General features: G+C 56.6%; 108 protein-coding genes, 3 tRNA genes and 2 pseudogenes (2 of these 113 running past the window's edge). 52 read left to right on the top strand and 61 right to left on the bottom strand.

The annotated features are described in order from the left end of the window. The 35 genes and pseudogenes from ACVDHE_RS06965 to ACVDHE_RS06795 form a co-directional block, all read right to left on the bottom strand. Positions 1-1,110: the 5' portion of an antirestriction protein ArdA gene (locus ACVDHE_RS06965; protein ID WP_025654208.1), read on the bottom strand. The gene continues 369 nt to the left of window position 1, outside the view; 1,110 of the gene's 1,479 nt are visible here — the first part of the coding sequence; it begins with the start codon at positions 1,108-1,110; its stop codon lies off the left edge, out of view. 14 nt (positions 1,111-1,124) lie between these two features. Next, positions 1,125-1,652 (bottom strand): hypothetical protein, encoded by a 528-nt coding sequence (locus tag ACVDHE_RS06960; RefSeq protein ID WP_458886050.1) that lies wholly within the window; start codon positions 1,650-1,652, stop codon positions 1,125-1,127. Further along, the gene (locus ACVDHE_RS06955; RefSeq protein WP_458886049.1) at positions 1,642-3,738 is read right to left on the bottom strand and encodes a type IA DNA topoisomerase; all 2,097 of its coding nucleotides are present in this window, start codon (positions 3,736-3,738) and stop codon (positions 1,642-1,644) included. The genes ACVDHE_RS06960 and ACVDHE_RS06955 overlap by 11 nt, the downstream gene beginning before the upstream one ends. Continuing rightward, positions 3,735-4,892 (bottom strand): CD1107 family mobile element protein, encoded by a 1,158-nt coding sequence (locus ACVDHE_RS06950; RefSeq protein WP_025654211.1) that lies wholly within the window; start codon positions 4,890-4,892, stop codon positions 3,735-3,737. The genes ACVDHE_RS06955 and ACVDHE_RS06950 overlap by 4 nt, the downstream gene beginning before the upstream one ends. Further along, positions 4,882-5,163: a DUF4315 family protein gene (locus ACVDHE_RS06945; protein ID WP_458886048.1), complete on the bottom strand. Its 282-nt coding sequence runs from the start codon at positions 5,161-5,163 to the stop codon at positions 4,882-4,884. The genes ACVDHE_RS06950 and ACVDHE_RS06945 overlap by 11 nt, the downstream gene beginning before the upstream one ends. Further along, positions 5,150-5,908, bottom strand: a complete 759-nt coding sequence (locus tag ACVDHE_RS06940; RefSeq protein WP_458886047.1) for a phosphoadenosine phosphosulfate reductase — start codon at positions 5,906-5,908, stop codon at positions 5,150-5,152. The genes ACVDHE_RS06945 and ACVDHE_RS06940 overlap by 14 nt, the downstream gene beginning before the upstream one ends. Next, complete coding sequence (locus ACVDHE_RS06935; protein ID WP_458886046.1) at positions 5,908-7,806, bottom strand: C40 family peptidase; 1,899 nt, start codon at positions 7,804-7,806, stop codon at positions 5,908-5,910. Before ACVDHE_RS06935 ends, ACVDHE_RS06940 begins: the two co-directional genes overlap by 1 nt. Further along, on the bottom strand, positions 7,807-8,823 hold the full coding sequence (locus ACVDHE_RS06930) for a DNA cytosine methyltransferase (RefSeq protein ID WP_458886045.1): 1,017 nt from the start codon (positions 8,821-8,823) through the stop codon (positions 7,807-7,809). After that, positions 8,811-9,452: a hypothetical protein gene (locus ACVDHE_RS06925; RefSeq protein ID WP_458886044.1), complete on the bottom strand. Its 642-nt coding sequence runs from the start codon at positions 9,450-9,452 to the stop codon at positions 8,811-8,813. The genes ACVDHE_RS06930 and ACVDHE_RS06925 overlap by 13 nt, the downstream gene beginning before the upstream one ends. Before the next feature lie 67 nt (positions 9,453-9,519). Then, on the bottom strand, positions 9,520-9,966 hold the full coding sequence (locus ACVDHE_RS06920) for a hypothetical protein (RefSeq protein WP_458886043.1): 447 nt from the start codon (positions 9,964-9,966) through the stop codon (positions 9,520-9,522). A gap of 94 nt (positions 9,967-10,060) precedes the next feature. Further along, on the bottom strand, positions 10,061-12,487 hold the full coding sequence (locus ACVDHE_RS06915; protein ID WP_458886042.1) for a VirB4-like conjugal transfer ATPase, CD1110 family: 2,427 nt from the start codon (positions 12,485-12,487) through the stop codon (positions 10,061-10,063). Continuing rightward, positions 12,438-12,839 carry a PrgI family protein gene (locus ACVDHE_RS06910; protein WP_025654217.1) on the bottom strand — a complete coding sequence of 134 codons (402 nt, stop codon included), beginning with the start codon at positions 12,837-12,839 and terminating at the stop codon, positions 12,438-12,440. The genes ACVDHE_RS06915 and ACVDHE_RS06910 overlap by 50 nt, the downstream gene beginning before the upstream one ends. Then, entirely contained in the window at positions 12,840-13,742 is a 903-nt protein-coding gene (locus ACVDHE_RS06905) for a radical SAM protein (protein WP_302608843.1), read from the bottom strand. It lies immediately after the preceding gene. Between the two features lie 13 nt (positions 13,743-13,755). Beyond that, positions 13,756-14,622, bottom strand: a complete 867-nt coding sequence (locus ACVDHE_RS06900; RefSeq protein ID WP_458886041.1) for a VirB6/TrbL-like conjugal transfer protein, CD1112 family — start codon at positions 14,620-14,622, stop codon at positions 13,756-13,758. Positions 14,623-14,688: 66 nt separating this feature from the next. Further along, a pseudogene (locus ACVDHE_RS06895) lies at positions 14,689-14,784 on the bottom strand (Maff2 family mobile element protein); the annotation flags it as partial. Positions 14,785-14,870: 86 nt separating this feature from the next. Further along, positions 14,871-16,490, bottom strand: coding sequence for a recombinase family protein (locus tag ACVDHE_RS06890; RefSeq protein ID WP_458886040.1), 1,620 nt, complete (start codon positions 16,488-16,490; stop codon positions 14,871-14,873). Between the two features lie 111 nt (positions 16,491-16,601). Then, on the bottom strand, positions 16,602-16,790 hold the full coding sequence (locus ACVDHE_RS06885; RefSeq protein ID WP_020995296.1) for a transposon-encoded TnpW family protein: 189 nt from the start codon (positions 16,788-16,790) through the stop codon (positions 16,602-16,604). Positions 16,791-16,804: 14 nt separating this feature from the next. Further along, on the bottom strand, positions 16,805-17,647 hold the full coding sequence (locus ACVDHE_RS06880) for an ATP-binding protein (protein WP_262670538.1): 843 nt from the start codon (positions 17,645-17,647) through the stop codon (positions 16,805-16,807). Continuing rightward, positions 17,644-18,402 carry a phage replisome organizer N-terminal domain-containing protein gene (locus ACVDHE_RS06875; RefSeq protein WP_087369061.1) on the bottom strand — a complete coding sequence of 253 codons (759 nt, stop codon included), beginning with the start codon at positions 18,400-18,402 and terminating at the stop codon, positions 17,644-17,646. Before ACVDHE_RS06875 ends, ACVDHE_RS06880 begins: the two co-directional genes overlap by 4 nt. 112 nt (positions 18,403-18,514) lie before the next feature. Continuing rightward, positions 18,515-18,901: a cysteine-rich VLP domain-containing protein gene (locus tag ACVDHE_RS06870; RefSeq protein ID WP_262670537.1), complete on the bottom strand. Its 387-nt coding sequence runs from the start codon at positions 18,899-18,901 to the stop codon at positions 18,515-18,517. Further along, a complete protein-coding gene (locus ACVDHE_RS06865) occupies positions 18,891-20,507 on the bottom strand; it encodes a relaxase/mobilization nuclease domain-containing protein (RefSeq protein ID WP_262670536.1) in 1,617 nt (538 codons plus the stop codon). Before ACVDHE_RS06865 ends, ACVDHE_RS06870 begins: the two co-directional genes overlap by 11 nt. Further along, complete coding sequence (locus ACVDHE_RS06860) at positions 20,479-20,877, bottom strand: plasmid mobilization protein (protein ID WP_262670535.1); 399 nt, start codon at positions 20,875-20,877, stop codon at positions 20,479-20,481. The genes ACVDHE_RS06865 and ACVDHE_RS06860 overlap by 29 nt, the downstream gene beginning before the upstream one ends. A gap of 693 nt (positions 20,878-21,570) precedes the next feature. Continuing rightward, entirely contained in the window at positions 21,571-21,774 is a 204-nt protein-coding gene (locus ACVDHE_RS06855; RefSeq protein ID WP_458886160.1) for an SdpI family protein, read from the bottom strand. A gap of 265 nt (positions 21,775-22,039) precedes the next feature. After that, positions 22,040-22,237 carry a helix-turn-helix domain-containing protein gene (locus ACVDHE_RS06850; RefSeq protein WP_117536057.1) on the bottom strand — a complete coding sequence of 66 codons (198 nt, stop codon included), beginning with the start codon at positions 22,235-22,237 and terminating at the stop codon, positions 22,040-22,042. Then, positions 22,230-22,652: a sigma factor-like helix-turn-helix DNA-binding protein gene (locus tag ACVDHE_RS06845; protein ID WP_458886039.1), complete on the bottom strand. Its 423-nt coding sequence runs from the start codon at positions 22,650-22,652 to the stop codon at positions 22,230-22,232. The genes ACVDHE_RS06850 and ACVDHE_RS06845 overlap by 8 nt, the downstream gene beginning before the upstream one ends. A 352-nt stretch (positions 22,653-23,004) precedes the next feature. After that, positions 23,005-23,190: a hypothetical protein gene (locus tag ACVDHE_RS06840; protein ID WP_015574382.1), complete on the bottom strand. Its 186-nt coding sequence runs from the start codon at positions 23,188-23,190 to the stop codon at positions 23,005-23,007. 62 nt (positions 23,191-23,252) lie between these two features. After that, positions 23,253-23,678: a hypothetical protein gene (locus ACVDHE_RS06835; protein WP_015574381.1), complete on the bottom strand. Its 426-nt coding sequence runs from the start codon at positions 23,676-23,678 to the stop codon at positions 23,253-23,255. A 128-nt stretch (positions 23,679-23,806) separates the two neighbouring features. After that, on the bottom strand, positions 23,807-24,004 hold the full coding sequence (locus ACVDHE_RS06830) for a helix-turn-helix domain-containing protein (protein WP_458886038.1): 198 nt from the start codon (positions 24,002-24,004) through the stop codon (positions 23,807-23,809). Beyond that, entirely contained in the window at positions 23,997-24,419 is a 423-nt protein-coding gene (locus ACVDHE_RS06825; RefSeq protein ID WP_118751148.1) for an RNA polymerase sigma factor, read from the bottom strand. The genes ACVDHE_RS06830 and ACVDHE_RS06825 overlap by 8 nt, the downstream gene beginning before the upstream one ends. A gap of 74 nt (positions 24,420-24,493) precedes the next feature. Then, positions 24,494-24,934: a helix-turn-helix domain-containing protein gene (locus ACVDHE_RS06820; RefSeq protein ID WP_087367671.1), complete on the bottom strand. Its 441-nt coding sequence runs from the start codon at positions 24,932-24,934 to the stop codon at positions 24,494-24,496. 228 nt (positions 24,935-25,162) lie between these two features. After that, the gene (locus ACVDHE_RS06815) at positions 25,163-26,209 is read right to left on the bottom strand and encodes a helix-turn-helix domain-containing protein (protein ID WP_106765246.1); all 1,047 of its coding nucleotides are present in this window, start codon (positions 26,207-26,209) and stop codon (positions 25,163-25,165) included. A gap of 159 nt (positions 26,210-26,368) precedes the next feature. Next, positions 26,369-26,497 (bottom strand): annotated as a pseudogene (locus ACVDHE_RS06810) (Maff2 family mobile element protein); the annotation flags it as partial. A 31-nt stretch (positions 26,498-26,528) separates the two neighbouring features. Further along, a complete protein-coding gene (locus tag ACVDHE_RS06805; RefSeq protein ID WP_458886037.1) occupies positions 26,529-28,298 on the bottom strand; it encodes a VirD4-like conjugal transfer protein, CD1115 family in 1,770 nt (589 codons plus the stop codon). Beyond that, the gene (locus tag ACVDHE_RS06800) at positions 28,295-28,777 is read right to left on the bottom strand and encodes a PcfB family protein (protein WP_458886036.1); all 483 of its coding nucleotides are present in this window, start codon (positions 28,775-28,777) and stop codon (positions 28,295-28,297) included. Before ACVDHE_RS06800 ends, ACVDHE_RS06805 begins: the two co-directional genes overlap by 4 nt. Before the next feature lie 5 nt (positions 28,778-28,782). Then, positions 28,783-29,682 carry a DUF6017 domain-containing protein gene (locus ACVDHE_RS06795; RefSeq protein WP_458886035.1) on the bottom strand — a complete coding sequence of 300 codons (900 nt, stop codon included), beginning with the start codon at positions 29,680-29,682 and terminating at the stop codon, positions 28,783-28,785. Between the two features lie 845 nt (positions 29,683-30,527). On the opposite strand from ACVDHE_RS06795, the gene ACVDHE_RS06790 reads away from it, so the two are divergent. The 20 genes from ACVDHE_RS06790 (at position 30,528) to ACVDHE_RS06695 (ending at position 48,022) form a co-directional block, all read left to right on the top strand. Next, positions 30,528-31,382, top strand: coding sequence for a MurR/RpiR family transcriptional regulator (locus ACVDHE_RS06790; protein WP_458886034.1), 855 nt, complete (start codon positions 30,528-30,530; stop codon positions 31,380-31,382). Between the two features lie 217 nt (positions 31,383-31,599). Then, entirely contained in the window at positions 31,600-32,523 is a 924-nt protein-coding gene (locus ACVDHE_RS06785) for a hydroxyacid dehydrogenase (RefSeq protein WP_458886033.1), read from the top strand. 45 nt (positions 32,524-32,568) lie between these two features. Continuing rightward, entirely contained in the window at positions 32,569-33,672 is a 1,104-nt protein-coding gene (locus ACVDHE_RS06780) for a hypothetical protein (protein WP_458886032.1), read from the top strand. A gap of 19 nt (positions 33,673-33,691) precedes the next feature. After that, the gene (locus ACVDHE_RS06775) at positions 33,692-34,717 is read left to right on the top strand and encodes a TRAP transporter substrate-binding protein (RefSeq protein ID WP_458886031.1); all 1,026 of its coding nucleotides are present in this window, start codon (positions 33,692-33,694) and stop codon (positions 34,715-34,717) included. Between the two features lie 101 nt (positions 34,718-34,818). Beyond that, positions 34,819-35,253, top strand: a complete 435-nt coding sequence (locus tag ACVDHE_RS06770; RefSeq protein ID WP_458886030.1) for a TRAP transporter small permease — start codon at positions 34,819-34,821, stop codon at positions 35,251-35,253. A 6-nt stretch (positions 35,254-35,259) separates the two neighbouring features. After that, positions 35,260-36,546, top strand: coding sequence for a TRAP transporter large permease (locus ACVDHE_RS06765; RefSeq protein WP_458886029.1), 1,287 nt, complete (start codon positions 35,260-35,262; stop codon positions 36,544-36,546). Between the two features lie 22 nt (positions 36,547-36,568). Beyond that, positions 36,569-37,561: a beta/alpha barrel domain-containing protein gene (locus ACVDHE_RS06760; protein ID WP_458886028.1), complete on the top strand. Its 993-nt coding sequence runs from the start codon at positions 36,569-36,571 to the stop codon at positions 37,559-37,561. A 550-nt stretch (positions 37,562-38,111) separates the two neighbouring features. Beyond that, a complete protein-coding gene (locus ACVDHE_RS06755; protein ID WP_458886027.1) occupies positions 38,112-38,291 on the top strand; it encodes a hypothetical protein in 180 nt (59 codons plus the stop codon). A 63-nt stretch (positions 38,292-38,354) separates the two neighbouring features. After that, positions 38,355-38,735 carry a helix-turn-helix domain-containing protein gene (locus ACVDHE_RS06750; protein WP_458886026.1) on the top strand — a complete coding sequence of 127 codons (381 nt, stop codon included), beginning with the start codon at positions 38,355-38,357 and terminating at the stop codon, positions 38,733-38,735. 443 nt (positions 38,736-39,178) lie between these two features. Then, positions 39,179-39,607, top strand: coding sequence for a hypothetical protein (locus ACVDHE_RS06745; protein ID WP_458886025.1), 429 nt, complete (start codon positions 39,179-39,181; stop codon positions 39,605-39,607). After that, complete coding sequence (gene mobP3 / locus ACVDHE_RS06740; protein ID WP_458886024.1) at positions 39,595-41,313, top strand: MobP3 family relaxase; 1,719 nt, start codon at positions 39,595-39,597, stop codon at positions 41,311-41,313. The genes ACVDHE_RS06745 and mobP3 (ACVDHE_RS06740) overlap by 13 nt, the downstream gene beginning before the upstream one ends. Positions 41,314-41,319: 6 nt before the next feature. Further along, a complete protein-coding gene (locus ACVDHE_RS06735) occupies positions 41,320-41,568 on the top strand; it encodes a hypothetical protein (RefSeq protein ID WP_458886023.1) in 249 nt (82 codons plus the stop codon). Positions 41,569-41,703: 135 nt separating this feature from the next. Beyond that, the gene (locus tag ACVDHE_RS06730; RefSeq protein WP_458886022.1) at positions 41,704-41,910 is read left to right on the top strand and encodes a helix-turn-helix domain-containing protein; all 207 of its coding nucleotides are present in this window, start codon (positions 41,704-41,706) and stop codon (positions 41,908-41,910) included. 76 nt (positions 41,911-41,986) lie between these two features. Beyond that, positions 41,987-42,262 carry a hypothetical protein gene (locus ACVDHE_RS06725; RefSeq protein WP_458886021.1) on the top strand — a complete coding sequence of 92 codons (276 nt, stop codon included), beginning with the start codon at positions 41,987-41,989 and terminating at the stop codon, positions 42,260-42,262. Next, positions 42,255-43,181: a HipA domain-containing protein gene (locus ACVDHE_RS06720; RefSeq protein ID WP_458886020.1), complete on the top strand. Its 927-nt coding sequence runs from the start codon at positions 42,255-42,257 to the stop codon at positions 43,179-43,181. The genes ACVDHE_RS06725 and ACVDHE_RS06720 overlap by 8 nt, the downstream gene beginning before the upstream one ends. 294 nt (positions 43,182-43,475) lie before the next feature. After that, positions 43,476-43,613 (top strand): hypothetical protein, encoded by a 138-nt coding sequence (locus ACVDHE_RS06715; protein WP_458886019.1) that lies wholly within the window; start codon positions 43,476-43,478, stop codon positions 43,611-43,613. A 3-nt stretch (positions 43,614-43,616) separates the two neighbouring features. Further along, positions 43,617-44,774, top strand: coding sequence for a tyrosine-type recombinase/integrase (locus ACVDHE_RS06710; protein ID WP_458886018.1), 1,158 nt, complete (start codon positions 43,617-43,619; stop codon positions 44,772-44,774). A 151-nt stretch (positions 44,775-44,925) separates the two neighbouring features. Beyond that, positions 44,926-46,620 (top strand): peptidoglycan-binding domain-containing protein, encoded by a 1,695-nt coding sequence (locus ACVDHE_RS06705; protein WP_458886017.1) that lies wholly within the window; start codon positions 44,926-44,928, stop codon positions 46,618-46,620. A 5-nt stretch (positions 46,621-46,625) separates the two neighbouring features. Next, positions 46,626-47,222 carry a hypothetical protein gene (locus ACVDHE_RS06700; RefSeq protein WP_458886015.1) on the top strand — a complete coding sequence of 199 codons (597 nt, stop codon included), beginning with the start codon at positions 46,626-46,628 and terminating at the stop codon, positions 47,220-47,222. Between the two features lie 155 nt (positions 47,223-47,377). Further along, the gene (locus ACVDHE_RS06695) at positions 47,378-48,022 is read left to right on the top strand and encodes a hypothetical protein (protein WP_458886014.1); all 645 of its coding nucleotides are present in this window, start codon (positions 47,378-47,380) and stop codon (positions 48,020-48,022) included. 704 nt (positions 48,023-48,726) lie between these two features. On the opposite strand, the gene ACVDHE_RS06690 is transcribed toward ACVDHE_RS06695, so the two are convergent. From ACVDHE_RS06690 to ACVDHE_RS06675, 4 genes are all read right to left on the bottom strand, one after another. Beyond that, positions 48,727-48,990 carry a DUF5692 family protein gene (locus ACVDHE_RS06690; protein ID WP_308542077.1) on the bottom strand — a complete coding sequence of 88 codons (264 nt, stop codon included), beginning with the start codon at positions 48,988-48,990 and terminating at the stop codon, positions 48,727-48,729. Continuing rightward, a complete protein-coding gene (locus ACVDHE_RS06685; protein ID WP_458886013.1) occupies positions 48,974-49,573 on the bottom strand; it encodes a cytidylate kinase-like family protein in 600 nt (199 codons plus the stop codon). The genes ACVDHE_RS06690 and ACVDHE_RS06685 overlap by 17 nt, the downstream gene beginning before the upstream one ends. A gap of 79 nt (positions 49,574-49,652) precedes the next feature. Then, on the bottom strand, positions 49,653-51,755 hold the full coding sequence (locus ACVDHE_RS06680; protein WP_308542076.1) for an efflux RND transporter permease subunit: 2,103 nt from the start codon (positions 51,753-51,755) through the stop codon (positions 49,653-49,655). Between the two features lie 20 nt (positions 51,756-51,775). Then, on the bottom strand, positions 51,776-54,334 hold the full coding sequence (locus ACVDHE_RS06675; RefSeq protein WP_308542075.1) for a hypothetical protein: 2,559 nt from the start codon (positions 54,332-54,334) through the stop codon (positions 51,776-51,778). Positions 54,335-54,482: 148 nt separating this feature from the next. Between ACVDHE_RS06675 and ACVDHE_RS06670 the strand changes: the two genes are divergently transcribed. The 12 genes from ACVDHE_RS06670 to ACVDHE_RS06615 all read left to right on the top strand — a co-directional run bounded on the left by ACVDHE_RS06670 (position 54,483) and on the right by ACVDHE_RS06615 (position 70,542). Next, positions 54,483-55,070, top strand: a complete 588-nt coding sequence (locus tag ACVDHE_RS06670) for a TetR-like C-terminal domain-containing protein (protein WP_287553897.1) — start codon at positions 54,483-54,485, stop codon at positions 55,068-55,070. Positions 55,071-55,151: 81 nt separating this feature from the next. Further along, positions 55,152-55,709: a TetR/AcrR family transcriptional regulator gene (locus ACVDHE_RS06665; RefSeq protein WP_287553896.1), complete on the top strand. Its 558-nt coding sequence runs from the start codon at positions 55,152-55,154 to the stop codon at positions 55,707-55,709. A gap of 339 nt (positions 55,710-56,048) precedes the next feature. Continuing rightward, positions 56,049-57,065 (top strand): lysylphosphatidylglycerol synthase transmembrane domain-containing protein, encoded by a 1,017-nt coding sequence (locus tag ACVDHE_RS06660; protein WP_458886012.1) that lies wholly within the window; start codon positions 56,049-56,051, stop codon positions 57,063-57,065. 62 nt (positions 57,066-57,127) lie between these two features. Beyond that, the gene (gene metK, locus ACVDHE_RS06655) at positions 57,128-58,285 is read left to right on the top strand and encodes a methionine adenosyltransferase (protein ID WP_412260377.1); all 1,158 of its coding nucleotides are present in this window, start codon (positions 57,128-57,130) and stop codon (positions 58,283-58,285) included. 92 nt (positions 58,286-58,377) lie between these two features. Then, complete coding sequence (locus tag ACVDHE_RS06650; protein WP_374042416.1) at positions 58,378-60,048, top strand: nucleoside kinase; 1,671 nt, start codon at positions 58,378-58,380, stop codon at positions 60,046-60,048. 138 nt (positions 60,049-60,186) lie between these two features. Then, on the top strand, positions 60,187-61,029 hold the full coding sequence (locus ACVDHE_RS06645; RefSeq protein WP_458886011.1) for a DegV family protein: 843 nt from the start codon (positions 60,187-60,189) through the stop codon (positions 61,027-61,029). A 47-nt stretch (positions 61,030-61,076) separates the two neighbouring features. After that, complete coding sequence (gene glgB / locus ACVDHE_RS06640) at positions 61,077-62,876, top strand: 1,4-alpha-glucan branching protein GlgB (protein WP_458886010.1); 1,800 nt, start codon at positions 61,077-61,079, stop codon at positions 62,874-62,876. 128 nt (positions 62,877-63,004) lie between these two features. Further along, positions 63,005-64,780: an oleate hydratase gene (locus ACVDHE_RS06635; protein ID WP_458886009.1), complete on the top strand. Its 1,776-nt coding sequence runs from the start codon at positions 63,005-63,007 to the stop codon at positions 64,778-64,780. Between the two features lie 100 nt (positions 64,781-64,880). Beyond that, positions 64,881-65,471: an HdeD family acid-resistance protein gene (locus ACVDHE_RS06630; protein ID WP_300272206.1), complete on the top strand. Its 591-nt coding sequence runs from the start codon at positions 64,881-64,883 to the stop codon at positions 65,469-65,471. 70 nt (positions 65,472-65,541) lie between these two features. Continuing rightward, positions 65,542-66,897 carry a radical SAM protein gene (locus tag ACVDHE_RS06625; RefSeq protein ID WP_300272207.1) on the top strand — a complete coding sequence of 452 codons (1,356 nt, stop codon included), beginning with the start codon at positions 65,542-65,544 and terminating at the stop codon, positions 66,895-66,897. 21 nt (positions 66,898-66,918) lie between these two features. Further along, complete coding sequence (locus ACVDHE_RS06620) at positions 66,919-69,732, top strand: oxidoreductase (protein ID WP_458886008.1); 2,814 nt, start codon at positions 66,919-66,921, stop codon at positions 69,730-69,732. 51 nt (positions 69,733-69,783) lie between these two features. Beyond that, entirely contained in the window at positions 69,784-70,542 is a 759-nt protein-coding gene (locus tag ACVDHE_RS06615; protein ID WP_317336467.1) for an SDR family NAD(P)-dependent oxidoreductase, read from the top strand. A gap of 213 nt (positions 70,543-70,755) precedes the next feature. Here the strand turns inward: ACVDHE_RS06615 and ACVDHE_RS06610 are convergent, their stop codons facing one another. After that, the gene (locus ACVDHE_RS06610; protein ID WP_458886007.1) at positions 70,756-71,712 is read right to left on the bottom strand and encodes a DUF6076 domain-containing protein; all 957 of its coding nucleotides are present in this window, start codon (positions 71,710-71,712) and stop codon (positions 70,756-70,758) included. Between the two features lie 347 nt (positions 71,713-72,059). On the opposite strand from ACVDHE_RS06610, the gene ACVDHE_RS06605 reads away from it, so the two are divergent. The 7 genes from ACVDHE_RS06605 to ACVDHE_RS06575 all read left to right on the top strand — a co-directional run bounded on the left by ACVDHE_RS06605 (position 72,060) and on the right by ACVDHE_RS06575 (position 77,385). Further along, entirely contained in the window at positions 72,060-72,221 is a 162-nt protein-coding gene (locus ACVDHE_RS06605) for a hypothetical protein (protein WP_300272213.1), read from the top strand. A gap of 92 nt (positions 72,222-72,313) precedes the next feature. Then, positions 72,314-72,610: a helix-turn-helix domain-containing protein gene (locus ACVDHE_RS06600; RefSeq protein WP_458886005.1), complete on the top strand. Its 297-nt coding sequence runs from the start codon at positions 72,314-72,316 to the stop codon at positions 72,608-72,610. 441 nt (positions 72,611-73,051) lie between these two features. After that, the gene (locus ACVDHE_RS06595) at positions 73,052-73,480 is read left to right on the top strand and encodes a hypothetical protein (RefSeq protein WP_458886004.1); all 429 of its coding nucleotides are present in this window, start codon (positions 73,052-73,054) and stop codon (positions 73,478-73,480) included. Next, the gene (gene mobP3 / locus ACVDHE_RS06590; RefSeq protein WP_458886003.1) at positions 73,468-75,432 is read left to right on the top strand and encodes a MobP3 family relaxase; all 1,965 of its coding nucleotides are present in this window, start codon (positions 73,468-73,470) and stop codon (positions 75,430-75,432) included. The genes ACVDHE_RS06595 and mobP3 (ACVDHE_RS06590) overlap by 13 nt, the downstream gene beginning before the upstream one ends. A 133-nt stretch (positions 75,433-75,565) precedes the next feature. Further along, positions 75,566-75,781 (top strand): helix-turn-helix domain-containing protein, encoded by a 216-nt coding sequence (locus ACVDHE_RS06585; protein ID WP_458886002.1) that lies wholly within the window; start codon positions 75,566-75,568, stop codon positions 75,779-75,781. A gap of 128 nt (positions 75,782-75,909) precedes the next feature. Then, positions 75,910-76,221 (top strand): DUF6809 family protein, encoded by a 312-nt coding sequence (locus ACVDHE_RS06580; protein ID WP_300272225.1) that lies wholly within the window; start codon positions 75,910-75,912, stop codon positions 76,219-76,221. A 3-nt stretch (positions 76,222-76,224) separates the two neighbouring features. After that, complete coding sequence (locus ACVDHE_RS06575) at positions 76,225-77,385, top strand: tyrosine-type recombinase/integrase (RefSeq protein ID WP_458886001.1); 1,161 nt, start codon at positions 76,225-76,227, stop codon at positions 77,383-77,385. A 166-nt stretch (positions 77,386-77,551) separates the two neighbouring features. Here ACVDHE_RS06575 and ACVDHE_RS06570 read toward each other — a convergent pair whose 3' ends face one another. From ACVDHE_RS06570 to ACVDHE_RS06530, 9 genes are all read right to left on the bottom strand, one after another. Next, complete coding sequence (locus tag ACVDHE_RS06570; RefSeq protein WP_287224723.1) at positions 77,552-78,055, bottom strand: hypothetical protein; 504 nt, start codon at positions 78,053-78,055, stop codon at positions 77,552-77,554. Between the two features lie 27 nt (positions 78,056-78,082). Then, positions 78,083-78,541 carry a hypothetical protein gene (locus tag ACVDHE_RS06565; RefSeq protein WP_458886000.1) on the bottom strand — a complete coding sequence of 153 codons (459 nt, stop codon included), beginning with the start codon at positions 78,539-78,541 and terminating at the stop codon, positions 78,083-78,085. A 320-nt stretch (positions 78,542-78,861) separates the two neighbouring features. Continuing rightward, positions 78,862-78,938: transfer RNA gene (locus tag ACVDHE_RS06560), tRNA-Val, on the bottom strand. Between the two features lie 63 nt (positions 78,939-79,001). Then, a tRNA-Glu gene (locus ACVDHE_RS06555) sits at positions 79,002-79,076 on the bottom strand. Between the two features lie 39 nt (positions 79,077-79,115). After that, positions 79,116-79,192: transfer RNA gene (locus ACVDHE_RS06550), tRNA-Met, on the bottom strand. A gap of 176 nt (positions 79,193-79,368) precedes the next feature. Then, the gene (nifJ, locus tag ACVDHE_RS06545; RefSeq protein WP_458885999.1) at positions 79,369-82,920 is read right to left on the bottom strand and encodes a pyruvate:ferredoxin (flavodoxin) oxidoreductase; all 3,552 of its coding nucleotides are present in this window, start codon (positions 82,918-82,920) and stop codon (positions 79,369-79,371) included. A gap of 179 nt (positions 82,921-83,099) precedes the next feature. After that, positions 83,100-84,263 carry a UxaA family hydrolase gene (locus tag ACVDHE_RS06540; RefSeq protein ID WP_213037369.1) on the bottom strand — a complete coding sequence of 388 codons (1,164 nt, stop codon included), beginning with the start codon at positions 84,261-84,263 and terminating at the stop codon, positions 83,100-83,102. Positions 84,264-84,281: 18 nt separating this feature from the next. Continuing rightward, entirely contained in the window at positions 84,282-84,575 is a 294-nt protein-coding gene (locus ACVDHE_RS06535) for a UxaA family hydrolase (RefSeq protein WP_418725809.1), read from the bottom strand. A gap of 39 nt (positions 84,576-84,614) precedes the next feature. After that, the gene (locus ACVDHE_RS06530) at positions 84,615-85,598 is read right to left on the bottom strand and encodes a 2-keto-3-deoxygluconate permease (RefSeq protein ID WP_458885997.1); all 984 of its coding nucleotides are present in this window, start codon (positions 85,596-85,598) and stop codon (positions 84,615-84,617) included. Between the two features lie 325 nt (positions 85,599-85,923). Between ACVDHE_RS06530 and ACVDHE_RS06525 the strand changes: the two genes are divergently transcribed. The 5 genes from ACVDHE_RS06525 (at position 85,924) to ACVDHE_RS06505 (ending at position 90,862) form a co-directional block, all read left to right on the top strand. Beyond that, on the top strand, positions 85,924-86,715 hold the full coding sequence (locus ACVDHE_RS06525; protein WP_458885996.1) for an HpcH/HpaI aldolase family protein: 792 nt from the start codon (positions 85,924-85,926) through the stop codon (positions 86,713-86,715). A 241-nt stretch (positions 86,716-86,956) separates the two neighbouring features. Further along, positions 86,957-87,850: a dihydrodipicolinate synthase family protein gene (locus ACVDHE_RS06520; protein WP_213037365.1), complete on the top strand. Its 894-nt coding sequence runs from the start codon at positions 86,957-86,959 to the stop codon at positions 87,848-87,850. A 202-nt stretch (positions 87,851-88,052) separates the two neighbouring features. Next, complete coding sequence (locus tag ACVDHE_RS06515; protein WP_213037364.1) at positions 88,053-88,820, top strand: IclR family transcriptional regulator; 768 nt, start codon at positions 88,053-88,055, stop codon at positions 88,818-88,820. A gap of 75 nt (positions 88,821-88,895) precedes the next feature. After that, the gene (locus ACVDHE_RS06510; RefSeq protein ID WP_458885995.1) at positions 88,896-89,903 is read left to right on the top strand and encodes a hypothetical protein; all 1,008 of its coding nucleotides are present in this window, start codon (positions 88,896-88,898) and stop codon (positions 89,901-89,903) included. Between the two features lie 128 nt (positions 89,904-90,031). Continuing rightward, positions 90,032-90,862: a PepSY domain-containing protein gene (locus tag ACVDHE_RS06505; RefSeq protein WP_458885994.1), complete on the top strand. Its 831-nt coding sequence runs from the start codon at positions 90,032-90,034 to the stop codon at positions 90,860-90,862. A gap of 79 nt (positions 90,863-90,941) precedes the next feature. On the opposite strand, the gene ACVDHE_RS06500 is transcribed toward ACVDHE_RS06505, so the two are convergent. The 3 genes from ACVDHE_RS06500 to ACVDHE_RS06490 all read right to left on the bottom strand — a co-directional run bounded on the left by ACVDHE_RS06500 (position 90,942) and on the right by ACVDHE_RS06490 (position 95,031). Beyond that, complete coding sequence (locus ACVDHE_RS06500) at positions 90,942-92,318, bottom strand: uracil-xanthine permease family protein (protein WP_213037361.1); 1,377 nt, start codon at positions 92,316-92,318, stop codon at positions 90,942-90,944. A 515-nt stretch (positions 92,319-92,833) separates the two neighbouring features. After that, positions 92,834-93,589 carry a helix-turn-helix domain-containing protein gene (locus tag ACVDHE_RS06495; RefSeq protein WP_458885993.1) on the bottom strand — a complete coding sequence of 252 codons (756 nt, stop codon included), beginning with the start codon at positions 93,587-93,589 and terminating at the stop codon, positions 92,834-92,836. A gap of 407 nt (positions 93,590-93,996) precedes the next feature. Continuing rightward, positions 93,997-95,031: a LacI family DNA-binding transcriptional regulator gene (locus ACVDHE_RS06490; RefSeq protein ID WP_458885992.1), complete on the bottom strand. Its 1,035-nt coding sequence runs from the start codon at positions 95,029-95,031 to the stop codon at positions 93,997-93,999. 254 nt (positions 95,032-95,285) lie between these two features. Between ACVDHE_RS06490 and ACVDHE_RS06485 the strand changes: the two genes are divergently transcribed. The 7 genes from ACVDHE_RS06485 (at position 95,286) to ACVDHE_RS06455 (ending at position 103,377) form a co-directional block, all read left to right on the top strand. Beyond that, positions 95,286-97,151 (top strand): ABC transporter permease, encoded by a 1,866-nt coding sequence (locus ACVDHE_RS06485; RefSeq protein ID WP_325226814.1) that lies wholly within the window; start codon positions 95,286-95,288, stop codon positions 97,149-97,151. Positions 97,152-97,181: 30 nt separating this feature from the next. Further along, on the top strand, positions 97,182-98,303 hold the full coding sequence (locus tag ACVDHE_RS06480) for an ABC transporter ATP-binding protein (RefSeq protein WP_418725469.1): 1,122 nt from the start codon (positions 97,182-97,184) through the stop codon (positions 98,301-98,303). A gap of 79 nt (positions 98,304-98,382) precedes the next feature. Further along, positions 98,383-99,603 carry an ABC transporter substrate-binding protein gene (locus tag ACVDHE_RS06475; protein WP_458885991.1) on the top strand — a complete coding sequence of 407 codons (1,221 nt, stop codon included), beginning with the start codon at positions 98,383-98,385 and terminating at the stop codon, positions 99,601-99,603. A gap of 237 nt (positions 99,604-99,840) precedes the next feature. Further along, on the top strand, positions 99,841-100,548 hold the full coding sequence (locus ACVDHE_RS06470; RefSeq protein WP_458885990.1) for a hypothetical protein: 708 nt from the start codon (positions 99,841-99,843) through the stop codon (positions 100,546-100,548). Continuing rightward, entirely contained in the window at positions 100,526-101,542 is a 1,017-nt protein-coding gene (locus tag ACVDHE_RS06465; protein ID WP_458885989.1) for a LacI family DNA-binding transcriptional regulator, read from the top strand. The genes ACVDHE_RS06470 and ACVDHE_RS06465 overlap by 23 nt, the downstream gene beginning before the upstream one ends. A 5-nt stretch (positions 101,543-101,547) precedes the next feature. Then, positions 101,548-102,588 (top strand): endonuclease/exonuclease/phosphatase family protein, encoded by a 1,041-nt coding sequence (locus ACVDHE_RS06460; protein ID WP_325226822.1) that lies wholly within the window; start codon positions 101,548-101,550, stop codon positions 102,586-102,588. A gap of 18 nt (positions 102,589-102,606) precedes the next feature. Beyond that, on the top strand, positions 102,607-103,377 hold the full coding sequence (locus ACVDHE_RS06455; RefSeq protein WP_213037352.1) for an HAD family hydrolase: 771 nt from the start codon (positions 102,607-102,609) through the stop codon (positions 103,375-103,377). Positions 103,378-103,452: 75 nt separating this feature from the next. On the opposite strand, the gene pdxA is transcribed toward ACVDHE_RS06455, so the two are convergent. The 3 genes from pdxA to ACVDHE_RS06440 all read right to left on the bottom strand — a co-directional run bounded on the left by pdxA (position 103,453) and on the right by ACVDHE_RS06440 (position 107,064). Beyond that, positions 103,453-104,532, bottom strand: coding sequence for a 4-hydroxythreonine-4-phosphate dehydrogenase PdxA (gene pdxA / locus ACVDHE_RS06450; RefSeq protein ID WP_418724927.1), 1,080 nt, complete (start codon positions 104,530-104,532; stop codon positions 103,453-103,455). Positions 104,533-104,639: 107 nt separating this feature from the next. Then, positions 104,640-105,794 (bottom strand): iron-containing alcohol dehydrogenase, encoded by a 1,155-nt coding sequence (locus tag ACVDHE_RS06445; protein ID WP_458885988.1) that lies wholly within the window; start codon positions 105,792-105,794, stop codon positions 104,640-104,642. Between the two features lie 13 nt (positions 105,795-105,807). Continuing rightward, positions 105,808-107,064, bottom strand: coding sequence for a four-carbon acid sugar kinase family protein (locus ACVDHE_RS06440; protein ID WP_458885987.1), 1,257 nt, complete (start codon positions 107,062-107,064; stop codon positions 105,808-105,810). A gap of 213 nt (positions 107,065-107,277) precedes the next feature. On the opposite strand from ACVDHE_RS06440, the gene ACVDHE_RS06435 reads away from it, so the two are divergent. Further along, complete coding sequence (locus ACVDHE_RS06435; protein ID WP_458885986.1) at positions 107,278-109,074, top strand: PrpR N-terminal domain-containing protein; 1,797 nt, start codon at positions 107,278-107,280, stop codon at positions 109,072-109,074. Positions 109,075-109,146: 72 nt separating this feature from the next. On the opposite strand, the gene ACVDHE_RS06430 is transcribed toward ACVDHE_RS06435, so the two are convergent. From ACVDHE_RS06430 to grpE, 6 genes are all read right to left on the bottom strand, one after another. Beyond that, positions 109,147-110,178: a putative glycoside hydrolase gene (locus ACVDHE_RS06430; protein WP_325226825.1), complete on the bottom strand. Its 1,032-nt coding sequence runs from the start codon at positions 110,176-110,178 to the stop codon at positions 109,147-109,149. A gap of 48 nt (positions 110,179-110,226) precedes the next feature. After that, the gene (rpiB, locus tag ACVDHE_RS06425; protein ID WP_213037347.1) at positions 110,227-110,664 is read right to left on the bottom strand and encodes a ribose 5-phosphate isomerase B; all 438 of its coding nucleotides are present in this window, start codon (positions 110,662-110,664) and stop codon (positions 110,227-110,229) included. Between the two features lie 108 nt (positions 110,665-110,772). Next, complete coding sequence (locus tag ACVDHE_RS06420; protein WP_458885985.1) at positions 110,773-111,582, bottom strand: histidinol-phosphatase HisJ family protein; 810 nt, start codon at positions 111,580-111,582, stop codon at positions 110,773-110,775. 9 nt (positions 111,583-111,591) lie between these two features. Continuing rightward, positions 111,592-112,725, bottom strand: a complete 1,134-nt coding sequence (dnaJ, locus tag ACVDHE_RS06415; RefSeq protein ID WP_213037345.1) for a molecular chaperone DnaJ — start codon at positions 112,723-112,725, stop codon at positions 111,592-111,594. Positions 112,726-112,862: 137 nt separating this feature from the next. Further along, on the bottom strand, positions 112,863-114,707 hold the full coding sequence (dnaK, locus tag ACVDHE_RS06410) for a molecular chaperone DnaK (protein WP_325226828.1): 1,845 nt from the start codon (positions 114,705-114,707) through the stop codon (positions 112,863-112,865). Positions 114,708-114,815: 108 nt separating this feature from the next. Beyond that, a protein-coding gene (grpE, locus tag ACVDHE_RS06405) for a nucleotide exchange factor GrpE (RefSeq protein WP_458885984.1) crosses the window boundary here: on the bottom strand, positions 114,816-115,343 show its 3' portion. 81 nt of this gene lie beyond the right edge of the window; the window shows 528 of its 609 coding nt (coding positions 82-609); its start codon lies off the right edge, out of view; it ends in the stop codon at positions 114,816-114,818.

Genomic DNA, 115,343 nt, shown 5'->3' with positions numbered 1-115,343 from the left:
CACATAGAAGGTGCCCCTGGGAGTCCGCACCGTTTCGCCGGTCTCCCGGTCATCCGGGGAGGGCGCCGGGGTCTGTCCGGCCAGCTCCGCCTCATACTCCCGGCCCGCCTGCTCCGCAAAGGCCAGCATCTCGTCCACATGGGACTTGTCCGGGTCCTCCAATGCCGCTTTGATTACAGCCGGATCAAAGTCAAGAAATTCCTCATAGCCGGTGGCGTCTTTGAATTTCTCAATCTCCGAAGGGAGATAGTCCTCCTGGGTCTGCCCCAGGGCGGCCAGCTTCTCATCCAGGGCGGAAATGCGGCCGGCCATCAGATTTTCGTAGATCTCCTCCTTGGCTGCGTGCTCCTCCGGGTGCTCGGCGGCATACTGCGGGTCGTGCTGGCGGAAGAACTCGTCCATATCGTAGGCGATGTCCATCGCCCATTCGGATTTTTCCTCCTCGGTCAGCTCCTCCGCGTCCTGGAAGGTCATCACCCGGTATTCCTCCGGGATGCTGCCATGCTCCCCATCGTAATACTCATGGAAGCTGCTCCCGGTGTCCCGCACATACCCCAGGTCGGTGAACTCGCCGCCCTCCTCCAGGGCGACGTCCCGGCCGTAGGCCTCATAGTCGATGTAGTTCCGCAGGTGCTCCGGCACCTGCATGGCGTCCAGCTCCTCGATGTAATACCGGCCCAGGTCGTCGTGGTCGTGGATGTCGGGGTAAATGTCGTAGCAGTCCAGGTTCTCGGTCAGGTTGATGATCTCCTGCAAGCTGCCCGAATGGTCGCCGATCTCCATCGCCGCCTGGAACTGTTCGTACTCGCCCTGGCTCATCTCGTCCAGTTTGGAGGCCAGGTAGTTGAGCTCGTCCAGGTTCTCATACTCGCCCAGCTTGTCGTAGAGGCCGTCCACATAGCAGTCATAGTCAGTGATGAACCACTCCTCATAGGGCTGGCCGAAGTCATCCTTCTGCCCAATGCCGATCCGTTCAAACACCTTCTGCATCTCCTCTGGCGTGGTGGGGAACTTCACCCATTCGCCCACCAGGTCGCCCTCGTTGTACTTGCCCAGGTTTGTGATGAAGGCGGCAAAGGGATAATCCTTGTCATATTCATAATGGGGCATATACGCACCTCCTATTACAGCTCCGGCTCAGACTTCCCCTTGCGGGGCGCCTGGGCCTTGTTCTTGTTCCTGCACTCCTGTTTGCTCTGTTCCAGCCGCTCCCTGATGGAGGGCTTGCGGTCCGCCTGCTTCGCCTGGGGGCGGTCGTGCTGCCATGGGGCATCCGTGGGGAACAGATACCCCCGGCTGGTGAAGCACCCCCGGTCCTCCTCCAGGGCGCGCCGGCCGAAGGGGGCGGGGTCAATGGCGGCCCGGAGGTCGTCCGTCAGGCCGATGGTCAGTTTCTCCTCCAGGTACTCCCAGCCCAGGTCCTCCAGGGTCCGAACATGGGGCTCCAGCACGAAGCAGTCCACATTTTTCTCAAATTCCAGGAACTGCTCCGCCGTGGTCAGCCGATAGGGGGACTCCTGGACAGCAGTCAGAAGGTCCCGGTCCTCCTGGGATAGGGCGGCAACGGCTTTCGCTACCGCCGCCAACTCCTCCCGGCTCATGTTCTGTTCAGCGCCGCCCAGGGAAATATCCGGGATTGCTTTATCTGCCATTCACGCCCTCCTTCCGTTTGGGGAACTCCAATTTGAAGCGGACATACTTCTCGCCGGTATCATCCAGCACCACCACCGCGTCATAGGCGGCGCCCTTCTTTTCAGACCACATCCCCTTGACGAAGGTGCGGCCCTTCTTCAAAAGGTCGCCGGCCATCTTTTTTGTCAGCTCCTTCTTGCGGGAGGTCCAGAAGCGGTCGTCCTTCCAAAGGACAAAGCGGCAGGCGCGGTCGGAGCAGTAAAAATTCTTCCTGCCCTCATAGACCGGCTTGCCGCAGCGGGGGCAGAGACCCACGGCCTCCCGCTCCAGGGCGAACAGCTTCTGGCCCTCCTCGGAGATGTGGGAATAGGTTTTCACCAGTTCCCGCGCCATGTCAGAGATCCCCGCCATGAAAGCGGCGGGATCGCCCTCACCCCTGGCGATGGCGGTCAGCTTCTGCTCCCACTCCGCCGTGAGCATGGGAGAGGTCAAAGTATCCGGCAGGACGGTGACCAGGTTGATCCCCGCCTTGGTAGGGATGAGACTTTTCCCTTTGCGCTCCACAAACCCGGCCGCCACCAGCTTCTCCAGGATCGCCGCCCTGGTGGCCGGGGTGCCCAGGCCCTTGCGCTCGGCGTCCTCCGGCATCTCCTCTTTCCCGGCAGTCTCCATCGCCGCCAGGAGGGTGTCCTCCGTGTACGCCTTAGGCGGGGCGGTGAAGTGTTCGGTGACAGCGGCCTCCACCTGGTCAAAAAGTTGACCCTCGGTGAAGTCCGGCAGAGCGGTGGGTTCCGCCTCGCCCTCCGGCTGCTCCTTCAGGGAAGCGCGGAAAATGTGGTCGATCTCACGCCAGCCCTCGGAGAGGATGCGCCGCCCCTTGGCGGTGAAGGTCTGCCCGCCGCAGGTAAAGGTCGCCGTCACCGCCTCGTACACATAGGGCTCCGCAACCGCGCACAGCAGCTCCCGGCACACCAGCAGAAGGATATTGCGCTCACCCACGGGCAGTTCGGACAGGCCCGCCTTCTCCAGCTCCAGCGTGGGGATGATGGCGTGGTGGTCGGACACCTTCTTGTCATTTACCAGCAAGGACACATCCGGGAAGAACTCCCCGCACCCGTCAAAGGGCGGTACCTTGGCCGCCAGGTGGAGGACCACCGAAGCGGTCTCCGCCATGTCGGCGGTCAAAAACCGGCTGTCCGTCCGGGGATAGGTCAGCAGCTTTTTCTCATAGAGGGATTGTGCGTAGTCCAGCGTCTGTTTCGCCGTGTAGCCGAAGATGCGGTTGGCCTCCCGCTGGAGGGTGGTCAGGTCGTAGAGCCTGGGCGGTGCCTCTTTCTTCTGTTCACGGGTGACGGAAGCGCAGACTGCCTCCGCGCCGGCACAGGCCGCCCTCAGGGCCTCCGCCTCCTCCGGGGCGGCGATCTTCTCCGACACCGCCTCGGCCCCGCCCAGGGTCAGGCGCACATGATGGTATTTCTCTTTGCGGAACATTGTGATTTTGCTGCCCCGGTCCACCAGCATGGCAAGGGTGGGGGTCTGCACCCGCCCCACATTCAGGGTGCGGTGGTAGAGGACAGAAAAAAGTCTTGTGGCGTTGATCCCAATGAGCCAGTCTGCTTTCTGGCGGCAGAGGGCGGACTGGTACAGCGGGTCATACTCCGCGCCGGGGCGCAGGTCCTGGAAGCCCTCCCGGATCGCCGCGTCCTCCATGGAAGAGATCCACAGACGGGAGAAGGGCTTCTGGCATCCCGCCATCTCATAGACCAGCCGGAAGATGAGTTCGCCCTCCCGCCCGGCGTCGCAGGCGTTGACCAGCTCGGTGACATCCTCTCGCTCCATGAGGTGCTTCAAGTTCTGGAAGGCGTCCTCCTTGCCCTTCGCCAGCACATAGCGGAAGGGCTCCGGCAGGATGGGAAGGTCATCATACTTCCATTTCTTATAACCAAGGTCGTACCCGGCTGCGTCCATCGGGGACACCAAATGCCCCACGCACCAGGAAACGATGAGCCCATTTCCTTCAAAACAGCCATCGGCCCTGGATGTGACACCCAGGGCCGACGCGACGGCTTTTGCAACACTCGGTTTCTCACAGATCACCAGCTTCATTTCGTATCCTCCATTTCTTCCTCCGGTTCCGGTTCGTCCTCGTTGATATACTCCTCCTCATCCGCAAAATCATAGTCGTCCGGGTCTGCGCTGACCTTGGACGCCTGCTTGGGACGGATAAACTTGATATAGGCGAAGGCTCCGCCGCCGCCCAGCACCACCAGCGCCAGGACCAGCGCCAGGGCGCCCATGCCCCCGGACTTCTCCGCCTCCGGCTCCGGTTCGGGTTCCGGCTCCGGCTCCGCGCCGGCGCACTCGGCCATATTCACCGCGCACACCTCGCAGGAGGTGTTCACCGCCCCGGCCTGGCATTTCTCCGTACAGGTGCAGACCGCCGGCGCCTCCTGGGCCTCGCCATCCTCCATCAGTGCCAGGAGGTCCGCCTCGTCCACCTGGTTCAGGAAGTGGACGGTCTGCGCCCCCTCGTCATCCCGGTCGATGATGAGATAGAACACGTTGCCGCCCTTTGTCTCCACCGTGATGAACTGCTTGCCGGAGGATGTCCCGCCCAGGTCGTCAATGAGGGACAGGTTCCCATCCGGGGTCAGGGCTGCCCCTCCGCCCCCGGAGAGGCCGGAGGCGAACAGCTCCAGCAGGGCGGAGAGGTCCGTCCCGTCCAGGGAGAGGGAGAAGCTGCCCGTGTCCGTGATGGTCAGGTAGTCGGAATGAACATAGCCCTCCCGCTCCGGCAGAAGCACCTTGACCCATTCGCCCTCGGTGCCGATGACTTCTACCTGCGCCCCGTTGGGAAGCTGGGTGAATGCGTCATTGTCCAGCCCTGCGCCGGTGCGGACATTCAGATTGCCGCCGCAGGTGGTCACGGTGCCGGTGCGCAGGGGCTCCAGGCCCTCCAGGTTGGGAGTGAACAGGATACCATCCTCGGTGACGGTCACGGTTCCCAGGCTGCCCAACAGTTCGGTGAGCTGGTCCAGGGTGTCACCGCCGGCCTCCGCATTATCGCCGCCGGCAGTATCTTCATCATCGGAAACCGTGATTTCCGGGGTTCCGTCATCCTCCGTGAGGTCAGCCTCCGTTTCGGTGTAGTAAGGTTCACCCTCCCCGCCGCCGGCAAAGGCGGGGACCGCAAAAGCCGTGGCACAGAGCGCCACGGCCAGAGCCGCCGTAAACAGGCGGATGATCGTTTTATTCTTCATACTCGGCGTCCTCCATCTCGTTCTCGCCGGGGTCAGCCGACGCCTCCGCCTCCATCATGCCCTCCGGCAGGGTGATGAGGCCGCTGGCGTAAGCCTTCAGGAAGGCCGTCAGCTCCCGGTTGTCCATCTTCACCGCCTTGACCATGCGGACGATCTCCAGGTTTTCCTCCTCGGTGAGCTGGGCCTCCAGGGTGCGGAGGCGCTTCTGCTGCTCGGAGATCTTCTCCTTGGTCTTTTCAATGTCACGGCGGATCTTCTCAACAGTTGCCATGTGTGCAAAACTCCTTTCCAAATCGTTCTTTCCATGAATAGCTGCGGCCCAGGCCCTGGACCGTTTTCAAATTGGGGCGGGCGTTGTCCTCCAGGGCGATGGCCCTTCGGAACAGGTCCGGGTGGTGGTCCCGCAGGTGGATGATCTCCTCCGCCCTCATGCTGGGGCAGAAAAAGCAGGAGGACTTGCCCGGCTGGGACAGGCCCGCATCTTCAATGGCCCGCATACAAGCCGCCCGGTCCCATCCCCATTCCATCAGGGGATACCACTTGCTGTACTTGGGGTCGGCCAGGTCGCCCAGCAGCACCTTGTCGCTGCGGTAGCCCTCGCCTGCGTCGTAGCCGATGAACTTCACCACCCGCTTGCCCGCCGCCCATACCTTTTGACAGGGCAAATAGTGATTGCAGAACTTTTCCTGCGGCCCGATCTTGTGTTTCAGGGAACACCGCTTGAAGCCGTAGGCGATGGAAGGCAGGGTACCGCTCTGCAAACACTCCTGCTCCAGGGTCAGCCGCTTGCCGTCCCGCGTGGTCTTGTAGACTCTGGTGATGGGCGGCATCCCGTGGTCCTTCAGCCAGCGGTCCATGATGTCCAGGTAGGCGTAGGTGTGGGGATGCTCCGCCCCGGTATCTGCAAAGAGGATCAGGTCTACCGGGATACGGTGCTGATGCAGACCGACTAAAAGGGCGGTGCTGTTGACACCGCCCCCATAGGAAACCATATTGATGTGTGCTTCACCTCCCATCAGTTGTACGGCGGCCGGCCGTAGGCATAAAAGTGAGACTGCCAGTAACTTGTATTCAAATTGGTGTAGGAAATCGGGTCTCCGCAATGCAGCATCATCCCATCGCCCACATAAATACCCACATGGGAGATACCGCTGGTGTCATAGGTGCCCACGAAGAACACCAAATCACCGGGCTGGGGGTCGGATACCGGCGTGGAGATATTGTAGAGCCCCTGGGCGCCCAGCCGCCCGGTATTGCACAGGCCGGTGCTGGTCAGCACATAGCTGACGAAGCCGGAACAGTCAAACGATGTCTCCGGGCTGCTCCCGCCCCACACATAGGGGTATCCCAGGTATTTCTCCGCCTCGGTGATGAGGGTAGCAAACCGTTCATCCGTCAGGTACTCGGCGGGGATGTCCCAGGCCGTAGGCGGGTTCTCGATGTACTTGCCCACATACCCGGAGGACGGAAACAGATCCGGCCGGTTGCCCAGGGTAGACATATACACGGCGTACATGGAAAGCTGATCCTCGCCCATGATGTAGACCGGCACATGAGAGAGGTCAAAATTTTCCAGCGTGACGGTGCAGATATACCAGGTGTATGGCACCTCCACTTCGTACTCGTTGCCCTCGCTGTCTGTCCGGGTTTCCGTCCGATACCTTGTTTCGGTGGTCACAGTTTCGGTGAGGATGTACTGCTTGTCAAAGAGCATTTCCAAGTCGCCTTGCACCTCGTCCAGGGTAAACACCCCTTCATGGAGCGCCGACAGGATGGACAGCAGCACATAAGGGTCATGCTCGATCTCGTCCAGGTCAAAGTGATATTCGTCATAGTCGTGGGTGGCCTCGTAGGTGTCCAGGTATTCTTGAAGCTCCGCCTCCATCCCGCAATAGGCGGCCTCGGCCCCGGTCAGGTCCGCGTCCTCGGAGAGATAGGAGGACGCCACCAGGCCGGAAGTCCCGCCCCCGAACATGGAAGTGCAGGACTGCATCAGCCCCATGATGAGCATGAGGATCAAGCCGATCCCGCCCACGATGAGGAGGGTGTGCTTGTTTTTGGTGACGAAGCCGCCCAGCTTCTGGGCGATGGTCCCGCCGCCTTTCTTCGCTGCGGAGGCGGCGGTCTGGGACGCCTTGCCCGCGGCTTGGGCCGCGCCGGTCCCGGCCCGGTGGGCGGCGGCGTACTGTTTTTGCAGCCGTTTCTTCTGCCACAGGCGGGAGATGGGATTGCTGGAAGCAAGCTGGGGATTTTCCATGACGGACTTTCGCCAGTAGAAATCGGCATTGGCTTTCACCGCCGCCTGCTCCGCCTGCTTCACATCCCGCCAGGGTTTCAGTTTCCGGTCCGCACGCGCCTGATGGAAACGCCGATTGCCATAGCCCACGGCCTTCTCAATCTGCCGTTCTCCCAGGTGGCCGGCCTGAACACCGGAGTTATCGCCCTCCACCTTGCTCACTTCGCCGTGGAGGGTGGACCGTATTTCCTGCACCGGCCGGGACAATGGGTTGCCATGCTCCTTACCGGGAGGCTTTACGGGGACAGCGGCCTTTGCCGCGTCCAGCTTGTCTGCCGCCTTGTCGGACTTGCGGACAGCTTTTTTCAGCTCCGGCGCCGCTCGGTCCGCCTCCGAAAACTGCAAACGGGAGGAAGGGCGGTCCCTGGCCGCCTCCCCCTCCCGAAAGGTGTCGCGCCGCTTGCGCCGCGCCTTTTTCGCCTGGCGCCGTTCCACATGGCCCGCCGCCTCGTCCGCCGCTCGGTTCAGCACACCGGCGGTCTCATCAGCAGAGGAATAGTCCTGCTCCGGGGGACGGTCCGAAACATGGGTGGCCTCGCCGGTCACCAGGTTCACCGAAATGGCCCCGTCACGGGTCATCTTCTGGGCCTCCTTCTCAGAGGCTTTCCATTCCTGCATTTATCCGTCACCTCCTCCATAGGGGCAGATGCCGGCGCACGCCCCGGTCTCGATCATGGAAATGTAATGAAAAATGGGATAGGCCTGGGGCGGGCAGACCGCGTTTCCCAGGGTTTTCAGCCGCAGGGCCCGGTCCTTCGTGTCCTCCGTTATGCGGGGGATGCCTGCGGGTTCCTCTCGCCATAGGATACGGCCGTCCATCCTTTCGGGAAGCCCATGAGCCATTCCACCCAATCCGGGTTCAGTGCCGCCTTCTCCGACAGGGGCTGCTCCTGGTGGATCACCTGGGCCGACAGGTTGCTGGACGGGGACTTGCCCTGGAAGGCCGTGGGTTTCAGGGTGGAGCGGTAGCCCTCCGATGCCGCCGGCGTCAGGTAGAACACCGCCGCCGAAAGGCTCAGGCTCCAGATCGTCCCATCCTTGTTCCGCTTGCGGAAGATTCCATTGTCCGACAGGTACACATCCAGGTTTGCCGCGTCCCTGCAGGTGGATTTGTCGGAGGCAAGGGGCGTGGGAAACATCAGCCGCGACGATAAAAGTTCGCTGGCGCTCATGCCACGCGCCGACGCCGCAAGCCGGAAATACGAATGGGAGAACAGCGTATCCCGCTTTTGCCAGGTCAAAAATCGTTTTGTCGAGCCCCATATTGATGAAGCCAGCAACATTTTCCCCAAGCACCCAATGGGGCCGCAGTTCGGCAATAACTCTGCACATCTCCGGCCACAGGTAGCGTTCATCCGCAAAGCCCCGCCGCTTTCCGGCGGTGGAGAAGGGCTGACAGGGGAAGCCGCCGGAGATGATGGTGACTGTTTCAAGTCCTGTTTTCTCAAAAAACGCCTCCTTCGTAAATGTGGTGATGTCCCGGAACTTCGGCACATCCGGCCAGTGCCGCTCCAGGATGGAATAGGGGTAGTCCGCCCATTCACACTGGCAGACAGTCTCGAACCCGGCCGCCTCCGCCGCCAGGTCCAGACCGCCAATGCCGGAGAACAGGCTCACATGGGTCAGTCGCTCCATACCTCATCCCCTTCAAGTTCTCCCTCGTCCTGGGACTCCTCCTCCACATCCTCCAGGCGGATCATGTGGTGGCGCCGGATGATGGACTCCTCCAGGATGTCCTGGGCGGCGCTGCTGTCCTCCGGGAGGCCCAGGCTGCGGTAGATCCGCTTCATCTCTTTCTCATAATTGCCGGCCCGCTTTTTCAAGCGGAGAAAGTCCTTCTCCGTCTCCGCCTCGGACAGGCGGCGGGCCAGCGAATAGTAGAGGACGATCAGGTGGTGGATGTCGCCCACCAGCATACGGAAGCCGCTGCCGGGGATGATGTACTCATCCCGATATTTCTTGGGCTTCGGCTCCTCCTCAGGGACGGCCTCCACCTCGTCCAGTTCCTTGTCCATGAGCCCCTTCAAATCCTTGGGGTCGCCGAACACCAGATAGCGGCCGGGGATGCCCCAGCTCTGGAACTTCTCCTCGGCGATCTCGCCGTAGCGTTTCGCCGCGTCCAGCACATGGAACACGTCCTCCTCATCCTTGATCCGGCCCGCCAGGAAGGCAAGCTGATGGAGAAGGCCATACAGGTGGACTTCATCGTTGATATGGTTCAGATAGGTTTTTCCTTCGATGATATACAGTGTATTCTTCTTCATTCGATGCTCCTTTTTGAATTTTGGGCATAAGAAAACCCGCCTCGGTTGAGGCGGGTTTAATCATTTGTTATTTTTTCTTCGGTAACATCGGAATAACATTGTTTAACCACTTGTCGAACTGTTTTCCTTTGTCTCCATCATAAGCATCATATGCGGCAGGATACAAACGTTGAAACTCAGCTTTAAAATCTTCTAATGTGAAATTTTCTGGTAAGGAATCACGCACGCGGGTGAGCTTCTTAGTAATTCCATCAACAAGGTTGCCCTTTGGCTTTTTTCCCAAGTAAAGGGGTTTTCCGCCTTTGGTTACATTCATCGCTTGTGCAGCCCTAAATGCAGCTTCTTTAACAGTAAACACAACATCATGAATCGCTAACCGAGTTAGAATATCTCGAGATTGTTGGCAATCATACTTTTTAAGTTCGTTTACTGCTTCTAGTCTCTCTCGCCAACTATTCTGATTATTGGCTTTCCGTTTGAGTTCCTCAATGTTTGGAGGAGTTTCTTTAATCATAAGAACACCGCCTTCCATATTTTCTCTAATTATAGCAGACATCACCTCATTTGTTAAGTAAGAAATATGAAAATGACCTATTCTATTTCTTTGATTATATGTGTTCCACCTCGCTGGGCTTGGTGGTGAGCAGCTTGTAAAGCTCCGTGTCCTTTGGGAAGTCATCCGCAAAGGGCAGGATGACATTGTTGAAGAACAGCAGCCCGTGTCCCGGCTCGGAGTTGGTCACATAGGCAAGCTGTTCCGCCGAGATGCCCAGCCGCTCCGCTAAAATCTTGCGGTCGCCGGCGGCCTGGTTGAGCATATAGATGAAGTCGCTGTTTTCCAGGATGTTCTCGATCTCCGGGGAGGAGAGCAGGTCCTTGGGGTTCTGGGTTGCCCCCGTAGGCACCCCGCCCCATTTTCTAAACCGCTTCCAGATCTCCGCCGAATAGGCCGCCGTCTGCTCCTCCTTCAGCAGGAGGTGGAACTCGTCCACGAAATACCAGGTGGAGCGCCCGATGGCCCGGTTGATGGTGACGGTGTTCCACACCGCGTCCTGGACAATGAGCATACCGGGCTTTTTCAGGTTCTTGCCCAGGCCCTTGATGTCAAAGCAGACCAGCCGGTTGCGGATGTCCACGGTAGTGCGGTGATTAAAGAAGTTCAGCGAACCGTTCACATACAGATCCAGCGCCTGGGCCACCCGGTCGGCCTCCGGGATGCCCTGCGCCAGCAGCGCCTCCATCAGGTCGCCCAGGATGGGCATATTCTCCGGCCGGGGGTCTGCGAAGTAGGGCTGGTAGATCTTCTGCACCGCCCGGTCGATGACCGTTTTCTCGATGGCCTCCAGCCCCGTCTTGCTCCCCATGATGAGCTCGCAGAAGGACAGGACAAAATCACTTTTCAGCGCCAGGGGGTTCTCCTCGTCTGAATAGTTGAGGTTGATGTCCAGGGGGTTCACATAGTCGGTGCTGGACGGGGACAGCCGGATGACCTGCCCGCCCAGCCGGCGCACCAGGGGCGAATACTCGTCCTCCGGGTCGCAGATGATGACGTTATCTTTGGTGGTCAGGATGATGAAGGTGATCTCCCGCTTACAGCTCATGGACTTGCCGCTGCCCGGCGTGCCAAACACCAGCCCGTTGGGGCTCCTGGACTGTTTGCGGTCCAGAAGGATCATGTTGTTGCTTAAAGCGTTGAGGCCGTAGTACATGGCGTCCCCGCCCATGAACAGCTCCTGGGTGACGAAGGGGACGAACACCGCCAGGGCCGAGGTGGTCAGGCTCCGCTCGATCTTGATACGGTTGAGGCCCAGGGGGAGCGAGGACATGAGCCCATCTTCCTGCTGGAAGTCCAGCCGGGAGAGCTGGCAGTTGTAGGTCTGCGCCACACTGGCCGCCTGAGATACGGCGATCTCCAGCTTCTGCTTGGTTGCCGCCATGTGCATGACCAGGAAGGTCAGATTGAACATTCGCTCATTCCGGCTTTGCAGGTCCTGGAGGATGGTCTTTGCCGCGCCGCCGTAGGTGGCAAGGTCGCTGGGGAGTATGTCCATATCGTATCCGCTCCGTACCGCCCGTTTCTGCTCCGCAATTTTCATGGCGTCCAGGTCGGTGATCTTGCGCTTGACCATCTTGATGGCCTCGTTCTGGTTGATGCCCCGGATGTGCATGGTCACCAGGATATTCCCCTCGGTCTCCATAAACTCCGCCAAAATGCGGTCGTGGATCTCCGGGGCGGTGATCTGCAAAAAGCTCACCGCCCCGTACATCTCGCCGATGCGGAAGGTGCGGGTCTCCCCGAAGTGGAAGGAGGACGGGGCGATGAAGTCCTTGACCGAAAGGCCGCTGGGCGCCAGCCAGTCCCAATCGAAAGCGAACTTCCCGCCCTCCGGACGGCGGCCGTCTGCCGGGTGGAGGATGCCGTGAAGCAGCTCCAGCCGCTCCTTCCCGTCCAGCACATGGGCGGCGGCCCCCATGACCTTGAAGCGGTTGAGGGTGTCGGTCTCGATGCGGGCGAAGCGCGCCCGCGCCGCCGCCAGGTTTTCCGCCTCGATGGTCAGGGTCACATACTTGGTTTTCACATAGCCGTTGCTGCCCCGCTCATACTGAAAGCGCAGTATCCCGGCCGCGTCCTCCCGGATGGGGTCCAGGTCGTCCCCTTGGGGATGGATGCCGAACAGGTCCTCCTCCGGGCCATGCTCCACATACCGGCTGCTCAAAGTCATCTGCACCCCGATGGAGGGATCATAGCCGTTGTAGAAGTCGCAGAGGTGTTCAAAGATGTCCCGCTGGTCCTCCGGCCCGGCCAGGCGGTAATTCACATCCGCAAAGGCAATCGTCTTGGAAAAAGAATTGCCATCCAGCCGGCACAGCCCGTCCGGGAAGATATTGCGGAAGGGGATGCTGTCCTGCACCGTATGGGCTTTCCCATCCCCCTTGGCCTGGCGGACCACCGCCTCGATCTGCTTGCGCTCGGCCCGGGTCAGCTTACGCCTGGGCTTTGCCGTTTTTTCGTGTCTTGCCGTTTTTGCCTGCAATCTTTCTCACCTCCTGTTCCAGTTCGTATTGCCGCAACAGGGCGGAATAGAGATTGTTGGTCTGGTAGATCCGCACCTTGGGGCGAAGAAATTTATTCTGAATGAGATGCCCCAGGAACACCTCCAGGGGCTGCCCGTTGCGCTGGTACATGGCGAACAGGAAGAAAGGCAGCATGACCAGAATCATGCAGAGCGCCGCCGTGGTGGTCCCCAGCGCGCCCCTGCTCAAAAAGAAAAGCGGCACGCCAATAACTGCCGCCGCTCCAAAACATATCACCTGCCGCTTGGTCAGCCCGAACAGGACCTTGCTCTGTACCCGGCTCAGGTCCTTCGGGATCGTTACATAGGCCAATCAATGCACCTCCTTTTTCATGGGAGCATAGTCCTTAAAATCTTTTACCGTGTGGAAAATCCGTTTGTTGTTCACCCACCGCTGAAGATGGCGGGTGATCTTGGGGGCGGTGGGACGCTCATAGATCATCACATAGGGGTCATACCCCAGGGCCCGCAGGGTGTTCACCCGGTAGAGGTCCTGCTCATGGGTGCTGCCGTAGTTGGTCAGTACATACACCCGCCGGTTCCGGTCGCTTCGGATGGCGGTATGCGCCACAAAGCGCCGGAAGTGCTCCGTCAGGTCCTCCTCCGGGTTGTCCCAGGCGAAATGCACCGCCTTGGTCCGCACCTTGTTCAGCAGGGCGATGTTGTCCGGGTTCGTCAGCCGGATGTCCAGTCCCTGGGTAAAGTCCACCAGCGCCCGGCTGGCGGCAAGCTGTTCCAGCAGCGCCTCATGGTCCGGGCAGGCCAGCAGGTTGGGGTCCAGCAGTTTGATCTCGTCCTCACCGCGCCAAAATTCAGAGAGGTCAGCGACTTTGACGCTCCTGCGCCCCTCCTTGCCGCTGACAATGCAAAATCCGCAGTTTCTCGGACAGCCCCGGCTCAAAAAGCCGTAGGCCGTTCCCAAAAACCGCGGATACAAAAAGTAGTCCGGCCGGATGTGCTCAATCTCATAGGGGAGGTCCTTGCCACCCGGCCCATAGCCCGTACCGCCCTGAATGACCTGGTCCGCATTGTTCACCACGATGGTGTCCTTGGAGTAGGTGTCCGTGAATACACGGCTCTTGTAAACCAGGTCATAGCGGCCTTTGGGGCTCCACCACTCCACCCGGTCGCCCCGCCGTGTATGATACTCGGAGAGCTTCATCAGGCAGAGGTTGGGAAAGTTGTGAGAGTCCACATCCACCAATCCGATCTTCAAACAGCCACCTCCTTTAGTGCGCCCCGAACAGGGACTTGGCGAGGCTGCCGGTCTTGAAAAGCGTGAAGCACAAGAGGACCGTGTACCCCATACAGCCCCAAATGGCGCCGGAAATGTTGTCTCCGCTCAAAGAAATGCTCTCCACCAGCACCGCGTAGATCCCCACACAGATCATAATGAGAAACGCCTGGAAGCCCAGGGCCAGCAGGGAGCGGAGATAGTTCTGCCCCGTGTTGCCCCACTCCCGGTTCACCATTGTGGCAAAGGGGATGGGACCTATCGAGGTCACCAAATACACCTCAATCATCCGGCCGTAGATGACCAGGAAGATACAGATGGAGAGTATCTGCGTACACAGCCCCACGAAGATGCTCTGGAACCACAGCCCCAGCAGGGCGCCGATGCTCCAGTCCGCGAGCTGGGTCTCCAGGTCGGCGGTCACGCTGGATATGTCGATGCCTGCGTCCGAGATGATGACGCCGGCGCTCTGGCTCACCACATTCTGCGCCACATCGAACACCGCCATGACGATGTTCCAGGTGTTGGTGACGATGAGCACCGCACAGAAAGTCTTGAAGATCCACTTGAAGAAGATCCAGGTGTCGAAGTCATGGAGATTGTTCTTTTCAATGATGAGCTGGATAAGCTCATAGCACATGACAAAGGTGAGGACGATGCTGGCGAAGGGGACGATGACGGTCTCCGAGAGGTTGCGGACCATGTTGAAGATGCCGCTGTTCCACGCCGAGGGCGTCATGCCCACCTCCCCGGCGATCTCGCCTACCTTGGTATTCAGGGTATCAAACATCCCGGTCAGGTTGGATATGATACCGTCAATGAGCAGTTCCTGGAACCACTCCTGTATCGCGTCAAAGATCAACGGGGATCACCTCCTTTGCGGGAGGCCCCGTGTACCGGGACCTCCCGCGGGTGTTATGGGGAGCCATCAGCCCAGCAGGCCGGACAGCAGCGGGATCAGGGTAATGCCGATGAGGGCGACACCGCCGCCGGCCATGAGCTGCTTGATGCCCTGGGATTTTGCTTATGTGTGATAAAGAAGTAATAGAAGTGTAAAAAATTTTGCCGTTCCTATCCGGCACTTGGCCATTGTGTCGGATAGGTCGGGCGTTAGGCTTCGGGCAAGTCAATCTTGCCGACAAAGCTGTAATAAATCTCAATGTCCTGCCTGCGGGTGCCGTTCTCGTCATAACTGCACTCATGCACGACGATTTTCTCAATCATTTCCCGCAAGAGGGTGGGGGTCAATTCCTCAAAGGCAAGGTGCTTTCGGACAATCCCCATAAACTTTTCCGCGTTGACGGTGGCGGCCTGCGACTTGTCCAGTTCCTCCTGCAAAGCGGCGGCGCGGTCTTTCAGTTCCCGCTGCTCCTGCTCATAGTCTGCCGACAGTTCCATGAAACGCTCGTCGCTGATTTTGCCGTTCACATTGTCCTCATACAGCCGCTTGATAATGCGGCTCACTTCGGAAATGCGCTCCTGCGCCTGTTCAAGCTGCTTCGTGGCTGCGGCGGTCTTTCTCTTGCCGCCGATCTCGTTCTGCTGGATAAGCAGCTTCACAAAGCGGCTCTCATGCTTGGCGGCGTATTCGGTCACTTGCCGGAGATTGGAGAGGACACCGGCGGTCAACAGGTCGGTGCGGATAAAGTGCGCCGTACAGTCGCGGGTGCGCTTCTTGTAGCTGCCGCAGATGTAACAGTCCTGCTTGCGGTTCTTGTTCTGATACCGCTGCTGGTACATCACATGGCCGCAGTCGGCGCAGAACAGCATACCGGAGAACAGCCCCACCTCGTCATAGCGGTTCGGGCGTTTGCGCTGCTTGCGTAACTCCTGCACGCGCTCCCATGTTTCCGTGTCGATAATCGGCTCATGGTGGTTCGGGAAAATGGCCTGCTTCTCGATGGGGTTCTCTACGCTGTGCTTGGTTTTGTAAGAGGGCTTCTCCGTCTTGAAGTTTACCAGACAGCCGGTGTACTCCCGGTTTTCCAACAGGTGGACAACGGTATTTGTCGCCCATTTGCACTCATAGCCGGGGTGGTAGCGGCGGGTGCTGCCCGTCCTGCGGTATTCCAGCGTCCCCGGCGTGGGGATTTGCTGCTCCGACAGCATACGGGCAATCTTGGTCGGGCCGTTCCCGGCAAGGCAAAGCTGGTATATCTGCTGGACAACCGGCGCGGTTTCCTCGTCAACGATATAGTTCTCGTCCTCGTCCATGAGATAGCCATAGACCGGCTTGCTGGTAACGGGCTTGCCGCTCATGCCTTTTGCTCGTTTTACTGCCCTGATTTTCTTGCTCGTATCTCTCACCAGCCATTCGTTGAACAGATTTCGCAGAGGGGTAAAATCGTTTTCCATGCCGCCGTTTGCACTGTCCACATTGTCGTTGACAGCGATAAAACGCACCCCCTTTTGAGGGAACAGCATTTCCGTGTAAAACCCTACCTGCAAGTAGTTTCGCCCTAACCGGCTCATGTCCTTGACGATAACTGTACCCACTTTCCCAGCTTCAATGTCTGCAAGCATGGCTTGAAAACCGGGCCTTTGAAAGTTCGCGCCGGAATAGCCGTCGTCGGTGTACCAGCGCAGGTTGGTAAAGCCATTTTGTTTTGCAAAGGTTTCGAGTATCCGTTTTTGGTTCGATATGGAATTACTCTCGCCTTGCAGTTCGTCCTCATGGGACAATCTCGGATAAAGGGCGGTAATGAGGTTTTGGGTGGCTTGTCTTAACATAAAATCCTCCGTTTCCGACAGCCAGCCCCACTATTCCGTGGTTCCATTGTACCACGGAACAGGGCTGGTTGTATAGCGGCAAAAGTGTCAAATCTGCTTCTTTACAGCTTGTCAAATCGCCGGTTTTTGTGTAGCAGCGGCTTCCGCTTCCAGTACCCGCGCCATTTTGTCGGCGGCGGTGGTGGTAGTGTCTTTCTTGAAATAGCCGGACACGACAAGGACGGAATTGCCCATGCGGATTTCCGTCACGCAGTCGGGGCGGCGGGCGGTGCGGGTATCGTGCTGCTTGTTATCTGCCATAGGCAATACTCCTTTCAGTCGGTAATCAGTTTTTTCATGCTCTCCATTTTCCGCTGTGCGGTTTCCTGCCGGAAGTTCTCGCCGGTAAAGCGTACCGGGACGCACATGGAAAGCAGCCGGTCATAAATCCGGGAATGGGCGGTGTCCTCCGGGTTTCGCAGGTCGTCCAGCGTGAGGTTGGTCGTGACGATCAGCGGCTTGCCGCTGCGGTAACGGCTGTCTATCACATGGAAAACCTGTTCCAGCCCGTATTCCGTCCCGCGCTCCATGCCGAAGTCGTCAAGGATAAGCAGCGGATAGCGGCAAAGGCGGGAAATGTACTCGTTGCGCCCTTCAAAGCTGGCGGCAAGGTCGTTGAGGATAAGGGCAAAGTTCGTCATGTGGACGGGGATTTCTTTCTCCATAAGGGCGTTTGCGATACAGCCCGCAAGGTAGCTTTTCCCGGTTCCCACGCCGCCCCAGAACAGGCAGCCGATATTGTCGGTTCGCATATCCTCCCAATGCTCCACATACCGGCGGGCAATCCCGGCCTGCGGGTTCCTGCCGTTGTCGTTCTCAAAAGTCCAGTCCCGCATGGTGGGGTCGGTAAAGCCCCGGCGTTTCAATTCCTCCACGGTGTCAAGGTGCCTGCGCCGCTTCTCGGCGGCCTCCCGTTCCTCGCGGGCGGCTCTCTGGCAGTCGCACTCTGCCGGGTGGCGGTCACGCCCAAAGATAGCAGCCTTATCCGGCGCAAAATAGGCTTCTTTCGGCTTGCGGCACTTGCCGCAGTACAGTAAACCGTCCTCGCCGGTGTAGTCCTCCGGCTCCGGGGTGGCAGCCGTCATATTTTCCAAAACAGCGTTGATTTCGTTCTTCATAAACTCTCGCCCTCCTTGCATGAGTAGTCGGGTATGCCCTTTTTCGGGGCTTTCTTGGCTGCGTCCTCCTGCGCCCATTTGTAGATTGTGGCGGCATGGCTCTTGTATCGCTTGCCGCTGGACGCGATATGGCAGGATAGCCGGTCAATGTAGTAGTTCCATTTGTCGGGCAGGTCTGCTTTCAGCCCGTCCAGTTCTGATTGCGAAAGAAAGACATTTTCATATCGACCATAAGCGGCGCGGGTGGGCTGTCCCGTATCTAACTCTCGCTCTCTCTCTTTTTCTATCTCTATCTCTTTCTCTATCTCTATCTCTGGTGGACAAATGTCCGCTTGATATGGTGGACATTTGTCCGCCCCGGCCTTTGGCAAGGCTTTCTGCTCCTGCAAAGCCAGCCTTGCCCGCCGTTTCCGCTCCCCCTCGGTAGAGGATTGGCCGATAAGCAGTTCAATGTTGCTCATATACAACGCGCCGTTCTGTAACGGCTCCACAAGCCCCAGCTTCATAAAAATCTGCAAGGCTCGCTCTACGGTGCCGACTTGCTGGCGGGTAATGGTGGCAATCATCTGCGCGGTGTAGGGAATATTTTCATCAAGCTGCAACTTCCCGCCGTTTTTCAGCGATTTCAGGTACAGTTTCAAGAGAATGTTGGAATAGAGGATGCCGTCCTGCATACTTTCCAGCAGCACGATAGCGTCCTCGTCAAAGTAATTCTCTTTCAGCTTGAGGTAGTAGTATTTTCGGTTGTCTGACATGGTTCCTCCTTTGGGTGGATTTGGGGCGTTTGTACGCATTTAGAACGCCGTTTCCGGGGGAAAAGGATAAATGTATCAAGCCCCCGTTGAGGGCGGGCAAAAAACCCTTGATTTACAAGGGTTTGACAGCCCCTAAATGCGTAGAAAGGTGGTAGCGTTTGCGCTGTCGCTCGGCTTCTTTGCGGCGGCGTACTCTGGCGGCGCAGTCGGGGCAGTATTTTCCCCGGTTTGACTTGGGGACAAAGGCCGCGCCGCAGACGGCGCACCGTTTCCGGCTCCCCCGGTACAAGAGGGCTGCGGCCAGTTCCCTGTCAAGGGGCAGGACAGCCACACGGAACCACCGGCACATGAGGGAAAGGGAAATGCTCTGGACGCACATGCAAGGCTCCCCATCGTCCAACAGCAGGCAGTTTCCCTCGTCGTAGTTACAGCACTCATGCACCAGCCGCCGCGCCCGCCGGTGCTGGCGGTAGTCCATGCGGGGCAGCTTATCGCTCATGGCTCTGCTCCTTTCTGCGGCGGGGTTCCTCCCGGCGCAAAATCTGGTCGATATTCCGCTTGACCGTCTGCAACTCCGCATACCGCTGTTTCTGTTCGTGGTAGGTGTTATACAGGCCGGATTTCTTGGAAACAAGCTGCTCGATCTCGGCCTGCAACGCTTTCCGGGCGGGCAGCTTGGTAATGCCATGCTCCCGGAAATACCGGGCGGCTGCGTCGGCTATGATAAAATCGCTCTCATGCGCCTGCCGGTAGGCGGCGCGGGCTTTCTCGGATTTCTGTGCTTTCAGCCCGTCGCGGGCAGGCTTGGTCTTGGCGTAAGCAAGTACCTGTTGCTGCAACTCCTTTTTCCCTTGTAGCTTCGTTTCCAGTGCTTTCAGTTCGCCGCTGGTCTGGCGCATTTCCTGATAGGCGGTATCAACGGCGGCTTCTAACTGCTCCGGGGAAGTGAAGCCATATTCCTGATACACATTCAGCGTCGCGGCCATTTGTTTGAGGTTGTGCATGGTCGCCCAGCGTTCATAGCCCCGGCCTTTGCCCTCGGCTTTCTTCTGCTCAATGTCCACAAGCCGTTGCACATTCGGCGCAGTTCGGGCGGCTCTGTCTGCCCGCAGTTGGTCTTGGATAGAGGGCGGGGTGCTGGATATAGTCGCGGCTTTTTCTGTGGCTCTGGCGGCGTTCTGCTCCAAAACGGCAAGGACAGCGGCGCGGTCAAAGTCGTCGCCCAGCTTCCGGGCGGTAATGGGTTTCGTCCTGTCCGGCGTAAGGTAGGACAGCCGCCCCCGGCTCTCCTTGACGGTTACGCCCTCCCGCAGCAGCAGAGAGGAAAAGTCCTCGAATGAGGTTGCCGCAGACAGCGCGGTGCGTATGGTCTGCCGCAGCTTCTCCTTGTTCGTTTCAAACTTGGTCTGCCGGGGTGTGATACCGCCTGCAATCATGGGGGCGTTCTGCTTATCCAGCGCGGCCTGTCCCTTTTTCTGCGCCCAATACTCCCGGTCGGTCACGCGGTTCTTGCTGCCGTTCAAGAGGTCGATTTGGTAAAGCCCCTCCCGGTGGCACATCTCCATGACTTCGGACTTGAAGTAGCGCAAGGCCGCGTCGGTACAGCGGTGCTTGCAACCGGCTTTCGTGTCGGCTGGCCTGTCCATGTAGGGCAGGAACGGCACCTCCTCTATCCGCAGCGAATTGATAACGATATGCACATGAATGTTGCCGCTGTGGTTATGCCCGTCCGGGTGGGTGCATACAAGGGCTTGGTGGCCGGGGAAATGCTCGGCGCAAAACCTCTCGCCCAATTCCTGCGCCCGGTCTACGGTCAAGCCGTTGTCCGGGCCGTCCCGTGGGTCAAAGCTGATGATATAGTGGTGACTTTTCACATCTTCCCGCTGTTGGTTCTTCCCATAGCGGAGATTTGCCCGCATACAGGCAACGGCAAAATCCTCCGCGCCGCAGTTCAGTGTGGACAGCCGGTAGTCCTCGCGGGGGATAAGCCTGCCGGTTTCATCAAGGACGGGCTTCATGGTAAACTCGTCATGCTCAAAAAGCAGGTATTGTTCGGCGGCTCCGTAGTCGGCGTTTTTAGAGTTGATATGCTTGAGTGTTGCCAACCGCGTCACCTACTTTCTTGAGGACTTCATACTTGAGGGCGGCAAGGTCGGCTATGGCGGCGCGTACCTCGCCGGACAGCGTATTGTAGGGTGCGCCGTACTCATTCAGATACCGGGCAATCTGATTGAGGTTGCCGCCGATCCTGCCGTATTCGGCGGCCAGCTTCCCGACAACGGAGAGCAGTTCGTCATTGACCGCCGACACATGGATAACGGGGCGTATTGTGGTGCGCCGTATCGCCTGCCGGAGAAATTCCGACTGGCTGATACCATAGGGCGCAAGCCGCGCTGTGAAGTCGGCGTATTCATCTTCGGACAGCCGGGTTTTTACAACGCGGCTGCGGTGGGGTGTGTTGTATCGCTTCGGCATGGGCTGTAAACCTCCTTTCACTTATCACAAAAAATGCTCTTATCTGTTAGCCGTTTCCGGGGCGAAAGAGAGAAAAACTTTTCGCCGGACGGAAATCTTTTTTACGGCGCAAGCCGCATAGCAGGGTTTGGGGAAGGCACTCCCCAACAAGTTTCCCGCGAGGGGCAAAACCGCAGAATTGCGGATTTTGGCACCGTGGTAGAAACTTGCTCTAAGACTGCCGCAGACTGCTCCTGTCCGGGTTTTTCCGTACATAGAGCGAACAGGGCGGGGCTTTCAGCCCGCTGTGCGCGGCCTTTTTCCCTTTTCGCCAAAGATACAAATGAGAAGCCGACAGCTACCCGCTGAACGGGGATTGCTACAAACTTTCTTTTGCTTCTGTAATGCGGAAAAAGGAAATTTGGCAACCGGCGGGGCAGAAAATTTTTCCTTTCACTCCCTACACCACTGCGTTTTGAAATCTGCCAAACACCAGGGCAAAAATTTTCCCCTCACTCACTACTACAACCGGCAAGGGGCTAAATGGCCGGGAAGTCAAACGGGCAGCAAAAAAAGCAGCAAATCTTTTTCAGACTTACTGCTTTTGCTGGTCGCCGGTGGCGGCTGGTATTTAGTTTTGAAAGTTCGGGTCAGGTTAGCTCAACAAATTAGGATTTATCAATTTGACTTTAATTCTATTGCAGAGAATAGTAGTTATTTTTTTATTAACTTTACTGGCAACACCAAAATGGCTAATATTGCAGCTATAGTGTATATAAAGAATATTATTATTGTTATATTCATATTTGCTTTAAGCAGATATAAAATTACGGAAACAATAATACCGATAACCGCAAACAAGGCACATAAATTCCCCGCAACATTATTTGCATAGTCCCAATTTTCTTTATTTTCCATTATCTTTTTATTGTGGTATCCTACCCTAAAATCAGGAAATTGAGTATGCTTTTTCTTTAATACAACTGATAAAATCCCTAAAATAAATGCAAAAACAATATAGAGCATAAACAAAAAGAATTTCCCCATGAATACTCTACCTCCCACACAACTTCCAATTTGTCATTGATTTTATTATACTACAGGCAGGATAGGTTTGGAAATAGCTGAATTGTAAACTTACGGAGTGACACTGCTAATGACCGTCGACATTCGGCTTTTCATCTTATCGGTCAAAGCGAAACTTGAATAGCGCGGCGATTAGCTGCTGCTTCACATATTCCTCAACCTCGGCGTTGACCTGCCCGTGTACTTTGGAAAAGTAACGGATATATCCGGCGTAGTGGGAAAGAACGGTGTCGATTGCGTCCGGGTCGCCCTCATGCGCCTTGACGATTGTTTCATAGGGGAGAAGTTTACTCATGGTCTTTTCCCTCCATGAGCCGCCGCAGCCGTTTCAAAGCAAGCTGGATATGCCGCCCCGCTGTGCTGCGTGTCCGGCCGATATGTACGCCGATCACGCGCTGCGGCTGGCGCAGGAAGTAGTAACGGAAAAGTTCTTCCTGTGCCTGCTCCGGCAAACGGGCGAGGGCGGCGGCAAGTTCCGCATGGTACAGAACGGCGGTCTGGCCGCAGGCGGTAAAAAGATATTCTTCAAGCTGCTCCGGTTCGGCAAGCTGGACAAACTTTTCATTCATCAGATAGTCAAGGGAAACTTCCCGTTCCCACCTCCGGCGCAGCTTCAAAATTTTATCTATGGCTGCGTGACGAATGACAATCTTGCAAAAGGCATTGAATGTGTACTGGATATGCACTTTATAGGCTTCATCTTCGGTCATGGAAATTCCCCCTCTCTGATAATAGTGCGGGGCGGCAGCACTCCTTGCTGTCGCCCCTTGATTGCCTATCTGCAAAGGCGGGCGGGGCTGTCAACGGCGGCGCGGTACGCGCCGTTCATCTTGACCGTTGACTGGCTCGGCCGGCTGTGCTATTCATTCGATAATCCAAATTTATCTTTCTTTTTTTTGCTTCTTAATACGGACAAATTTCAAAAATGCCAAACGGACAACCAAAAAAGCAGCAAATCTTTTTCAGACTTACTGCTTTCGTTGGCCGCCGGTGACGGCTGGTATTCAGTTTTGAAAGTTCGAGTTAGGTTGGCTTATGAACAATTCTATAAATTTGAGACCGCTATTTTTTCTTAAATGGAGCAATAAACAGCACCACCATTATAACGACATATATCCCATAAAGAATATATGTAATTGCATTGCTCCACGGAAAACTTGCCTGTGGGTTATTCAAGGCAATAAAGATAAAAACAATCGCAATTACCAGCATAATGGCCGCAATAATTCTTGAATACTTCTTGGTCATATTTTCTTCCTCCTAAACTGATTTTCATGCAACTCATTTTCTCGACAAATAGGGCTTTGTTGTTATAGTGTTTCGATGCTAAACTGATCAGAATACTGACTTATGACCTGTTCAAAAAAAGCTATATCCTTGGCGGCAGTTATTTCTATATACATTTCCGTACCATAATGCTCGCTCCGAATATCATACAAGTCATTTTTTATATTGACTGTGAAATAGCTTGTCATTTTGTTATAGATAGTTTTATCTGTAGGGTTATCTGTCAATAATTCTTCGAGTAGTTCTTTGGTTACAATACCCTTGATTGACACCTCATTTTTATCATCTATGGCAACACCATATAAAGACGCTCTTACAATCTCGGATACTTCTTCTTTCCAGCACCGAATTTCAAATATATCACCAACATTTGCAAAATGTTCAATTATCGTTTTCCACCAATCGGATGAAATAGAACCGTCTATCATCTGGACAGCAAACCGTTTCATAGTATTACCTCAATCATATACCGCTTTATTGTTAATTTTATTATATCATGACCGGCTGTTTGAGAGAATAGGTGAATTGTAAACTTGCTGGGGAAAACCGCTAATGACAGCCAGTGTTCGTTCTTTGTTTATCGGTCAAAGCGAAACTTGAATAGCGCGGCGATTAGCTGCTGCTTCACATATTCCTCAACCTCGGCGTTGACCTGCCCGTGTACTTTTGAAAAGTAGCGGATATATCCGGCGTAGTGGGAAAGAACGGCGTCTACCGCGTCTGGGTCGTCCTCATGGGCTTTGACGATTGTTTCATAGGGCAGAAGTTTACTCATGGCCTTTTCCCTCCATGAGCCGCCGTAGCCGCTGCAAGGCAAGCTGGATATGCCGCCCCGCTGTGCTGCGTGTCCGGCCGATATGTACGCCGATCACTCGCTGCGGCTGGCGCAGGAAATAGTAACGGAAGATTTCTTCCTGTGTCTGCTCCGGCAATAGGGCAAGGGCGGCGGCAAGTTCCGCATGGTACAAAACGGCAGTTTGGCCGCAGGCAGTAAAAAGATATTCTTCAAGCTGCTCCGGCTCGGCAAGCTGGACAAACTTCTCATTCATCAGATAGTCAAGGGAAACTTCCCGTTCCCACCTCCGGCGCAGATTCAAGATTTTATCTATGGCTGCGTGACGAATGACGATCTTACAAAAGGCGTTAAAGGTGTACTGGATATGCACTTTGTAGGCTTCATCTTCGGTCATGGAAATCCCCCCTCTCTGAATAATAGTGCGGGGCGGCAGCACTCCTTGCTGTCGCCCCATGTAAAGTGATATCATCAAGGATTATTTTCGTAAGTCTGATTTTCTTCAGAAATTGGTAATTGTTCAACATTCGTGTATTCCCTGTAGGAGTTGTTTGATATAACGCCTACAATAACAAAGAATATATTGATAACAACAAATGCTACAATTATTCCAAGTACGACTTTCCAAATACGACGGGAACGACGATTTTTGATTGCTAACTGCTCATTGATACGGGAAAGCTGCTCCGCAAGCTCGTTTGTATCTTCGCAATCAGGGATATTTCCACCCAGCAGCTCGGCGACACTTACTTCAAGGATATCCGCCAGTTTTACCAGTAAATCAGCATCTGGTACTGATAAGCCCTTTTCCCATTTTGATACAGTCTGTCGAACGATATTGAGCCGAACAGCCAGTTCCTCTTGCGATAGTCCTTTTTTCTTTCGCAGGAATTTAAGATTCTCACTAAACATACACTATACCTCCTTTGCCTTTGGCGACTTCATTATAGCTAAAGAAGTCTCGTTGCGGCAAGCAATGCAAATTAACATCTGTGCATTTTCAGTATTATAAGGGGCGACAGCAAAAAATGCTGTCGCCCCTTGATTGCCTACCAGCAAAGGCGGGCGGGGCTGTCAACGGCGGCGCGTATGCGCCGTTCATCTTGACCGTTGACTGGCTCGGCTGGCTTTGCTATGAGTTCAGACCCTACCTTTTAGTTCTTCGAGAATTTGTTGATACTCTGGATTATCAGATAAAAACGAAAAGTCGTTACCGCTTTCCATTTCATTTTTCATCATATCAAATAGTCGTTCTGAAAAGCTATTTGTTTCACTGCCATGCAAATGACGATAAAGAGGACAATCTTGTGGTTTCCATTCTTCTTGGATAGCTGGTAACATAGATTTAAGCGCAGTTAAGCATTTCGTTTTATCCTGTTCGATAACAGAAAGCTGGAGTTTTGCAATGTAGGGAATATATGGTGGGACATGGCACAATTTTGATACTTGCTCATAAATTTCTGCGTAAAAGTTTGCGTCCTGCATTCGGTTCTCTTTTACTGCTATCTCCAACATATTCATTAAGGCAGTTTGAATTTCGGTTGCGCTATTTAAGACCCTGTGTTCCCATATTTTTAAAGCGTCCAAAAATTTATCTTGCGCTGTATAGAGAATGGCAAGTTGTTCTTCCTTATCAACAGAAGTAGATGGGTAGGTGTTAATGAGTTCTTCTGCCTTAGAGTAATTTTTTATCTTTCGATTATAAGAAATCAACATACTGATTACAGTTTCCTTGATTTCAATATTTTCACTGGTAGACAATCGTTCATAAAATTTTATGAAGGTTTCTTCATAGCGTTCCGGCTCTGCAACTCCGTAAAGAAACAACGCGCCATGTAAATACATGATTACGGAATATGTTAGACTTTCACAAGTTGGGTATTCATGTATCTTGTCAATTCCCATTTTGAAAGCAGTATCATAATCTTTTTCGCGAACAGTCTTATCGACTTCATCTACAAAATTGACTATCTCTACATCACTCAAATCGTCTTGAAAAGACATAAGTGTATTGAGGTCTATCTTTAGTAATCGCGCCAATGCGGGAAGAAGCGTTATATCGGGATATGTACTGCCTTTCTCCCATTTATTAACTGCCGGTGTCGATACGCCTAAATACTCCGCAATTTGCTCTTGTGTGAGAGATAAGGCTTTCCTTTTTTCTCGGATGATTTCATTGATTTTCATATTGCACCTCCGTTCTTCTGTAAATCATAATAGCAGAGATAATTTCACGGAACAATGGAGCAAATATTAAAAATTGAGTTTACAAAATTAACCTATGGTTAATAATTGGAATTGTGGGCTGCTGTCTATAAATTCTTGCGTGTTACTTTATGGCACATGAGCATTACTGGCAGGGTTATCCTGGCCGTAACCTTCCAGGAGGTTGATGCCGCCCCACACGCACAGGCCGCCGCCCAGGGCGATCACCAGAGTCTGCAACACGTCGATAGCGTTAGTGAAAAAATCCATAAATCATATTTCCTTTCGTTTTGTAGAATTGTTATTGAAGGTCTGCTGCGGTCAATTTGTACATCTCGAAAGGCTCATCCGGCTTAACAATAGCCGGTTTGCGTTTCATGTACCGTTCCATATCAAAGAGGTATTTCTTGTCGGCGTCGGCGGTGTACTTGTAGTTGGGGTGCTTCGTCAGGTCGTACTTGTCCGAGAGGAAGGGACGCACGCCCCGCAGCATGAAGATACACTTGCCTCCGTCCATTACCGCCAATTCGTCCTGGGTCATCAACTCCTTTCCCAATTTCTGATAGGTGAGGCCGTGAGAAACCTGGCTGCCCCGGTTCTCCGATTGATTGAAGCTGTCGATGGTCTCCTTGCCCAGCAGCTCCGAGATCTCCTTCAGGGTGGATTTCTCCTTGCCTCCCAAAAACAAGGTACTGTCGCAGTTACCCACGATGGTATCCGCCGCGTCCTTGTAGATGGTCTTTAACTGGCTTTGGCGCTGCAAAATAATAGAAGCCGATATTTCACGGCTTCGGATGGTAGCAATCAATTTCTCGAAGTTTGGAATTTGCCCAATATTCGCAAACTCGTCCAGCAGGCACCGCACATGGACCGGCAGGCGGCCGCCGTAGAAGTCGTCCGCCTTGTCGCACAGGAGGTTGAAAAGCTGGGAGTACATGAGCGCCGCCACGAAATTAAAAGTGCTGTCCGTATCCGAGAGGATGACAAACAGCGCCAATTTTCGGTCGCCCAGGGTGTCCAGCTCCAGCTCGTCCTCCGCCATGAGGTCCCGCAGTTCCGCGATGTCAAAGGGCGCCAGGCGGGCGCCGCAGGAAATCAGTATGGATTTTAGAGTTTTGCCCGCGGCCATTTTGAATTTGCGGTACTGCTTCACGGCGAAGTGGTCCGGGTGTTCCTTCTCCAGCTTGGCGAACAGCAGATCCACGGGGGACTGAAACTCCTCGTCATCCTCCCGCGCCTCGCTGGCGTTGATAAGGTCCAGCAGGGTGATGAAGTTGCGCTCCTCCGGCTCCGCCTCGTACCAGATGTACCCGATGAGGGCGGAATAGTACAATCGCTCGGCCTTCACCCAAAAATCCTCGGAGCTCTTTTCGCCCTCTCCCTTGGTGTTGAGGATCAGGGCGTTCACCAGCTTCAAAATATCCTTCTCGCTGCGGATGTACGCCAGAGGGTTGTACCGCATGGACTTCTTGAAGTTGATGAGGTTCAGGCTTTTAATGCGGTATCCCTTGCGATCCAGCAGGGCGCCCACCTCATTCAGGATGGTGCCCTTGGGGTCCGTGACCACATACGAAGAATGGCACTGGAGCAGGTTGGGCTTGACGAAGAACCTCGTCTTGCCGGAGCCGGAACCGCCGATGACCAGGATATTTTTATTTCTTGCGTACTTGGGTTCCTTCGGGCGGCTCGACATGGTGATCCGCTCCGTCTGGGTGAGAAGGACGTTTTGGGAAAAGTCCTTGTCCATGTAAGGGGCAATGTCGGCCGGGGTGCCCCAGCGGGCGCTCCCATACTCCATGCCTTTGCGGTATTTCTTCGCGTTCTTGCCCTTGGAGTAGACCACCAGCCGGATCAGCACCGCGCCGGCGGCGCCCACGCACAGGTCCACCAGATGGAGGCTGGGCGCCAGACTGGCAAAGGCCGCCGAAAAGCCCTGCCCGATGTGGAGCAGCTTCTCCGAGGCGTCCGCCCCAGGCGCCAGCCGCACACCCTGGCAGAGCTTGTCAAAGAGATACACGAAGATGAGATACGGGAGGTTGAGCAGCACCAGCTTTTTCACCTTGTCGGTCATCGCGCCACCTCCCGGTCCTTGGCTTTGACCTTCTCCCGTTCCCAGTGCTTGGTCTTGGCCTGTTCCTGGGCCTGGGCCAGCCGCTCCCGGATGGTGGGGCGCTTCTCCCGGTCCAGGGTCATGGCGGTGAACTCCTTGAAGGCCGGTTGGAGCTGGTCCTTGTCCTTCGCCTTGAAAAACACATAGTAGTGTGGGGGTTCTGTATGGGGGTCCTTCTTCAGGGCGTAGTCGATGTCGTACTTCTTCGCCACCGCCGAAAACGCCTTGATGTTCTGCTCCGTGATCTCAATGTTGGTCAGGGAGGCCCCATGCTGTTTGAGCTGGTGAAGGGTCTGTTTTCCCTGACGGAGAGTGCGCTGGGAGGGCTTTTTCTGCATCTCCTCCAGCACCTTCTTCAGGGCCTTTTGGAGCAGGTCCGCGGTCATCTTGCCCGCCTCCACCGAGAGGGAGACCGCGCCTTGGGTGATTTCTTCCTGCATAGGCGCTACCTCCTTTCTCCGCCGCCGTACAGGTCATAGCTCACCAGGGAAGTGTAGTAGCTGCCGATGGTGGCCGGGGCGTTATACAGGGCGGCCAGCAGGTATTTCTTGATATTGCGGACATAGGTGGTGTTCTCCCGCATCCGGTCCAGCACATACTCGATGTGGGAGCTGTCCAGCTTCAGGAACCGGGACTTGACCACCTCCGCCGGGTAGTCGTCCCCGGCGATACGGATCATCTCCCGGTTGGAGCACACCGTGTCCACCATGAGCTCCACCAGCTCGTCCAGGCGGTCACGGTCAAGGCGGTGGTTCTGGATGAGGCAGTCATACTCGATGTTCTCCAAAATCAATTCCCGATAGCTTTCCCGTTCCCGCATCCGGTCCCGTCCTTTCCGGTCCGAGCCCCTGGGGGTTTGGGGGATTGATTGGACAGGATTTGATCCTTCCGTACTTGATAGATCTTTTTTTGATTTTTCTTTACTTGATCTATTAGTATTTAATTGTGCGGGGTTTCCCTGTTCAGGTTCTTCCAAGACAGGGGAAGCCTGTTCAGGATTATCCAAGACTGGATTTTCCCGTTCAGGTTTTTGCGGTTTTGGTTCCGGCGGTCTGGGCTGCTCCAGGATGGTGTACTCGATGGCGCCGAGCTGGCCGTTGGGGTTGCGGACCCGCTGGCGGATCACATAGCCGTGTTCCTCCAGCTCCCGCACCCCGGCGCAGATACTGTCAACGCCATCCTTGCAGATCCGGGCCAGCCCCTTGGTGGTATAGTCCCACTCCTCCGGCAGGGAGAGCATGAGGGAGAGAAGGCCCTTCGCTTTCAACGAGAGCGACTTGTCCCGCAGGTGATGGTTGGACATCACCGTGTAATCGCGGGTTTTCTCAATGCGGAATACCGCCATGTTGGATACCTCCTTCCTTCGGTTTTGAAAAGTGTTCGTTTCGGCGGGTTTGCGCCCCTGTATCGCCGCCCGGCCTCCCATGAGGGAAAGAATATGGGCGGCTTCATTTGCGCCGCCCACAGGCGAAAAAACAGGGGATTTCCCACCCGTTTTTATACAGTTTTGCGTGCCCCCGGCAGGGCATAAAAAAACGCCACAGGTTTGTGTTACCCATGGCGTTGCCCCGGCAGATGGCCGGTCTGTATTCAGTTATATGGTCACGGGGCGGAGGCCCCGATTGACGGGTACTGTACCCGTATCTTGGCATTTCGTGGTCTTTCAGCGTGTCAAGGCTCACTCAACAGTAGTAAAATCGTAGTAAATGAGATGGTTTTGACCTGTCTGAAATGCCCGTGGATACAGTGTTTTCAAGGGATAATCAGATTTTGGCTTGATTTTTCAAAACAAAAGTGGCGTTGTTTCCGTAATGTTAGCTTGCAATTGAAAAAATGTCAAGTATTGTTTTCGGTTCAGGCAATTCGTCGCACACTGGCCCTACTGCACCACGTGGTGAGGAAGTGTATCAACAAGAAGAAACATATTAAAAGGCAATTGCTAAGTGATTGAATGGTTTCCTGATTGGCTGGTGCTGTTTATTTGCCATTGGCTTTACTGTTGGATTGTTGAAGATGCCCTAGGGCGATAAACAAGGCCTTGGCCTGCGCTGCACAATTTCCGATCTTGAATCGGGACAGTATGGGCAAAGAAAAGTTTCCGAATATGACGCATTCACAACAAAATATGATGGACATGCGACAGCCAGTATGTTATTCTGTTGCCATCAAGACTGGGAGGGCCGTTACACTATGGAAAACGTAATTGCTGATCGGGTAAAAAACACCCGCCTTACCAAATCTCAGCGAAAAATTGCCGAGTTTTTTATTCAGCACCCAGAACGAGTAGGCATGAGCTCTTCCATGGAAATGGCCAGGGCCATTGGCGTCAGCGATGCCTCCATCACCCGTTTTGCCAGAGCCATCGGGTATGAAGGCTTTACCGATTTGAAGAACGACATTTACAACAGCCTGGCCAGCCAGGCTGCCGGCGGAATCAATAACTTGTCCCTGGCAGAGCGTTTCGAGGCCAACCGCACTCAATTTGGAGGAGACTCTCTGGCGGAGTATATGGGGGTAATCCAGTATAATCTGGAACGAACATTCCGCCAGAACAGTGACCAGCAGTTTCAAGCAGCTGCCGAACTGTTGCGGAATGCCGGTCACCGTTATATCATTGGTTTCCGGGGATGCCTGGGTGTGGCCAATCAATGTGCTTGGCTACTTCGTTTTCTGCTGGATCACGTTGTCCACATTTGTGACGAAGGCCCAGGCGGCATCGGCAGTCTTCAAGATATACAGCCGGGGGACTGTGTTCTTCTATTCTCTATGAATCGTTTCTACAAGTCTGACCTTCGGCTGGCCCAGCTAGCACGGAATCGGGGAGCATCGGTTATCTTAGTAACCAACAGTGTCCTCTCCCCTCTGTCAGAACTGGCCCATGTTTTGCTGATGGCAGAGTGCAAAAATGTCAGCTTTTTTAATTCTGCAATGGCTGTGACTCTGATTTCCGAATACTTGGTAACCCGTCTGGCCCAATTATTGCCGGAGGACTATCGCCGCCGGGCCAGTGAGCGTGATGAATTAACCGCAGAATTGCGTTTGTGAATTATCAGATAAATTAATATGAAAGAGCAGACTTTACAGTCTGCTCTTTTTGCATATCACACAAAAATAATGTTGTATTTTCTTCATAATATAAATTGACATTTGTAAATACGACAGTATATTATAGTTGTAGCATCCACGACAAAACGCGCGGGTGCGATGTGTACACATCTTTCGCCGGTTGGCCGCCGGATCAAAAAGGAAGAAGGACGACACAATGATTGTCTATCTAAGCGAATACATCTATCCCCCGGCGGCAGAGAAACTGAAGCAGCATGCCACCGTAGTGGATAATTTCAATCATATCGAGGAGATCGACGCAATCATCTTGCGAAATATTCCTGTGACAGCAGAGATGATGGACCGCGCCAAAAACCTCAAGGTCATTGCTAAACACGGAATCGGCTGTAATACGATTGACGTTGCAGCTGCCAAGGAACGGGGAATCCAAGTAATTTATACACCCACAGCCAATGCTGACTCAGTGGCGGAGATGACGGTGGGACTGTTTTTGATGCTGGAGCGGCGGATATACGAGGCCAACGTAAAATGCCGCAACAGCCAGTTCAAAACCATTGCCCCCCGCGATTTCCTGGGAACAGAGGTCAAGGGGAAAACGTTCGGCCAGATCGGTATGGGCAATATCGCTCAACGAGTCGCCCACATTATGCGGGAGGGCTTTGGGACAAAAGTACTTGGTTACGATCCGTTTATTTCAGCGGAAGAAGCGGCAAAACGAGGGTTTGAGAAAGTTGAGACGCTGGAGGAGCTGCTGGAACAATCTGATCTGGTGAACATCAATGTGCCCTTGGTCCCCTCTACCACCAATATGATTTCCGGAGACCTGTTCAATCACTTCAAGCCCGGCGCTGTGTTTGTGAATGCAGCCCGAGGCGCAGTAATTAATGAGAACGATTTGTATGATGCCCTGGTTTCCGGCAAACTAAAAGCGGCGGCCTGCGATACATTCGTTCAGGAACCGCCCACCGCAGAAAACAAGCTGTTGTCCCTGCCAAACTTCAGCGCCACGCCTCATATCGGCGGCAATACGGAAGAATCTTTACAAAAAGCCGGTACGGAAGTGGTGGAGGAAACGCTGAATGTTCTGGCCGGCAAAGCACCGATTCATCCAGTTCGGTGAGTGCATTTTCAAGCTAAGACTAACGGATCATAAGGAGGAGATCTTATGGGACATTGGAGAATCGAAAGCGGCAGTCTCTGGCAGGAACAAGACTTTGCCGCTAACCGTGAGATCGTCATGGAACTCGTGGAAGAGCCGGACTGCGTGATCCATCTGCGGGAGGATGATCTGATCCTTCCAGGAATGATTGACATGCACGCTCATATTTGGGCTCCTCCGGCCCGTTCGCCATTTGGCGTGGAGGGAAACCGGTACTTCTCAGAGGGATTTGTGGGCGCTTTAGATGCCGGCACCTTCGGCGTAAATGACTGGGAGCAGGCGCAGAAGTACTGGCAGACATTTTCCAATCTGCGTCTGAAGTCGTTCCTTTCAATTCTGCCGGAAGGACTGACAGTTTTCCCTCCGGTAACACCCACACTGCCCGAAGAAATCGATACGGATCGCTATGTGGATGTAATCTCCGCTCATCCCGGTCAGGCGCTTGGCGTCAAAGTACAGCTGGGCTGGCTGCCCTACAGGAGCGCGGAAACCGATACCGCCCTAATGCGTTTATGCCGAGAGATCGCGCACCGCAGCAAAACTCACATGATGGTTCACACTTCCGGCCAGTGTATGGACGCACGGGACTCCGCCAACTTCCTGCAGCGCGGTGATATCCTGACCCACCCCTATTCTGGGTTTTCCAACACGATCCTGGACGAGCATGGAAATGTTTTGCCCGAGGTATTTGCCGCCCGGGAGCGGGGCGTCCTGTTTGATGTGGGATATGCCGGAAAACATTTTTCTTGGCGGGTATTTCGGGAGGCCTATGCCCAGGGACTGAAATTCGACACTCTGGGCGCGGATCTGGTGGAGATGTCCTATCGAACCCCCGGCAGCAAAGTCGTGGACCAGTTTCATATACTCTCCGCACTGCTGAACTTTGGCATTAGCCGCGAAGAGGTATTCCAAGCGCTGATGACCAATCCCGCCCGATATTTAGAGTTCCCCCTTACCTACCGCAATCAGTGTGTGGTCCTGCGGCGGCAGGAACGAAACTTTGAGATGATTGATGGGCAGGGGGAAAGCTATTCCTGCAGTTTCTTGTATACCCCCATTCTGGTGATTCAGAATGGACAGTTACTAAAGAATCAGACACAATGCAAATAAAAACGAGGAGGAGCAAGCGATGAAAATGAAGAAGAGATGGATGGCGGCCCTGATGGCAGCGGTAATGAGCCTGAGTTTTCTGACCGGGTGCGGTTCGGCCACAGGAAGCAGTGATACCGGTAGTGAGGAAAGCGAAACCACGGTTTTAAAAATGGGTCATGTGTATGCGGAGGATTATCCCATGCACATTGCCATGCAGGAAATGAGCGACTATATCTACGAAAATACGGACGGCCGGTATCAAATTGATCTGTATGCCAACTCCACCCTGGGCGGAGAGAGCGATCTGATCGAGGGTGTGAATATCGGCACCGTTGACATGTGCTTTACCGCTTCCACACCTCTGGCAAATACGGTGCCGGCGATTTCCTACCTGGATTTGCCGTTCCTGATTCAGGACTATGATCATGCTGACGCAGTGTTTTTTGACGCCGAAAGTCCCATCCGCGCTTCCATCATGGGTGATATTGATGCTGCCGGCTTCAAGACCCTGACCCTGATGGAGAATGGCTTCCGGCAGCTGTTTACCAACAAAGATGTTCAGGCTATCGAGGATCTGAAGGGCCTGAAAATCCGCGTGATGGAGAACGCCCTCCATCTGGAACTGTGGGAGGCCCTGGGTGCTTCGCCTACGACGATGTCTGCGTCCGAGGCGCTGACCGGCCTTCAGCAGGGAACCATTGACGCAATGGAAGTGTTCAACACTGCCGCCGTGGCCAATGGCTATGCAGAGATGGTCTCCCATTATGTAGAAACCAATCATATCTATACCTGCGGTGTGCTTCTGATGTCCTCCAGAGTCTGGAACAGCCTTTCCCCTGAGGATCAGGCCGTGTTTGAGGAAGCGGCTCTGTTGGCCATGGATTCCAACAATCAGGAGCTCCGTGAAGCGGACGAGGCTGAGCGGGAATTTATCATCAATGATTTGGTGGATACCCACACCGCCCTGAATCAGGGTCAGCTCAGAGAGATGGTTCAAAGCGTGTATGACGGGCACCCTGAGTATGATGATATGGTGGAGCAGATTCAGGCCTTGGCTGGCTAACGGCAGCGTTACCTGTTAAACGAAAGAGATTGTGGGGGGTAAACGTGGCTAAACTCTGGAGCATTATACAGCGGATTTCGTACGCGATCGCAGCTTTCTGTATGTTTGCGGTCATCGTACTGATCTTTATAAACGTTCTTTGCCGGTATGTGTTTGCGTTCAGCATTTCCTGGAGTGAAGAGATGACTCGCTACATGTTCATTGGAACGCTGTTTTTCACTTTGAACATTATGGTCAGCCAGAATGCCGCCCTGCGTGTGGATATTCTGGATACGCTCATCCACAGCCAGCGCAGTAAGCACATTCTGAATCTGGTTACCTATCTGCTGACCATCGTGGCGCTGCTGGTTTTCACGGCCAGCGGGATTATGCTGGTGCAGGCCGGCTTTACGTCGGTGAGCCCCAGCATGCATATCCCCATGTGGATCATCTATGCAATGATGCCGCTTGGCTATTTTCTGGCGCTGATCGAGGTCCTGCGCAAAACCGTGGCAGAGCTGCGGGACATGCGGAATTCTCGGGACAAGGAGGGATAACGCGGTATGGAATTGACACCTATTATTCTGCTGGTCAGCTTATTGGCATTCATGCTGATCGGTGTACCCATCGCGTGGTCCCTTTCTCTGTCCTGTTTTGCAGCTCTGCTGACTATGGACTCCATGCCGTTGGCACTTCTGACGCAGCGTGTTTTTAACGGTGCCAACAATTTCAGTTTCCTGGCCGTGCCGGCTTTCGTGGTAGCCGGAGAGGTGATGAGTCAGGGAGGCATCTCCAAAAAACTGGTGGATATGGCAACCGTCCTGCTGGGGCGAATGAAGGGTAGCCTGGGAATTATCTCCGTGGTGGCCAGCACGATCTTTGCGGCGCTCTCGGGATCTGCCACAGCCACTACGGCAGCCATCGGCGGGCTGATGTATCCCGAGATGGAGCAGCGCGGCTATCCCAAGGACTTTTCTGCGGCGGTCCAGGCCATCGGCGGTACGCTGGGGCCGGTCATTCCGCCCAGCCTCATGATGATCTTTTATGGTGTGGCCACAGGAGAGTCGATCACAAAGCTGCTGATGTCCGGCGTAGTACCCGGGATTCTTACGTGCATGCTGCTCTGCTTCATGGTCTATATCATTGCCAAGCGCCGGGACATGCCCACGGAAAGTGTGGCGTTCTCCTGGCGGAAGCTGTGGGACAGTGTGCGGGATTCTTTCCTGGCCCTGCTGATGCCCATTATTATTCTGGTAACTATCTACTTTGGTATCTGCACTGCCACGGAAGCGGCCGCCATTGCCGCTGTCTATGGTATTCTGGTGGCCCTGTGCGTATATCGGAGCATTACCATTCGTCAACTTTGGGATATTTTTAAGAAGAGTGCGGTACAGACGGTCGTGATTTCCATCATGGTGACAACAGCTCAGCTGTTCGGTTGGATTGTGACCTATTACAATGTGCCTACTATTTTAGCGCAAGCAATTCAGTCCGTGTCCTCTTCCTCTTTGGTGTTTTTGTTCCTGACGCTGGTGATTTTGATGATTGCAGGCATGTTCATGGAGGCTCTTTCCGTCGTGATCATTGTGGCACCGATCCTGCACCCGGTGGCTCTGGTATATGGGGTAGATCCCATTTTCTTTGGATTCTTCGTGGTGTTCGTTATGTGCATCGGCATTGCCACGCCGCCTTTCGGCCCTTGTCTGTTTGTCAGCTGCAGCATTTCCAACCGTCCCTTCGTAAAGGTAGCCAAGGAGGTTCTTCCTTTCATCTTGGTGGAGGTCGCTGTAGCAGTAATCGTTATTTTCTTCCCGCAGATCGTCACTTTCCTGCCGGGTTTGATGGAATAACATACGAAGGAGAGATCTCCCTATGAACTTATTTGATAATACGCTGCGGGACGGCGGCAATGTGGTGGGTCACGGTTTTTCCGCAGAGCTGACCATCAGCATCGTCAGAGGCCTGCTGGCCGCCGGCATTCAGGACATTGAGCTAGGTAACTGCAAGGGGATGGGTGCATATGAAAAGTTACAGGCAACAAAAGCCCTCAGTGACCAGGAGTATCTGAAGATTTTGAAACCGTATGTGTCCCAGGGCCGTCTGGGCATGTTCCTGATGGCCAAGCTGGCAGATGAGACCCTGACCCGCACGGCGAAAGACGGGGGCCTGACCTTCCTGCGGGTTGGGGCCAATGCCGGGGACGGGGCCGGATCTGTTCAAGCAGTCGAGCTGGTGAAAAAGGCGGGTTTGATTTGCCGGTACTCTCTCATGAAGGCCTACGTCTCCACCCCGGAGGAACTTGCCAGAGAAGCAAAAATGCTCCAGAATGCCGGCGTAGATATGATTACCATTATGGATTCCGCCGGCACCATGTTTCCTCAGGAAGCGGTTTCCTATGTGAAGGCCCTGAAGGCTGCGGTGACGATCCCGGTCGGCTTCCATGGACACAGCAATCTCGGCCTGTCTCAGGCCAATGCTCTGGCGGCGGTGGCTGCCGGCGCCGATGAGATTGACTGCGGGTTACTGGGTATGGCCCGTTCGGCGGGCAACTGTGCAACCGAGTTGGCTGCGGCAACTCTCAAAAAAGAAGGATATCTGCAGGATGTGGATCTGTATGGACTGCTGGACTATCTGGATCAAGAGTTGATTCCCGCCATGAAGCCTTACGGATACCATGTGGCGGTAACGCCTACGGATCTGATGCTGGGTCTTGCTGGCTGTCACTCCAACTTCCTGCCCATGTTCCGTAAGGTGGCGGAGGCGGAAAATGTTTCGCTGCATCGCTTGATCGCTGATGTCTCCGCTGTGGACCGGAAGAATCCGTCGGAGGAACTGCTGCGGGAGATTGCTAGAAAATTAAAGTGAAGGAATCTAAATATATGTAGCAGATTCATTCATTGTATCTGCTGAAGATATTACCAGTTTCCCGAGAGCATTGTTTCCATCTATTTATCGGTTATAGTAATTACTCCTTTTACCAGAAGCCCCTCCATTTGGCGGGGCTTCTGGTATATTCATTATTTAGAAAATTGATTGTTTTCGAGCACTGAAGAGTAAGAACACGTAGAGAGAAAATTCTCAATGACCACGTTGACTACAAACGGTAGGACACAGCTCAAAGGGCTCATAGTCGTAGCTGGATTCGCAATATCATGATGATTTGTGCGTAGCTTAGTGAAAGGTTTACAGAAGGTTCACAGATGACCGGGGGGCAGCGGTTGACACAGCTTCTCTCCAATTTTATAATACAAATACTGGAAATTAAAAGCCCGGTAGCCCTTCACGCGGGCCAGTACAGTACCACAAGTGAATAATGGCATGTTAGGGGGAAGGGCGCCATCCGTGATCGTAAAGACAAGGACGATCTGGATGGCTTTTTGTTTTCTAGGGAGAAAGAAAGGAGGAATGTGGATGAGTGGTTAAACACGAGTTGCTGGACAACAGAATTTTTAAGAACGGTGGTGATATGCATTCACGCACAGCCCAAAAACAAATTGGTTTTCTTAATCAAAAAGGAAAGCCGCCGAAACTGCTGCAACAGTCCGGCGGCGCGCCGCGTTCCGAAAAACGCAGACTCCATCTGCAAACAGTCTAACAGAGAGACTTCCGGAACGCAAGATTTTGTTCTCTGAATTTGAAAAGAACACGGAGGTACTCTATGCCGATTCTCGGTGAACGATTCTATCAAATGAGCAATGCCATCTTTTGCTATGACCTGAAACCAATCCCGCTGGCGGTATACAGTTACCTGGTCTGCTGCGCTGGGCAAAAAGATCTGTGCTGGCCCAGCATCAAGACCATCGCACTGCACTGTAGCTGTTCCGAAAATGCTGCACGGGACGCAGTCAAGCAGTTGGTGGAACGCGGATTCATTCGCAAGGTGGCAACCAAGCAGATGCGCCGCGACGGACGCTGGCGGCAGAGCAACAACCGCTACTACATCCTGCCGCTGCCTGCGCTTTCCACCGTAGGGTATCGTGCAGGCAGGAGCTCTACCACAGAAGATGGCGGGGAAGTGTATCAACAAGACGAAGGATAACAAGGAAAAGCCCGTGTGCCCCTTGCGAGGCCCTGTGTAGAGCGGCTTGGGCCCCGGCAGGGTCCCGGCCCCTCCCGGGGATTTCAGACGGATTTGGGCCGGTTTTGAGGCTCTGCGGAGGACAACACAGGGCTCCCGCCGGAGCCCAGCGAAGCGGGTCCGGCGGGAAGAGGAGGAGCAGCGGAATGAGCGAATTTTCGCCCTTTTGGGCGAAAATGAGGGATATGGAGCTTGTGACGACGAAAAGCTGGATAAAGGCCTGGGGTCACCGCCCCAGCTTTCACCCGGCACATCTGCCCGCAGTGCGGGCAGTTTCAAGGGGTTCCGAAATCACAGGAAGTGGGGTCAAAAACAGAGAGAGAAAGAGATTCTGCGGTCGTTATCCCGCGGGACTTACGCCCACAAGAAAAAACCAGGGGTCACCCCCAAGAAAGGAGGCCTTTATGAGCCAAAAAGAGAAGTTTGCCCTCTACCTGACGCCGGAGATGAAGGCGCGGCTGGAGCGGCGTTATCAGGAAGACGGCAGCCGCAGTCTCACCGGATTTATCGAGAACGCTATCAACTTTTATCTGGACTATCTCAGCGCCAACAACGCCGGCATGTTCCTGCCATCCTCAGTGCAGTCCTACCTGGATGGCCGACTGGATCAGTTTGAAGATCGCATGGCGTCGCTGCTCTTCAAACAAGCGGTGGAAATGGACATGGGCATAAGCGTTCTTGCGGACTGCGTCAATCTGGACGAAGCGTACCTGCGGAAAAAACGTGCGGAGAGTGTGGCCAGCGTGAAGAAGTTCAACGGACGACTGCGTCTGGAGCAGATTGTCAAGCGTGCACAGGAGCAGCGGGACGGTGATGATGGATGGCAAGACTGATCGTCAAGAGTCCGTATATCAAGTGCGGAGGTAGTCAGGGTGCAGACGGTTACATGAGGTACATTGCGACGCGGGAGCGGGTGGAGATCATCCCGGATGACCGCCCGCCAACCCGCAAGCAGGAACAGCTCATCACAAAGCTGACGAAAGACTTCCCGGATGTGAAGGAGCTGCTGGAGTACGAGGACTATGTGCAGAAACCAACGAAAGCCAACGCCTCATCGATGATCACGCTGGCGCTGGAGGAGCACTGGAAGCAGGTGCAGCAGACGGATGGCTACATGAAGTACATCGCAACCCGGCCTCGTGCAGAGCGGCTGGGTGACCATGGCCTGTTCGGTGACGTGGATCATGTGGATCTGGACGCAGCCATGTCCGAACTGGAACACTACACCGGCAACGTCTGGACACACATCATCTCTCTGCACCGGGAAGACGCGGAGCGTCTTGGCTACAACAACGCACAGGCGTGGCGGGCTTTGCTCCGTGCTCGCCGTAACGACATCGCGGCAGCTATGCACATCCTGCCTCAAGACTTCCGGTGGTATGCAGCGTTCCACGACGAGGATCACCATCCACATGTTCACATGATGGCCTGGTCGGTGAAACCGGGGCAAGCACACCTGGATCGGGATGGCATCCGCCAGATGAAGTCTCAGCTCACCAATGATATCTTCCAACAGGAGCTGCTCCATGTCTACGAACAGAAGTCTGTCTCCCGGGATGAACTGGTTCGTGAAACTCGGAAGGTCATGCTGGAACTGTCCCGGCAGATGCGGGATACAATCTGTGAGCACAGCCAGGCGGAGCAGATGATTTGGAAGCTGTCCCAGCAGCTGGGGGAGGTCAAAGGCAAGAAGTCCTACGGCTATCTTCCACGGCCCATGAAGCGGCAGGTAGATGAGATCGTGGATCAGCTGGAGTGCATCCCTGTCGTGGATCAGTGCTATCAGAAGTGGTGGGAGCTCCAGTGTCAGGTGAACGAGTTCTACTCGGGGAAGAAGCAGCCACGCCCGCCACTGTCAAAGCAGAAGGAGTTCCGGGCCATCCGGAACGCCGTCATCCGGGAGGCGGAGAATATCCATCTGGGTAAGATCACCTTCGAGGATGAAAAGATGGAGGAGAGAGGGGAGTGGGTGGACAACTGGGAGGTCTCCTACGAGTGCCTGCGGCTGCGGGCCAGGATCGAAGACAGCAAGCTGCCGCTGGATCAGCGGGATGAGGCGGTGGAGGATCTGGAGCGGCTGGCGGAGTACGGTGATGTTCATGCCCAGTACTTCCTGGGACTGCTGTACCGGGACGGCGGCCTGCTGCTGCCGGACGCAGAACAAGCCGCCCACTGGCTGGAACTGGCGGCAAAGCAAAATCTGTCTGCAGCTCAATATGCGTTGGGGAAATTATATCTCTCCGATGATCCGGAGGTGCATGATACTTCCGATGGCATCCAATGGTTGGAGAGAGCAGCTCGAAACGGGAACACCGACGCCGCCTACCGGCTGGGAAAGGAATACCTGACAGGTAGGTCCGTGCAAAAGGACGCAGCTAAGGCGGCGGAGTACCTCCGCCACGCAGCCGATCAGAATCATCCCTGGGTGAACTATTTGTTGGGAAAACTGCACCTCACGGGCAGCGGCGTTCCCAAAGACGAAGAAGCGGCCTGGAACTGCTTCCGGATGGCGGATGCGTATGGTCATCCAAACGCCTAGTACATTTTGGAACGCCAAGATCAATGGCACCAGCCGCAACTCCTGATGACGGTGAGCCGTTTGCTCTACCACATGAGCAACATCTTCTGGGACAACGCGCCCACCGCGCCCGCACAGCCGAGGCTGCACATCGACCGCAAGCGAATGCGGGAACTCCAGGAGCTGCGGATCGCCTTGGGCCACCAGCCCGACGATCACGAAGAAGAGCAGACACAAACCCAGACCTGGGGCGGTATGACCATGAAGGGGTGGTAAGACGCAAACACCTGTTGGCCACGCTGCAGCTCCTGCGGATGATTCCCTCCACCGGATGGTGAAGAAATAAATCAACAAGACGAAGAACAACAAATAAATGCCTCTCCTACGGCAGGAGAGGAGAAAGGATATCGAGTGAAAAAAGAAACATTTAAATCTTATGAAGATCTGCCGCTGATGCTCTCGGTTCCTGAGATGGCAGCGGCGTTGGGAATCTCCCGTGCCGGGGCTTATGAATTGGCCCGGTCCGAGGGCTTTCCCGCACTGAGGATCGGTAATCGTATCGTGATCCCCAAGGACAAACTTCAAGAATGGGTAGACAAACAGATCGAAAAGATATGATATGCGGGCAATCGTTGATTTGCGGCGAAGCAATGTGGTAAAATACAACATACAAATCAAGGAAAGGAGTGTTTCTATGAAGGATATGTCGGCGCAAAAGCAGGTTTGCTCAACGGGGACAGGCGGGGAGCCGGCGGAAGCCATGCGGGAACGCTCATGGGAATATGGGCTCCCACCTTACCTCCAGCATGATCTGGACGCATACAAAGAAGGCCTTGCGGAGGGGTCCTCTCTGCTGGACTGTCTGTGGGGAGAGCTGTACGGAAGCATCAACATCGCGGAGATCAACGATGGCGCGATCACACATGAACATGCCAATTATTTGCGTCAGAAGTTTCTGTGGGGTGAATGAAGTGCCTGATTTTACAAACTGCAAGCGTGTGCCCGGAAGTGCTTATAACGGTGCCAACGGGAAGAAGATCGCAATCGAATATCAGGGCGAGCGATATATGCTGAAATTTCCACCTTCCGGTCAGGGAAAGAGAACAGAGCTGTCCTACACGAATAGCTGTATCAGCGAGCACATCGCCAGCACCATCTTCAACATGGTTGGAATCCCCGCGCAGGAATCCATCCTGGGGACCTTTGATGTGGGGGGAAAGACGAAGATCGTCTGTGCCTGCAAAGATTTTACCGCAGACGGAAGCAAGCTGTTTGACTTCTGCTCCATCAAGAATACCGTTATCGATTCGGAACACGGCGGCACCGGAACGGAGCTGGAGGACATTCTGGATACCATTGAAAAGCAGCAGTACGTGAATCCTGTGGAAGTGCTGCAGCACTTTTGGAATGTATTTGTGGTAGACGCGCTTCTGGGAAATTTTGACCGGCACAACGGGAACTGGGGATTCCTCTATCACGACGACACCCAGACCGCAACGCTGGCCCCGGTCTATGATTGCGGCAGCTGTCTGCTGCCCCAGGCAGATGCCCAGGTGATGCGGGCGGTCTTGTCAAATCAGGATGAACTGAACGCCCGGATCTACCGCTTTCCGACTTCGGCTATCAAGCAGAATGACCGAAAGATCAACTACTATGATTTCCTGATGGCAGCTGAAAACAAGGACTGCAATGCGGCGGTCATGCGCATGATGCCGCGATTCCATCTGGATGAGATGCAGGCTTTCATCAGAGAAGTTCCTTTTCTGGATGAACTGCAGCGGCAATTCTACCAGACTTATCTGTCTGCCCGACTGGAAAGAATCATGATCCCTGTGCATCGGCGGATTATGGAGCAACAGCAGCGTCTATCACCGAGACTTCATATGTGAGTGCAACATTCAGGACCGCTTCCGAATTTTCGGAGGCGGTTCTGAATTTGCTAACAAATTGATAACTCTGCGCGGTTGGAGTAGCTATTGAGGTCAGGGCATGGTATTGTGTGTCGCTGATAGGAGGCGACTCACGATGCGCGATTATATGAAAGCCCTTTGCTACAGGTTCGAGACGACATCCCGGAGGGCGGAGTATCTGGACAGGAAAATCGAGCGGACCCATAGGCAGCTCACCCGTCTGCTGGATGAGCCGGAGCGGAAGCTGCTCTTGAAGATGCTCTGCGGGAGGAAGTGTGTCTCAACAGTTTCATCTCCGGTTACCGTCTGGCTCAGGGCATCCAGCAGGAACTTCTGGCGGATCATCCGCCGTACAACTTTGAAAACGAGGACGAGCAGCGGGCTTGTGAACTGGCAGGAAAGGAGGGATGATGGATGGGAAAGAAACGCGCTAACGGCGAAGGCAGCATCCGCAAACGGAAGGATGGCCGGTGGGAGGGGTTCTATACGGCCGCCTATGATCCGGCGACCGGAAAGCAGAAAATCAAGAATGTACTGGGGAAGACCCAGGCGGAGGTTAAGGAGAAGCTGAAAAAGGCCATCGCAGACAGTCAGCGGCTGGACATGAACCGCAGCGGCACCCACACGGTAAAAAGCTGGGTGAAGATGTGGTACGAGGTCTACGCCGAACCCCGGCTTCGGGAGAACACCAAGGACTACTATCTGAACTATATCAATAACCACATTATCCCCGAACTGGGGGACATCAAGCTGGACAAGCTCACCACGATCCAGATCCAGAAGTTCTACAACGATCTCCAGAAGAACGGGCGGGTGCAGCGGTACCAGCACATCCAGCTGAAAAACAAGGGACTGAGCGTCCGAGTGGTCCATGGCATCCATACTTTGTTGAACAACTGCCTGGAACAAGCCGTGGCGGAGCGGCTGATTCTGGTGAATCCCGCCAGGGGCTGCAAGCTTCCAAAGATGGAAAAGCGGGAGATGAAAGTCCTGCTGGAAGAGAAGATCCGACCCTATCTGATGGAAGCGGATAAGCGGAGCCTGCTGGCGCCCTTCTACCTGGAGCTGACCACGGGACTGCGGCGGGGAGAGTTGTTGGCCCTCCTCTGGACGGACCTGGACGTGGAGAACCGAACCATCTCCATCACGAAGCAGGTGACGCGCACCAAGGGAGAACTGGTGGTGAGTCAACCTAAGACCCACAATTCCATCCGCGTCCTGCCGGTTTCACAGCAAGCGGTGGAGTTGCTGGTGGAGGAGCACAAGAAGCATCCGGGAAATCCCTACATGTTCCCATCACCTAAGACGGGCGGGATGTTCGATCCGGATTCCTTCCGGCATACTCACGAGAAGATCCTCAAGGCCATCGGCGCCGAGCATATCCGGTTCCACGATCTCCGGCATACCTTCGCAACGCTGTCTCTGAAGAATGGGGTGGATGTGAAAACCCTGTCCAGTACTCTGGGGCACTACTCGGCAGGGTTCACGCTCAGTGCCTACACCCACGCCACGCCGGAAATGATGCGGGAGGCCGCGGATACCATGGGAGATGTAATTGGAAAGGCGATGTAACCATCAAAATAAACATAAGGCAGCACTGGGCTGGGAAATTCCTGCCCGGTGCTGCCTTTCTGGTAAAAATTCTGTCAGTTTGTTGCACAGAAACATGCAATTTTCTTCATACGGAGGCCTGCATTTGAGAAAACTTTCAGGAGGGAAACCTATGAGCAAGGAAGCAACTGGTGAAAACGGTGCTGTTTTGGGGAGCAGTGACTATTGGAACCGCGTAAACCGCGCCACTTTTTTTGGCACGCTGATGCAAAGACCGTCAGAAACGAATTACCACGAAACATTACGGGAGGTGGGGAACCGTGCTGGCGCCGCAGTGGAAGAGATCTACGACGACTTGCAGGAACACATAAACGTCATTCGCAATATATCCTCTGATCGAAGGAGCGCACTTGCCAAGCAGGTACAATCGCTATATGATGTATGCAGGATATCCGGCAGTTTTTGCAGCCATAGCAGTGACTGCATAGGAATCCTGAATCTATCCTCTTTTTATCTCCCAGGCAGTTCTTTGCGTGACGATCGGGCTGTCCAAACCGCAATTCAAAAAATTAAGAACTGTTCAGACTTCTTTGCCAGTGAGTGCCTTGATTTGCTTCAAAAGGCTGTGGATTGGAGTATTTCCTTTGCGGCAGGGAGCGATGCAAGAAAGACTGCATTTCTCCAGGATATTTCACAGGGAAAGGATAAAGAATTCTTACGGGATGTACTGAACACATACCGTAGCAACAATGAATCGGCAGATCTGCGGGGGCGTTGTGGGTATTCCATTGGCAGCAGAGAATATCTGAACTATGTGGAACGGAAGGTCCTTTTGCAGGATCTTCCTGCCATATACAGCGATGACTACGATGGAGGCATAAAGGACTCCTTGGAAGATATCGCGCGCCAATTACAGCGGGATTTATCGCAAAACGAACGAGAGAACAACTATATCACAGACGATACAGCCCGTAACCTGCGTGCCGCTGTTAGCGAACTGGAACACTGCGGGATCAGCACAGGTATTTCCGACAGCATGATCGAGCGGCTGGCATGGTTTGTGGGTGGCGATGCAGCAAAAATCCGCCAGTTACAGCAAAGATTCAACGAATTGAATTTAGGTGGGCGGCTGCTGGAGGACGGAGTTTACGGGGAGAAGACAGAAAAAGCAGTTGCAGATTTTATGCAGCAACTGTTACATGGCTCTGTTCCAACCCTTACATGGGTCGATCCGCTCCAAAGCTCTCTTACAGGAATTACATCGGCAAAAATTTCAGGATTGGGTATATCCGCACTCTGGGATTTTTCTAAAAGAAGTGCAAATCAGAATAAGGGGATCATTGTTTTCCGAGCAGATAAACCGCATGGTAGTTTCAATTATCCTCATATCAATACGGTTGAGGGACGAAGCATCAAAAGCGGAAAGTACAATCCATCTGAATTTCAGCGTGCAAATCTAAATGCATGGAACCATACCCAGATATCTGACGATGCTTATCGTGTTCTGAAAGATTTTGATGGTGTCGCTAAGAAAGTCCGTGTTGCCGGAAAGGTCCTTTTGGTTACTGGGGCTGCATTGGATGCATTGGAGCTGTATCAGACGGTAGAAAGCGATCTTCATGACGCAGATCGGAAAATTGGAAAGAAAACATATTCAGTAGTTGCTGGAATTGGTGGAAGTTGGGGACTAGGCGCGCTGGGAGCAAAGGGCGGCGCTGCTGCAGGTGCTGCAATAGGAACAGCGATTATGCCTGGCGTGGGAACGGCAATCGGCGGTGCTGTTGGTGGTCTTGTACTCGGTATTGCAGGGTCCTACGGCGGTAATGCACTTGGCAGATGGGTTGTTGACATTACTGCAATGGAGTGATGTAAATGTTATGGAAACGGGGTAATCATAACCAAATATACCGGAATACCGAACTAATCAGCACGGATATTACTGTGCGCATAGGCGGATTCTATTCCCATGAAAAACCCGCTCATCCAGCCAACCAGTTGTTGTGTATGGAGCCGCGCTATGAGGATTCTGACCCTGGGTTTCCGCAGTTCATGCGCCTATGTGGCGCACAGATCCTTTCTCAGTATTCCTTTGTTCTGGAACATCTCGAGTCCTTCAAGGACTCGCTGGAGCACGCACCGTTTGCTGCTGGGTATCAGTCCCTGGGAGGAAACGTTATTTGCCGGACAGCATCCACACTTATAAGCGTATCAGAATATGACAGCCCTAAACTCCTGCAGTTGATTCCGGAAGATAGCCTGCTGCAATACAGATACTATGGATATGGGTACTGCCAGGCGCTATCAAAACCGAACTTTGCACAGTTGGAGAAGAGCCCGTTTGGTGTGCGGGTATTCTGCCATGAACTGCATGACTATTTGTTGATTGAAGTTCCTGGTAGTGTACAGAAGTGCATCGACCAGATAAAAACACTCTGTGAAAAAGAGGGAAGACAATTGACTCTTCAATAAATAGGTGGTTGACTTTACTGGGCTGCCAATAAGAAATTTTACAGCAGCGATTACTGATACATGCGATTTGGAAGGCTAAATTGTTCCTGAGCATAGGAAACGGATGTGGGAGAGTAACTATGGTTTTCCGGAAACGAAAAGAAAGAACTGACAGGTTGCTTGACGAACTGCGCCTAGGGGAGTTTTGGCTGATGCCCGGAGAGTTCCGGGCAGAGGAAGCAACTGCCGGCATGACGGGATCATACGGACTTCCCGGCGGATATGGGGCGCTGGCGGCCTCGGCCGAACAGGAGGAAGCACTGCGCCCCTTCCATGCGATTGTACAGCGCACTGTGGAAGAGGTCAGTGCCGGGCTACCTGTGGAGCTGACCGTGTCGGACTATACCGGACATACCTGTGCCCTGTGGGAGGCGCGCTTTCTAGAACTGCGCCAAATGGCGTTAGAACAGTGCCGTTGGTTCAAAGAAGAGGAGGTGGGCAAAGGGGAAAAGCATATATTTCTCTTTGACCGGCTGCCCAAAGGATTGTATACATCGCTCTATCAGTGTATCCATACGGAGATTCCCTGGGCGGACGTCTATCTGAATTGTTCTATTCTGAAAAAAGAGTTTCCTCTTCATTTTGATGAAGGTTCGACACTGGAGAAGAGCGCTCTTCTAAACCTGCATGTGGATTGGGGACATTTGGTACTCATTATACAAACCGCACCAGACTTTCCAATCAAAAAGCTCACCAAAGCGCTTGCAGACGCGTGTGAGATGGAAGGCTGGATTTTTTCTGACCATACAAAAAGATCGTAACCATCACGGCAGCACCGGGCGAGGAATTCCTGCCCGGTGCTGCCTCATTCTATCGGCTACTATCGCGGTATTGGTCAGTGTATTGGTCGGAGAAAAAGCAGAAATTTAAAGCAAACTTTTTCGCGGCGATTAAAAAGAAAAGTTCCTGATTTCTTGCGAAATCAGGAACTTTTTGGTGGAGACTACTGGACTCGAACCAGTGACCTCCTGCGTGTGAAGATGCGTCGGGACGTAAAAGCCCTGCTATTGGGTGCTTTCCGGCACTTTTGGCCCCATTTTCTGTGGGTACAAATAACTGCCTTGTCCACTGTGTCCACCCGCTGATTTTCTGATATTGGTCAGTGTATTGGTCAAAGCCCCGGCTCCGCCGAATCAGACGGAGCCGGGGCCTTTTCTCGATGGCAAATCTTGTTGCCGTGATAGTAGCTTGAACCAGAACGATTGTCAAGTACCTCTTTCCGGCTCGGGCAACTTGCTCTGTACCACCTCCACTCCATCAGATGGTGGGGAAGTATATAAACAAGACAAATGATAACAAGGAAAAACTCTTTTGGAAAGTGCGCAGAAAGTGCTTAAGTGCCATTATCATTTTCAGCCATTCTCATTCCCCTCAACAGTCAAAAGGATGAGGCCTTGCGAACTACCAAGTCCATTGTTTTCATACGATGTTCTGCTCCAGTGGTTTTCTGTTTGTAGAGTCTGCATCAGGCTCTTGCCATGGCCTCCTGGAAGTCCTTCTGATCTGTAAAGACCTCCTGCTTGTAAGGGTTCTTTTTCTGGGCCTTTGCCCGCTTGATGATGGCGACCAGGATGACCACATTCACCACCAGGGCCACGATGGCGATGACGCCCTGGGCGGTGGGATCGGCAGCGGTAGCCGGATGGCAGGATCCATGAAGCCGTCGGCATAGATAGTGGGGATGGTGGTATTCATCTGCATTGCTTTCGGCTTCAAAACCGTGAAACAATCAGCTCCACCGCATGGTGGATGGGTATCACACTTGTGTCAATATTCAAGTCGTGATTTTGCGGGTCCCCCCACAACTGACCGGTATAACCTTCATAGTATTTGCGCCTCTGCTTATCCATTTTTGCGACTAAGCGCTTTGCATTGGACAGGTTTAGCCCCTCCTGCTCCATTTTCCGGCGAATTCGCTGTTCCTCTGGCGCGGAGACAAAGACTTTCAGCAGTTGGGCATCCGTATCCCGAAGGACAAAGTCGGCACACCGGCCTACAAAAATGCAGTCTTCCTCTTTGGCAATGCGCTTGATCTCATGGCTTTGCAGGGCAAACAGGACCTCAGAAGTAGGTAGCCCCCGAATCACATGGTAATTTCCCTCATAAACGCCCTGATACAGGAACGGATTAGTAGCCCTTTCGTCGGAACTTTCCATGAGATTAGCGGAAAGCTCCCCATATTTGCAGGCCAGGTGGAGAAGTTCCCGTTCATAGACCTTAATCCCCAGCCGCTCCGCTGTCCGGACCGCAATTTCATGTCCGCCGCTGCCAAATTGCCTGCCGATACAGATGACCCTGTGTCCCATAAACATCACCGTTTTAAATAAATTTCTCCGCGAGATTTCTCGTTGATATAGCGCAAGTAACCGCCGAGTCGGAAAGAATAAACCGTTATTTCCCAGACACCATAGGCTCCTTTACCTGTTTGACTGGAAGACGCCAGTGGAGGCTGGTCTTGTTGAAGATGGGCTCGCAGACGCACAGCACTGGGGGCATGATAAACATGCTGATGACAGCTGAGATCAGGGCGCCGCGGGCCAGCATCATGCAGATGGAACTGATGATCTCAATCTCGGAGATCGTCCCTACACCCAGGGTGGCGCAGAACAGCACCAGAGAACTGGTGATGATGGAGGCATCCGAGGAAGTGGCCGCGATGCGGATAGAATCCTCCCGGCTCTTTCCAGCCCGCAGCTCCTCCCGGAAGCGGGTAGCCATCAGAATCGCGTAATCCACCGTGGCGCCCAGCTGGACGCAGCCGATGATGGTGGGGGACACGAAGGGGATGACCGTGCCGGTAAAGTAAGGAATGCCCTGGTTGATAAAAATGGACAGTTCAATGGCCGCTACCAGCACGAGGGGCATGGAGAGAGATCGGAACACCACCATGATGATCAAGAAGATGGCGGCAAGAGAGATGTAGTTGGTCACCTTGAAATCCACAGCGGAGGTGTCGATCAGATCGTCGGTCAGTACCGCCTCACCGGTGATGAGCGCTTCGGGGTCATAGCTCTTTATGATGCGCTCCAGTTCTTCCAACTGGACGGATACCTGGTCAGAGGCAGCCGGATATTCGGAGTTGACCATCATCATCTGCCAGCCGCCTTGTTTCAGCATATCACGCAGGGCCTCAGGAATGAAAAAATCAGGAATGCCGCTGCCCAGCATGGCGTGATAAGAGAGGACAGAGGTAATGCCTTCCACATCCTTTACGGAGGTCTCCAGTTGATTCATCTCCGTGGAGGAGAGATCGTCCCGCAGCAGCACAAAGTGGGAAGCCGCCATGTCGTAGTCATTTTTCAGTTTGTTGTTGGCGACGATGGAGTCCATGTCCTGGGGCAGCGCCTCATCCAGCTTGTAGTAGACGGCGGTGTGGCTCTGGGCGTATACCGCTGGCAGGAACAGCAGCAGAAAGACGGCCACAAACACCCGCCGGTGGCGGATGATAAAGCGATTCATCTTTTCAAAATTGGGGATCAGCGTCCGGTGCTTGTGCTTTTCGATTTTTTCGTCAAAAATCAGCAGCAGTGCGGGCAGCACCAGTACCACTGTGGCCACGCCCAGCACCACGCCCTTGGCCATGACCAGGCCGATGTCCCGGCCCAGGGTCAGCTGCATGAAGCACAGCGCCAGGAAACCGGCGATGGTGGTCAGGCTGGAGCCGGACAAGGAAGTAAAGGCAGCCACAATGGCCTCCGCCATGGCGTCCCGGGGATCCTCATGAAGCAGCCGTTCCTCCCGGTAGCGGTGGTAAAGGAAGATGGAGTAGTCCATGGTGACGCCCAACTGTAAAACCGCCGCGATGGCCTGCGTGATGTAGGAGATCTCCCCCAGGAAGATGTTGGTACCAAAGTTGTAGACGATGGCCATGCCGATGCTGAGCAGGAGCACAAAGGGCAGTACCATGGATTCCATGGTCAGAGACATGGCGACGAGGGACAGCAGTACGGCCAGGCCCACGTAGATAGGCAGCTCCTGATCCACCAGATCCTTGGTGTCTTTGATGACCACGGAGAAACCGGCCAGGAAGCATTTTTCATTGCACAGCGACCGCACGTCATCAATCGCCTGCATGGTCTCCTCCGCCGCACCGGACTTCTCATACTGGATGATCATCATGGTGGAATCACCGGCGAAGAACATATCCCGCAGGGCAGCGGGGATGAAATCCGTGGGAATCTGGATGCCAACGGCGTTGCTGAGCCAGATGGCGCTGGAGACGCCGGGAACCTCCTTGATCTCGTTGATGAGGTCGTTGGTATAGGCGGCGGGCATGCCCTCCACGATGAGCATACTGGTGGCCGCCATGTGGAAAGGTTCCTCCAAAAGACGCTCACCCTGAACAGAATCCAGATCTTCCGGCAGATAAGACAAAATATCATAGTTTACCCTGGTGCCGATATAGCCCAGCGCAGAGGGAATCAACAGCAAGACAGCAATCAATGCCACTAGCTTTGGCTTACGGGTCAGAGCGTGGGCAATTTTTTTTATCATGGAACACACCTCTTAACTGTTTACCGGAAGATACCGGCCAAAGCGTTCCAGAAATCTCGGAACATCTGTCCTACCCGCCCCCAGAAAGTGGAGGGCGCCGCTTGGATTTGATCAGCGCTCTCGGCGGGAGCGTCAGATTTCTTAATTTCTTGGGTGCGGATCAGGACCTGAATACTGGTAGGGGCAGCGTTCTCATCCGAGGTCAGGGACACTGCCTCAGCGGTCGCGTCCATTAGCAGCAAATTGTTGATATCACCGGTATACTCGTTCCATGTATCTTCAATAATCCCATTGATGGCGTCCTTGGCCGTCTTCACATCGCCAACGGCGTCTGTACTGCGTGCAGTTTTCCGCAGGGTTGCCGCCAGGTTTTCCAGACTCTTTTTCGTTCCCTCATCCAGCTGGGTGCCGGAGGTCTTGGCCAGGGAGCGGAAGGAGGTCAGGAAACCGTGGGTGTCGTCGATGGTGGTCACCATGTCGGTAACGAGGGTTTTTGTATCCTGCAGAGTGCCGCGGAGGCCGGGGACCTGGTCGTTGATGGTGTCATCCAGTTCTTTGATGTCACTGAGAAGAGTGTCCACCCGGTCCAGGATATCCCGGCCCACATCGGCGGCGTCATTCAGATGGCCTAGGGCGGTGTCGGTCTTGCCCACCAGGCTGCTGAGATCGCCGGTGAGACCGCCGCTTCCCATGTCGGTCAGCAGATCGCTGAGATTTTCCAGCAGGCCGATGACTCTTGAGAGGTCGTGGTCTCCATTGAGCTCGGAGAGCATTTTGCCGGTTTTGGCATAAGCAGCTTCGTTGGCCAGAATTTTGCCGATGTTTTCCGGGGTTTTCTGATCGGCAGGCAGGGCGTTGATATCGCTGAGCATCAGCATGGCGGTAAAGAAATCCGCCTTGGTCATGGGCTGGTCAGTGCCGCCGCAGACGGCGATATAGACCTGCTCCATCACAATTAGCTGCGGCTTGGCGGCGGCATACTGGGCCGCCTGCTCATTGGTCAGTTGCCCTTGCGCTACCAGATATGCCAATGCCTGCTCGTCGGTCAACGCTGGATTGGAAGCCTTGACGGAAGCAATACCTGTATCAACGGCCTGCACCTGCTGAAGCAGGCCAACGGCATCTGCGGCTGACGATGCCTTTCCGCTGGCAATCAGGGCGGCAATTTGGTATTGCTGGTATCCGATGGTTTCCGTAGGCTGCCCTTCGCTGTCCCTCGCCACACCGGCCCAAACGGTTTCCAATCCCTGTACTTGTGTCAGCACGGCATCCAACTGCTGTCCCTGAACTTTGATCTTTTCCTGTACATTGCTGGGCAGTTCGGAAATCAGTCCACCGTTGATGCGGATGTCCAGAAGCTGAAGTGTTTCTTTCAGCTCCTGCAAACTGGTTTGCAGCTTTTTCAGATCGGCACCCAACTGGTTCAGGTGACTCTGCATATCACCGCTGCCGGAGCGGATGTTTTTGATGTCCCGCTGCAGATCCTTCAGGCAGTCATCCACATCGTCCAGGTTTTCCCGGAGGCTGACGGCGGTGTCCGTGACCTCGGACAGGGAGTCCGTGACCTCGGTGATGGAGTCATCGGCATCGTCCAGATGGCCTGGAATGGTATTCAGAGAGTTATTAAGTGATTCCAGATCATTCAGAACCTTATCTCCGTCGGCGTAAATCTGGTCTTTGCCGTTGGAAATGGTGTCCCGGGCATGATTCAGCTGATCCAGGCCGTCGGCGGTGTCCCGCAGGCTGCTGCCCAGGTCTGCAAAGGAATTCAGCAAAGTATCCAGACTGCCGGAGAGCTTGTTGTAGTCCTCCTCTAAGTCATCTTTCCGCTGACTCAGCTTGGCGATTTCCTCCAGCTGGCCCAGGGTGGCGGGGACCATCAGAATGGTCAAGCCATCAAAGGAAAAATCCTCACAGCCCACCCGGATGACGAAGTGCTGCTCTTCTCCCGGCAGGGCAATAAACAGCACAGCCCGCAGATTGCCAATCAGCTGCACCTGGGCGCCGGGGGCCTCCAGGGACAGGATGTTGTCCTGGTTGAACACGGCCATGGCTTCCAGTGTGTAGTTGTTTCGAGCATACTCACTGGCAGCCTCGTTGGGGATGGCGTCCAGGGTGATCTCCACCACGCCGGTCTTGCCGGCGAGGTCCTCGGCCCGGGCGGCAACGCCGTTGAGGGTGTAGGAGACCGACAGCGTCCAGGGCAAGGCCTCAAAGGGTGCCGCCGTCTTGCCTTCGAAATAGAAATGGGACGGAGCATCTTTCCCACTGAACGAAAAGGTGGTGGCATTGCCGGCCACCGCAGGTGTCGTGCCATCGGTTAGATTTACTACTTCGTCGTAAGTACCGTAGTCCGTCAGGGATGTGGCGCCGTTGAGGGTATAGCTTTTCACCACGCTGCCGTCCAGCAGATTTCCATAGTAATCCAGCGTGGCATAGTAAGCTTCGTCATAAGTTGGCGTCACGCCGTCGCCAATCGGCTCCGCGGCGGCAGCCGGAACAATGCAGGCTGCCGCCAGCAGAATGGCCAGTGCCGACGACAGCAGACGCTTTCCCATCAGATGTGTATGTTGGCGCATACGAATTCCTCCATTTAATCGACTGATGTTGCTTAACGTATTTTTGTTGACTTATCAAATCGAGTTGATTATAATGAAAGCAAGAAGCTTGGGGCAATAGGCAAATCCGGGCAAATGCCTAAATTTTCCCGAAGGAAAGGACTCTGTCATGCTGAAGAATCCCGAGGATCGCCGTGCCAGACGCACCCGCAGACTGTTGAAGGAAAGTCTGCTGGAGCTGATGGAGCAAAAACATTTTTCAGAGATTTCCGTCCGGGATGTGACGGACAACGCCGATATGAACCGCACCACGTTTTACCTCCATTACACGGATACTACCCAACTGCTGCAAAGTATGGAGGAAGACCTGCTGGCAGAGGCCCAGGTGCTGGTGGACGCCCATATCCAGGAAACGGTGGCGGACGGCACCCTGCGCCCCGTGTTCGAGCCAATCCTGGACTTTGTGGTGGAGCATCGGGAGGTCTGCACTATCCTGTTTGAAAACAACGAGGTTAGCCAGTTTGCCGAGCATTTGCAGCAGCTGATTCACCGTAACGGCACGGAGGTCATTCGGGCCTGGTTCCAGCCTATGGATGACCAGCAGCTGTCCTATTTACTGAGATTCATCACCTATGGTCTCATTGGCCTGATTCGTGAGTGGTTCCAAAAGAACATGGACCTTCCCAAGGAAGAACTGCTTGTCACCGCGGAGTTTCTGGTGGATGGCGCGACTTCCCGGCTCTTGAAAGACGCATGAATCAGAGTGCTGGCATTGTTCTCACTGCATTTCCAAGTCATATGTTGATATAGCGGAAATCAAATGAGGGAGGCGTGAACCGTGGCCGGTTTTGCAAAAAAAGCGATTCGGGATTCGTTTATTAAGCTGTTGAATGAGAGGCCTCTAAGCCAAATCACTGTCCGGGATATCGTGGATGCCTGTGGTGTTAACCGTAACACCTTTTATTATTATTTTCAGGATATTCCCCAATTGGTAGAAACGATTATTAACGAGGATGCGAATCGGGTGATTCAGGAACATCCCTCTATTGAGTCCGTCGAGGACTGTCTCAATGCCGCCATAAGGTTTGCATTGGAAAACCGGAAAGCGGTACTGCACATTTATCACTCCATCAACCGGGATATCTATGAACAGTACCAATGGCGGGTATGTGAGCACGCAGTTACGACTTATGTAGATGGAATTCTGGCCGGACGGACCGTGGCGGAGCCGGACCGAAAGCTGATGATTGATTATTTGAAATGCATGTGTTTTGGCTTTGTCGTCGGCTGGCTGGAAACAGGGATGCAGGAAGGTATTCAATCGCGGTTCCATCGGATTTGCGAATTGAAGCGCGGCGATTTGGACGCGATGATTACCCGATGTGAAAAGAAATAAAACTTTGGCTTTTCTTAAGAACATAGAATCAGACAAAAGCAGCCCCTGTGCCTAAAAAACAGGCACAGGGGCTGCTTTTGTCCATATGATGTGCGGGTGTTTCTAAGTACAATTGAAGCAGGCTTGGTCGGGCATTGCTGCGCAAACACATCCGTAATGCTGCTGGTCTTATAGTTACCTCTTATCGGCTACACATAGAACAGTGAAAGCCCATAGTCGAGTCCATTCAGATGTTACTACATTTCCCCAGCGTCATGAAGGAACAAGCAAAGTTCAGTGAGTTTCTGATTCTTCTATTTCCGCTGTTTAGCGAAACATTTTATCTTTTAGAGGTCTCCTATGGATAAGAAACAATGGAAAACAGTAGCAATCAGTGCCGCTACACTTTTGCTTTTATTCCTGCTGGTAATTTGGGTGTTTCGGGATCATTATCAGGAGATTTTGCGGAATATCCAGGCCGTCAGCATCAGAGAACTGTTGCTCCTGCTGGGCATGGGTCTTGCTTATCAAATGCTTGAATCAGCAGTCTGCTTTGCGATGATTCGCCGTCGACTCCCAACATTTTCATATCGGCAAGCGGTAGAGGTGACCTTCCTTGGCGTTTTCGGAAACGTATCTACGCTTTCCGTCGGCTCTGTTCCCATGCAAAGCTATTACCTGCATCACTGCGGTATGATGACAGGCTGTGGCATTGGTACCATGATGCTGGAGTACATATTTCATAAGAGTTCTGTTTTAATCTACACCACCGTTATGCTGTTATTTCAGGGCCGCTGGCTCAGCGAAACTGGCCGCGGCTTTTCCCGCTACATACCGTTGGGATATGGAATCTGCGCTCTGATTATAGCGGCACTGGTTCTGCTGTGCGCCTGGGAAAAGGTGCAGTGGTTTGCATCCTGGGTGATTGATCATTTGCCGAATACGGAAAAATGGGAAGGCCGCAAGCGTCTGTGGAAAGACAATCTATCTTCGCTTCATACGGAATCCCCCAAATTGCTTCATGACCACTGGTGCCTTCTCAAAGTGCTGTTATTCAATTGTCTAAAGCTATTTTGCCTTTACACCATACCGTTTCTCTGTATGGAGATATTGGGAATATCTGGTCCCTCCTTCTGGCACGTACAGCTGCTGACCGCACTGATGCATCTGATCTCCAACGCCCTGCCCAATGTGGCGGGCGTGGGGCCAGTGGAGTTTGCCTTCGTGCTGATATTTTCCCACTATATGGAATATGCCCAGGCATCCTCCGCTCTGATTCTATTCCGCGTCGCAACATTCTTTTTCCCATTTATCCTCAGCATCCTCGTATTCCTGCGCGCACAAAGGCGTGTACTGAACGATTCTCAGAAAACCTGATCCATCGCAATAGAAAGTGAGAACTCTCTGTCAGAGAAAAAATACAACAGGAGATGTGAGCTATGAGAAAATTCTTGACTTCCGAATCGGTCACTGAAGGCCATCCTGACAAAATCTGTGATTTTGTTGCGGACAGTATTCTCGATGCGTTGCTGAACGAAGATCCCAAATCCCGGAGTGCAGTAGAGGTCACAGCGGAACCGGGAGCCATGCACATCATGGGCGAGATCACCAGCAAGGCATCCCCAAATTTTGAGAAGATTGCCCGCCGCTGTATTGCAAAAATCGGCTATACAAGGCCCGAATATGGGTTTGACGCAAAAAGTGTCAATATTACTTGCTCCATCCATGAGCAGTCTCCTGACATCGCAATGGGTGTGGATGCGGCCGCCGACGGCTCCAAGGATGTGGGTGCCGGCGATCAGGGTATGATGTTCGGCTACGCCTGCGATGAGACCACCGAATTGATGCCGCTGTCTATCACCTTGGCCCACGCCCTGACCTGCCGCTTGACGGAAGTCCGAAAGTCTGGCCTATTGCCCTACCTGCGTCCGGATGGAAAGGCACAGGTCACAGTGGAGTATGTGGATGGTGCGCCAATACGGGTAGACACTGTGGTAGTCTCTGCCCAACACGATCCGGATATTGATATGAAGGTGCTACGCAAGGATATTTTGGAGCGGGTTGTGTTCCCCGTCATTGATGCCAAGCTACTGGACGAAAACACGAAATACTATATCAATCCCACGGGGCGCTTTGTGCTGGGAGGACCCGCCGCGGACACCGGTCTGACCGGAAGAAAGATCATCTGCGATACTTATGGCGGCATCGGCCATCACGGCGGCGGAGCGTTCTCCGGCAAAGATGCCACGAAGGTTGACCGGAGCGCCGCATATATGGCCCGCCACGTCGCGAAAACCGCGGTGGCGGCGGGTGCTGCCAAGCAGTTGGAACTGCAGCTGGGCTATGCCATCGGTGTCTCTGAGCCAGTGTCCGTCTCTGTGGAAACCTTTGGGACAGGCCGGCTGCCGGATGATGTACTGTGCGACTGGGTCCGCAATTGCTTTGACCTGCGCCCCGGAGCCATCATCCAATATTTAAAACTGGACAGTCCCATTTTTGCTGAGACCACAAATTATGGCCATTTCGGGAGAAACGGATTCCCCTGGGAGCAGGTAAATGAAACCGCGATGGATGCACTGAAAATGCGGCTTGTTTAAAAGCCGCATTTTTCATACTGGGTGGAGACGTGACGTTGTGAAAGAATTTGCTGTATCTCGAACCTGTGCGGAGAATTAGAGGAGGCTGTTCTATGGAAAATACGAGAATGATGAAAGTGAACGTGGATGGCGTTGAATATATTTATCCAAAAGGAACTCTGTATCAGGCGATAGCTGCTGATTTTCAGGAAGGATATGCGCATGATATTTTGCTTGTCAATCGAAACGGGAAACTCTGTGAACTGCACAAGGCTTTGGATAGGGATTGCACGCTGAAAATGATTACGGCAGAAGAAAAGCCGGGGATGCAGACTTATGAACGCAGTGTGGTTTTTCTGATGCTGAAAGCCTTCTATGATGTGGTTCGCAAGGAGAATGTTGAGCGCGTTTCCGTCGAGTATTCCATCAGCCATGCCTTGTTTATCCGGGCAAAGGGGGCCTTCACACTGGGACAGGAGCTGCTGAACCAGGTTGAAGGCCGCATGAGGGCGATTTCCGAACAGGCAGTACCTATTCGGAAAGAATCCATCAATACCGATGATGCTGTAGAACTGTTTCGCAAAACACAAATGTACGACAAGGCGCAGCTGCTCAGCTTTCGGATCAATTCCCATGTCAATATTTATTTTCTGGATGAGTTTTCAGATTATTTTTACGGCTACATGGTTCCTGATACGGGGTATTTGAAATGCTTTGGCCTGCAGCTGTTTGAGAGCGGATTTGTTCTGCGTCTGCCAGATCAAAAGAATCCCAGTCAGCTGGGAGCGTTCCATCCCTCCATGAAGGTATTCCGGGAACTTTACGACGCCACCCTCAGATCTGAGGCGCTGCATATCTCTAATGTTGCGGAGATGAACGGAGTCATTTCACAGGGAAATGCTACACACATGATCCTTGCGCACGAGGCAATGATGGAAAAGAAAATCGGAGATATTGCAGGTGAAATTGCAGCCCGGAAGGATGTTCGCTTCGTTATGATTGCCGGCCCTTCGTCCTCAGGAAAGACGACATTTTCCCATCGCCTGTCCACCCAGCTTTTGGCGTGCGGCCTGCACCCACACGCCATCGCAACGGACAATTATTTTAAAAACCGCTCCGAGACGCCCTTGGATCAAAACGGTCAGTATGATTTTGAGAGTTTGGGCGCCATGGATGTTGAGCAGTTCAATGCGGATATGACACGGCTCCTAAGGGGTGAGACGGTGGAAATCCCACAGTTCAACTTCAAAAAGGGCGTCCGTGAATACAACGGCGACTATCTGACCCTGGGAGCGCAGGATGTTCTTGTCATCGAGGGCATCCACTGCCTGAACGATCAGCTTTCCTATTCTCTGCCGAAAGAGAGCAAATACAAAATCTACATCAGCTGCCTGACTACGCTGAATGTCGATGACCACAACTACATCCCCACAACAGACGCACGACTTTTGCGAAGGATCGAACGGGATGCAAGGACCCGGGGTTACAGCGCCAGGGCTACCATTCAGATGTGGCCGTCTGTAAGAAGAGGAGAAGAAAACAATATTTTCCCGTTTCAAGACAGTGCGGACATGATTTTCAACTCGGCACTGATTTATGAAATCGCCCTTTTGAAACCCTTTGTGGAACCGCTGCTTTTTGGCGTTCCAAAAGATTGTGAGGAATACATCGAGGCAAAGCGCTTGCTGAAATTCTTAAACTATTTTTTACCCATTCCAGCAGACGACGTGCCAAAAACCTCCCTGATGCGAGAATTCATTGGCGGAGGCTGTTACAAAGTATAAATCAGTATTGGTGGAAACAGCCATTCAGGACCCCACAACTCTGGCAATTTATCGATTCTTGTTTGCTCAAATAGTTTTGTCCTTTGGGGCAGGCAATTATTTGGGCTCTGATTCGTAAAAAGGAAGTCTTAGGACAATATGAGTATTAAAATTGTGACGGATTCAACCTGCGATTTGCCCCGGGAACTCATTCATGCACATCATATTTCGGTGATCCCCCTGCACATAAACAAAGGAGAAGACTCCTTTTTGGATGGCCTCGAAATCACGCCGGAGGATATCTTTTCTTATGTGGAAAAAGGAGGAGATATCTGCACAACAGCTGCGCCAAATCCTATGGAGCTGTCAGAATATTTCGAGGAACTCAGCCTGCAATATGAAGCGGTTATCATGATTACAATTGGCTCCGGTTTTTCAAGCTGCTATCAAAATGCAGTGATTGCTGCCAGTGAATTTTCCAATGTGTACATAGTGGATTCAAAGAATCTATCCAGTGGTCAGGGGATTATTGTGATGGAAGCGGCCAAAATGGCAGAACAGGGCGTCTCACCCGAAAAGATATGTATGCGCTTGGAGAGTGCCGCAAGCCGTGTCAATGCCAGCTTTATTCTTGACCGGTTGGACTATATGCGAAAGGGCGGCCGTTGTTCTTCCGTTGCGGCACTGGGGGCAAATTTGATGCATCTGAAACCGTGCATCGAAGTCAGCGGTGGAATCATGCGCGTAGGAAAAAAGTATCGGGGTTCTCTGGAAAAAGTCATGTATCAATATACCAAAGACCGCATTTCGGTACCCGGAAATATTTCTGATGGACGTGCCTATATTGTATATCCATCTGCTAAGCGGGAAGCTGTGGACGCTGCGAGGCAGGTCCTGACCGAAGATAAAAGATTCACTGATATTCAAGAGACCTTCGCGGGCTGCACAGTAGCATGCCATTGCGGACCCAACACGATTGGTGTGATGTTTCTTGAGGATTAGAAAACAAATAATGGAAAAGCGAGCAGCTGTTGTGATAGGAGCAGAACATGGATTTTCATGGATTTTATACTGGTAAAATTTTTGATGCCTATCAATATCTCGGCGCTCATATAACGGACGCCGGCGTAGTATTCCGCACCTTTGCTCCGGGAGCGCAGAAGGTTTCGCTGATTGGAGAATGCAGCCAATGGCGGGAATACGATATGAATCGGGTCTATGATGGAAACTTCTGGGAGTGTTATGTGGACAGTGTCAAACCGGGAAGCATGTACAAATACCGGATTTATGAAAAAAGCGGTAGCTGCGTTGACCACTGTGATCCGTATGGTTTTGGAATGGAGTTGAGGCCCAATTCCGCATCCATCGTTCGGGATTTGAACTCCTACCAGTTCCATGACTCAGCCTGGATGCTTTCCCGCTCTGACTGCAAAAACAGGCCACTTAATATTTATGAACTCCATTTCGGCTCGTTCCGAAAGCCATCGGAGAGAGCGGATGATTGGTATACTTATGAGGAAATGGCGGATATTTTGATTCCGTATCTCAAGCAAAACGGATATAACTATCTGGAAATTATGCCGCTGAACGAGCATCCCTGTGATGAATCCTGGGGCTATCAAAGCACTGGCTTTTTCAGCCCAACCTCCCGTTATGGAACAGCAGATCAGCTAAAGGCCTTTGTAGACGCCTGCCATCAGAATAGCATAGGTGTCATTATGGATTTTGTTCCGGTCCATTTTGCGGTAGACGGCTATGCTTTAGCTCAATTTGACGGCACAGCTTTGTATGAGTACCCCCATGCGGCAGTGGGTGTCAGTGAATGGGGAAGCCTAAACTTCATGCACTCTCGTGGTGAGGTTCGCAGCTTTCTGCAATCTGCGGCGAATTACTGGCTGGCGGAATTTCATGTAGATGGCCTGCGCATGGATGCAATCAGCCGCATGATCTATTGGCAGGGAGACCCTGGACGAGGTGTCAATCTGGACGCAGTAAAATTCCTGCAATATATGAATCGGGGGTTGAAGGCACTGCATCCAACCGCAATTCTGATAGCGGAGGACTCCACATCCTATCCCGACGTTACAAAGTCTGTGTCTGAAAACGGCCTGGGGTTCGACTATAAGTGGGACATGGGCTGGATGAACGACACCTTGGATTACTGCCGCACGGCTCCCGCATATCGCGGCATGAACTATCATAAGCTGACCTTTTCCATGATGTATTACTATCATGACCAGTTTCTTCTTCCGCTGTCCCATGACGAAGTCGTTCACGGAAAGGCTACAATCCTGCAAAAAATGAACGGTCACTATGAGAAGAAATTCCCTCAAGCCAGAATCCTCTATATGTATATGTATGCCCATCCGGGAAAGAAGCTGAATTTTATGGGGAATGAGATTGGGCAACTGCGAGAGTGGGATGAAAAGCGGCAGCAGGACTGGAACTTGTTGGATTTTCCTGTACATCGGGAGTTCCATCGCTTCATGATGGACTTGAACCATATTTATCTGCAACATCTTGCTCTGTCTGAAAAAGATTACGATCCCGATGGCTTTCGGTGGCTGGACTGCCATCAGGAGGAGCGGTGTATCTACGCCTTTGAACGCATAGGAAGCAGTGAACGAATCATCGCTGTCTTTAATTTTTCCAACTGTGAACAGATATACCAATTAAAGGTACGGAATTCGCAAACTGTCCAGGTGCTGCTGAGCAGTAATTGGGTAATTTACGGCGGCGATGAAACAAGTTGCGGCGCAAATTTGACGCCCAAAAACAACATACTGGAATTGACGATGAAACCCTATACGGCGCTTTATATGGTGGCGTGCAGTACAAATAAAAACTGAGTACAAAATACAGACAAAAGCAGTCCCTTTGCCTAAAAAACAGGCATGGGGGCTGCTTTTGCCCATATCATGTGCAGGAGTTTCCGGCTACAATACAAGCACAAACAAAAAACAAGGAGGCGCACAATATGTATTATGCAAGCGGCACTTATGAAGCATTTGCACGTCCTTTGAAGCCGGAGGGCGTTGACCAGAAGTCGGCCTATATTATCGGCACCGGGCTGGCGGCCCTGACCGCAGCCTGCTATCTGGTGCGGGATGGTCAGATGAAAGGTGAGCACATCCATCTCTTTGAGAAAGACCCCATCCCCGGTGGAGCCTGCGACGGCTGGGAGTATCCCGGTGTGGGATATGTCATGCGCGGTGGCCGCGAGATGGACAACCATTTTGAGGTCATGTGGGATCTGTTCCACTCCATTCCTTCCATTGAGACGGAGGGCGTCAGTGTTCTGGACGAATACTACTGGCTGAACAAAAAGGACCCCAACTACTCCCTCTGCCGTGCCACTGTCAATCGGGGCGAGGATGCCCACACCGACGGGAAGTTTGCCCTGTCCGACAAGGCGGCCATGGAGATCATGAAGCTGTTCTTCACCCCCGACGAGCAGCTTTATGACAAGCGCATCACGGATTTCTTTGACGACGAGGTACTGAACTCCAACTTCTGGCTCTACTGGCGCACTATGTTCGCCTTCGAGAACTGGCACAGCGCCCTGGAGATGAAACTCTACATCAAACGCTTCGTCCACCATGTGGGCGGTCTGCCGGATTTCAAGGCCCTGCGATTCACGAAGTACAACCAGTATGAGTCCATGATCCTCCCCATGATCAAGTATCTGGAATCTCACAATGTCCAGTTCCACTACAACACCAAGGTCGCCAATGTGGAATTCGACATCCAAACCGACAGGAAGCTCGCCAAACGCGTCGAGCTGCTTGTGGACAACAGGACCGAATACGTGGACCTGACCGAGAATGATCTGGTGTTCATCACCAACGGCGGCTGCGTGGAAAACTCCACCATTGGTTCCCAGAATGCTCCTGCTGCCTTCAACACTGAGATTAAGCCGGGCGGCGGCTGGGATATGTGGCGTAAGATCGCCGCCCAGGACCCCTCCTTCGGCCATCCCGATAAGTTCTGCTATGATCCCGAGCAGTCCAACTGGATGAGTGCCACTGTCACTACTCTGGACCAGAAGATCATTCCCTATATCAAGAACATCTGTAAGCGCGATCCATTCAGCGGCGGCGTTGTCACCGGCGGCATCGTCACGGTGAAGGACTCCAGCTGGCTTCTCAGCTGGACTATCAACCGCCAGCCCCAGTTCCGCAGCCAGCCCAAGGACCAGTGCCTGGTCTGGGTCTACGGGCTGTTTTCCGATAAGCCGGGCGACTATGTGAAAAAGCCCATGCGGGAGTGCACCGGCAAAGAGATCTGCATGGAGTGGCTGTACCACATCGGCGTGCCGGAGAGCGAAATTGAGGAGTTGGCCGAGCACAGCGCCAATACCGTGCCGGTCATGATGCCTTATATCACTGCTTTCTTTATGCCCCGCGCCGCGGGCGACCGCCCCGACGTTGTTCCCGAGGGTGCCGTCAACTTTGCCTTCCTGGGCCAGTTTGCCGAGACTAAGCGGGACACCATCTTCACCACCGAGTACTCCATGCGCACCGGCATGGAGGCCGTTTATACCCTGTTGGACATCGACCGGGGCGTGCCGGAGGTTTGGGGCAGCACCTATGATATCCGTGACCTGTTAAACGCGACTATCCAAATGCGGGACGGCAAGCCGCTGACGGAGATGGACCTGGGCTTCAAGGAGAAAATGGTTGTCAAAAAGCTGCTGGAGAAGATTCAGGGAACCGACATTGAAAAGCTGCTGAAAGAATATCATGTCATTTAAACCAGAATGTTCTGGTAAATGAAACAGGGCTCCCACACTCAGCCGAGCCTGTCAGAGTGTGGGAGCCCCATTCTATAACAAAGGGAAGGAGATGTTGGCAGTGCCCTCAAATAAGCGGATTTGGGCCGCAAAGGTCGGCTATATTATCATTTCCATACTGATTGGTGTGCTGGGCATTGTGCTGATCGCTGTTCCGAATTTTTCCGTTTCGCTGTTATGCCGACTTGGCGGCGGAATCCTGATTCTGTTCGGCATTGTAAAAATTATCGGCTATTGCTCAAATGACTTATACCGATTGGCTTTTCAATATGATTTGGCAATTGGTATTTTGCTCATTGCGCTTGGCGCGATTCTGATACTCCGCACACGCATTATGACCAGTCTCATCTGCGTTCTTCTGGGAATTTATACGCTTGCCGATGCGCTTTTGAAAATACAAATTTCCGTCGATTCAAAAGCATTTGGCATTCGCCAGTGGTGGCTGATCCTCGCGGTGGCGATTATCACCGGTGTCGTTGGCTTTCTGCTGGTTTTCCGCCCGTCAGAAAACGCACGGATTGTTATGATTTTGCTGGGACTGGCCCTCCTTATGGAAGGTGCATTGAATTTCATTACGGTTCTGACATCTGTTAAAGTCAATCACCATCAACCGCCGATTGTCACCGGAAGTGAACATGAGGAAATCAAGTAGAATTTGTACCTATACATGCCCATAGAGCTTTTATAAAAAGAAATCAAAATACATAAGGGAGGATGTCATAATGAATGCTTCAACAGCAATCAAAAAATTCGGATTGGAGCAGGCCTTCAACTACCTGTATAAGGATCCAAAAGAAAATCTCGTAAAGCTGATGGATTGGGCGGATAAGTTTGCAGGCGGCGAGTTTGAAACGCAGCGGAAGCTCATCCGCGAGGCGATCACGGATCCGAAGCACCCCTACTATCCCTTCATTCAGCGGCTTCTCACAGACATCGACCCGGAGGTCATGAAGACCATCGCCGTGAACTTCTTTATCAACGCCTCCTTGGTTGGATGGCCCAAGCAGGAGGAGTGCCGCAAGAAATATGGCTGCAATATTCCATGGGCCATTCTTCTGGACCCCACCAGTGCCTGCAACCTCCACTGCACCGGCTGCTGGGCCGCTGAGTACGGCAACAAGCTGAACCTGACCTACGAGGAGATCGACAGCATCATCCAGCAGGGGAAGGAACTGGGCATCTACATGTACATCTACACCGGCGGCGAGCCGTTGGTGCGCAAGAAGGACCTGATCCGCCTTTGCGAAAAGCACTCCGACTGCATTTTCCTCAGCTTCACCAACGCTACACTGATTGACGAGGCTTTTGCGGACGAGATGCTGCGGGTGAAGAACTTTGTCCCCGCGATTTCCCTGGAGGGCTCCGAGAGCGCCACAGATGGCCGGCGGGGCGACGGCGTCTACGGCAAGGTCATGAAGGCCATCGAGCTGCTGCATCGGAAAAAGCTGGTCTACGGGATTTCCGCCTGCTACACCAGCGCCAATTTCGAGTCCATTACCTCTGAGGCGTTCTTCGATCAGCTGATCGGCCTGGGCTGCTATTTCATTTGGTACTTCCACTATATGCCGGTGGGTAATGACGCCTCTCCGGAGCTGCTGCCCACGCCGGAGCAGCGGATCGCCACCTATCACCGCATCCGGAAATACCGGGCGGAGAAGCCCCTGTTCGCCATGGACTTCCAGAACGACGCGGAGTATGTGGGTGGCTGTATTGCCGGCGGCCGCAGGTATCTGCACATCAATGCCAACGGTGATGTGGACCCCTGCGTGTTCATTCACTACTCCGACAGCAACATCCGGGAAAAGACGCTGCTGGAGTGCCTCCAGTCCCCCATCTTTATGGCCTATCATGACGGGCAGCCCTTTAATAAGAATATGCTTCGCCCCTGTCCCATGCTGGAGAATCCCCAGCTTTTGCGTGAAATAGTGCATAAGACCGGCGCCCACTCCACGGACCTGCAATCGCCCGAGAGTGTGGATCACCTGTGTGACAAGTGCGTTACCTACGCAGAGAACTGGAAACCCGAGGCGGAGCGGCTGTGGGAGGACAGTAAAACGCAGAAAACATGCGGTGTCTGATTACAAAAAGGAGGAGTTTCTATGTACGAAAAACTATTTACCCCTGGTAAGATCGGCAACATCACAGTAAAGAACCGTCTGGTCATGTCCCCCATGGGTATCGGCCTGGCGGAATTGGACGGAAGTCCCTCCGAAGATATGCTGGCCTTTTATGAGGCCCGCGCCATGGGCGGAGCCGGCCTGATCATCCCGGAGATCACCCGGGTCAATGATGTCCATGGTGCCGGACTGATGCGGCAGCTGTCCGTCACCCAGGACCGCCATATCCCCGGTATGGCCCGGCTGGCCACGGTGGTCCATAAGCACGGGGCTAAAATCTTCATCCAGCTCCATCACCCAGGCCGGGAAACGGTCACTGCGCTCACCGGCGGGCAGCCGGTTGTCTCCGCCTCGGCCATTCCCTGCAAATACCTTCAACAGGACACCCGCGCCCTGACGTCCGAAGAGGTCCAGCAGCTCATTGCCCAATTTGTGGCTGGCGCGGCTCGGGTACAGAAGGCGGGCTGTGATGGTGTGGAGCTTCACGCCGCCCACGGCTATCTGCTCCAGCAGTTTCTGTCTCCCTATACCAATAAGCGGGAGGATCAATACGGCGGCAGCTTTGAGAACCGCCTGCGGATGATCTCTGAGATCATTGCCGGCATCCGCGAAACCTGCGGCCCCGATTTCCCCATCGGTGTCCGCCTCAGTGTAGAGGAATTTCTGGATAAAACTGGTGTTAATGAGGACTACATCCATATCCAAGACGGCGTAAAGATTGCCATGGCTTTGGAGTCCATGGGCATTGATTTTGTTGATGTATCCGTGGGTCTGTATGAGACCGGCATCACCTGCGTGGAACCTATTTCCTATCCTCAGGGTTGGCGGCGTGAACTCATCAAGGCCGTCAAAGACCATGTGCATATCCCTGTCATCGGCGTCTCCTCCATCCGGGAGCCTGCTGTGGCAGAGCAATTCCTGGCTGACGGCGTGGAGGACTTTGTGTCTATGGGCCGCAGTTGGTTGGCAGATGAACAGTGGGGCAAAAAAGTCCAGGAGGGCCGAGAAGCGGAGCTGTGCAAGTGCATCAACTGCCTGCGCTGCTTCGAAAGCCTGAATCAGTGGAATGCCGCGGGCCTTCCCCCCGAGTGCGCTCTAAATCCCCGGATGGCCCGGGAGCGGAAGTACGGCGATCTGGAGCGGGATATTCAGAGTCACACCGCCGTGGTCGTGGGTGGCGGTCCCGCAGGCATGATGGCTGCCAAAACCCTGGCAGAGCGCGGTGTCAAGGTCACGCTGCTGGACCGGGGCAGCGAGCTGGGCGGTACTGTGAATCTGGCAAAAAAACCTCCCCTGAAGGAACGGATGCAGTGGGTGGCCGACTATTACGCCAACGCCTTCCAGCGTCTGGGTGTGGAAGTTCAGCTGAACACCGAAGTTACCGCTGACACTGTGGCGGCACTCCAGCCTGATGCCGTGGTGGTGGCCACGGGTTCTAAATCCGTGGTGCCGGATAGCATCCCCGGCGTTCATGGTGCCAATGTCCACACCATTGAGGAGGTCCTGTCCGGAAAGGTGTCTTTGTCCGGCAAACAGACCGTGGTTATCGGCGCGGGCAACACCGGCATCGAGACCGCCGAATATCTGTGTGCCGCAGGGAACACTGTCACCATTGTGGATCAGCTGGATAAAGTGGCACCCACGGCTAACCACACCAATGTGGCGGACATCTGTGGGCGGCTGAATCAACACGGAGCCAAATTCCTGCTGGCTCACTCCCTGAAAGAGATTCGGGAGAATCAGGTCGTGTTGGAGCGGCTGGTGGATCATGCCGAGGTCACTGTCTCCGCAGATGCGGTGGTGCTGTCGCTGGGCTTCCGTCCGGACAACGCCCTGGCAGAGGAACTGCGTGCTAAGAGCATAGAAACTGTCGTAGTAGGAAGCGCCGTGAAGGATGGTACTATCGCCCCTGCTACCCGCAGTGGCTATGAGGCTGGACGTCAGCTCTTCCGCCCGATGGTGAAGGCACCCAGTTTCCGTGTGCCCGCTGAGGACCTGCCTAATTTCGGAAAGGTGTCCCTGATGAAGAATCAGGAGGGCGTATATTTGGCTTATCTGACAGATCCTGCCGCCATCGCTCGGTTGCTTCCTCCCCCGCTAAAGCCCTTCTCCATCCCCGTGGTGACGCTGTCCGTCTGCCATGTGAAGGAACCCACCTTTGCGGATGACTATTACGAAGCCATTCTGGGTGTCTACGCCACCTATGGCACCACCCTGGGCCTGTATCCTCTGGGCCTGGTGCTGGGTGGCCCCGGTGCCGAGATGGCAGTCCAGTGTGGCCGGGATAACGGATCCATCCCCAAGAAACTGGGGGCTGAGTTCGTCATCCGGCGCAGCGGCGATTCCGTCACGGCTCAGGTCACCCGCCGGGGCACTCAACTGGTGGACCTGAAGATGGAACTCGGTCAGTACAACAGCCCCTTGACCGGTACACTGTATCAGTTCCCGGCTCCAGGCAAAAAGACCTACGGCGGTGGTTTCTACTTCCATTTTGACCGGGAACCTGACCAGCAGGGCATCAGTCACTTTATGAACGGCTGCCTGCTGCAGAACCTGTGCGAATATACATACCACACCTGGGAACCCGGCTTTGCCGCATTGCAGCTTCGGTCCTCTGTGGACGATCCCTGGGCGGAACTGCCTATCCACACCATCGTGGGCGGTGCATACTCCAGCAACGACTTGATGGTTCACAAGCTGAATCTGGCGGAGAAGGTGGACGCTGATGCGGTGGTGCCCTATCTCCTCACTGGGCGCTATGACCGGACAGCGTTCATGGAAACAGGGCGAATCTGAGGCAGCCTTATTATCTTTCGCTGACTATACTAAAACGGAAAGGAAGCATACATGATGAAACTGGAAAACAAAGTTGCCATTATCACCGGATCGACCCGCGGCATTGGCCGCGCTACTGCCAAACTTTTTGCCGCCGAAGGCGCTAAGGTTGTCGTGGTGGGCACTAACGCAGAATTGGGCGATAGCTGCGTGGCTGAAATCAAGGCCGACGGCGGCGAGGCCATTTTCTGCAAGACCGATGTTACCTCTGAGGAGAGTCTGGCTGCGCTGGTGAAGGCTGCGCTGGATACATACGGCCGCATTGACATTCTGGTGAACAACGCGGGTGTGGGCGGTTCTACCGCTAACATGAATGACATCACCATGGATGAATGGAATAAAGTCCTGGCAACCAATCTCACCGCACCCTTCATGCTGTGCAAGAAGGTGATCCCTGTCATGGAGGAACAGGGCGGCGGCGCTATCGTCAACATTGCCTCCATGGCCTCCACTGGCGCGGGCCGGGGCGGGTTAGCCTATACCTCCGCTAAGCACGGTCTGCTGGGGCTGACCAGGCAGATGTCTATGGATCATGGCCGCACCGGCGTTCGTATCAATGCCGTGCTCCCGGGTCCCATTGAGACAGATATGATCGCTCGCGTTCTGGCAATCCCGCAGCATCCGGTGTGCATGAAGATCAAAATGAGCCCTGCCACACGAGCCGGCAGACCCGATGAGGTCGCACAAGCAGTTGCGTTCTTGGCGAGCGATGAAGCAAGCTTTATCCATGGTGCGGCTTTGGCTGTGGATGGTGGCTACACTATTTTCTGAGCGCCTGTGAAAGAACCGTAAACAATAACTAATGTGTACATTGACAAAGGAGCTGGTAGCCGTCATGGCTGCCAGTTCCTTTGTTAAGATGCCTTTTTGCAGATATCGGGTAGGTTCATGGATTAAGGTATTAGTTCCTCCAGGTACTCCTTATCAGCATCATACAGAAAGCGAAATGCTTTTTCTTATAAGTGGAAGGCCAGAGTCAGTCTCTTACGATTCCTTTAACCAAGTCGTATATTCCTCCAGTGTGATCTTTCCACTGTCGCACTCGGCCTTCTTTTCTCTGGCGCGTTCACCCCAGGCGTATAGTTCCTCCGGCAGAATCTTCCCGGACTTCGTCCAAGCAAACCGCTTTTTATATTCCCGGCGGTATGCCTTGAAGACATCGTCTGTATCTTTTTCCCGTGTCCACTTCGCTATGGCGCCGACGTCTTTGCAGGTACGCCCCTTCGAATCAAACACGCGGTCACAGTATTCGGCGTTGGTCCGCCCGGTGATTGCGAAATACTTTCCGCAATTTTTGCAGACCCGCATCTTCTGTTCCCGCCTGACCCACTCCCGCAGATAGTAATCGATCAAGTCGTAGATGCTCTTCGGATAAAGGACTTCCGCATAGGCGTTTCGGTCGATCATCTCAAAAGATACCGTCAGCGGTTGGAACTCAAACGGACGTGGGTCTACGTGATAAGGGTCCTTGTAATAATCATAGAGCCTGCTGGAAACAGAACGCTTGCTGGCATCCATGTCCAACACACGCTCCAGCAGATCCTTGATCTGTTTCTGGGCATAATCAATATTGCTGGGGATATGCGCAATGGCCTTGTGGGGCAGCATGTCAGATGCGTGAGCGAAGTTATCCTTCTCTGCCTCGTTCAGTCTCTTGGACCAATCCAGGAACAGCAGCTTAAAGAATATATGCACATCGGATAAGCTCTGCAAGGTAAAGAATACATCTTCGGTGTATCTGGCGTCACGGGTCCTGTACAACTCTAAAAGCGCACGGTCGATCTTCTTGATCTGGGGTTCCCGTTTCCAGATGTCCAGGTCGAGCAGGGAAAAAAGGCTTTCCGAAAACGGAAAGTCTATTTTTTGTGTGAAGCGGTCGTCAGAAACATCATCGCTGTAAATGAAATATTCCCTTCCGTTAGCGATATAGGTCTTAAACATATACTCAGACATGAAAAAACTCCCTCTCGGATTAGACTCACTATTCATCTGCAAAACGATAGGTCTTGACAAGGGGCGACCTATCGTGTTAGACTCAAAATGCGGCGACCAACAAAACTATGATATTAAAAATAAGTCTAAAATATACGTGACCAAATGTCAAGCAGATTCTATTGGTCGGCCCGATGCACCTCGACAACTGAATACCCACCGCCAAAGTTTATACTCACCGGGAGGAGTATCGCCAGGACTACATTGTGACCGCATCACGATATACGAGCGTACCAACGGGGACGAAAACGCCGTGGAGGTCAGAAAGGATCACAGGGCAGGAAGGTGTATGGCGTGTGGCTGACGAAATTTTTATGAATGGTGGTGATATTCATCTGCACTCAGACCAACAAATATCTCGATGGCCCTATCAAAAAGGAAAGCCGCCGAAACTGCTGCAACAGTCCGGCGGCGTGCCGCGTTCCGAAAAACGCAGACTCCATCTGCGAACAGTCTAACAGAGAGGCACCCGGAACGCAAGAAAAAATTATCTCTGAATTTCAAAATCAGGAGGTTCCGTATGCCTGTTCTCGGTGAACGATTTTATCAAATGAGCAACGCTATTTTCTGCTATGATCTGAAGCCAATCCCCTTGGCCGTGTACAGTTATCTGGTCTGCTGCGCCGGGCAGAAGGATGTGTGCTGGCCCAGCATAAAGACCATTGCCCTTCACTGTGGCTGCTCTGAAAACGCGGCGCGGGACGCGGTCAGCCTGCTGGCTGATCGTGGGTTCATCCGCAAGGTCAAGACCTCGCGGTGTGTGAAAAGCGGCAAGTGGCTCCAGGGGAATAACCACTACTACATCCTGCCGCTGCCTGAGCTTCCCGCCGCAGACCACAGCGCATGAGGCGGAAGCCCTCAACAGATGGTGGGGAAGTGTATGAACAAGACGAAGAGTAACAAGAAAAAGTCCTGCGGCCTGGTTATCACCCCCCAAAGCGGGAATCGGACAAGGCACGCAACTCCCGCCCTGTTCGCCCCTGTGAGCCGCTGTGTGCGATTCTTTGGGGCTGGGTGGAGTCCCAGCCCCTGCAAGGGGTTTGATGCGGTTTTCGGGAGCTTTTTACGGCTCTTCGGAGGACGAAAGGACAAGCTGGATAAAGGCCTGGGGTCACCCCCCGCCTTTTGCAAGCTACCTCTGCCCGCAGTGCGGGCAGTTTCAAAGGGTTCTGAAATCGCAGGGAATGGGGTCAAAAATGGCAGAGGAAAGAAATTCTGCGGTCGTTATCCCGCTGTCCTTAGTCCCACAAGAAAAAAAGCGGGGTCAACCCTAAGAAAGGAGGCCTTTATGAGCCAAAAAGAGAAATTTGCCCTCTACCTGACACCGGACATGAAGGCACGGTTGAAGCGGCGTTATACGGAAGACGGCAGCCGCAGTCTCACCGGATTTATCGAGAACGCCATCAACTTCTATCTGGACTATCTCAGCTCCAACAACGCCGGTATGTTCCTGCCAGCCTCGGTGCAGTCCTATCTGGATGGGCGGCTGGATCAGCTGGAGAAGCGGGTGTCGTCGCTGCTCTTCAAACAAGCGGTAGAACTGGATCAGGGTGTGAGCGTTCTCGCGGACTGCGTCCATCTGGACGAGGAGTATCTCCGGAAAAAACACGCGGAGAGTGTGGCTCGCGTGAAGAAGCTCAACGGCCATCTGCAGCTGGAGAAGATGGCAAAGCGTGCGCAGGAGCAGCGGGACGGTGATGATGGATGGCAAGACTGATCGTCAAAAGTCCGTACATCCAGTGCAGCAAACAAAATGCCAGCGGGTATCTCAGTTATATCGCAACACGGGAGCGGGTGGAGATCATCCCGGATAACCGTCCGCCAACCCGCAAGCAGGAGCAGCTCATCACAAAGCTGACAAAAGACTTCCCGGATGTGAAAGAACTGCTGGAGTACGAGGACTATGTGCAGAAGCCAACGAAAGCCAACGCATCGTCACTGATCACGCTGGCGCTGGAGGAACACTGGAAGCAGGTGCAGCAGACGGACGGCTACATGCAGTACATCGCAACGCGTCCCCGTGCGGAGCGCCTGGGTGACCACGGCCTGTTCGGTGACGCGGATCATGTAGATCTGGACGCTGCCATGTCCGAACTGGAACAATACACCGGCAATGTCTGGACACACATCCTCTCTCTGCATCGGGAGGACGCGGAGCGTCTCGGTTACAACAACGCGCAGGCATGGCGGGCCTTGCTCCGTGCTCACCGCAACGACATCGCGGCAACTATGCACATCCCACCCCAGGACTTCCGGTGGTACGCGGCGTTCCACAATGAAGGTCATCATCCTCACGTCCACATGATGGCCTGGTCGGTGAAACAGAGACAGGCTCACCTCGACCGGGGTGGCATCCGCCAGATGAAGTCCCAGCTCACCAATGACATCTTCCAGCAGGAGTTACTTCATGTCTACGAACAGAAGTCTGCCTCCCGGGACGAGTTGGTGAAAGAGACCAGGAAAGTCATGCTGGAACTGTCCCGGCAGATGCGGGAGACGGTCTGTGAACACACTCAGGCAGAGCAGATGATCTGGAAGCTGTCCCGGCAGCTGGGTGAGGTCAAAGGAAAGAAGTCCTACGGCTATCTCCCAAGGCCCATGAAACGGCAGGTGGATGAGATCGTGGATCAGCTGGAGCAAATCCCTGTCGTCAACGAGTGCTATCAGAAGTGGTGGGAGCTCCAGTGTCAGGTGAACGAGTTCTACTCGGGGAAGAAACAGCAGCGGCCCCCACTGTCAAAGCAGAAGGAGTTCCGGGCTATCAGGAATGCCGTCATTCGGGAGACAGAGAACATCCGCCTGGGCAAGATCACCTTCGAGGATGAGAAGAGGGAAGAGCGGGGTGAGTGGGTGGAAAACTGGGAGGTCTCCTATGATTGTCTGCGGCTGCGCGCCAGGATCGAAGACAACAAGCTGTCGCTGGATCAGCGGGATGAGGCGGTGGAGGATCTGGAGCGGCTGGCGGAGTACGGTGACGTCCACGCCCAATACTTCCTGGGACTGCTGTACCGGGACGGCGGCCTGCTACTGCCAGACGCGGAACAAGCCGCCCACTGGCTGGAGCTGGCGGCAAAGCGAAATCTGCCCGCGGCTCAATATGCCCTTGGCAAGCTATATCTCTCTGACGATCCGGAGGTGCATGATACTTCCAACGGCCTTCACTGGTTGGAACGAGCAGCTCGAAACGGGAGCACAGACGCTGCCTATCGGATGGGGAAGGTATACCTGACAGGCAGGTCTGTGCGAAAGGACGCAGTCAAAGCGGCGGAATATCTCCGCCACGCCGCTGACAACAATCATCCCTGGGCGAACTATCTGCTGGGGAAGCTGTACCTCACCGGAAACGGCGTCCCCAAAGACGAAGAAGCGGCGTGGAACTGCTTTCGGATGGCGGATGCGTTTGGTCATCCCTATGCTCAGTACATTCTGGACAGGCAGGAGCAATGGCAACGCCCGGAACTGCTGCTGACAGTATCCCGCCTGCTCTACCACATGAGCAATATCTTCCGGGACAACGTGCCCAGTGCGCCCGCACAGCCGCGCATGCACATCGACCGCAAGAGAATGCAGGAACTCCAGGAGATGCGGATCGCCCTGGGGCATCAGCCTGACGACCATGAAGAAGAGCAAACCCAGACCTGGGGCGGCATGACTATGAAGGGGTGGTGATCGTCTGCAATCTTTGCGAGGTCCATTGATTGCAGAACACGCCCTCCACCAGATGGGGAGGAAGTGTATCAACAAGACGAAGCATAACAAATAAAAAACCTCTCCCACGGCTGGAGAGGAGAAAGGATATCCAGTGAAAAAAGGAACATTCAAGTCTTACGAAGATCTGCCGCTGATGCTCTCGGTTCCGGAGATGGCAGCGGTGCTGGGAATCTCCCGTGCCGGGGCTTATGAGCTAGCTCGTTCGGAAGGCTTTCCTGCACTGAGGATCGGTAATCGCATCGTGATCCCCAAGGATGAACTTCGGGAATGGATCAAGCGAAATATGGGGAAGCAGGAGACCCAGTAAAAAACGGCGGCACCCGAAAAACCGGGTGCCGCTTTGAATTTGCTAACAAATTGATAACTCTGCCCGGTTGGAGTGGCTATTGAGGTCAGGGCATGGTATTGTGTGTCGCTGACAGGAGGTGGCACATCATGCGTGATTATATGAAAGCCCTCTGCTACAGGTTCGAGACGACATCCCGGAGGGCGGAGTATCTGGACAGAAAGATTGAACGGACCTACAGGCAGCTCTCCCGTCTGCTGAATGAGCCGGAACGGAAGTTGCTCCTGAAGATGGCGGATCTGGAAGATGCTCTGCGGGAGGAAGCCTGCCTGAACAACTTCATATCTGGCTACCGTCTGGCCCAGGGTATCCAGCAGGAGCTGCTGGCAGACCAGCCTCCGTACAACTTTGAAAACGAGGACGAACAGCAAGCCTGTGAACTGGCAGGAAAGGAGAGATGATGGATGGGGAAGAAACGTGCCAACGGCGAGGGCAGCATCCGCAAACGGAAGGATGGCCGGTGGGAGGGATTCTACACGGCGTCCTATGACCCGGCGACCGGAAAGCAGAAGATCAAGAATGTCCTGGGGAAGACCCAAGCAGAGGTCAAGGAGAAGCTGAAAAAGGCCATCGCGGATAGTCAACGGCTGGACATGAACCGCAGCGGCACCCATACGGTAAAAAGCTGGGTGACGATGTGGTACGAGGTCTACGCCGAGCCCCGGCTTCGGGAGAACACCAAGGACTACTATCTGAACTACATCAATAACCACATCATCCCCGAACTGGGAGACATCAAGCTGGATAAGCTCACCACGATCCAGATCCAGAAGTTCTACAACGATCTCCAGAAGAACGGGCGGGTGCAGCGGTATCAGCACATCCAGCTGAAGAACAAGGGACTGAGCATCCGGGTGGTCCACGGCATCCATACCCTGCTGAACAACTGCCTGGAGCAGGCGGTGGCGGAGCGGCTGATTCTGGTGAACCCCGCCAGAGGCTGCAAGCTGCCAAAGATGGAGAAGCGGGAGATGAAGGTCCTGCCGGAAGAGAAGATCCACCCCTATCTGATGGAGGCGGATAAGCGGGGCCTGCTGGCACCCTTCTACCTGGAACTGACCACGGGACTGAGAAGGGGAGAACTGCTGGCCCTCCTCTGGACGGACCTGGACGTGGAGAACCGAACCATCTCCATCACGAAGCAGGTGACGCGCACTAAGGGAGAACTGGTAGTAAGCCAGCCCAAAACCCACAATTCCATCCGCGTCTTGCCGGTCTCGCAGCAGGCAGTGGACCTGCTGGTGGAGGAGCACAAGAAGCATCCGGGGAATCCTTATATGTTCCCGTCGCCCAAGACGGGCGGAATGTTCGATCCGGACTCTTTCCGACACACCCATGAGAAGATCCTGAAAGCCATCGGAGCGGAGCATATTCGGTTCCATGATCTCCGGCATACCTTCGCCACGCTCTCTCTGAAGAATGGAGTGGATGTGAAGACCCTGTCCAGCACCCTGGGGCATTACAGCGCGGGCTTCACCCTCAGCACCTACACTCACGCCACGCCGGACATGATGCGGGAAGCGGCGGATACGATGGGCGATGTGATCGCTTTAGCAGCAGAGTAGGTATTTTATGATACTAATTAAAATACCAATAAACACAGAAAAACCGATTAAACTCATTGTGGGGAGATTACTGCTGCTTGGATAGTCTCAATTAAAATGGAAGTATATTGAGAATCCTGCATATGAAAAAACTGGAGTTAAAGTGTATTAAATGCTTGCTTACATATTAGGCATCTTGAAAAATCACTTGAAATGGGGATATCGAAACTAAATTTAAATTTCTAACTGGAATCTGGTCACAGCGTTCCTGTGTGTCGTCATCACTCATCTTTTTGACATATAAATCAACTTCGTAGTCTCCTTGCACATCAAAATCAAAACCATAGTCAATAGATAACCTTCCGAAGTACCCTGGACGTGTCGTATGATGATGCATTAGTCGATCTTGGTCTGTCGTATTTTCATCTTCATGTATATCATTCCAAAGTATACCACTATCAATGCGATAGTGTTTTGTATCTGCACGACTTTTGCCAAGGTACCTTAAAACAATTCGGTAATAATATTCTTCAAATCGCTCTTGAGGTTCTATTATTTGATTAAAGAATACACAAATAAAAAATCGATTTTTCCCCCGCTCACATACCAAAGTGTCAAAGATCCCCGATATATCTTCACCGTTTTCCGATATGTTTTTGCATAATAACTGATTGAAATTAGTAGAATTCATTATAAACTCCCCAAAACTTAAATGGCATCAAATATCATCGGTATCTACCTGAATATTTTCATCTTCTCCTGTGTTTTCCTTATCACGAGAGATGACGTTTGCATCCTTTAATCTTGTCTGCATTGAACTTTCAATTGCTTTAGCAGATCTTCGGGTATCTTCTTCGATAGATAAAATTCTTTGCAGGACCTCACTTTGCCTGCGCTCGGATTCTTCTGTTTTTTCAAGCCCATAAAAACTAAAAAGCATTGAAACGATACTTACAATAGTTGCGACGACCCCCAGAACGATGCTAACAAACTGGTTCATTTCGGATAATCCCGGAATCTCTTTATGGGCTATACTGCACCAAAAGACCATAAGGATGCCAATTATGATAACACCAGTTATAAGTACTACAGAATATGACTTGGCTTTTTCTATTAGTTCATTTAATTTCTCTAATTGAGTTGGCCGATCGTTGCAGTCTCTACATGAATTCTTCACAACATTGCCTACCCTTCATTAAGATAAAGATATTATACAGATGTTGTGTTACAAAAACAAGTATTTCAACTAATCATATAGAATTCAGAAGGGTTCACTCACCTTAAGTTAAATAATATTTTTATACTTTTCAACTGCACAAGGCAAAGTAAAATTGTACCAGATGGATAAGGGCTTCACCTGGCGTCAATGAATTTTCTTCCCATCTATCTCCGTATTGGTCAGTGTATTGGTCGGAGAAAAAGCAAAAAATTAAAGCAAATCTTTTTGACGCAAAATAAAAGAAAAGTTCCTGATTTCGCAAGAAATCAGGAACCTTTTGGTGGAGACTACTGGACTCGAACCAGTGACCTCCTGCGTGTGAAGCAGGCGCTCTAACCAGCTGAGCTAAGCCTCCATTTCGGATATGCCGTTTTAAGGGGACCCACAAGACGCCGCGATGCCACAGCGTCTTATGGGTTGGTGACCCGTACGGGATTCGAACCCATGTTACAGCCGTGAAAGGGCCGTGTCTTAACCACTTGACCAACGGGCCAGGGAGATCCATGGAGCGCCAGGCGGCGCTTCATGGATTTGGTAGCGGCACCTGGATTTGAACCGGGGACACTGCGGGTATGAACCGCATGCTCTAGCCAACTGAGCTATGCCGCCAAATCTTACCCACAACGGGCACGAATTAATATACCAGATAGAAGGGGTATTTGTCAAGGGTTCCGGACAAGTTTTTTTACCTCTGCGGCATCTTTTTTCATGCGCCTTGCTCAGGCCCCCGCCGGAGGACGTTTCTCCGGCGGGGGCTTTGGTTCAGAAATGCCGCTGCAAGGACCTTACAGGGCCTCGTCGGCCATGCGGCGGTACTTGGCGTAGCGGGCCTTGACGTCGGCGATCTCCTTCTCGTAGAGGGCGTCGGCCTTGGCCGGGAAGTTGTTCTTCAGAGAGGCGAAGCGGTTTTCGCCCATCAGGAAGTCCATCAGCTTGCTGGTGTCCGGCTCCGGAGAATCCAGCTGGAAGGGGTTCTTCCCCTCGGCCTTCAGGCGGGGATCATACCGGTACAGGTGCCAGTAGCCGCACTCCACCGCCTTCTTCATCTCGTCCTGAGAGCAGCCCATACCGGCCTTGATGTGCTGTTCCAGGCAGGGGCAGTAGCAGATCACGATGGACGGGCCGGGATAGGCCTCCGCCTCCCGCAGGGCCTTGAGGGTCTGGGCCTGGTCGTAGCCCATGGCCACCTGGGCCACGTACACATAGCCATACTGCATCAGGATGCCGCCCAGGTCCTTCTTCGCCACCTGCTTGCCGCCGGCCGCGAACTTCGCCGTAGCGGAGGTGGGCGTGGCCTTGGAGGACTGTCCGCCGGTGTTGGAGTACACCTCGGTGTCCAGCACCAGCAGATTCACGTCCCGGTTCTGCGCCATCACGTGGTCGATGCCGCCAAAGCCGATGTCGTAGGCCCAGCCGTCGCCGCCGATGGCCCACACGCTCTTCTTCGCCAGGAACTCCTTGTTCTCCAGAATGTATTTCACATCCTCGGTCTGCTCCGCAGCCTCCAGCGCCGCGATCAGCGCGTCGGACACGGCCCGGGACTTCTCCCCGTCGTTCCAGTTGTTCAGGTAGGCGTCGATGGCCTCCACAGCCACACCGGCCTCCTTCATGGCCTCCAGACGGATGATCAGCTCCTTGCGGATGGCGTCCTGGGCGTGGAAGAAGCCGTAGGCAAACTCGGCGTTGTCCTCGAACAGGGAGTGCTCCCAGGCGGGGCCATGGCCGCAGCTGTCCTTGCAGTAGGGCAGGATCGGCGCGCCGCCGGAGATGGCGGAGGAGCAGCCCGCGGCGTTGCCCGCGTACATCCGGTCGCCCACCAGCTGGCTCAGCAGCTTGATGTAGGTGGTCTCGGCGCAGCCGGCGCAGGCGGCGGAGAACTGGAAGTAGGGCTTTGCGAACTGGATGTTCTTGACGGTCTTGCTGTTGATGACGTCCTTCTTGAGGTACTGGTCCTTCATGGCCACCTCGTCGAAGTTCACCTGCTCGCTCTTCATCTCCTCGAAGGGGGTCATCACCAGGGCGTCGGCGGTCTTGTCGTTCTTGTTGGCCGGGCAGGCAGTCAGGCACACGCCGCAGCCCAGGCAGTCATAGGGAGAGATCTGCATGCGGAAGAAGTAGCTGGGCGCGTCCTTGCCCAGGCCCTTGGCGGGCACCGTCTCAAAGGAGGCGGGCACCTGGGCCTTCTCCTCCTCGGTCAGCAGCACCGGGCGGATGGCCGCGTGGGGGCAGCACATGGCGCAGCGGTTGCACTGGATGCAGCTCTCCGCGTTCCACTTGGGCACCTTGGTGGCGACACCGCGCTTGGAGAAAGCGGAGGTGCCGTTCTCCCAGGTGCCGTCCAGCACGCCGTGCTTCTTGAACACGGACACGGGCAGCTTGTCGCCCTGCTGGCGGTCCATGGGCAGCACGATGTCGCGGACGAAGGGCGTGACGCCCTTGGGCTCCGCCACAGGGGTATCGGCGGCGTTGGCCCAGCTCTCGGGGATCTCCACCTGCACTGCGGCGGAAATGCCCGCGTCCACCGCGGCGTTGTTCTTGTCCACGATGGCCTGGCCTGCCTTCTTGAAGTAGGAGTTGTAGTTGTTCTTCTTCATGTCCTCCACGGCCATGTCCAGAGGAATGACCTTGGTCAGGGCGAAGAAGGCCGCCTGCAGGATGCTGTTGATCCGCTTCTCGCCAAGGCCCACCTGCACAGCCAGCTTGGCCGCGTCAATGATATAGAACTTGGCGTGCTTCCGGGCCAGATCCCGCTTCATCTTGCCGGGCAGGCGCGCATCCAGCTCCTCCGCGCTCCAGGGGCAGTTGAGCAGGAAGGTGCCGCCCTCCTTCAGGTCCTCGGTGGTGTCGTACTTGTTGACGTAGGTGGGTGCGTGGACCGCCACGAAGTCCGCCGAGGACACCAGGTACGTGGACCGAATGGGCTGGTCGCCGAAGCGCAGATGGCTCTGGGTCAGGCCGCCGGACTTCATGGAGTCGTAGGAGAAATACGCCTGGGCATACTTGTCCGCCACCAGGCCGATGGTGGAGATGGCGTTCTTGTTGGCGCCCACGGTGCCGTCGCCGCCCAGGCCCCAGATCTTGCAGGACACCTCGCCGGGATGGGCCAGCTCCACCTCCTGATAGTCCAGGGAGGTGTGGGTCACGTCGTCGTTGATGCCGATGGTGAAGCTGTTCTTGGGATTTTCCTGCTTGAGGTTATCGTACACCGCGATGAACTGGCCGGGGGTGGTATCCTTGGAGCTGAGGCCATACCGGCCGCCCACCACGCGGATGTCGCTCCGGCCCGCCTGGTTCAGGGCGGTCACCACGTCCAGGTACACCGGCTCGCCCACGGAGCCCGTCTCCTTGGAGCGGTCCAGCACGGCGATGCGCTTGCAGGTGGCGGGGATGGCCGCCGCGAAATGTTTCACGGAGAAGGGGCGGTACAGGTGGATCTGCACCATGCCCACCTTGCGGCCCTGCTTGTTCAGGTAGTCCACCGTCTCCTTCACGGCCTCGGAGCCCGAGCACATGATGACGATGACTTCTTCGGCGTCGGGGGCGCCGTAGTAGTTGAAGAGCTTATAGTCCCGGCCGGTCAGCTTGCTGATCTCGTCCATGTAGTGCTGCACGGTATCCGGCAGGGAGGCGGCCTTCTCGTTGGCGCCCTCCTTGCACTGGAAGTACACGTCCGGGTTGACGTTGTTGCCCCGGTTGGTGGGGTGCTCCGGGTTCAGGGACTGACGGCGAAAAGCCTTCAGCGCATCGTAATCCACCAGTTCCCGCAGATCCTCATAGTCCAGCGCCTCGATCCGCTGCATCTCGTGGGAGGTGCGGAAGCCGTCGAAGCAGTGCATGAAGGCGTACTTGCCGCTGATGGCGCTCAGGTGCGCCACGGCGCCCAGGTCCATGGCCTCCTGGGGAGAGGAGGACATCAGCATGGCGTAGCCGGTGGTCCGGCAGGTCATGAAGTCCGTGTGATCGCCGAAGATGGAGTGGTGGTTGGAAGTCACCACCCGGGAGGCGATGTGCATGACGCTGGGCAGGAACTGGCCGCCCATGGCGTACATGGCAGGGATCATCAGCATCAATCCCTGGGAGGAGGTAAAGGTGGTGGTCAGGGCGCCGGCCTGCAGGGAGCCGTGGCAGGTGCCGGCGGCGCCGGCCTCAGACTGCATCTGGATCACGTCCACCGTGGATCCGAACAGGTTCTTGCGGCCCTTGGCGGACCACTCGTCCACCTTCTCCGCCATGGGAGAGGAGGGGGTGATGGGATAGATGGCCGCGACCTCCGTGAACGCGTACGCCACATGGGCTGCCGCCGTGTTGCCGTCCATGACGACATAGTTCTTTTTCATCGGGATACTCATCTCCTTTAAACGCTCGGCGTCCCCGACCCGGAGCGCGGCAGACGGCCGGCCCGGGGCGGGGTTTTCCGCCGGATGGCAAAGCTGCGGCGGCACGATATTGGGAAGCCAAATCGCGCTGCCGCAGCTCCTGTATGATTACTTGTTGCCCTGTGTGTGCGGGGCGGAGATCACACGAAGTTGCAGACCCGGGCAATGGCCATCTCGGTGTAGCCCAGGGACTCGGCCTTGGTCTGCTTGCCGCAGGCCACTTCCTGCGTCAGCTTCAGCAGCTCGTCGCCCAGCTGCTCCAGGGTCTTGGTACCATAGATCAGGGGAGAGGCATCCACGTCGATGTTGTCCACCATGTTGGCATAGGTCAGCTTGTTGCCGGTGATCTTGATAACGGGGGCCAGGGGGTTGCCGGTGGGAGTGCCGCGGCCGGTGGAGAACACCACGATCTGGGCACCGCCGGCCACCATGCCGGCCACGGAGGAGGGATCGTTGCCCGGAGTGTCCATGATGACCAGGCCCTGCTTGGCCTCCACCTGCTTGCCGTAGTCATACACGGCATTGACAGGGCTGTGGCCGCCCTTGTGGATGCAGCCCAGGGACTTCTCCTCCAGGCAGGTCAGGCCGCCGGCCTTGTTGCCGGGAGAGGGGTTGCCCTCGCGGACTTCCTCGCCCACCAGCTGGAGGGCCTTCTCATAGCGGTGCACGATCTCGAAGATACGGTCGTGGACCTCGGGGGTAGCGGCGCGGCGGGCCAGGATGTGCTCGGCGCCGATGAACTCGGTGGTCTCGGACAGGATGGAAGTGCCGCCCTCCTTGACGATCAGGTCGCTGAGCTGGCCGATCAGGGGGTTGGCAGCCAGGCCGCTGGTGGGGTCGGAGCCGCCGCACTCGGTGCCGATGATCAGCTCGGACATGGGGAACTCCTCCTTCTGCAGCAGGGAGGCCTCCTCCACCATCTCCTTGGCATAGCGGACGGCCATGTCGATGGCCTTCAGGGTGCCGCCGGCCTCCTGGATGATGACCTGCTTGAGGGGCTTGTTGGTGCGCTCCTGGATGGCCTTCACCACCAGATCCATCTGGCAGTTCTCGCAGCCCAGGGACACCACCACAGTGCCGTAGACGTTGGGGTTGGCGGCATAGCCGGCCATGACGTCCATGGTGAACTGCTGGTCGGAGGCGACCTGAGAGCAGCCCAGCTGGTTGTTGAACGTGACGGAGCCCACCACCTGCTGGGAGATGATGCGGGTGGTGTCGGAGGCGCAGACGCTGGCGGGCAGGATCAGGACCTTGTTGCGGACGCCAACGCGGCCGTCGGGACGCTTGTAACCGTAGAAATTCATCTGTAAATCCTCCTTTTCTCAGCCCTTGGCATCCAGGTTCTCGCGGTGCTCCTCGAGATTGTGGCAGTGGACGTGCTCGCCCTTCTTGATATCCCGGGCAGCCAGGCCGATGTGCTCGCCGTACTTGACGATGGGCTCGCCCTTGGGAATGTCGCAGGAGGCCAGCTTGTGGTAGATGGTGATGTCCTCCAGGGCGGTGAGGGTCTTTTCCTCGCCGGCGCAGGTATAGGTCACGGTTTCACCCTTCTTGATGGGCTCGATGGCGACGATCACGTTGTCCTTCGCCGCCTCCACGATCATGGCGTTCAGCATGGCGTATGTATCTCCTTTCGATCCTCAAAAATTTGCGCTTTATGCCTGTTTTTCAAACAAGGCCCGCTGGGCCTCGTCCTTGGGGAACTTGGGGCAGCCGTACTTCTTGGCCCACCAGGACGTGATGATGGGCACCAGGATGGCGGTCAGGATGGCGGAAGCGGCGACCTGAGAGGTGGCCACGTCGGACCAGGCCGCCCAGGTGGGATCGGCCTCCGCAATGACGGCGGGAACGGCCACGGCGTTGCCGGCAGTGGTGGCCACGGCCCAGCCGGCGTAGCCGGGACGGCGGCTGATGAACTTGTCGCACAGCACGATGAAGGCGCCGCCGACGAAGCAGGTGATCAGGCCCAGCAGGATGCCCTGGGCGCCGCCCTTGACGATGTTGGTCAGGTTCATGCCGGAGCCCAGGCAGAAGCCCACGAAGGGAAGCAGGATGCTGCCGGCGGGAGCCAGGAAGTCAGACAGGTCCTTGTCGATGTTGCCCAGGATCATGCCCACCAGGATGGGGCCGATGGCGGCCACCAGGGCCATGAAGGGGATGTCGGCCAGGCCGCCCACGCCCATGGCGATCATGGTCAGCATGGGGCCGTCGTTGATGGCCAGCAGAGGCATGGCCGCCTGGTCGACGGTGTCGCCGTAGCTGTTCATCAGGGCCAGGTACACAGAGCCGTTGGAATTGGTCACGGCGGAGATGATGGCCAGCGCGCTCAGGCCCAGCAGGCCCTCGGCGCCGAAGAACTTGCCCACGCCGATGCCGATGGCGGCGCCGATGATGAACTTGGAGATCAGCAGCACGCCGCCGCGCTTGATGACGCCGCCCATCTGGCGGAACTGCAGGGTGGTGCCCAGGCAGAACAGCTGGATACCGATGGCGGTGTTGGCGCCGGCGCTGGTGAAGATTGCGGTGGTGAAGGAACCGATGTTGGTCACTTCCGGGATAAAGGTATTGATGATGGCACCCAACAGCATGGGCACGACCATCATACCTGCGGGGATCTTTTTCAGAAACTTCATGATCATATGCGTTTCTCCTCCTCGAATCTCCATTCTTTTTCTTCTTTTCCGTTATGCGGAATCTCATTTCGACACACACATAACTTTACCCGTCAAATAATATGATATTTTTTTATCAATTTGTCAAGGAAAAATCTCTAAATTCATAAATGTTCGATAATATTTACAAAATTCATGAAGCCTCATTGTACAATACTCCCTGTTTGCCGAAAAAACATTTTTTCTTTTCTGTTGACAAGCCTGGAATACGGGCGCTAAAATCAATAAAGGAAGCTCTGCTGCGGCCAAAATTCGCAGCGGTAATGGATAGAAAGAAAGGGAGATGTGATTGATGAACCCTGTAAACATGCCCTCTATGGACAGTGTGGCCCGCTTCAAGGCCGCCATGGAGTCTGATCGCGGCGCTCTGGGTCCCTTCATGATCGGTACGGACCCCGCCTTTGTGGAGGCCGCCGGTTACGCCGGCTATGACTTCGTACTGCTGGATATGGAGCACGGCACCACCACGCACCAGACCCTGCCCAACCTGATCCGGGCCGCCAATGTGGCGGGCGTATGCCCGGTGGTCCGCGTTCCCCGGGGCACCGACATCTGGATCGACCAGGCTTTGGACGTGGGCGCCGGCGCCGTCATGATCCCCCAGATCGATACCGCAGAGCAGGCCCGGGCCGCCGTCTCCGCCGCCAAGTTCTCCCCCGTGGGCACCCGGGGCACCTGCCGCTTCGTCCGCTCCGCGGGCTTCGGCGCCGTTCCCGGCAGCGAGTATTTTGCCAAGGCCCAGGACACCGCGGTGATCCTCCAGGCCGAGGGCAAGAAGGCCGTGGAGAACCTGGACGAGATCCTGGACGTGCCCGGCATCGATGTGCTGTTCGTGGGTCCCTATGACCTGTCCAGCTCTCTGGGACTGGTGGGTCAGATCGACCACCCGGCGGTCACCGCCTGCATCAAGGATATTATTGCCAAGGCCACGGCCAAGGGCGTCAAGGTGGGCTGCTTCGCCGATACCGTGGAGGGTGGCAAGAAGTGGCGCGATCTGGGCGTGAAGTTCATCGGTTACGCCTGCGACACCTACATCTTCATGCAGGCCGCCAAGGCCGATGTGGAGGCTTTTTCCGCCAAGTGATTTTCGCCTTTTCTGTGCGCTCCGACAGCCGCTCCCGCACTTGCGGGAGCGGCTGTTTTCTCTTTAGAAGCAGGTTTTCAAAAAAAATCGGAATTTTTTCCAGCTGGCTCTTGACAACCGCACTGTGTCTGCTATACTGTAGCTGCTTTCAGGCGTTTTGATTGTTGTATCATTATTTCGGAATTTAATTCCGTATTTCGGAATCGCCGGGATTTCGAAGCGGTACAAGGAGGACAATTTTATGAACGCAGCCTATTTGACCCCCGCCATCACGCTCTTCAACGAGGACGGCACCCTGGACCTGGTGAGCCAGGAGCGGCTGTTCAACAACCTGATCGACCAGGGTGTGGACGGCATCCTGGTAGAGGGCAGCAGCAGTGAGTTTTTCGCCATGCCCATGGACCAGCGCCGGGAGATGGCCAAGTTCGCCATTGAAAAGGTGAACCACCGGGTAAAGCTGATCATCGGCACCAGCCACATGGTGGCCGACGAGATCGTCAGCTTCTCCAACTACTGCCTGGACGCCGGCGCCGACGCCGTCATGATCCTGCCTCCCTATTACTTCCACTTCGACGCCAGCGCCCTGCTCCAGTACTATGACCGGCTGGCCCAGCAGATCCACGGCGATATCTACATCTACAACTTCCCCGACAACACCGGCTACACCATTCCCGCCGAGACGGTACTGGCCCTGGCCAAGATCCACCCCAACATCGTGGGCATGAAGGACACTGTCTCCGGCATGGACCACACCCGGGAGCTGATCAAGGTAGTCAAGTCCCACATTCCCCAGTTCGAGATCTACTCCGGCTTCGACGACAACTTCGCCCATAACGTCCTGGCCGGCGGCGACGGCTGCATCGGCGCCCTGAGCAACGTGGTGCCCGAGATCTGCGCCGCCTGGGTCAAGGCCTTCCGGGAGAACGACCTGGCCGGCATCGCCCAGGGTCAGCAGATCATCGACCGGCTGATGGACCTGTACACCGTCCGCAGCCCCTTCCTGCCGGTGATCAAGGAGGCCTGCCGCCTGCGGGGCATCGCCGCCACCAGCGTGGGCACCTTCCCCATGCCCAACGCCACTGTGGAGGATGACGCCAAGATCCTGGAGCTGCTGAACCGGGAGGGCGTACAGTAATCCCGTTCTCTTTCGCCGCCGTGTCTATGGACACGGCGGCGGTTTTTATGGCTGAATCATCCTCCAGCTTTTTCCACAAAACGGTTCTTCCTTCCGCGTGGCGGAAAAAGGGGGTTTCCAAGCCCGCTATTCCATGATATATTGGAATGACGGCGGGCGATCTTTTTCGCCCCATTCCCTGTTGGAAAGGATGTGAGGCCACATGGCCAAAGAGCAGGTATCCAGCATTCTCCGCGCCCTGCGGATCCTGGAGTGCTTTATGGACCGGGAGACAGAGTGGACGCTGAAGGAATTGGTGGAGTATCTGGACCTGCCCACCACCACGGTGTTCCGGCAGGTCTCCACTCTGACGGAGCGGCAGTACCTGATCCAGGACCCGGTGCGCAAGAGCTATCGGGTGGGCCCCCGGCTGATGCTGCTGGCCAGCGCCATTCTGGGCCAGTCGGACCTGCGGCAGACAGCCCGGCCGGAGCTGGAGCATCTCAGCGCCACGGTCCGGGAGACCATCAATCTCAGCGTACTGCTGGAACACGATATTTTCTATCTGGACAAGGTGGAGACTCACCGCTCCATCGTCTGCAACACCCGGGTGGGCACCCGGGCCCCAGCCTATGCCACCAGCAGCGGCAAAGTCATGCTGGCCGGTCAGGACCCGGCCTATATTGACGAGTATTGCAGCTGGATGCGCCTCAAGGCCGTACCTCTGACCAAAAAAACCATCACCGACCCGGACCTGCTGCGGCTCCAGCTGAACCAGGCCCGGCTCAACGGGTACGCCATGGACGATGGGGAGATCGAGGAGGGGCTGATCTGCGTGGCGGCACCTATTTACGACCTCAACCGCCACATCATCGGGGCAGTCAGCATTTCCGGTCCCGACTACCGGATGGAGAAGGACCAGGACTTCATGATCTCCAACGTCCGGGCGACCGCATCCAATATCTCCCGGCTTCTGGGCTACCGGACGTAACGCCCGCAGCGGGCCCAGCGGCGCCAATGAGCGCCGCTGTTTTTTTGTTCTTCATTATAAAAAAGGAGGGATCCCATGCGCTTTTTCCTGCTGAACCTGCTGCTGGCTCTGGGGCTGTTTTGTCTGAACGCCCTTCTGGGCGCCATTCAGTACCGTCACCGGGGGGATCTGTTTGCATACGGAAAATTTTCCTTCGATCCCAAGCCGGAGCAGCAGTTTTCCGGAAATTTCTTTCAAAAGACCGTCAATCCCGCCATTTATACCGCCCTTCTGTGCGCCCTTTTCCAGCGTGCCGGCTGGGACACCCTCTGCCGCTCTCTCTGGCTGACTGTTCCGCTGTACTGGATGCTGCGGGCGCTGTACATCGCAGCGAAAAACCGGTTCTGGCTGATCAACCGGCGCTACGAGCTGCTGTCCGCGGTCTTTTCCCTGCTGCTGGGGGAGGGGGTCTTTTTCGGCGCCCTGATGCCGCTGATGGAGGCGGGGGAAAGCGTGTTCATCTCGGCCCAGGACCTGCGCAACGCCGTCTGGTTCGCCATCCTGGCCTACATCGCCAAGGCAGCCTGGGACGTGTGCCGGGGCGCCTTTGAGGAAGGGCGCCTGTACTCTCAGGAGGTGCGGAGCCAGGCTATCCGCAGGCGCTACGACGTCTTTTCCCGGAGATACGGCGCGTCCCTCCGGTCCCTGGTAGACGGCTGCTGCCCGGCGGAGCACCGCTCCCGCCGGGGCGAGCTGGTCTGCCTGCTCTATGCGGTGATGATCTATGAGGATCACAACCGTCCGCCGCTGTTCCGGGCGGCAGAGCGCCTTTGGATGGCACTGCACCCCGGAAAAGAGATGACTCTGGGGATCATGCAGGTAAAGACCCGGCGGCCGATCCCGGATACAGAGAGCATCCGTCTGGCGGCGGAGAAGCTGGTGCCCGTCTACCTGGAACATCTGCGCAGCCATCCCCTCTGGCACGCTCTGCGGGATTACAACAGCGGGGCCGACTACGTCCAGGAGGTCACTGCCATTTATAACGAGTTGCTGCAGCTGCTCTCCTACGATGAGCTGGCCCAATCTCCCGCCCCGGGGCCGTGACCCCTTTGCAGGTTGAAAAAATTTTTTTGCTCCGCGCAATAAACGTGCCTCCTCCCGCATTATACTGACGAACAGCAAACAACACCCCCCGACGATTGCTGAAAAACAACCTTGAGGAGGACATAAAGATGAAGAAGATCGTTACCCGCACCCTGGTGAGCTGCGCCGCCCTGGCCGTGGTGGGCGGAGCCCTGATCGCCCCCACCCTGGCCACGGAGCGCAGCCAGACCGCATCTGCCGCCCCCGCCGTCACCACCCTCTCCGCCACTGCGGTCTCCGACGCCGCCAAGCCCGCCGCCCTGGACGAGGCCGGCGCCAAGACCCTGGCTCTGGAGACCGCGGGGCTGACCGCCGACCAGGTCAGCTGGATCTGGGCCAAGCGCGATTATGACGACGGCCGTCTGGAGTACGAGGTGGAGTTCCTCTCCGGAGACTGGAAGTACGAGGTGGAGGTGGACGCCGCCTCCGGCACCGTACGCAGCTACGACCAGGACCGGAAGGGCCGGGGCTACACCCAGTCCGGCACCGACATCGGCGCCGAGGCGGCCCAGACCGCCGCTCTGACCCACGCCGGCGTGAAGGCCGCCGACACGCTCTTTATGGAGACGGAAGTGGATGTTGACGACGGCCTCCGGGTCTACGAGGTGGACTTCTTTGCCGGCAGCCGGGAGTACGACTACAAGATCGACGCCGCCACCGGCGCTGTCCTGAGCTTTGACTACGACATCGAGTGGTACGCCCCCGCCGCCGGCGGGGAGGACCTCCTCACTGAGACCCAGGTGAAGCAGATCGTGGAGCGGACCGCCGGCACCACCGGCGTCTACACCAAGTTCCAGCTGGAGCACGACGACGACCGCCTCCTCTACGAGGGTGAGCTGCGCAGCGGACGCATGGAGTATGAGTTCGAGATCGACGCCGCCACCGGCGCCATCCTGGACTGGGACGCCGACCGGGATTGACCGCACGCTTCCCCCAAACACAAGACCAGCCGGGACGGAAGATCCGTCCCGGCTGGTTTTTTGCGCATTTGCAGGCCGCTCAGTTCTTTTCCGCCGGGCGGGTCTCGTAGCGGGCGGGGTCCTTGGGCAGGCACAGCTCCATGATGAGCCCCACCACGAACACACCGGCCACCATGTTGCCGGCGAACACGTCGCCGAACACGGCGGGCAGATTGTCAAAGAAGCCGTCCACCTCCGTGACGCCCACGCCCAGGCAGATGGACGTGGCGGCGATGAGGGTGCTGCGGTTGTTCAGCCCGGCCTCCTGAAGCATCTTCACGCCGGACATCATGATGGACCCGAACATGATGACGGTGCAGCCGCCCAGCACGCAGTCCGGCAGGGTGGTGAAGAAGGCGCCCACCGGCGGGAACAGGCCGCCCAGGATCATAGCCAGGGCGCCGAACATGATGCAGTAGCGGTTGACCACGTGGGTCATGGAGATGAGGCCCACGTTCTGGCTGAAGGAGGTGATGGGGGAGCAGCCGAACACGCCGCCGGAGATGGCGGAGACGAAGCCGTCGCAGCACAGGGAGCCGGAGAGCTCCTTCTCCGTGATGTCCCGGCCCAGGCCGCCGGTACAGGTGGCGGTGGTGTCGCCGATGGTCTCCACGGCGGAGACGATGAACACCAGGGCGAAGGAGAAGATGGCGCCGATCTGGAACTTGGGCACGTAGGCGAACAGCCGGGGCACGGCCACCACGCCCAGCTGGCCGATGGTGTCGGCCATGGAGCCGAAGTCCACCATGCCGAAGAAGATGGATACCACGTAGCCCACCAGCATGCCCAGCAGCACGTACAGCTGCTTGGCCACGCCCTTGAGCATGGTGTGGAACACCAGGGCCGCCGCCAGGGTGATGGCGGCCACCAGCAGGTTCTGCCAGGACCCCAGGGGGTAGGCGGAGGAGGACCCGAAGGAGGACACGCCCACATTCAGGATGCTCAGGCCGATGGAGATGACCACGCAGGCGGAGAGGGTGGGGCTGATGATCCGCCGCCAGTACTTGGCGGTCAGACCCAGGATGCCCTCAAAGCAGCCGCCTACGATGATGGCGCCCACCATGACGCCGTAGTCCTGAGAGGCGGTGGTCATGGCGGCGGCCAGGAATGTGAAGCTCAGTCCCATGACCACCGGAAGCCCTGAGCCGATCTTCCACACCGGGTACAGCTGGACCAGGGTGCCGATGCCGGCGATCAGCATACAGTTTTGCAGCAGCTGGGCCGTCTCCGCGGCGGTGAAGGGGGCCCCGTTGTACACCGCCACCGAGGCGATGATGATGAGAGGCGCCACATTTGCCACAAACATGGCCAGCACGTGCTGCAATCCGAAGGGGATGGCCCGTCCGATGGGGACCCGCCCGTCCAGGCGGTAGATGTTGTCGATGCTGCTTTCCTTCCTCTGCGCTGTGGTTTTCATGTAGCAAGACTCCTTTTATATATTTGCCAGGACCGGCGATGCCGGCGGGCGTCCATCGGATACGAAAAGGTTAACAAAAGTTATCCGCGACTTCCCCGGAGCTGGCTTGTGCCATATTATAAAAGGTCAACCTTTAAAATGCAACACTTTTATTTAGGTTGCACAAAATATTTTGAGGCTGCGGCAGGCAGCCCTGTCATACCCGCCTCCGGCGACCAGCCGCTTTACGCCTGCCCCGCAGCGGTCCGCCGCCCGGCAGGCGCAGCAGGCCCGGATTTGCCGGAGGTGTCCGGATGGCCGCGCCCCCCTGTTTTCAACGGCCGGACTTGCCCCGCCCGGAGCCGTTTCCTCCAATCCCACAGGGCGCAGAAGGGAGTCCGTTCTCCCGTCTCCAAACCGGTCATGCCCTGTTTGTCAAAAGGAAACGTCTGCGCTGCCGGCCGGCAGCGCAGACGTTTCCGCATATCATCCCTTTGGGGTTTTTCAGGCGCGGCCCTTTTTGAGCGGAGGTTTCCCTACTCAAACCGCCTGCCCGCCACATAGATGGGGACGAACAGACCTCCCAGCATGGCGGTCAGAAACACCGCCAGCTGACACTGCGCCCAGAACTCCGGCCACAGCGCATGCGCCGCCAGGGTGATCGCCGGCATCCCCGCCATGACGGCGCAGCTCCACACCCGTCCCACCGTCACGATAAGGGGCCAGTTGCGGTTGGTGAAGCGGACGCCGGGGACATTCATGCGGAAGGGGCCGTCCATCATGCCGTGGATCACATGCTCATCGTAAAACCGCGGCAGCTCCTGCCGGGCAAAAAAGCAGAACCACGCGCCGAAAATCGCCCCCAGCAGCACAGCCGTCCCCGCATTTTCCACGGGCGCGTTCACCAGCGCGCCGAAAAGCAGCCCCGCCGCTCCCAGCAGCAACGTCAGCCCGTACCACAGCGGCCAGCGGCCGCAGCTGCGCCACACCCGCCGGGCTTTTTCATCGGAGTACGCAATGGCGGTTTTCACCACGTCCTCCACCGTCCGGGCGTCCATGGGCGCCTGGTCCACCTGCCGCCGGCACAGCAGCAGCTCCGTCACTGTCACCCCCAGCAGCTCCGCCAGCGGGACCAACAGAGCGGTATCCGGAATGGACGCGCCGGTCTCCCATTTGCTCACCGCCTTGTCAGATACGTACAGCTCCCGGGCCAGCTCTTTCTGGGTGAGCCCCTTTTCCCGGCGCAGCTGCGCCACAAAGGCGCCGAACGCCTGTTTGTCAATGGTAAACACATCTATCACCTCGGCAACAGCATACCGGCTCCGGGGCGGCGCGGCAACCGATCAACAGTAGAGTTGGACAAATATCGCCAAACCTGCGTGATCCCCGCAAAATTTTCGTCTCCCCGGAGCAGGTGCAGCGCGCACATACCGTCTCTCCCGACGGCGCCCTCCGTCTTTGTGCAGCAGCTCCGGCCGAAGCTGCCGGGCCGGGATGCCCCGCCGGACAAACGCCCTCTCCGTCCCCCAGTGCCGCGGCGATCCGCGGCCCGGGGCGCCGCCCTCCTCCGTCGGGGCGATCCGCGCTATGGCGCCGCCTTCTCTTCTTCATCTCTTTTGTATCATACCACCGCATTAACCAAAAAGCAGCAGCAAAAGCCCCGCCTCCCTTGCGGGGGCGGGGCGGTGTCGTATATGGCTCAGCCGGCTCCATCCGGCGTCAGCGGCCGGCAGGTGGCCCGCTCAATCAAGGTCGGCGTCACCAGCTTGCGGGTGTAGACCTCCTGCTCATGGCTCTCGATCAGCTCCAGCGTCAGCCGCACCGCCGTCCGGGCCAGGAGGGGTACGTTCTGGGACAGGGTGGTCAGCTGGATACCGGGCAGGCCGGCATACTCGATGTTGTCAAAGCCCATCAGGGACAAGTGCCCGGGCACGTCCACCCCCAGCTCGTCCGCCGCCTGGAGCACGCCCAACGCCACCGCGTCGGAGGCGGCAAAGACCGCGGTCTCCGGCAGAGGATGGGGCAGCAGCTCCCATCCCATACGGTGGCCGTTTTCTACGCTGGAGGCACCTCCTGTGTTCTCCACGGTCCGCAGCTCCATTCCCAGCTCCCGGGCGGCATCCCGGAAGCCCTTGTAGCGCAGGGTATGAGAGGCGGTCCCCAGGCGCCGCCCCAGATACACCACCCGCCGGTGGCCCAGGCGGTGCAGATACTCCGCCGCCAGATGGCCGCCGGCGTAGTTGTCCACGCTGACGGCGTTGATGCGCAGGCGGGAGGTATCCCGGGCGTGGCTGCCCAGCAGCACGCAGGGCACCGTCTCGTGGTAGCGGCCCAAAAGGACATGGGCCGCGTCGCTGGCATTGGCCAAAAGCACGGCATCCACCCGCTGGCTGATGAGGAAGTCAAACAGCGTCTCAATCCGGTCGTCTCCGGGCCGGCCGGTGGACAGCATCACCTGATAGCCACGCTCCCTGGCAAAGGTCTCGATATTCAGCGCCAGCGCCGCATAAAATGGATTGGAGATGGAGGGCAGGATCAGCCCCAGCACATTGGAGCGGCTGGACACCAGGCTCCTCGCCAGCAGATTGGTCCGATAGCCCTGCTCCCGGCACAGCTTCAGGATCCGTTCCCGGGTCTCCGCCCGGATCTCGGGGGCGTGATTCAGCGCCCGGGACACGGTGGTGACAGAGACGCCCGCCAGCCGGGCAATGTCTTTGATGGTAACCTGCTGCATGGAAGCGCCTCCTGTCTGCGGCGATTTCCGGAAGATACCCGGTAACGTTTGCACTATTATTATATCAGACAAACCCCCTATAAACATTGTGCATATAAGACAAATATGCCGATTATCCTTGCATATAAATGTTGAAAATACAAATGGCATCTTGACAAATCCCGTGTGCAAATGCTAATGTAAAGCTACGGAACGAAAACGTTTGCATAAAATTTGCAGACGATTCGCAGGAAAGAGAGGGGAGATTGAGCGCAATGAAACAAACACAGCAGACCTATTCCAAGTCAAGGCGCTTGAAAAACCAAATCAAGGCCGTCGTGACAAACCCCTACAACATCATCGTCCTCATCGCCATCATCCTTCTGATCTATCTGATCGTGGTGCCGCTGCTGGACATGATCGCCACCACCTTCCAGTTGGCTCAGCGGGATCTGCGCGCCGTGGGCGGCGGCCCCGAGGACGTGGGCAAGTTCACCTTCTACTACTGGCAGCGGCTGCTGGCCAGTGAGCTGTCCATGAACATGCTGATCAAGCCGCTTCTCAACTCCCTGACCATCGGCGTGGGCGTATCCTTCTTCGCCATCTTGCTGGGCGCCGTGCTGGCCTGGCTCATGGTCCGCTCCGATCTGCCCTGCAAGCCCTTCTTCTCCCTGGCGGTGATCATCCCCTACATGATCCCCTCCTGGTGCAAATCCCAGGCCTGGCTGTCCATGTTCAAGACGCCGCGGCTGGGCGGTGCGCCGGGCTTTGTGGCCTCCATCATGCAGTCCCTGGGCGTGACCAATCTGGACTGGCTGGAGCCCATCGCCTACGGCAGGCTGGCCATCATCATCGTGCTGACCCTGCACTATTACGCCTATACATACCTGCTGGTCTCCGCGGCGCTGAACTCCATCAACTCCGAGCTGGAGGAGATGGGCGAGATCCAGGGCGCCAGCAAGGCCATGATCCTGCGGCGCATCACCATGCCCCTGGTGCTGCCGGCCATGCTGTCGGCGGTGATCCTGACCTTCTCCAAGGCCATCGGAACCTTCGGCGTCATCAACTACCTGGGCTCTCCCGCACAGTTCTATACCCTGTCCAGCCAGCTGTACATGAACAACAAGTCCCAGAACACCCAGACGGCCTTTGCCATGGCCATCATCATGATCTGCATTGCCTCTCTGGCGGTGTTCGTCAACCAGAAGCTCATCGGCGCCCGGAAGTCCTACGCCACCATCGGCGGCAAGGGCGGCCGTTCCACCCTGATCGGCCTGGGCCGCGTGGGCCGGCCCGTCATCACGCTGATCCTGTTCGTGTTCTTCGCGGTGGGCATCATCATGCCGATCGTGATCCTGATCCTGGAGAGCTGCATGCTCAAGGAGGGCGTTTACAGCCTGTCCAACTTCACGCTCCACTATTGGATCGGCGATCCCGACCCCAAGATCATGGAGGGCATGCCCGGCATCTTCAAAAACAGCGACTTCATCAAGGCCCTGCTCAACTCCCTGCGGCTGACCCTGGTCAACGGCATTTTCGGCACCATCTTCGGCCAGATGCTGGGCTATATCTGTGCCAAGGGCCGCGGCAAGTTCCACGGCAAGCTGGTGGAGCAGCTGGTGTTCATCCCCTACCTGATCCCCTCCGTGGCCTTCGGCGGCATCTACCTGTCCATGTTCTCCCAGCCCCAGACCCTCTTCGGCGTGACGCTGGTCCCGGCCCTGTACGGCACCTTCGCCCTGCTGACCCTGGTGTCCGTGGTCAAGCACCTGCCCTTCGCCTCCCGTGCCGGCACCTCCAACATGCTGCAGATCAGCGGCGAGCTGGAGGAGGCCGCCACCATCGAGGGCGCCGGCTTCTTCAAACGGTTCGTCAAGATCGTTTTCCCCCTGTCCAAGGGCGGCTTCATCTCCGGCTTTATGCTGATCTTCGTGTCCATCATGAAGGAACTGGACCTCATCATCCTCATTATGACCCCGACCACCTCCACGCTGCCCTATCTGGCGTTCCAGTATCAAAACGGCAACTCGCCCCAGGCATCCAACTGTGTGGCGATCGTGATGTTCGCCATCGTGTTCCTGGTGTACGCGCTGGCCAATATCTTCGGCGATGCCGACCTGGCCAAGAGCATGGCGGGCTGAGCATTCGGACATAGAGAGGAGACGAGAGACATGAGCAAGATCGAACTGGTACATGTTGATAAATATTATGGTAAGAACCACGTTTTGAAGGATCTGAACCTGACCATCGAGGACGGCGAATTCATGACGCTGCTGGGCCCCTCCGGCTGCGGCAAGACCACCACGCTGCGTGTGGTCTCCGGCCTGGAAAAGCCCCAGAACGGCTTCATCTACATGGACGGCAAGGAGATCGTCAATGCCGCCGAGGCCTATTTCGCCCCGCCCTCCCAGCGGAATTTGAACCTGGTGTTCCAGTCCTACGCCCTGTGGCCCCACATGACGGTGTATGAAAACGTGGCCTTCGGCCTGAAGATCCGCAAGACCCCCTCCGACCAGATCAAGAAGATGGTGGAGAGCGCTCTGGAGCGGATGCAGATCGGCGAGTACGCCACGCGGTATCCCACGGAGCTGTCCGGCGGCCAGCAGCAGCGCGTGGCCATCGCCCGGGCCATCGTGTCCGAGCCCCGGCTGCTGCTGCTGGATGAGCCCCTGTCCAACCTGGACGCCAAGCTCCGCGTGGATATGCGCTCCGAGCTCAAGCGGCTCCACCACGAGACCGGCAGCACCATCATCTATGTCACCCATGACCAGGTAGAGGCCCTGACCATGTCCACCCGCATCGCCCTGTTCCGTCACGGCGAGCTGGTGCAGGTGGCCCCGCCCCTGGAGCTGTACGACAACCCGGTGAACCTCTACACCGCCGACTTCATCGGCAACCCCAGCATCAACTTCGTAAAGGTCAAGGGCAAGGCCAGCTCTGACGGCCTCAGCGTGGAAGGCGTTCTGGGCGCCATGAGCTTCCCCCGGGAGGACATGACCGCCGAGGCCCCCACCTCCGGCGATTTGGACATCACCCTGGGCGTCCGCCCTGAGCAGATCGTGATTTCCCGCCAGCGCACCGCTCCCGAGCAGGTGGAGGGCCGCGTCTACTCCGGCATGCCCGCCGGCTCTGAGACCCTGGTCAGCGTCCGGGTGGGCGACGCCATGCTGACGGTGAAGGAGCTGGGCTCCACCCACTACTCCGGCGACGAGACCGTGTACCTCACCTTCAACCCCAAGAAGATCAACGTCTTTGATACCAAGAGCGAAAAGCTGATCAAGTACTCCCTGTAAGAGCGCCCCGCGGCTTTCGCCGCGTTCACCATCCCGATCAACCTGCAATCACCCGGAAGAAAAAAGGAGGAAAAGGAACATGTTCAAGCACAAGAAATTGCTCAGCATCCTTTTGGCAGCGGTCATGCTGTTCTCCCTGACCGCCTGCGGCGGAGGCGGCGACACCTCTACCGGCGGCGAAGAACCCTCCGGCGACGGCGCCGAATCCACGCTGACCGCCTGGGAGGAGACCGCCAACATCTACGCCACCAATGAAACCGACGAGGAACTGTATCAGAAGGCCATCGAAGAGGGCGGCACCGTGACCCTCTACTCCATCTCCTCCCGCTGCGGCAAGGTGGCCGAGGCCTTCATGGCCAAGTATCCCGAACTCACGTGCGAGGCCTTCGACATCTCCACCAACGAGCTGCTGGAGAAGGTCACCCGCGAGCACGAGGCCGGTCAGTACGTGGCCGACGTGGTCCACATCAAGGATATGGACGGCTCTTTGTACAACGAGTACGTGAAGAACAAGGTGTTCTACCTCTATCAGCCCGAGGACATCTTCGCCCACATCGATCCCTCCTACACCGCCACCGCCACTCCGCTCTACATCGAGCTGACCCAGCTGTTCTACAACGCCGAGGCCTATCCCGACGGCTCTCCCATTACGAATATCTGGCAGTTGACGGAACCCCAGTGGCAGGGTAAGATTATGATGCAGAACCCCCTGGACAATATCTCCTGGGGCTCCTGGATCACCGGCTTCTGCGTGGGTGATGTGCCCGATCAGCTGGCCGCCGCCTACAAGGAGCTCTACGGCGAGGATCTGGTCCTCTCCGACGGCTGCACCAACGCCGGCTTTGAGTTCCTCAAGCGCCTGCACGACAACAAGCCCACCTTCACTGCCTCCTCCGATGAGATCGCCGAGTCTGTCGGCACGCCCGGTCAGGCAGATCCCCCCATTGGCTTCTGCGCCTCCTCCAAGCTGCGCAAGAACGAGGACAACGGCTGGGTCCTGGCTCCTGTGAACCTGTATCCCACTGCCGGCATCCCCGCCATCAACACCCTGTACGTGGTGGAGGGCTGCCAGCATCCCGCCGCCGCCAAGCTGCTGATCCGCTTCATGATGGGCGGCATCGACGGTGATACCTCCGGCTATGAGCCCTTCAACACCCTGGGCGGCTGGCCTGTCCGCGACGATATCGAGCCTGCCGAGGGCTCTACTCCCTTCAGCGATCTCTACACCTCTCCCTTCGATCCCGATGAGATCTATGTGAACTACAACACCGTCCGCGACTTCTGGCAGATGCTGGGCTGATTCCCTGCGGCCGGAAAACCTGAAGGATCCGTGGAGCGGCGGGCGGCTGTCCGCCCGCCGCTCCAGTCTGTCCCGGCAGCAGGACAGGCTGGAGCTGTTTTCAGCACAGTTTAAGCTCTGCATGTATCATTCTATATCATAGGACTGGGCGGGGGATCCTCCCCGGCTCCGCCGGCAGGCGCCGCCTGCCGCTCATTTCCGCTTTCAGTTCCAGCCGTCATGGCACAAGGAGGGCCTATGGGTTTCTTTATCGACAAACATCACCGCAGGAAAAGTTCCATGGCTGTGACGGCCTTCTTTGCGGCCCTGATCGACCTGTTCGTGTTCGGCATTCTCTACGGCGTGCTGTCGGAGCCCCTGTACCGCCTTGTGCGGCTGGGCAGTGAAGCTTCCAGCACCGTGGTCCAGGGCATCCTCATCGCCCTGCTGGGCACCGCTCTGTGCTGCCTGCAATTTCTGCTGCGGGACAAGCGGATCGCCCCCTACGGCTTCGCCGGGCTGGCGGTGGCGCTGCTGATGTTCTATGTGGGCGCCTCCTTCCTGGATGCGGATGTGCGCTCCGACATGCTGCGGCTGATCACTCTGTTCGGCCTGCTGCCGGTCCTGGTGGGCAACGCCGTGTCCTGGGGCATCTTCCTGGCCCTCAAGCGGCGCAATCCCCAGCTGGTGGCCCGCCGCAAGACCGTCCAGGAGGAGATCCGGGCGGCGGCGGAGGCCTCCGCCGCTAAGGAGCCCCGGAAAAAGGCGGCACAGACCGCCCCGCAGCCGGCAGCGCCCGTCCCACAGGCGGAGACGCCTGCCGCCGCTCCCGGTCCCCAGGCTGCCCAGGATGCGGCCCTGTTCGGCCCGGAGGGGGCCGGCGGGCCCATGTCCGGCCGGTCGGAGCAGGAGGAGGCCATGCTGCTGTATATGGATGACGACGATGACGAAACGAGCGACGATTAAAGATGTGGCGGCCCTGGCGGGCGTCAGCTTTGCCACGGTGTCCCGGGCCCTGGACGACCACCCGGACATCAGCCGGGAGACCAAGGAGAGGGTCCGGGCCGCCTGCGCCCAGCTGGGCTATGTGCCCAACAGCGCCGCCCGGGGTCTGGCCGGACAGTCCACCCACACCATTGGAGTCATCGTGCCGGACGTGTCCAACCCCTATTTCTCCGACATGGCCACCGCCATCGAGCAGGCGGCAGCGGAGCAGGGCTACCGGATGCTGCTGAGCAACTCCATGCGGGACGCCCGCCAGGAGCTCCAGGCCATCGACGGCTTTCTCAGCCGCCGGATCGACGGCATCCTGATCTCCCCTCTGTCTCTGGAGTCCCAGGCTGCCCACAGAGCCGTTCTGGGCGACCTGCCCTGCGTCTACATCGGCATCAATCACGACGGCCAGAGCAGCTACGTGGCCGGGGACAATATCGCCGGCGCCTACCGGGCCACCCGCTACCTGCTGGAACTGGGACACCGGGACCTGGTGTTTCTGGGCGGCCGGGACCAGTCCCTGACCCGGGTACAGCGGTCCGAGGGCTTCCGCCGGGCGCTGGCGGAGGCGGGACTCACCGGCAGGGAATACGCCATGCCGCAGGACCAGGCCGACAACAGCCGCCAGTGGACCTATGAGGCAACGCTGGCTCTGTTCCGCCAGGACCGTCCGCCGGACGCCGTGCTGGCCTTTTCGGACATCGTGGCCCTGCGGGTGATGGAGGCGGCGGAGGCCTGCGGCGTCCGTGTGCCCCGGGACCTGTCCCTGGTGGGGTATGACAACATCTCCTTTTCGCACCTGCCCCGCATCCACCTGACCACCGTCTCACAGAAAAAACGCCGGCAGGGCCGTCTGGCCGTACAGCAGCTGCTCTCCCAGATCCAAGGAGACCGCAGCCGTACAGTCCATCTGGTCCAGCCGGAGCTGATCATACGCTCCACCTGTATGGAAAGACAAGGAGGGTAACAGAAATGGAAGCAATCTCCAGTCCCAAGCGGCAGCAGCTTGGCGCGCTGCTGGACCGGCAGTCCCAGGAATCCGTGATGCAGCAGATCCCCCAATTCGCCGAAGCCCGGATCCACAACCTGGTTCCGGCGCCCGAGGGCACCACCGGGTCTCTGGGAGCGCTGGTGTTCAATATGGAACGGGGCGTCCACCTGGAGGAGCTGGGTGACTTCCTGCTCTCCTGTCCCGACGTGCGGCCCTATGACGTGATCCTGGCCAACGAGCTGGACGACGGCTGTGTCCGCTCCGGCGGGCGGGATACTGCCCGGGAGCTGGCGGAGCGTCTGGGCATGAACTACGTCTACGCCCTGGAATTCATAGAGCTGGTGAACCAGGACGATCCCAAGGGCTACCACGGCAACGCCGTCTTTTCCCGCTGGCCCATCCGGCGGGCCGCCGCCGTGCGGCTGCCGGAGCAGTACAACTGGTATTTTGACCGCCAGCGCCGCATCGGCGGCCGCTGCGCGGTGCTGGCAGAGATCGAGGTGGCCGGACGGCGGGTGGGCGTTGGGTCCATCCACCTGGAGAACCGGACCCACGGCCCCGGCCGCAAAGCGCAGCTGGATACGGTTCTGCAGGCGGCGGAGGAGCTGTTCCCCGGCCTGCCGGTGATCCTGGGCGGCGACCTGAACACCAACACCTTCGACGGCCGGGACAAGGACGCCATCAACCAGATCGCCGCCTCTCCGGAGCTGCAGCGGCGGTGCCTGGAGGATGTGGCCGCCTGGGAGGAGTGTCTCCCCGCGGCCCAGGCCCTGGGCTACACGCTGGTGCCTCTGCGGCCGGAGGCCACCCGGCGCAAGCCCCTGCCCTGGGGCGGCGCCCTGGAGCTGCGGCTGGACTGGCTGCTGGTGCGGGGCATGACGGCATCGGACAGCCGCACCATCTCCACCCGACGGGCCGACTGCGGCTTCGCCCCGGCCGGCTCCGCCCTGGAGCGGTTCACCGGCGAGGAGCTGTCGGACCACAACGCGGTTTGGGCCCTGTGCGGCTGGCAGGCCACTTAAGCAAGGAGGAATCGAGCGATGCTCAACACAGTATTGTTTGACATGGGCGGCACCCTGGAGGATATCTGGTACAACGACGAGACCCGCGCCCTGGTGGTGACACGGCTGATGGAGACCCTGCGGGCAGGCGGACTGGAACCCGGCTGCTCCCCGGAGGAGTTCCGGGAAAAGGTCTTTGCCGGCGTGCGGGCCTACAAGGCCTGGAGCGAATCGGTCTGGCTGGAGAAGAAGCCGGAGGAGATCTGGCCGGAGTTCTATCTCCGGGACTTCGACTTTCCCCGGGAAAAGCTGGTGCCCCTGGCGGAGACCCTGGCCAACCTCTGGGAGGTCACCTTCTACCACCGGGAACTGCGCCCTGACGTGCCGGAGACCCTGGAAGCCCTGCGGCGCCGGGGCTACCGCCTGGGCGTGATCTCCAACAACGCCTCTCTCTACAACGTCTTTGATGTGCTGGAGCAGTACGGCATCCGCTCCTATATGGAGGATGTGACTGTCTCCAGCGTCACCGGCTACCGCAAGCCCCACCCGGAGATCTTCCGCATCTCCCTGCGGCAGATGCAGGCGGCGGCGGAAAACTGCGTGTATGTGGGCGACACCGTCTCCCGGGACATCATTGGCTCCAAAAGGGCGGGCTTCGGCAAGGCGGTCCAGATCGGCTCCTTCCTCTCCGCCCAGAAGGACGCGGCGGTGGGCGCCGGGGCGGAGAAGCCCGACGTGGTCATCGACCGCATCGGCGCCCTGGTGGACTGGCTGGACAGCGTGAACCCCGCCATGGCCCCCGGCGTATAAGCGCAAAACGGCCCCGGTTCCTCTGCGCAAGGCAGAGGAACCGGGGCCTCAGACATCTCCGGGGTCTTTGGCCGCTCAGCAGCCCTTTTTGGCGTTTGCCATGCGGATTCCGTAATCCACGGCATTGATGAGGCTCAGTTCATTGGCGTGGCCGTCTCCGGCGTGGCCGAACCCGGTGCCATGGTCCACGCTGGCGCGGATAATCGGCAGTCCCAGCGTCACATTGACGCCTGCCACCGCATCCCAGTGGCCCAGCGCCCGGTTGTAAACAAAGCCCTTCACCTTCAGCGGAATATGTCCCTGATCGTGGTACATGGCCACCACGATGTCGTACCATCCGCCCAGGGCCTTGGAAAACACTGTATCCGGGGGCGTGGGCTTCTTTTCGGGAATGATGATCCCCTCGGCCATGGCGGCGTCGATGGCGGGCTGGATCTCCTCGATCTCCTCAGTGCCAAACATGCCGTTTTCACCGCAGTGGGGGTTCAGGCCGGCCACGGCGATCTTGGGTTCCCTGATACCGATGGCTTTGCAGCCGTCGTTGGCAATGCGGATCACGTCCAGCACCCGGTCCTTCTTCACCCGCTCGCAGGCCTCCCGCAGGGAGACGTGGGTGGAGACATGCACCACGCGCAGATCATTGTGCGCCAGCATCATGGTGTACTTGGAGGTGTGGGTGTAATCGGCGTAGATCTCCGTATGGCCGGAATAGTGGTGACCGGCCATGTTGATGGCCTCCTTGCTGATGGCGTTGGTGATGGTGGCATCCACCTCGCCGGCCATCGCCAGCTCAATCACCTTCACCACATACGAAAAGGCCGCCTCGCCGCCCAGGGCGGTGGCTCCCAGCCCAAAGGGCCTGGGATCGGCAGGGTCGCAGGGGATATCTCCGGCCTTGACGATCCCCATGTCATATACGTCGATGGTGCCGTGCCGGAACTGTGCCTCAGCCACAGAGCTAACGGGCCGGATCGTCAGATGAACGCCGGAGAGCTTCTCCGCGACCTTTGCGGCGTACTCCATGCTGGCGGCGTCGCCCACTACCAGGGGGCGGCAGCGGTCATAAATGCGCTTGTCAGCCAGCGCCTTGACCGTGATCTCCGGGCCGTTGCCAAAGGGATCTCCCATAGAGATGCCAAGGATCGGTTTTTCCATGATGATGCTTCCTTTCTCTTTGCGCAGGCCGGTTCCGCCGGCCTGTCTCCTGTTTTTTTACAGTTCTTCTCCGCCTGTGCCCAGAAGATATCCGTCAAGAACGCCCCTCACAGCACCTCCAGATAGATGCTCCGCGCATCGTCGGGCGTCACCTCGCGCATGTTGTTCACCAGCAGCCGGGTGACCTCCATGCCGGAGGCCACCAGAGCCTCCAGATCCTCTCTGGGTACGCCGAACTCAGTGAGACTGGTGGGGATGTCCAGGTGCTTTACGATCTGCTCCAGGCGGGCGATCACTGCGGCGCTCTTGCCCTCCACCGTGGTCTCGCGGCCGCAGATACAGCGGTCATAGACGGCGGCAAGCCGCTCCCGGCAGGCCGGCTCGTTGAACCGCATGACCGGCGCCAGCAAAATAGCATTGGATACTCCATGGGCAATGTGATACTTACCGCCCAGCGGATAGCTGAGGGCATGGACGGCGGTGGTGCCGGAGGCTGTAATAGCCACGCCGGCATAGAAGCTGGCAATCTGCATCCGGTTTTTGGCATCCATGGCGTCAGGATCGTCGCAGGCGCGCTCAATGCTGTTTAAAATCATATCCAGCGCCTGCATGGCGAAGATATCGCTGAAGGGATTGGCCTTGTTGGAGGTCCAGCATTCGATTGCGTGGGCCAGTGCGTCCACACCGGTGGCGGCGGCGATCTTCCGGGGCAGCTTTTTGATCATGGCGGCATCTAAAATCACATAGTCTGCGATCATCTCGGTATTGACGATGCCGACCTTCAGCTGCTTCTCAGGCACAGCCACAATCGCATTGGGCGTAGCCTCGGAGCCGGTGCCTGCGGTGGTGGGGATCATCAATGTCTTGATACACTTTCTGGCGCGGGCAGGGGTGTCCAGCAGCTCTTTGATCCCGTATTCGTCGGTCATCAGGATACTGGCCAGCTTGGCTGTGTCCATAACGCTGCCGCCGCCCACGGCCATGATAAAGTCGGCGCCGCAGGCCTTGCACTGGTCCACCAGCTTCTGGGCCTCCTCATAGGAGGGCTCCGCCGGCAGATCGTCCAGGATGACAGCGTCCACGCCGGCCTGCTGCACCTGCGCCATAGGCAGGTCCAGCAATCCCGCGCCCCGGATTCCCCGGTCTGTAAAGACCGCCAGGCGTCCGACCTGATTCTCCGCCAGAATATCCCGGATCTTCTCCAGGGCATCCTGTCCGCTGAACACCGCATGGGGCATTTTCAAATCATATCTGGCAAGCATGCTGTAATCCTCCTTACTGATCTGCTCCGGTGCGGATCCGCTCCTCCAGTCTGCACAGCAGGTCTGGCTCTCCGAAACCGCCGGATTTGGCAATGATGGGATGGGTTTTTCCACGGTAAACAAAATACGTGAGCACGACGCCTGTGGCCAATTCACATACGGGGATCAGCTCCGCCACATCCACGGCACGCATCAGCGCCAGAAGGGTGTCGCCGCCGGAGCACATCAGCGTGGCCTCCAGGCCGCTGTCCAGCAGCCGCTTCATCACGCCCCCCATGGTGCCGGAGATCCGGATCCGGACCTCCTCAATATCCATGCCCCGCCCGGCGGCAAAGTCCCGGGCCGCGGCGCTGTTCTCCGGGGGATCGTTGCTGTCCAGGATACAGCGGCCCTCCTGTTTGGCTGAAGCCAGCAGGTCCTGCACAGCAGCGGCGCAGGCCGCACTGTCCAGCCATTCCGGCAGGAGCTTTTCCTCCGGCAAAAGCCGGTGGCGGGGAAATCCCGCCTGCTCTGCCGCGTCCAGCTGGCGGATAGTCACCGGGTTCACACTGCCGCAGACCACAAAAAAGGGCGCGTGCAGTTCCGGGATCTGGGGAGGCGCCCCCTCCAGGGCCAGCAGATCCGCCACCACCGCCGCAAAGCCGGCGCAGCCGGCGGACAGCCGCACCCCCGCCGCGCCCAGCTGGCGGCCGATGGCGGCCAAATCCTCATCGCTGGCCGCGTCAAACACCTGGATGCCGGGCAGATCGTTTCCCGGATCCCCGGCTTTGCGCCGGATCACCGGAGCAGCGGTCTGCTCCCCCAGGATCTCCGATACCCGGGAGTGGCGCACCGGATCAAAGGGATCCTGACCGAACACGCTCTGCGCCACCGGTACGCCGTCAATGAAGTGGATGCCGTCCCGGGTGATACGGCGGATCTTGGGAAAGGCGGGGACAAAGGGCATGCGGTCTGCTCCGGCCGCGTCCAGCACCGCCGCCAGCTCGGCGCCCACATTTCCCCGCAGGGCGGAATCTGTCTTTTTGTAAATGCAGCGGATCCCCGCATCCAGCGCCCGGGCTGCCGCCTGCCGGACCAAGGCATAGGCTCTTTCAGGAGCCAGATGCCGGGTTTCCGCATCCAGCACCAGCACCCGAACCCCCGCATCCACGCCGGCAAAATCAAAGGACGGATCCGTTATCACGCTGGTGGCCGCACCGCGAGCGGCAAACTGCACACCGGTATCCAGCGCTCCGGTAAAATCATCGGCAATAATCAGCAAGTCAACCATGTCGCCGCCTCCCGCTGTCGTTCACATTTGAAACATCAAGAAACCTTACATTTTCTCCGCAATTACAGCTTCTATTTTACAAATCTGCACATGATGCAGCAACCTTTTTTCTCCTCCAAAGCGTTTATCTTTGAAACACGTAGAAAAAGGATTGTTCTGTTTTTGTGAATTTGGTATAATGTGTTTAAATTTTAAACAGTTTTGGAGGCAGTTATGGACGGCAACTACCGGGTCCTGGGGATTGCTCCCTTTGAGGGGATGAAATCCCTGATGTCCGCTCTGGCAGAGGAGTACCCACAGATGGATCTGACACTGCTTGTGGGAGATCTGGAGCAGGGGCTGGAAATCGCCCGCAGCAACTTCCATGGCGATTATGATGTGATCATCTCCCGGGGCGGCACCGCCAAAATGCTCAAGCAAAACCTGCCTTTGCCGGTCGTCGAGATCCCCGTATCCACCTATGACCTGCTGTGCACGCTGAAACTGGCGGGAATTTCCGCACAGGCCCAAAAGGCGGCCATGGTCTCCTTTGACAATATCACCGCCAACGCCCGGATGCTGTGTGATCTGATGGGCTATGACATCGACATTCGCACCGTGAACTGTGCAGAGGAGGTGGAGCCGGTGCTGGCCGCGCTGAGGGCGGAGCATTATGAGACCGTCCTCTGCGACGCCGTCGCCAACGCCGCCGCCAAGCGGCTGGGCCTGAACTCGTTTTTGATTACCTCCGGTGCCGACAGCGTGCGTCAGGCTTTTGAGCGCGCTATGGCCCTCTGCCGCAGCCAGGCCCGGCTCCGGGAGGAAAACCTCTTTTTCCGGGAACTGCTCCATGGGCAGATCGGTCAGACCATGGTTTTTGAAGAAAGCGGCGAACTTTTTCTCTCCACCCTGGACAACCCCTCTCCGGACCTGCTGGAGCTGCTGCGGCGGGAGTTGCCGGAATCCCAAAGGGACGGAGAGCGGCGCATCACCCGGAATCTGGGCGGCATGCTGTATTCCATCCGCTCCCGGCAGATCTCCTCGGGCAGCGGCCGCCACACCGCCTTTTTCTTTGTGGCCAGACGCTCTCCGCTGTCGCCCAGTCAGGCGGGCATTCGCTTTATCACCCGTCCGGAGGCGGAGGCCGCTTACTGCGACAGCATTTTCAGCTTTGCCGCGTCCCTCAGCGATCTTCAGGAGGATATCGCCCGCATCAGCGGCAGCGGCGCCCCGGTGCTGGTCACCGGTGAGGACGGAACGGGAAAGGAGTCCGTGGTCAGCCTGCTGTACATACACGGCCCCCTGCGGCGCAATCCCCTGATATCGGTAAATTGCAGTCTGCTCAATGACAAAAGCTGGACATTCCTGCTGGAACACCACAACTCCCCCCTGGCAGACGAGGGCTCCACCCTCTATTTTGCCAGCATTGACGCCCTGCCCGGGGAGCGGCGCCGGCAGCTGCTGGCGGCTCTCACGGAGATGGACGTATGCCGCCGCAACCGGGTCATCTTCTCCTGCGTGTGTCAGCCGGGAGAGTATACCTCCGCCGCAGGCTCATTGTTTATGGACAGGCTGTGCTGCCTGTCGCTGTTCCTTCCGCCCCTGCGGTCGATGGCCGAGAAGATCCCCGCTCTGGTCAACCGGTCTTTGAGCCATCTCAACGCAGATCTCCCCCGGCAGCTGGTAGGCGCGGACCCGGAGGCCATGGCCCTGCTGCAATCCTTTCACTGGCCGCACAACTACACCCAGTTCCGCCGGGTCGTGGGCGAGCTGGCGGTGGTTGCCGCCGGTCAGATGATCTCAGGAGATGACGTGCGCCGCATCCTCCGCAAAGAGCGGCACATGGGCGCATTTTCTCCCCGGGCGGAGAACGCCTCCGCCCCTCTGGATCTGAACCGGACGCTGGAGCAGATCAGCCGGGACGTGGCCGTGCGGGTGCTGGAGGAAACCGGCGGCAACCAGACGGCAGCCGCCAAACGGCTGGGCATCAGCCGCACGACCTTGTGGCGCCTGCTGCAAAAGAAGGACTGATCGCTCCATAGCGCAGCACCCCCCGGCGGGAGATTCCCGCCGGGGGGTGCGATGCAATGGGCTGTGTTCCCATCAGGATGCCTCTACCAGATACGTCTTCAGATCCTGTGGCTGAGCCTGCAGCTCCGGCACAAACGTTTCGCCGCCCGCCGCCGTCACGGCATCGGACAGTTCCTGGGCCTGAGCGGCAATGGTCCGGGCATAGATCCGATCCGTCAGGGGTGCGATCTCCGCCAGCACCAGTCCCGCCGTCTCATCCCGGCCGGTGAGGATCGTCTCCGCCGGCAGTTCCACCGACAGCAGCACATCCTCGTACCCAGCCTGGTCCAAAGCGGCGCGCAGGGCCGTCAGCAGCCCGCTGAGGCTGGCCTCCATGCCCTCCTCCGGGTACTGGATCTTGTCCAGCTTGCCCACCGTGGGGAAGGAAACATCCGTCAGCAGGATCTCGTCAAAGCCCAGGGCGGCGCATTCCACCGCCAGCTGGCCCACATACGTCCGGGTCCCCTCCTTGGACGGATCCAGCCAGTTGAGGTTGTTGCCGTCATAGAAGATATAGCCGCCGGTGTTCTTCAGCCCCCGGCCCTCCACATCGGCGTTGGCGGCCCGGCTGTCCAGCAGGCAGGAGAGGCGCGCAATGGTGTGGACGCCGCTGCCGGTCAGGTCCGCCAGGGCCTTCGCCGTGGTATCGGCCGTCTTTCCGGCGGCGGGCAGCGCCGCCTGGGAGTCGTAGTACACGCTGCCGGAGCTGTCCTTCATAGTGACGGCCACGGCGTCATATCCGCTCTCCTCCAGACCCGCCGGGGCAGAGGCCGCCGTCAGGGGCGTATCCGTCAGCCACAGGACCTTGGCCCCGGCCGGAGTCTCCGGCTCCTGAATGACGATATCCACCTCTCCGGGCTCCTGGGGCAGTTCCTCCGTCTGTTCCGTGTCCTGCTGCCAGGGCAGTTCCAGCCGGGCGTTGCCGTCGGCGTCATAGACCAGGTACTCCTGCAGCACGATCACGGCCACAGCCGCCACGATCACCAGCACCAGCACCACGGCCAGAGCGATCTTCCCCTTGGGCGGACGGCCCCGGTAGCTGCGGTATCCCTTTGCGGCCCACATGGCGGCTCACCTCACTTCCGGTAATCTCGGCTTCCGCGGCGCGGAAGCTCAGGGCTGGATGGCGTTGAGCTTATCCACCCGGCGGGCGTGGCGCCCGCCCTCGAACTCGGTGGTCAAAAAGACCTCCACCATCCGCTCGGCCATGTTCTTGCCGGTGAAGCCCGCGCCAATGGCCATCATGTTGGCGTCGTTGTGGCGGCGGGTCATCTCCGCCTGAAGGGAGTCGGCGCAGTGGGCGCAGCGGATGCCCTTGACCTTGTTGGCGGCGATGGAGATACCGATGCCGGTGGTGCAGATCACGATGCCCCGGTCACAGGTCCCGGCGGCCACGGCCCGGGCCGCCGCCTCGCCGAAGTCGGGGTAGTCGCAGCTCTCCGTGGAGTGGCAGCCGAAGTCCTCCACCTGGTGGCCCAGCTTCTCCAGCAGGGCCTTGATGTCGCATTTGAGGGCGTATCCGCCGTGATCAGAAGCCAGAGCGATCTTCATAGTATCCTTCTCCTTTTTTATGTCAGATGATGGATGAACGCGCCGCCCCGGCGGGCGGCGCAGGGTGCTCATGGGCCTATTATAAATCCTTCCGGGGGAAAATGCAAATCACAGGTCGTGCCAGACCGGCTGCCGCCGGTCAAAGGTGCAGAAGCGCCGGAAGCCGCATGCCCGCAGCAGCGCCTGTCCCTCCCGGATGGCGCAGCCCACGCCGTCAGTCCGGTGGGCGTCGGAGCCCAGGGTGATGATCTCACCGCCCAGCGCGCGGTACATCCGCAGCCACTTTTCGTCCGGCAGGGGGGTGTTGCCGTGGTTGGTGTTGACCTCGATGCCCAGGCCCTGCTCCACCACCAGCCGCAAAATCGCCTCCAGCCGGTCCTCGAACCCGTCGAAGGTCAGGTGGAAGCCACGGCGCTCGTTGAGATACCGCAGAGGCAATGTCAGGTGGCCCACCACCTGGAACTTACCCCAGCGGACCATCCGCTCCACGCTGTCCAGGTAGTCCGCGAGGCCCGCCCGGGCCTCCGTCTCGTCGGCGGGCGAAAACAGGGCCAGGTTGCAGTCCGCCGGCGGGGGCAGGCTGTGGACGGAGCCGATGATAAAGTCCAGCTCCGGCGCCCGCTCCAGCTGCCGCTCCACCCAGTCGATGTTCCAGATGGCGTCGCCGATCTCGATGCCCAGCCGCAGCTGCACGCTCTCCGGCGCGGCGGAGCGGGCCTCGGCAAAGGCCCGCTTCAGGGGCGCCCAGTCGTGGTCCGCTGTCTTGGGCACGGTGCAGTTCCACTCCAGAGGCTCCACATGGTCGGTGAAGCAGATCTCCTGGAGCCCCGCGGCAGCGGCCGCGGCGGCCATCTCCGTCATGGTGTTCCGGGCATCCGGAGAGCAGGTGGTATGGGTGTGATAGTCCGCAAGGTACATGGCGGTCCCTCACTTCTTGAATTTCTTGAAGAATTTCTTCTGTTCCTCGTAGTTGTTGTCGCCCATGGTGTCGGCGAACTTCTTCAGGGCTTCCTTCTGCTCCTTGTTCAGGTTCCGGGGCGTCTCGATATAGACGGTGACGTACTGGTCGCCCCGGCCCCGGCCGTTGAGGGAGGGGATGCCCTTGCCCTTGAGGCGGAAGGTGGTGCCGGACTGGGTGCCCTCCGGCAGGGTGTACTTGACCTTGCCGTCGATGGTGGGGATCTCCAGCTCCGCGCCCAGGACCGCCTGGGCGAAGGTGATGGGCGCCTCGCAGAGGACGGAGGTGCCCTCCCGCCGGAACAGCTCGTGGGGCCGGACGGTGATGGTGATGAGCAGGTCGCCGGCGGGGCCGCCGTTCTTGCCGGCGTGGCCCTGGCCGCGAATGGAGATGGTCTGTCCGTTGTCGATGCCGGCCGGGATGCTGGCCTGGATGGTCTTGCGCCGCCGGGTGAAGCCGGTGCCGTGGCAGTCCTTGCAGGGCTGGTGGATGATCTTGCCCTTGCCGCCGCAGCGGGCGCAGGGGGAGGAGGTGGCGAACACGCCCATGGGGGTCTGCCGCCGGACCTGGACGGTGCCGGTGCCGTGGCAGTCGGGGCAGGTCTCCGGCGAGGTGCCGGGGGCGCAGCCGTTGCCGTGGCAGGTGTCGCAGGGCTCCATCCGCTCCACGGTCACGGACTTCTCACAGCCGAAGGCCGCCTCCTCAAAGCTGATGGCCACGGACAGCCGGATGCTCTCGCCCCGCTGGGGGGCGTTGGGGTTGGTGCGCCGTCCGCCGCCGAAGCCGCCGCCGAAGAAGCTGCCGAAGATGTCGCCCAGGTCGCCGAAGTCAAAGCTGCCGTCGAACCCACCGCCGCCGGCGCCGAAGTTGGGGTCCACGCCGGCGTGGCCGAACTGGTCGTACCGGGCCTTCTTGTCGGCGTCGGAGAGGACCTCGTAGGCCTCGTTGATCTCCTTGAACCGGGCCTCGGCATCCTTGTCGCCGGGGTGCAGATCCGGGTGGTTGGCCTTGGCCAGCTTCCGGTATGCCTTTTTGATCTCATCCTCAGAGGCGCCCCGGCCAACGCCCAGGACCTCGTAATAATCGCGTTTTTGCTCTGCCATAATGATGCTCCTATCAGTCGGGAATCAGGGATCAGGACCGGGCCCCGGCGCCGGGACCCCGTCCTCATATCTGATTTTCCGCCAAACGGTCCCAATGGGGCGGGGAAGCTCCCCGTCCCATTGGACCGTTTTGTTCGTTACTTCTTGTTGTTGTCGTCCTCGTCCACGACCTTGTAGTCGGCGTCGTAGTACTGGCCGCCCTGCTGGGCGTCGGGACCGGGGCCGGCCTGGGGGCCGGCGTTCTGGGGATTGGCCTGCTGGTACAGCTTCTCGCTCACGGCGTAGAAGGCCTGGGTCAGCTCGTCGGTGGCGGCCTTGATGGCGGCGGTGTCCTGGCCCTTCAGGGTCTCCTTGAGCTTGTCGATACCCGCCTGGACCTTGCTCTTGTCGTCGGCGGGGATCTTGTCGCCCATCTCGGAGAGGGTCTTTTCGCTCTGGTAGACCATCTGGTCGGCCTGGTTGCGGACCTCGACCTCCTCCTTCATCTTCTTGTCCTGGGCGGCATACTGCTCGGCCTCCTTGACGGCCTTTTCGATGTCCTCCTTGCTCATGTTGGAGGAGGAGGTGATGGTGATGTGCTGCTCCTTGCCGGTGCCCAGATCCTTGGCGGAGACGTTGACGATGCCGTTGGCGTCGATGTCGAAGGTCACCTCGATCTGGGGCACGCCGCGGCGGGCCGGGGCGATGCCGTCCAGGTGGAAGCGGCCCAGGCTCTTGTTGGCGGCGGCCATCTCACGCTCGCCCTGGAGGACGTTGACCTCAACGGAGGTCTGGTTGTCGGCGGCGGTGGAGAAGATCTGGCTCTTCTTCACGGGGATGGTGGTGTTGCGGTCGATCAGCTTGGTGAACACGCCGCCCATGGTCTCGATGCCCAGGGACAGCGGGGTGACGTCCAGCAGCAGCAATCCCTTGACGTCGCCGGTCAGCACGCCGGCCTGGAGGGCGGCGCCCATGGCCACGCACTCATCGGGGTTGATGCCCTTGAAGGGCTCGTTGCCGGTGAAGTTCTTCACGGCCTCCTGCACGGCGGGGATCCGGCTGGAGCCGCCCACCAGCAGCACCTTGCTCAGGTCGCTGGGCTGCAGGCCGGCGTCGGACATGGCCTGGCGCACGGGGCCCATGGTGGCGTCCACCAGATGGGCGGTCAGCTCGTTGAACTTGGCCCGGGAGAGGGTCACGTCCAGGTGCTTGGGGCCGGTGGCGTCGGCGGTGATATAGGGCAGGTTGATGTTGGAGGTGGTGACGCCGGAGAGCTCGATCTTGGCCTTCTCAGCGGCCTCCTTCAGCCGCTGCATGGCCACCTTGTCGCCGGAGAGGTCCACGCCGTCGCTGCGCTTGAACTCATTGACCAGCCACTTCATGACGCACTCGTCGAAGTCGTCGCCGCCCAGGCGGTTGTTGCCGGCGGTGGCCAGGACCTCGATGACGCCGTCGTCGATCTCCAGGATGGAGACATCGAAGGTGCCGCCGCCCAGGTCGTAGACCATGATCTTCTGGCTCTGCTCCTTGTCCACGCCGTAGGCCAGGGCCGCGGCGGTGGGCTCGTTGATGATGCGCTTGACGTCCAGGCCGGCGATCTTGCCGGCGTCCTTGGTGGCCTGGCGCTGGGAGTCGGTGAAGTAGGCGGGGACGGTGATGACCGCCTCGGTGACGGTGGAGCCCAGGTACGCCTCGGCGTCGGCCTTGAGCTTCTGGAGGATCATGGCGCTGATCTCCTGGGGGGTGTAGTTCTTGCCGTCGATGCTGACCTTGTGGTCGGAGCCCATCTCCCGCTTGATGGAGGAGATGGTGCGGTCGGGGTTGGTGATGGCCTGGCGCTTTGCCACCTGGCCCACCATGCGCTCGCCGGTCTTGGAGAAGGCCACCACGGACGGGGTGGTGCGGTTGCCCTCGGCATTGGGGATGACGACGGCCTCGCCGCCCTCCATGACCGCCACGCAGGAGTTGGTGGTGCCCAGATCGATACCAATAACTTTAGACATAATGATTGCCTCCTAAAATCTATGGAAAAATTTTTATTACAAACAAATGGATCTTTGGAAATCCCAAATTCAAACCGGGCCAAAGGCCGCGGTCCCTGCCCGAGGGCCTCAGTTTGCCACCTGGACGATGGCGTGGCGGATCACTTTTCCGTTCATCTCAAACCCCGCCTGGAACACCTGGGCCACCACGCTCTCGCCGTAGGCCTCGTCGTCGATGTGCATGACGGCGTTGTGCTTCTCCGGGTCGAAGGTCTCGCCCAGGGCCGGGATCTCGGTGACGCCCAGCTTGCTCAGGATCTCCTGATACTGGTGGAAGATCATCTCCAGCCCCTTCTTGTGGGGATCGTCCTCACCGCCCTCGGCGGCCGCGGCCCGCTCCAGATTGTCGTACACCGGCAAAAACGCCTTGATGGTGTCCAGCTGGGCGTCCTGGTAGATGGTCTCCTTCTCCTTGGCGGTGCGCTTGCGGTAGTTGTCGTACTCCGCCGTCAGCCGCACGAACTGGTCCTTGACGGAGTCCAGCTGCTTCACCGCCAGCTCCATCTGCTCCACCTGTTCCCGGGTAAAGGTGTAGCCCTTCTCCTTCTTCTTTTTGGCCTTGGGCGCCTTCTCCGGCTCCTGGGCGGCGGCTGCCTC

It is taken from the genome of Dysosmobacter sp. Phy (genome assembly GCF_054476235.1).
This window is presented reverse-complemented; position numbering and strand designations above follow the sequence as displayed.

Excerpts from the sequence above, each read along its gene's own strand:
- ACVDHE_RS06660 (WP_458886012.1), top strand. The coding sequence starts at position 56,049 with ATGGATAAGAAACAATGGAAAACAGTAGCAATCAGTGCCGCTACACTT.
- ACVDHE_RS06725 (WP_458886021.1), top strand. The coding sequence starts at position 41,987 with ATGAAGGATATGTCGGCGCAAAAGCAGGTTTGCTCAACGGGGACAGGC.
- ACVDHE_RS06600 (WP_458886005.1), top strand. The coding sequence starts at position 72,314 with ATGAGCAACGCTATTTTCTGCTATGATCTGAAGCCAATCCCCTTGGCC.
- ACVDHE_RS06700 (WP_458886015.1), top strand. The coding sequence starts at position 46,626 with ATGTTATGGAAACGGGGTAATCATAACCAAATATACCGGAATACCGAA.
- ACVDHE_RS06850 (WP_117536057.1), bottom strand. The coding sequence starts at position 22,237 with ATGAGTAAACTTCTCCCCTATGAAACAATCGTCAAGGCGCATGAGGGC.
- ACVDHE_RS06795 (WP_458886035.1), bottom strand. The coding sequence starts at position 29,682 with ATGGCGGTATTCCGCATTGAGAAAACCCGCGATTACACGGTGATGTCC.
- ACVDHE_RS06645 (WP_458886011.1), top strand. The coding sequence starts at position 60,187 with ATGAGTATTAAAATTGTGACGGATTCAACCTGCGATTTGCCCCGGGAA.
- ACVDHE_RS06440 (WP_458885987.1), bottom strand. The coding sequence starts at position 107,064 with ATGGTTGACTTGCTGATTATTGCCGATGATTTTACCGGAGCGCTGGAT.
- ACVDHE_RS06775 (WP_458886031.1), top strand. The coding sequence starts at position 33,692 with ATGAAAATGAAGAAGAGATGGATGGCGGCCCTGATGGCAGCGGTAATG.
- ACVDHE_RS06500 (WP_213037361.1), bottom strand. The coding sequence starts at position 92,318 with ATGAAAACCACAGCGCAGAGGAAGGAAAGCAGCATCGACAACATCTAC.
- dnaK (WP_325226828.1), bottom strand. The coding sequence starts at position 114,707 with ATGTCTAAAGTTATTGGTATCGATCTGGGCACCACCAACTCCTGCGTG.
- ACVDHE_RS06480 (WP_418725469.1), top strand. The coding sequence starts at position 97,182 with ATGAGCAAGATCGAACTGGTACATGTTGATAAATATTATGGTAAGAAC.
- ACVDHE_RS06815 (WP_106765246.1), bottom strand. The coding sequence starts at position 26,209 with ATGAAAATCAATGAAATCATCCGAGAAAAAAGGAAAGCCTTATCTCTC.
- ACVDHE_RS06855 (WP_458886160.1), bottom strand. The coding sequence starts at position 21,774 with ATGGAAAATAAAGAAAATTGGGACTATGCAAATAATGTTGCGGGGAAT.
- ACVDHE_RS06455 (WP_213037352.1), top strand. The coding sequence starts at position 102,607 with ATGCTCAACACAGTATTGTTTGACATGGGCGGCACCCTGGAGGATATC.
- ACVDHE_RS06875 (WP_087369061.1), bottom strand. The coding sequence starts at position 18,402 with ATGTCAGACAACCGAAAATACTACTACCTCAAGCTGAAAGAGAATTAC.
- ACVDHE_RS06925 (WP_458886044.1), bottom strand. The coding sequence starts at position 9,452 with ATGAAGAAGAATACACTGTATATCATCGAAGGAAAAACCTATCTGAAC.
- mobP3 (WP_458886024.1), top strand. The coding sequence starts at position 39,595 with ATGGCAAGACTGATCGTCAAGAGTCCGTATATCAAGTGCGGAGGTAGT.
- ACVDHE_RS06860 (WP_262670535.1), bottom strand. The coding sequence starts at position 20,877 with ATGCCGAAGCGATACAACACACCCCACCGCAGCCGCGTTGTAAAAACC.
- ACVDHE_RS06935 (WP_458886046.1), bottom strand. The coding sequence starts at position 7,806 with ATGCAGGAATGGAAAGCCTCTGAGAAGGAGGCCCAGAAGATGACCCGT.
- ACVDHE_RS06535 (WP_418725809.1), bottom strand. The coding sequence starts at position 84,575 with ATGCTGAACGCCATGATCGTGGAGGCGGCGAAGGACAACGTGATCGTC.
- ACVDHE_RS06760 (WP_458886028.1), top strand. The coding sequence starts at position 36,569 with ATGAACTTATTTGATAATACGCTGCGGGACGGCGGCAATGTGGTGGGT.
- ACVDHE_RS06750 (WP_458886026.1), top strand. The coding sequence starts at position 38,355 with ATGCCGATTCTCGGTGAACGATTCTATCAAATGAGCAATGCCATCTTT.
- ACVDHE_RS06830 (WP_458886038.1), bottom strand. The coding sequence starts at position 24,004 with ATGAGTAAACTTCTGCCCTATGAAACAATCGTCAAAGCCCATGAGGAC.
- ACVDHE_RS06470 (WP_458885990.1), top strand. The coding sequence starts at position 99,841 with ATGGGTTTCTTTATCGACAAACATCACCGCAGGAAAAGTTCCATGGCT.
- ACVDHE_RS06485 (WP_325226814.1), top strand. The coding sequence starts at position 95,286 with ATGAAACAAACACAGCAGACCTATTCCAAGTCAAGGCGCTTGAAAAAC.
- ACVDHE_RS06960 (WP_458886050.1), bottom strand. The coding sequence starts at position 1,652 with ATGGCAGATAAAGCAATCCCGGATATTTCCCTGGGCGGCGCTGAACAG.
- ACVDHE_RS06490 (WP_458885992.1), bottom strand. The coding sequence starts at position 95,031 with ATGCAGCAGGTTACCATCAAAGACATTGCCCGGCTGGCGGGCGTCTCT.
- ACVDHE_RS06575 (WP_458886001.1), top strand. The coding sequence starts at position 76,225 with ATGGGGAAGAAACGTGCCAACGGCGAGGGCAGCATCCGCAAACGGAAG.
- ACVDHE_RS06670 (WP_287553897.1), top strand. The coding sequence starts at position 54,483 with ATGCTGAAGAATCCCGAGGATCGCCGTGCCAGACGCACCCGCAGACTG.
- glgB (WP_458886010.1), top strand. The coding sequence starts at position 61,077 with ATGGATTTTCATGGATTTTATACTGGTAAAATTTTTGATGCCTATCAA.
- ACVDHE_RS06825 (WP_118751148.1), bottom strand. The coding sequence starts at position 24,419 with ATGACCGAAGATGAAGCCTACAAAGTGCATATCCAGTACACCTTTAAC.
- ACVDHE_RS06595 (WP_458886004.1), top strand. The coding sequence starts at position 73,052 with ATGAGCCAAAAAGAGAAATTTGCCCTCTACCTGACACCGGACATGAAG.
- ACVDHE_RS06615 (WP_317336467.1), top strand. The coding sequence starts at position 69,784 with ATGATGAAACTGGAAAACAAAGTTGCCATTATCACCGGATCGACCCGC.
- ACVDHE_RS06800 (WP_458886036.1), bottom strand. The coding sequence starts at position 28,777 with ATGCAGGAAGAAATCACCCAAGGCGCGGTCTCCCTCTCGGTGGAGGCG.
- ACVDHE_RS06770 (WP_458886030.1), top strand. The coding sequence starts at position 34,819 with ATGTTTGCGGTCATCGTACTGATCTTTATAAACGTTCTTTGCCGGTAT.
- pdxA (WP_418724927.1), bottom strand. The coding sequence starts at position 104,532 with ATGGAAAAACCGATCCTTGGCATCTCTATGGGAGATCCCTTTGGCAAC.
- ACVDHE_RS06635 (WP_458886009.1), top strand. The coding sequence starts at position 63,005 with ATGTATTATGCAAGCGGCACTTATGAAGCATTTGCACGTCCTTTGAAG.
- ACVDHE_RS06570 (WP_287224723.1), bottom strand. The coding sequence starts at position 78,055 with ATGAATTCTACTAATTTCAATCAGTTATTATGCAAAAACATATCGGAA.
- ACVDHE_RS06625 (WP_300272207.1), top strand. The coding sequence starts at position 65,542 with ATGAATGCTTCAACAGCAATCAAAAAATTCGGATTGGAGCAGGCCTTC.
- ACVDHE_RS06790 (WP_458886034.1), top strand. The coding sequence starts at position 30,528 with ATGGAAAACGTAATTGCTGATCGGGTAAAAAACACCCGCCTTACCAAA.
- ACVDHE_RS06945 (WP_458886048.1), bottom strand. The coding sequence starts at position 5,163 with ATGGCAACTGTTGAGAAGATCCGCCGTGACATTGAAAAGACCAAGGAG.
- ACVDHE_RS06940 (WP_458886047.1), bottom strand. The coding sequence starts at position 5,908 with ATGGGAGGTGAAGCACACATCAATATGGTTTCCTATGGGGGCGGTGTC.
- metK (WP_412260377.1), top strand. The coding sequence starts at position 57,128 with ATGAGAAAATTCTTGACTTCCGAATCGGTCACTGAAGGCCATCCTGAC.
- ACVDHE_RS06780 (WP_458886032.1), top strand. The coding sequence starts at position 32,569 with ATGGGACATTGGAGAATCGAAAGCGGCAGTCTCTGGCAGGAACAAGAC.
- ACVDHE_RS06520 (WP_213037365.1), top strand. The coding sequence starts at position 86,957 with ATGAACGCAGCCTATTTGACCCCCGCCATCACGCTCTTCAACGAGGAC.
- ACVDHE_RS06920 (WP_458886043.1), bottom strand. The coding sequence starts at position 9,966 with ATGATTAAAGAAACTCCTCCAAACATTGAGGAACTCAAACGGAAAGCC.
- ACVDHE_RS06955 (WP_458886049.1), bottom strand. The coding sequence starts at position 3,738 with ATGAAGCTGGTGATCTGTGAGAAACCGAGTGTTGCAAAAGCCGTCGCG.
- nifJ (WP_458885999.1), bottom strand. The coding sequence starts at position 82,920 with ATGAAAAAGAACTATGTCGTCATGGACGGCAACACGGCGGCAGCCCAT.
- ACVDHE_RS06505 (WP_458885994.1), top strand. The coding sequence starts at position 90,032 with ATGAAGAAGATCGTTACCCGCACCCTGGTGAGCTGCGCCGCCCTGGCC.
- ACVDHE_RS06785 (WP_458886033.1), top strand. The coding sequence starts at position 31,600 with ATGATTGTCTATCTAAGCGAATACATCTATCCCCCGGCGGCAGAGAAA.
- ACVDHE_RS06675 (WP_308542075.1), bottom strand. The coding sequence starts at position 54,334 with ATGCGCCAACATACACATCTGATGGGAAAGCGTCTGCTGTCGTCGGCA.
- ACVDHE_RS06620 (WP_458886008.1), top strand. The coding sequence starts at position 66,919 with ATGTACGAAAAACTATTTACCCCTGGTAAGATCGGCAACATCACAGTA.
- ACVDHE_RS06610 (WP_458886007.1), bottom strand. The coding sequence starts at position 71,712 with ATGTTTAAGACCTATATCGCTAACGGAAGGGAATATTTCATTTACAGC.
- ACVDHE_RS06580 (WP_300272225.1), top strand. The coding sequence starts at position 75,910 with ATGCGTGATTATATGAAAGCCCTCTGCTACAGGTTCGAGACGACATCC.
- ACVDHE_RS06885 (WP_020995296.1), bottom strand. The coding sequence starts at position 16,790 with ATGGCAGATAACAAGCAGCACGATACCCGCACCGCCCGCCGCCCCGAC.
- ACVDHE_RS06515 (WP_213037364.1), top strand. The coding sequence starts at position 88,053 with ATGGCCAAAGAGCAGGTATCCAGCATTCTCCGCGCCCTGCGGATCCTG.
- ACVDHE_RS06510 (WP_458885995.1), top strand. The coding sequence starts at position 88,896 with ATGCGCTTTTTCCTGCTGAACCTGCTGCTGGCTCTGGGGCTGTTTTGT.
- dnaJ (WP_213037345.1), bottom strand. The coding sequence starts at position 112,725 with ATGGCAGAGCAAAAACGCGATTATTACGAGGTCCTGGGCGTTGGCCGG.
- ACVDHE_RS06745 (WP_458886025.1), top strand. The coding sequence starts at position 39,179 with ATGAGCCAAAAAGAGAAGTTTGCCCTCTACCTGACGCCGGAGATGAAG.
- ACVDHE_RS06870 (WP_262670537.1), bottom strand. The coding sequence starts at position 18,901 with ATGAGCGATAAGCTGCCCCGCATGGACTACCGCCAGCACCGGCGGGCG.
- ACVDHE_RS06950 (WP_025654211.1), bottom strand. The coding sequence starts at position 4,892 with ATGAAGAATAAAACGATCATCCGCCTGTTTACGGCGGCTCTGGCCGTG.
- ACVDHE_RS06890 (WP_458886040.1), bottom strand. The coding sequence starts at position 16,490 with ATGTTAAGACAAGCCACCCAAAACCTCATTACCGCCCTTTATCCGAGA.
- ACVDHE_RS06705 (WP_458886017.1), top strand. The coding sequence starts at position 44,926 with ATGAGCAAGGAAGCAACTGGTGAAAACGGTGCTGTTTTGGGGAGCAGT.
- mobP3 (WP_458886003.1), top strand. The coding sequence starts at position 73,468 with ATGGCAAGACTGATCGTCAAAAGTCCGTACATCCAGTGCAGCAAACAA.
- ACVDHE_RS06930 (WP_458886045.1), bottom strand. The coding sequence starts at position 8,823 with ATGGAGCGACTGACCCATGTGAGCCTGTTCTCCGGCATTGGCGGTCTG.
- ACVDHE_RS06435 (WP_458885986.1), top strand. The coding sequence starts at position 107,278 with ATGGACGGCAACTACCGGGTCCTGGGGATTGCTCCCTTTGAGGGGATG.
- ACVDHE_RS06420 (WP_458885985.1), bottom strand. The coding sequence starts at position 111,582 with ATGTACCTTGCGGACTATCACACCCATACCACCTGCTCTCCGGATGCC.
- ACVDHE_RS06835 (WP_015574381.1), bottom strand. The coding sequence starts at position 23,678 with ATGAAACGGTTTGCTGTCCAGATGATAGACGGTTCTATTTCATCCGAT.
- ACVDHE_RS06465 (WP_458885989.1), top strand. The coding sequence starts at position 100,526 with ATGACGAAACGAGCGACGATTAAAGATGTGGCGGCCCTGGCGGGCGTC.
- ACVDHE_RS06845 (WP_458886039.1), bottom strand. The coding sequence starts at position 22,652 with ATGACCGAAGATGAAGCCTATAAAGTGCATATCCAGTACACATTCAAT.
- ACVDHE_RS06710 (WP_458886018.1), top strand. The coding sequence starts at position 43,617 with ATGGGAAAGAAACGCGCTAACGGCGAAGGCAGCATCCGCAAACGGAAG.
- ACVDHE_RS06685 (WP_458886013.1), bottom strand. The coding sequence starts at position 49,573 with ATGTTTATGGGACACAGGGTCATCTGTATCGGCAGGCAATTTGGCAGC.
- ACVDHE_RS06430 (WP_325226825.1), bottom strand. The coding sequence starts at position 110,178 with ATGTGGGCCGCAAAGGGATACCGCAGCTACCGGGGCCGTCCGCCCAAG.
- ACVDHE_RS06650 (WP_374042416.1), top strand. The coding sequence starts at position 58,378 with ATGGAAAATACGAGAATGATGAAAGTGAACGTGGATGGCGTTGAATAT.
- ACVDHE_RS06540 (WP_213037369.1), bottom strand. The coding sequence starts at position 84,263 with ATGAATTTCTACGGTTACAAGCGTCCCGACGGCCGCGTTGGCGTCCGC.
- ACVDHE_RS06460 (WP_325226822.1), top strand. The coding sequence starts at position 101,548 with ATGGAAGCAATCTCCAGTCCCAAGCGGCAGCAGCTTGGCGCGCTGCTG.
- ACVDHE_RS06880 (WP_262670538.1), bottom strand. The coding sequence starts at position 17,647 with ATGAAGAACGAAATCAACGCTGTTTTGGAAAATATGACGGCTGCCACC.
- ACVDHE_RS06765 (WP_458886029.1), top strand. The coding sequence starts at position 35,260 with ATGGAATTGACACCTATTATTCTGCTGGTCAGCTTATTGGCATTCATG.
- ACVDHE_RS06680 (WP_308542076.1), bottom strand. The coding sequence starts at position 51,755 with ATGATAAAAAAAATTGCCCACGCTCTGACCCGTAAGCCAAAGCTAGTG.
- ACVDHE_RS06840 (WP_015574382.1), bottom strand. The coding sequence starts at position 23,190 with ATGACCAAGAAGTATTCAAGAATTATTGCGGCCATTATGCTGGTAATT.
- rpiB (WP_213037347.1), bottom strand. The coding sequence starts at position 110,664 with ATGAAGATCGCTCTGGCTTCTGATCACGGCGGATACGCCCTCAAATGC.
- ACVDHE_RS06445 (WP_458885988.1), bottom strand. The coding sequence starts at position 105,794 with ATGCTTGCCAGATATGATTTGAAAATGCCCCATGCGGTGTTCAGCGGA.
- ACVDHE_RS06475 (WP_458885991.1), top strand. The coding sequence starts at position 98,383 with ATGTTCAAGCACAAGAAATTGCTCAGCATCCTTTTGGCAGCGGTCATG.
- ACVDHE_RS06530 (WP_458885997.1), bottom strand. The coding sequence starts at position 85,598 with ATGATCATGAAGTTTCTGAAAAAGATCCCCGCAGGTATGATGGTCGTG.
- ACVDHE_RS06805 (WP_458886037.1), bottom strand. The coding sequence starts at position 28,298 with ATGACCGACAAGGTGAAAAAGCTGGTGCTGCTCAACCTCCCGTATCTC.
- ACVDHE_RS06525 (WP_458885996.1), top strand. The coding sequence starts at position 85,924 with ATGAACCCTGTAAACATGCCCTCTATGGACAGTGTGGCCCGCTTCAAG.
- ACVDHE_RS06820 (WP_087367671.1), bottom strand. The coding sequence starts at position 24,934 with ATGTTTAGTGAGAATCTTAAATTCCTGCGAAAGAAAAAAGGACTATCG.